This is a genomic window from Actinoplanes sp. NPDC051537 (assembly GCF_055586105.1).
Window position 1 is genome coordinate 1 of the sequence record NZ_JBVJIU010000024.1, and the last position, 83860, is coordinate 83860.

The 83860-nt window shown below is 71.1% G+C and carries 79 protein-coding genes, 1 tRNA gene and 1 riboswitch; of the genes, 30 read left to right on the forward strand and 50 right to left on the reverse strand.

Annotation, left to right across the window (positions count from 1 at the left end):
- The 3 genes from ACZ6TB_RS41975 to ACZ6TB_RS41985 form a co-directional block, all read right to left on the reverse strand.
- Positions 1–658, reverse strand: a 658-nt coding sequence (locus tag ACZ6TB_RS41975) for a CHASE3 domain-containing protein (protein ID WP_465565169.1), incomplete at its 3' end; no start/stop codon positions are given.
- Positions 655–1857 (reverse strand): PP2C family protein-serine/threonine phosphatase, encoded by a 1203-nt coding sequence (locus tag ACZ6TB_RS41980; RefSeq protein ID WP_465565172.1) that lies wholly within the window; start codon positions 1855–1857, stop codon positions 655–657. The genes ACZ6TB_RS41980 and ACZ6TB_RS41975, both read right to left, overlap by 4 nt.
- A gap of 69 nt (positions 1858–1926) precedes the next feature.
- Positions 1927–2262 carry a hypothetical protein gene (locus ACZ6TB_RS41985; protein ID WP_465565174.1) on the reverse strand — a complete coding sequence of 112 codons (336 nt, stop codon included), beginning with the start codon at positions 2260–2262 and terminating at the stop codon, positions 1927–1929.
- A 75-nt stretch (positions 2263–2337) separates the two neighbouring features.
- On the opposite strand from ACZ6TB_RS41985, the gene ACZ6TB_RS41990 reads away from it, so the two are divergent.
- Together ACZ6TB_RS41990 and ACZ6TB_RS41995 are read left to right on the forward strand one after the other, a co-directional pair.
- On the forward strand, positions 2338–4689 hold the full coding sequence (locus ACZ6TB_RS41990; protein WP_465565177.1) for a M28 family peptidase: 2352 nt from the start codon (positions 2338–2340) through the stop codon (positions 4687–4689).
- 3 nt (positions 4690–4692) lie between these two features.
- On the forward strand, positions 4693–5232 hold the full coding sequence (locus ACZ6TB_RS41995; protein ID WP_465565178.1) for a dihydrofolate reductase family protein: 540 nt from the start codon (positions 4693–4695) through the stop codon (positions 5230–5232).
- Here ACZ6TB_RS41995 and ACZ6TB_RS42000 read toward each other — a convergent pair.
- On the reverse strand, positions 5229–5513 hold the full coding sequence (locus ACZ6TB_RS42000) for a Smr/MutS family protein (RefSeq protein WP_465565180.1): 285 nt from the start codon (positions 5511–5513) through the stop codon (positions 5229–5231). The two genes, ACZ6TB_RS41995 and ACZ6TB_RS42000, sit on opposite strands and share 4 nt — an antisense overlap.
- 9 nt (positions 5514–5522) lie before the next feature.
- Positions 5523–5894, reverse strand: a complete 372-nt coding sequence (locus tag ACZ6TB_RS42005) for a tetratricopeptide repeat protein (RefSeq protein ID WP_465565182.1) — start codon at positions 5892–5894, stop codon at positions 5523–5525.
- A 137-nt stretch (positions 5895–6031) separates the two neighbouring features.
- On the opposite strand from ACZ6TB_RS42005, the gene ACZ6TB_RS42010 reads away from it, so the two are divergent.
- Positions 6032–8143 (forward strand): hypothetical protein, encoded by a 2112-nt coding sequence (locus tag ACZ6TB_RS42010; protein WP_465565185.1) that lies wholly within the window; start codon positions 6032–6034, stop codon positions 8141–8143.
- Here the strand turns inward: ACZ6TB_RS42010 and ACZ6TB_RS42015 are convergent.
- Together ACZ6TB_RS42015 and ACZ6TB_RS42020 are read right to left on the reverse strand one after the other, a co-directional pair.
- Positions 8130–8453 carry a hypothetical protein gene (locus tag ACZ6TB_RS42015; RefSeq protein ID WP_465565186.1) on the reverse strand — a complete coding sequence of 108 codons (324 nt, stop codon included), beginning with the start codon at positions 8451–8453 and terminating at the stop codon, positions 8130–8132. The two genes, ACZ6TB_RS42010 and ACZ6TB_RS42015, sit on opposite strands and share 14 nt — an antisense overlap.
- 27 nt (positions 8454–8480) lie before the next feature.
- Entirely contained in the window at positions 8481–8720 is a 240-nt protein-coding gene (locus ACZ6TB_RS42020; protein ID WP_465565188.1) for a hypothetical protein, read from the reverse strand.
- 130 nt (positions 8721–8850) lie between these two features.
- On the opposite strand from ACZ6TB_RS42020, the gene ACZ6TB_RS42025 reads away from it, so the two are divergent.
- From ACZ6TB_RS42025 to ACZ6TB_RS42045, 5 genes are all read left to right on the forward strand, one after another.
- Complete coding sequence (locus ACZ6TB_RS42025; protein WP_465565191.1) at positions 8851–9588, forward strand: response regulator transcription factor; 738 nt, start codon at positions 8851–8853, stop codon at positions 9586–9588.
- Positions 9566–11137, forward strand: a complete 1572-nt coding sequence (locus tag ACZ6TB_RS42030; protein ID WP_465565194.1) for a sensor histidine kinase — start codon at positions 9566–9568, stop codon at positions 11135–11137. The genes ACZ6TB_RS42025 and ACZ6TB_RS42030 overlap by 23 nt, the downstream gene beginning before the upstream one ends.
- A 188-nt stretch (positions 11138–11325) precedes the next feature.
- On the forward strand, positions 11326–12396 hold the full coding sequence (locus tag ACZ6TB_RS42035) for a 3-deoxy-7-phosphoheptulonate synthase (protein ID WP_465565197.1): 1071 nt from the start codon (positions 11326–11328) through the stop codon (positions 12394–12396).
- Between the two features lie 33 nt (positions 12397–12429).
- On the forward strand, positions 12430–14484 hold the full coding sequence (locus ACZ6TB_RS42040; RefSeq protein ID WP_465565199.1) for a glycosyltransferase family 39 protein: 2055 nt from the start codon (positions 12430–12432) through the stop codon (positions 14482–14484).
- A gap of 126 nt (positions 14485–14610) precedes the next feature.
- Complete coding sequence (locus ACZ6TB_RS42045; protein WP_465565201.1) at positions 14611–15861, forward strand: bifunctional glycosyltransferase family 2/GtrA family protein; 1251 nt, start codon at positions 14611–14613, stop codon at positions 15859–15861.
- A gap of 188 nt (positions 15862–16049) precedes the next feature.
- Here the strand turns inward: ACZ6TB_RS42045 and ACZ6TB_RS42050 are convergent, their stop codons facing one another.
- The 3 genes from ACZ6TB_RS42050 to ACZ6TB_RS42060 all read right to left on the reverse strand — a co-directional run bounded on the left by ACZ6TB_RS42050 (position 16050) and on the right by ACZ6TB_RS42060 (position 18243).
- Positions 16050–16337, reverse strand: coding sequence for a DUF3040 domain-containing protein (locus ACZ6TB_RS42050; RefSeq protein WP_465565204.1), 288 nt, complete (start codon positions 16335–16337; stop codon positions 16050–16052).
- Positions 16338–16508: 171 nt separating this feature from the next.
- Positions 16509–17579, reverse strand: coding sequence for a DNA glycosylase AlkZ-like family protein (locus ACZ6TB_RS42055; protein WP_465565575.1), 1071 nt, complete (start codon positions 17577–17579; stop codon positions 16509–16511).
- A 55-nt stretch (positions 17580–17634) separates the two neighbouring features.
- Positions 17635–18243 (reverse strand): GNAT family N-acetyltransferase, encoded by a 609-nt coding sequence (locus ACZ6TB_RS42060; RefSeq protein ID WP_465565206.1) that lies wholly within the window; start codon positions 18241–18243, stop codon positions 17635–17637.
- Positions 18244–18398: 155 nt separating this feature from the next.
- Here ACZ6TB_RS42060 and ACZ6TB_RS42065 point away from each other — a divergent pair, with 155 nt between their 5' ends.
- Positions 18399–19028, forward strand: coding sequence for a TetR/AcrR family transcriptional regulator (locus tag ACZ6TB_RS42065; protein WP_465565209.1), 630 nt, complete (start codon positions 18399–18401; stop codon positions 19026–19028).
- 197 nt (positions 19029–19225) lie between these two features.
- On the opposite strand, the gene ACZ6TB_RS42070 is transcribed toward ACZ6TB_RS42065, so the two are convergent.
- Positions 19226–20467, reverse strand: a complete 1242-nt coding sequence (locus ACZ6TB_RS42070; protein ID WP_465565211.1) for a saccharopine dehydrogenase family protein — start codon at positions 20465–20467, stop codon at positions 19226–19228.
- A 226-nt stretch (positions 20468–20693) separates the two neighbouring features.
- Positions 20694–20852, forward strand: a riboswitch (cyclic di-AMP (ydaO/yuaA leader).
- 1 nt (position 20853) lies between these two features.
- Between ACZ6TB_RS42070 and ACZ6TB_RS42075 the strand changes: the two genes are divergently transcribed.
- Positions 20854–21546 carry a transglycosylase family protein gene (locus ACZ6TB_RS42075; protein ID WP_465565213.1) on the forward strand — a complete coding sequence of 231 codons (693 nt, stop codon included), beginning with the start codon at positions 20854–20856 and terminating at the stop codon, positions 21544–21546.
- Positions 21547–21634: 88 nt separating this feature from the next.
- Here the strand turns inward: ACZ6TB_RS42075 and ACZ6TB_RS42080 are convergent, their stop codons facing one another.
- The gene (locus ACZ6TB_RS42080; RefSeq protein ID WP_465565578.1) at positions 21635–21979 is read right to left on the reverse strand and encodes a YybH family protein; all 345 of its coding nucleotides are present in this window, start codon (positions 21977–21979) and stop codon (positions 21635–21637) included.
- Between the two features lie 91 nt (positions 21980–22070).
- On the opposite strand from ACZ6TB_RS42080, the gene ACZ6TB_RS42085 reads away from it, so the two are divergent.
- Complete coding sequence (locus ACZ6TB_RS42085) at positions 22071–22964, forward strand: LysR family transcriptional regulator (RefSeq protein WP_465565216.1); 894 nt, start codon at positions 22071–22073, stop codon at positions 22962–22964.
- A 74-nt stretch (positions 22965–23038) separates the two neighbouring features.
- A complete protein-coding gene (locus ACZ6TB_RS42090; protein ID WP_465565218.1) occupies positions 23039–23401 on the forward strand; it encodes a GatB/YqeY domain-containing protein in 363 nt (120 codons plus the stop codon).
- A 24-nt stretch (positions 23402–23425) separates the two neighbouring features.
- Here the strand turns inward: ACZ6TB_RS42090 and ACZ6TB_RS42095 are convergent, their stop codons facing one another.
- Entirely contained in the window at positions 23426–24061 is a 636-nt protein-coding gene (locus ACZ6TB_RS42095) for an SDR family oxidoreductase (RefSeq protein ID WP_465565221.1), read from the reverse strand.
- Between the two features lie 77 nt (positions 24062–24138).
- On the opposite strand from ACZ6TB_RS42095, the gene ACZ6TB_RS42100 reads away from it, so the two are divergent.
- Positions 24139–25908: a VTT domain-containing protein gene (locus ACZ6TB_RS42100; RefSeq protein WP_465565224.1), complete on the forward strand. Its 1770-nt coding sequence runs from the start codon at positions 24139–24141 to the stop codon at positions 25906–25908.
- Between the two features lie 127 nt (positions 25909–26035).
- The gene (locus tag ACZ6TB_RS42105) at positions 26036–27724 is read left to right on the forward strand and encodes a tetratricopeptide repeat-containing diguanylate cyclase (protein ID WP_465565226.1); all 1689 of its coding nucleotides are present in this window, start codon (positions 26036–26038) and stop codon (positions 27722–27724) included.
- A gap of 95 nt (positions 27725–27819) precedes the next feature.
- Here the strand turns inward: ACZ6TB_RS42105 and ACZ6TB_RS42110 are convergent, their stop codons facing one another.
- The 4 genes from ACZ6TB_RS42110 to ACZ6TB_RS42125 form a co-directional block, all read right to left on the reverse strand.
- Positions 27820–28614 carry an SAM-dependent methyltransferase gene (locus tag ACZ6TB_RS42110; protein ID WP_465565228.1) on the reverse strand — a complete coding sequence of 265 codons (795 nt, stop codon included), beginning with the start codon at positions 28612–28614 and terminating at the stop codon, positions 27820–27822.
- A 71-nt stretch (positions 28615–28685) separates the two neighbouring features.
- Positions 28686–29423 (reverse strand): FAD-binding oxidoreductase, encoded by a 738-nt coding sequence (locus ACZ6TB_RS42115; protein ID WP_465565231.1) that lies wholly within the window; start codon positions 29421–29423, stop codon positions 28686–28688.
- A gap of 51 nt (positions 29424–29474) precedes the next feature.
- Positions 29475–30674: an NAD(P)/FAD-dependent oxidoreductase gene (locus ACZ6TB_RS42120; RefSeq protein WP_465565233.1), complete on the reverse strand. Its 1200-nt coding sequence runs from the start codon at positions 30672–30674 to the stop codon at positions 29475–29477.
- Positions 30675–30788: 114 nt separating this feature from the next.
- Positions 30789–31400, reverse strand: a complete 612-nt coding sequence (locus ACZ6TB_RS42125) for a TetR/AcrR family transcriptional regulator (protein WP_465565235.1) — start codon at positions 31398–31400, stop codon at positions 30789–30791.
- A 109-nt stretch (positions 31401–31509) separates the two neighbouring features.
- Here ACZ6TB_RS42125 and ACZ6TB_RS42130 point away from each other — a divergent pair, with 109 nt between their 5' ends.
- Positions 31510–32037 carry a class I SAM-dependent methyltransferase gene (locus ACZ6TB_RS42130; protein ID WP_465565238.1) on the forward strand — a complete coding sequence of 176 codons (528 nt, stop codon included), beginning with the start codon at positions 31510–31512 and terminating at the stop codon, positions 32035–32037.
- On the opposite strand, the gene ACZ6TB_RS42135 is transcribed toward ACZ6TB_RS42130, so the two are convergent.
- From ACZ6TB_RS42135 to ACZ6TB_RS42160, 6 genes are all read right to left on the reverse strand, one after another.
- Positions 32020–33834 carry a lipopolysaccharide biosynthesis protein gene (locus ACZ6TB_RS42135; protein ID WP_465565241.1) on the reverse strand — a complete coding sequence of 605 codons (1815 nt, stop codon included), beginning with the start codon at positions 33832–33834 and terminating at the stop codon, positions 32020–32022. The two genes, ACZ6TB_RS42130 and ACZ6TB_RS42135, sit on opposite strands and share 18 nt — an antisense overlap.
- Positions 33834–35873 (reverse strand): hypothetical protein, encoded by a 2040-nt coding sequence (locus ACZ6TB_RS42140; RefSeq protein WP_465565242.1) that lies wholly within the window; start codon positions 35871–35873, stop codon positions 33834–33836. Before ACZ6TB_RS42140 ends, ACZ6TB_RS42135 begins: the two co-directional genes overlap by 1 nt.
- On the reverse strand, positions 35870–38917 hold the full coding sequence (locus ACZ6TB_RS42145) for a glycosyltransferase (protein ID WP_465565244.1): 3048 nt from the start codon (positions 38915–38917) through the stop codon (positions 35870–35872). The genes ACZ6TB_RS42140 and ACZ6TB_RS42145 overlap by 4 nt, the downstream gene beginning before the upstream one ends.
- A 38-nt stretch (positions 38918–38955) precedes the next feature.
- A complete protein-coding gene (locus ACZ6TB_RS42150) occupies positions 38956–39894 on the reverse strand; it encodes a glycosyltransferase family 2 protein (protein WP_465565246.1) in 939 nt (312 codons plus the stop codon).
- Between the two features lie 114 nt (positions 39895–40008).
- Positions 40009–40608 (reverse strand): mycothiol-dependent nitroreductase Rv2466c family protein, encoded by a 600-nt coding sequence (locus ACZ6TB_RS42155; protein ID WP_465565247.1) that lies wholly within the window; start codon positions 40606–40608, stop codon positions 40009–40011.
- Positions 40609–40618: 10 nt separating this feature from the next.
- Positions 40619–41329 (reverse strand): TetR/AcrR family transcriptional regulator, encoded by a 711-nt coding sequence (locus tag ACZ6TB_RS42160; protein ID WP_465565250.1) that lies wholly within the window; start codon positions 41327–41329, stop codon positions 40619–40621.
- Between the two features lie 91 nt (positions 41330–41420).
- Between ACZ6TB_RS42160 and ACZ6TB_RS42165 the strand changes: the two genes are divergently transcribed.
- Both ACZ6TB_RS42165 and ACZ6TB_RS42170 read left to right on the forward strand, forming a co-directional pair.
- Positions 41421–42839, forward strand: a complete 1419-nt coding sequence (locus tag ACZ6TB_RS42165; protein WP_465565252.1) for a DHA2 family efflux MFS transporter permease subunit — start codon at positions 41421–41423, stop codon at positions 42837–42839.
- A 174-nt stretch (positions 42840–43013) separates the two neighbouring features.
- Positions 43014–43625, forward strand: a complete 612-nt coding sequence (locus ACZ6TB_RS42170) for a class I SAM-dependent methyltransferase (RefSeq protein WP_465565255.1) — start codon at positions 43014–43016, stop codon at positions 43623–43625.
- 201 nt (positions 43626–43826) lie between these two features.
- Here ACZ6TB_RS42170 and ACZ6TB_RS42175 read toward each other — a convergent pair whose 3' ends face one another.
- The 6 genes from ACZ6TB_RS42175 to ACZ6TB_RS42200 all read right to left on the reverse strand — a co-directional run bounded on the left by ACZ6TB_RS42175 (position 43827) and on the right by ACZ6TB_RS42200 (position 50666).
- On the reverse strand, positions 43827–44573 hold the full coding sequence (locus ACZ6TB_RS42175) for a glycoside hydrolase family 16 protein (RefSeq protein WP_465565258.1): 747 nt from the start codon (positions 44571–44573) through the stop codon (positions 43827–43829).
- Positions 44574–44650: 77 nt separating this feature from the next.
- Positions 44651–45442, reverse strand: a complete 792-nt coding sequence (locus tag ACZ6TB_RS42180; protein ID WP_465565261.1) for a maleylpyruvate isomerase family mycothiol-dependent enzyme — start codon at positions 45440–45442, stop codon at positions 44651–44653.
- The gene (locus ACZ6TB_RS42185; RefSeq protein ID WP_465565263.1) at positions 45439–46164 is read right to left on the reverse strand and encodes an oxygen-binding di-iron domain-containing protein; all 726 of its coding nucleotides are present in this window, start codon (positions 46162–46164) and stop codon (positions 45439–45441) included. The genes ACZ6TB_RS42180 and ACZ6TB_RS42185 overlap by 4 nt, the downstream gene beginning before the upstream one ends.
- Before the next feature lie 45 nt (positions 46165–46209).
- Entirely contained in the window at positions 46210–49122 is a 2913-nt protein-coding gene (locus ACZ6TB_RS42190) for an ATP-binding protein (protein ID WP_465565266.1), read from the reverse strand.
- A 25-nt stretch (positions 49123–49147) separates the two neighbouring features.
- Positions 49148–49789, reverse strand: a complete 642-nt coding sequence (locus ACZ6TB_RS42195) for a class F sortase (protein WP_465565581.1) — start codon at positions 49787–49789, stop codon at positions 49148–49150.
- A gap of 43 nt (positions 49790–49832) precedes the next feature.
- Complete coding sequence (locus ACZ6TB_RS42200) at positions 49833–50666, reverse strand: DUF4397 domain-containing protein (protein ID WP_465565585.1); 834 nt, start codon at positions 50664–50666, stop codon at positions 49833–49835.
- Positions 50667–50839: 173 nt separating this feature from the next.
- Between ACZ6TB_RS42200 and ACZ6TB_RS42205 the strand changes: the two genes are divergently transcribed.
- On the forward strand, positions 50840–51421 hold the full coding sequence (locus ACZ6TB_RS42205; RefSeq protein WP_465565269.1) for an RNA polymerase sigma factor: 582 nt from the start codon (positions 50840–50842) through the stop codon (positions 51419–51421).
- Complete coding sequence (locus ACZ6TB_RS42210) at positions 51408–52172, forward strand: anti-sigma factor domain-containing protein (RefSeq protein ID WP_465565272.1); 765 nt, start codon at positions 51408–51410, stop codon at positions 52170–52172. Before ACZ6TB_RS42205 ends, ACZ6TB_RS42210 begins: the two co-directional genes overlap by 14 nt.
- A 9-nt stretch (positions 52173–52181) precedes the next feature.
- Here the strand turns inward: ACZ6TB_RS42210 and ACZ6TB_RS42215 are convergent.
- Positions 52182–52254 (reverse strand) — tRNA-Arg (locus ACZ6TB_RS42215).
- A 107-nt stretch (positions 52255–52361) separates the two neighbouring features.
- Positions 52362–52763, reverse strand: a complete 402-nt coding sequence (locus tag ACZ6TB_RS42220; protein ID WP_465565275.1) for a contact-dependent growth inhibition system immunity protein — start codon at positions 52761–52763, stop codon at positions 52362–52364.
- A 456-nt stretch (positions 52764–53219) separates the two neighbouring features.
- On the opposite strand from ACZ6TB_RS42220, the gene ACZ6TB_RS42225 reads away from it, so the two are divergent.
- From ACZ6TB_RS42225 to ACZ6TB_RS42235, 3 genes are all read left to right on the forward strand, one after another.
- Positions 53220–54482, forward strand: a complete 1263-nt coding sequence (locus tag ACZ6TB_RS42225) for an ATP-binding protein (RefSeq protein ID WP_465565278.1) — start codon at positions 53220–53222, stop codon at positions 54480–54482.
- 135 nt (positions 54483–54617) lie between these two features.
- On the forward strand, positions 54618–55745 hold the full coding sequence (locus ACZ6TB_RS42230) for a hypothetical protein (protein ID WP_465565280.1): 1128 nt from the start codon (positions 54618–54620) through the stop codon (positions 55743–55745).
- A gap of 105 nt (positions 55746–55850) precedes the next feature.
- On the forward strand, positions 55851–56414 hold the full coding sequence (locus ACZ6TB_RS42235; protein ID WP_465565283.1) for a response regulator transcription factor: 564 nt from the start codon (positions 55851–55853) through the stop codon (positions 56412–56414).
- Between the two features lie 59 nt (positions 56415–56473).
- Here the strand turns inward: ACZ6TB_RS42235 and ACZ6TB_RS42240 are convergent, their stop codons facing one another.
- Positions 56474–57019: a hypothetical protein gene (locus ACZ6TB_RS42240; RefSeq protein WP_465565286.1), complete on the reverse strand. Its 546-nt coding sequence runs from the start codon at positions 57017–57019 to the stop codon at positions 56474–56476.
- 132 nt (positions 57020–57151) lie between these two features.
- Between ACZ6TB_RS42240 and ACZ6TB_RS42245 the strand changes: the two genes are divergently transcribed.
- Positions 57152–58003 carry an alpha/beta fold hydrolase gene (locus tag ACZ6TB_RS42245; RefSeq protein ID WP_465565289.1) on the forward strand — a complete coding sequence of 284 codons (852 nt, stop codon included), beginning with the start codon at positions 57152–57154 and terminating at the stop codon, positions 58001–58003.
- On the opposite strand, the gene ACZ6TB_RS42250 is transcribed toward ACZ6TB_RS42245, so the two are convergent.
- Genes ACZ6TB_RS42250 through ACZ6TB_RS42275 form a run of 6 tightly spaced genes read right to left on the reverse strand, consistent with a single transcriptional unit; the run spans position 57975 to position 65016 of the window.
- The gene (locus tag ACZ6TB_RS42250; RefSeq protein ID WP_465565292.1) at positions 57975–58580 is read right to left on the reverse strand and encodes an ATP-binding cassette domain-containing protein; all 606 of its coding nucleotides are present in this window, start codon (positions 58578–58580) and stop codon (positions 57975–57977) included. The genes ACZ6TB_RS42245 and ACZ6TB_RS42250 overlap by 29 nt on opposite strands.
- Positions 58577–59389, reverse strand: coding sequence for an ATP-binding cassette domain-containing protein (locus ACZ6TB_RS42255; RefSeq protein ID WP_465565295.1), 813 nt, complete (start codon positions 59387–59389; stop codon positions 58577–58579). The genes ACZ6TB_RS42250 and ACZ6TB_RS42255 overlap by 4 nt, the downstream gene beginning before the upstream one ends.
- Positions 59379–62123, reverse strand: a complete 2745-nt coding sequence (locus ACZ6TB_RS42260) for a hypothetical protein (protein ID WP_465565298.1) — start codon at positions 62121–62123, stop codon at positions 59379–59381. The genes ACZ6TB_RS42255 and ACZ6TB_RS42260 overlap by 11 nt, the downstream gene beginning before the upstream one ends.
- A gap of 32 nt (positions 62124–62155) precedes the next feature.
- Positions 62156–62878, reverse strand: coding sequence for a class I SAM-dependent methyltransferase (locus ACZ6TB_RS42265; protein ID WP_465565301.1), 723 nt, complete (start codon positions 62876–62878; stop codon positions 62156–62158).
- Positions 62879–62934: 56 nt separating this feature from the next.
- Entirely contained in the window at positions 62935–64089 is a 1155-nt protein-coding gene (locus ACZ6TB_RS42270) for an RICIN domain-containing protein (RefSeq protein WP_465565303.1), read from the reverse strand.
- Between the two features lie 33 nt (positions 64090–64122).
- Positions 64123–65016 (reverse strand): LysR family transcriptional regulator, encoded by an 894-nt coding sequence (locus ACZ6TB_RS42275; RefSeq protein ID WP_465565306.1) that lies wholly within the window; start codon positions 65014–65016, stop codon positions 64123–64125.
- 75 nt (positions 65017–65091) lie between these two features.
- Here ACZ6TB_RS42275 and ACZ6TB_RS42280 point away from each other — a divergent pair, with 75 nt between their 5' ends.
- Both ACZ6TB_RS42280 and ACZ6TB_RS42285 read left to right on the forward strand, forming a co-directional pair.
- The gene (locus tag ACZ6TB_RS42280; RefSeq protein ID WP_465565309.1) at positions 65092–66351 is read left to right on the forward strand and encodes an aspartate aminotransferase family protein; all 1260 of its coding nucleotides are present in this window, start codon (positions 65092–65094) and stop codon (positions 66349–66351) included.
- A 72-nt stretch (positions 66352–66423) separates the two neighbouring features.
- The gene (locus tag ACZ6TB_RS42285; RefSeq protein ID WP_465565311.1) at positions 66424–67056 is read left to right on the forward strand and encodes a PepSY domain-containing protein; all 633 of its coding nucleotides are present in this window, start codon (positions 66424–66426) and stop codon (positions 67054–67056) included.
- A gap of 43 nt (positions 67057–67099) precedes the next feature.
- Here ACZ6TB_RS42285 and ACZ6TB_RS42290 read toward each other — a convergent pair whose 3' ends face one another.
- Positions 67100–68341 carry a HAMP domain-containing sensor histidine kinase gene (locus tag ACZ6TB_RS42290; RefSeq protein WP_465565314.1) on the reverse strand — a complete coding sequence of 414 codons (1242 nt, stop codon included), beginning with the start codon at positions 68339–68341 and terminating at the stop codon, positions 67100–67102.
- Positions 68338–69024 (reverse strand): response regulator transcription factor, encoded by a 687-nt coding sequence (locus ACZ6TB_RS42295; RefSeq protein WP_465565317.1) that lies wholly within the window; start codon positions 69022–69024, stop codon positions 68338–68340. Before ACZ6TB_RS42295 ends, ACZ6TB_RS42290 begins: the two co-directional genes overlap by 4 nt.
- 102 nt (positions 69025–69126) lie before the next feature.
- Here ACZ6TB_RS42295 and ACZ6TB_RS42300 point away from each other — a divergent pair, with 102 nt between their 5' ends.
- Entirely contained in the window at positions 69127–69579 is a 453-nt protein-coding gene (locus ACZ6TB_RS42300; RefSeq protein ID WP_465565320.1) for a hypothetical protein, read from the forward strand.
- On the opposite strand, the gene ACZ6TB_RS42305 is transcribed toward ACZ6TB_RS42300, so the two are convergent.
- A complete protein-coding gene (locus ACZ6TB_RS42305; protein ID WP_465565323.1) occupies positions 69576–70526 on the reverse strand; it encodes an NAD-dependent epimerase/dehydratase family protein in 951 nt (316 codons plus the stop codon). The genes ACZ6TB_RS42300 and ACZ6TB_RS42305 overlap by 4 nt on opposite strands.
- Before the next feature lie 194 nt (positions 70527–70720).
- On the opposite strand from ACZ6TB_RS42305, the gene ACZ6TB_RS42310 reads away from it, so the two are divergent.
- Positions 70721–71713, forward strand: a complete 993-nt coding sequence (locus tag ACZ6TB_RS42310; RefSeq protein WP_465565326.1) for a pectate lyase family protein — start codon at positions 70721–70723, stop codon at positions 71711–71713.
- 116 nt (positions 71714–71829) lie between these two features.
- On the opposite strand, the gene ACZ6TB_RS42315 is transcribed toward ACZ6TB_RS42310, so the two are convergent.
- The 5 genes from ACZ6TB_RS42315 to ACZ6TB_RS42335 all read right to left on the reverse strand — a co-directional run bounded on the left by ACZ6TB_RS42315 (position 71830) and on the right by ACZ6TB_RS42335 (position 78157).
- Positions 71830–72966, reverse strand: a complete 1137-nt coding sequence (locus ACZ6TB_RS42315) for a Gfo/Idh/MocA family protein (protein ID WP_465565329.1) — start codon at positions 72964–72966, stop codon at positions 71830–71832.
- Positions 72963–73568, reverse strand: coding sequence for a hypothetical protein (locus ACZ6TB_RS42320; RefSeq protein ID WP_465565331.1), 606 nt, complete (start codon positions 73566–73568; stop codon positions 72963–72965). The genes ACZ6TB_RS42315 and ACZ6TB_RS42320 overlap by 4 nt, the downstream gene beginning before the upstream one ends.
- A 411-nt stretch (positions 73569–73979) precedes the next feature.
- Positions 73980–75155: an MFS transporter gene (locus ACZ6TB_RS42325; RefSeq protein WP_465565334.1), complete on the reverse strand. Its 1176-nt coding sequence runs from the start codon at positions 75153–75155 to the stop codon at positions 73980–73982.
- Positions 75156–75188: 33 nt separating this feature from the next.
- A complete protein-coding gene (locus ACZ6TB_RS42330) occupies positions 75189–76091 on the reverse strand; it encodes an NAD-dependent epimerase/dehydratase family protein (RefSeq protein WP_465565337.1) in 903 nt (300 codons plus the stop codon).
- A gap of 101 nt (positions 76092–76192) precedes the next feature.
- Complete coding sequence (locus tag ACZ6TB_RS42335; protein WP_465565340.1) at positions 76193–78157, reverse strand: glycosyl hydrolase family 28-related protein; 1965 nt, start codon at positions 78155–78157, stop codon at positions 76193–76195.
- Positions 78158–78262: 105 nt separating this feature from the next.
- Between ACZ6TB_RS42335 and ACZ6TB_RS42340 the strand changes: the two genes are divergently transcribed.
- The 3 genes from ACZ6TB_RS42340 to ACZ6TB_RS42350 are packed head-to-tail and all read left to right on the forward strand — an operon-like array spanning position 78263 to position 80741.
- The gene (locus ACZ6TB_RS42340; protein WP_465565343.1) at positions 78263–79279 is read left to right on the forward strand and encodes a hypothetical protein; all 1017 of its coding nucleotides are present in this window, start codon (positions 78263–78265) and stop codon (positions 79277–79279) included.
- 42 nt (positions 79280–79321) lie between these two features.
- Complete coding sequence (locus ACZ6TB_RS42345; protein ID WP_465565345.1) at positions 79322–80530, forward strand: EAL and HDOD domain-containing protein; 1209 nt, start codon at positions 79322–79324, stop codon at positions 80528–80530.
- 10 nt (positions 80531–80540) lie between these two features.
- Complete coding sequence (locus ACZ6TB_RS42350; RefSeq protein WP_465565348.1) at positions 80541–80741, forward strand: hypothetical protein; 201 nt, start codon at positions 80541–80543, stop codon at positions 80739–80741.
- Here ACZ6TB_RS42350 and ACZ6TB_RS42355 read toward each other — a convergent pair.
- The 4 genes from ACZ6TB_RS42355 to ACZ6TB_RS42370 all read right to left on the reverse strand — a co-directional run.
- Positions 80731–81921 (reverse strand): RNA polymerase sigma factor, encoded by a 1191-nt coding sequence (locus ACZ6TB_RS42355; RefSeq protein WP_465565351.1) that lies wholly within the window; start codon positions 81919–81921, stop codon positions 80731–80733. The two genes, ACZ6TB_RS42350 and ACZ6TB_RS42355, sit on opposite strands and share 11 nt — an antisense overlap.
- 1 nt (position 81922) lies before the next feature.
- A complete protein-coding gene (locus ACZ6TB_RS42360) occupies positions 81923–82252 on the reverse strand; it encodes a YciI family protein (RefSeq protein WP_465565354.1) in 330 nt (109 codons plus the stop codon).
- A 77-nt stretch (positions 82253–82329) separates the two neighbouring features.
- The gene (locus ACZ6TB_RS42365) at positions 82330–83295 is read right to left on the reverse strand and encodes a LacI family DNA-binding transcriptional regulator (RefSeq protein ID WP_465565356.1); all 966 of its coding nucleotides are present in this window, start codon (positions 83293–83295) and stop codon (positions 82330–82332) included.
- A gap of 60 nt (positions 83296–83355) precedes the next feature.
- Positions 83356–83860 (reverse strand): hypothetical protein (locus ACZ6TB_RS42370; protein ID WP_465565359.1); only part of this gene is annotated, 505 nt, incomplete at its 5' end.

The window sequence follows — 83860 nt, forward strand, 5'->3', positions numbered from 1 at the left end:
TTCGAGTCAACAAACTGGCCCTCGATCGCGGTCGCTCCGCCTTTGGGCGGGGCGGCGATCGGCCTGTTCGCACCTTCCACCCCCTCCCCCCCCCCCCCTTCCCCCCCCCCCCCCCCCCCCCCCCCCCCCCCCCCCTGGCCCGCAGCGCCTGGATGTCGGTCTGCATGTTCGCGATGGCCACGCGCAGGGCGTCGAACTCGGTCGTCGAGCCGGCCGCGATCAGGCCCCGGCCGGCCTCCGGCCCCTGCGTCCGGATGGCGTCGAGCACCGGGTCGGCGACCTCGGTGTGCCAGGTCGCGGCCCGCTGCTTCACGACATCGAGCGAGGCCCGGATCGCGGTGTCGTCGGGGTGCAGGTAGCCCTCGATGCGGGCGATCATCGCCTTCTCGTCGGCGACCCCGGAGTTGTACGGCCCGAGGCTCGCGTCCTTGCCGGTGATCGCGTAGCCGCGGATGCCGGTCTCCTGGTCGACGAAGGCCGAGTTCAGCTGCTCGCCGGCGGCCCGCATCGGGCTGGCCCGGTTGAGAACGTCGTCGAGCTGCCGGTTGTGCTGGGTCGCGGTGAGCGCCGCGAACACGGCGAGCGCGCCCAGCAGAATGCCGGTCGCGACACACAGCGCCGCAATCCGGGAGCGCAGCGTCCAGCCGCGAAGCGTCATCGTCCACCCCCGCTGGAGATCAGCAACATGGCCACGTCGTCGGCGAGCGGCCCGCCGTTGGCCTGCTCGGCCCGCCCGACCAGCCAGGCCGGCAGCGCCGGCAGCGGCACGTCGCCCGCGGCCGGCTCGGCGAGCAGCCCGCACAGCCCGGAGACGTCGAGCCGCTCGGGCCCGTCGCCGGCGTGACCCTCGATCAGGCCGTCGGTATACATCAGCAGCGACCAGTCGTCGCCGGGCAGCTCCAGCTCGGTGACCGGCGGCGGCTTGGGCCGCACGCCGAGCACGATGCCCGGGCGGGCGGCGACCGGCGTCACCCGGCCGCCGGAGAGCAGCAGCGGCGGCGGATGGCCGGCGAGCCGCACGGCGGCCCGGCCGGCGGGCAGGTCGAGCACCACGGTCGCGACCGTGGCGAACACCTCGCGGGCCCGGCGCTCGCTCATCAGCACCTGTTCGAGCCAGCCGAGCACCTGGTCCTCCGGCACCCCGGCCAGCACCAGCGCGCGCCAGGCGACCCGGAGCTCGACGCCGAGCGCGGCCTCGTCGACGCCGTGGCCGCAGACGTCGCCGACGATCACGTGCAGCTTGTCGTCGCCGATCTGGACGACGTCGAAGAAATCGCCGCCGAGCAGGCCCATGGCCCGGCCCGAGCGATAGAAGGTGTGCACCTGCACGGCGTCGGTCGACATCAGCGGCTGGGGCAGCAGGCCGCGCTCGAGACGGGCCGACTCGGCCTGGCGCAGCTCCACCTCGCGCAGCCGCTGCGTGTTCTCGTCGGCCCGCTTGCGCTCGACCGCGTAGCGCAGCGACCGGGTCAGCAGCACCCCGTCGACCTGGCCCTTGACCAGGTAGTCCTGGGCGCCCTCGGCCACCGCGGCGACACCGAGGTGCTCGTCGGAACGGCCGGTCAGCACGCAGACGGCGGCGCTGCCGGCCACCCCGAGCAGCTTGCGCAGCCCGTCGATGCCCTCGGCGTCGGGCAGCCCCAGGTCGAGCAGGATGCAGTTGATGCCCCGCACCATCGACATCGCCTGGCGCAGCGTCGTCGCCACCTGGAGGTCGAACGGCGCCTCGGCCTCGGCCAGCAGCTCACGGACGAGGAAGGCATCGCCCTCGTCGTCCTCCACGAGAAGGACGTGCAGGCGTTCCTGATAGGCCGTGGAGCCGGCTCGCGCTCGCGGGGCGACCGACCGTTCAGTCATGCCTGTTCCCCACTCGCATACACCCGACCGGACTGCACGATCGTGTACCAAGGACGGCGGAGGCACAACTCACGTCGCGTCCTCGGAGGCGACCCGGCGCGCATGATCGACGATGACCTGGCCGAGGATGCCGTGCAGCCGCCCGCAGTCGGGGCAGTGCAGGTTCTCGTCGAGCCGGCGGCTGCCGCACTCGACGCAGGTCCCGCGGTCGTCGGGATCGTGGTAGGAGGCCAGGGCCCGGCACATCGCGCGGATCACGTGGTCGCTGACCGGGAAGACGCCCTCGCCGAGCGCGGTGCGCACCCCGACGATGGCCACCGGAGCAGCCTCCGGATTCGGGTCAAAAGGGGCAACCGAGTCGATGAACTCCGCGATCACGGCGGCGGGGTCGAACGGCGTGCTCACCCGCACAACGCTATGCCACGCCGGAAACGATCTTTTGCCTACCCGGCGCCGTGACCAACCGCTTAGATGTCCCCCATGAGTGAGCCCGCCCCCACGGTCCCGCGCCGGGTCTACGCCGCCCTCGCCACGGTGGCCGTCCTCGCCCTCGTCGGGCTGGCCTCGATCTGGTCGGTGCGCCCACCGGCCGCGCGCCAGGCGCCGGAGACCGCGTTCAGCGCCGACCGCGCCTTCGAGACCGTCAAGGCGATGGCCACCGAGCCGCATCCGGTCGGCAGCGCCGCGCAGGATCGGGTGCGCGACTACCTGGTCACCACCCTGCGCGGCCTCGGCCTCTCCCCCGAGGTGCAGGACACGGTGTCGATCGAGGGTGGCGAGCTGTCCTCCAGCGCGGGCGGCGCCGGCCTCGCGCACGTGCGCAACGTGGTCACGCTCATCCCCGGCACCGCCTCCACCGGCCGCATCTTCCTGATCGCGCACACCGACTCGGTGCAGGTCGGGCCCGGCGGCAACGACGACGCGGCCGGCACGGCGGCGGCGATCGAGACGGCCCGCGCCCTACTCAAGGGCCCGCGCCTGCGCAACGACGTGGTGCTGGTGCTCACCGACGGCGAGGAGGCCTGCCTCTGCGGCGCCAAGGCGTTCGTGGATCAAAACCCGCTGGCGAAGGATGGCGGCATCGCCCTCAACCTCGAGGCCCGGGGCAGCAGCGGCCCGGCGATCATGTTCGAGACCGCCGAGGACAACCGGGCGCTCGTCGACGTGTACGCGCACGCCCCCAAGCCGGTCGGCACGTCGTTCGCGGTCGAGATCTACCGGCTGATGCCCAACGACACCGACTTCACCCCGTTCCGCGAGGCCGGCTTCACCGGGCTGAACACGGCCTACATCGACGGCGCGGTGGTCTACCACGCCCCCACCGACCTGCCGTCCGCGATGAACCTCGACAGCCTCCAGCACCACGGCGACAACGCCCTGGCCGTGACCCGGGACCTGGGCAACCGCGATCTGTCCGCGCTCTCGTCGAACGACGACGCCACCTACTTCCCGGCACCCGGCCTGCTGGTGCGCTACCCCGGCGAGCTGGTCTGGCCGATCGCGATCCTGGCCCTGATCGCGGTGATCGCGCTCGGCTGGATGGCCCGGCGGCGCGGCCTGACCACCGGCCGGCGGCTGGTCGTCGCGGGCGCCGGCACGCTGCTGCCGATCATCGTGGCGCCGGTGCTGGCCCAGCTGTTCTGGACGCTGCTCAAGCTGATCCGCCCGGAGTACACAGAACTGCCGATCGACCCGTACCACCCGGGCTGGTACCGCCTCGGCGTGCTCGCCCTCACCGCCGTGGTCCTCTTCGGCTGGTACGCGTGGTTCCACCGCAGCCGCCGCGCCGGGCCGACCGCGCTCGCGATCGCCGGCCTGGGCTGGCTCGCCGTGCTCGGCGTCGCGCTGGCCGCCGTCATGCCCGGCGGCTCCTACCTGGGCGCCCTCCCGGCCCTGGCCGGCGCCCTCGCCGGCATCGTCACGCTGTTGGTCCCGAGCTGGTGGCGGGTGCTCGCGATCATGGTCGGCGGCGCGGTCGCGGTGATCATCCTGCTGCCCACGGTCGTCATGCTCTTCCCGGCGCTCGGCATGCCGATGGCCGGCGTCGGCGCGTTCCTGGCCGTGCTGCTCGGCCTCGCCCTGCTCCCGGTGGTCGAGATGATCCACCCGGTGGCCGGCGGCCAGCGCGGGCTCGAGGCGCTGCGAGCCCGCCGGCGCGGCGCGACGCCGACGCTGGTCGCGCTGCTCGCGGTCATCGTCTGCACGGTGGCCGGCCTCTCGGTCGACCGGTTCGACGCCCAGCACCCGGCGCTCACCCACCTGATGTACGCGCTCGACGCCGACAACGGCACGGCGCAGTGGCTGAGCGAGGAGACGGTCGTCCAGAAGTGGACCTCCCAGTACGTCTCCGGCGGCCCGCACACGGTCAACACGACGCTGCCCGCCTTCGGACCCGAGGAGCTGCGCAGCGGCAAGGCCGAGGCCGCCTCGCTGCCGGCCCCGAAACTCACCCTGGAGTCGGACACTCGATCGGGTGACGCCCGGGTATTGAAGCTCCGCCTCCAGCCGCAGCGATCGGTACGGCTCACGAGCCTGCACGTCCAGGCCGGGGTGACGGTCACCGAGGCCACGGTCGGCGGCCGGCCGGTGCCGGTGGACAAGCCCCAGAAGGACGGGCCGTGGGGATTCGGGTTCATCTTCCACGGGCCGCCGGCCGACGGCGTCGAGATCACCCTGACCGTCAAGGCGACCGGGCCGGTGAAGTTCCGGGCCATGGACGGCAGCGACGGGCTGTCCGCGCTGCCCGGCTTCCACGCGCGGCCGTCCGGCGTCGGCATCGCCGGCTCGCACTCCAGCGAGTTGCTCGCGGTCGCGAAGACGTACACGCTCTGAACCATGGCAAAGGTGCTGTACTCCGCGACCATGTCGCTCGACGGCTTCATCGCCGGTCCGGGCGGTGACATGTCCTGGTTGTCCGACCTCATCGGCCCCAACGAGACCGCCGTCGACGTGGTCGAGAAGATCGGCGCGATCCTGGTCGGCCGGCGGACCTTCGAGGGCGACGACCCGAACCGCGGCACCAGGGAGGGCGCCTTCGGGGGCGCCTGGCACGGACCCCAGTTCGTGCTCACGCATCGGCCGCCGGACGAGCCGGTCCCCGGCACGACCTTCGTCACCGACCTGGCCGAGGCGGTCGCCGCGGCCCGGGACGCGGCCGGCGATCAGTACGTGAACATCCTCGGCGCCGACGTCGCCGGTCAGGCCATCCGGGCCGGGCTGGTCGACGAGATCCTGGTCTTCGTCGCGCCCGTGCTGCTGGGCGGCGGAACCCGGTTCTTCGAGGTGGCGGGCGGGGCGAACATCCGGCTCGATCGGCTCAGCCAGTCGGAGTCGCCGATGGCGACCGGGATCTGGTACGCCGTGGCCCGAACCTAGCGCCCGCGGCCGCGCCGGCCGGTCGGCGCGTCGTGGCGGAAGTGCACGAAGAGGCGGCCCCAGTTGTCGCCGTCCTTCTCCACGCGGTGATAGAGCTGTTTGATGTCCCGCTGGTCGAGGAAGCGGAGCACCTTCTTCTTCAGCGCGCCGCTGCCCTTGCCCGGGATGATCTCGACCATCGAGGCCTTCTTCTCGATGGCCTCGTCGATGATGCCGCGCAGCGCGCGGTCGATCTCGGTGCCCTTGTTGAAGATGTCGTGCAGGTCGAGCTTGAGTTTCACGCGAAGATCCTATTCGTGCTCGGACTTGCCGAGCCATTCCTCGACCCGGCGGACGGCTTCGGTGTAGTCGGCGTGCTGCTTCATCGCGGCCGCGAGCCGCAGGTGCGGCAGCGCCTCACGAAAGCGGCCGGCCCGCTCCAGGGTCCGGCCGAGCACGTGGTGCGCGTAGTGATCCGATGGATCATGGTCGATCAGGGCTCTGAGCTGCGACTCGGCACCCGCTAACTGGGCCGAGTTGAAGTACGCGCGAGCCAGCAACTGCCGGACGGCGGTGTTGTGCGGTTCGGCCTCGACGATGGGCTCGAGCAGGCGGGAGGCGCCGAGCGGGTCGCCGGACTCGAAGAAGAAGGTGGCCCTGCGGTACTCCTCGAGAAGATCCACGTGCACGCTCCCCACGCTCGCGCCGCCCGACAGAACACAACGCTGGCACAACAAGCGGCCGACGGCGAGTGTTCCGATGATCCAAGCTTCCCGACAAATCACCGCATACGGCAACTTCCGCGTCGGAGAATGCCTGCGTGGGGGACTTTCCGAGTCATGTCGTGTCCGTTCCGGCCCAGCGATTCGGGCGCGCTCGTGCCGGCGCGTTCGGGGTGTTCGCCCTCGTGCTGTGCCTGATGCTGGCCGGCGGCAGCTCGTCGCCGGCGCTGCGCTCGCCGGCGTTTCTGATCGCCGGAATGAGGGACATACCTTCCCCGCCCTCGGGGCGGCCCTGGACGCCGGCGCCGATCGACGCGAACGGCCTGGCGATGGTGGCGAGCTCGGACGGGCAGCGGTTCGTGCTGCACACCGCGGTCGGCGACAAGACCTTCCTCCCCGGCGTCGACCTCGGCGCGACCACGCCCGGGCACGTGCCGGCCGACGTGTCGATCTCGGCGGCGCAGTACAACGCCTGGTTCGACGCGATGAGCGTGCTCGGCATCCGGGTGGTGCGGATCTACACGATCCATCCGCCGGCGTTCTACCAGCAGCTCGCCGAGCACAACCGCGACAACCCGGACCGGCCGCTCTACCTCATGCAGGGCGTCGATCTGCCGGGCGGGTACATCGCGAAGCGGAACCTGTACGACAAGCAGGTCACGGACTCGTTCAAGCAGGAGATCAAGGACGCCACGAACGCGGTCGCCGGCGACCTGACCAGCTCGGGCAAGGCCTGGGACACCGATGTGACCCCCTGGCTGGCCGGGTGGATCATCGGGGCGGAGCTCGACCCGTACGCCATCAGCGCCTCGGACCAGCGCAACAAGAACGCCCAGCCGGTGTCCGGCAAGTATTTCCGCAGCACCTCGGACGCCAACCCGACCGAGCGCTGGCTCGCGGCCCGGATGAACGATCTGGCCGGCCGGCAGGCCGCGAAGGGCCTCAGCGAGCCGATCGCCTTCATCAACTGGCCGACCACCGACCCATTGCGTCATCCCGAGGAGCCGCTCGACCAGGAGGACATGTACCAGCTCGACGCGAACCACGTGATGCCGACGGCGAACTGGCCGGCCGGCACCTTCGCCAGCTATCACGCGTTCCCGTACTACCCCGATTTCCTGCGCCGGGAGCCGAAACTGCAACCGGGCGACGCGTACGGGAATTACCTGACCGCCCTGCACAGGCATCACGCCACCATGCCCACGATGGTCACCGAGTTCGGCGTGCCCTCGTCGATCGGCTCGGCGCACACCGGCCCGCTCGGCCGCAACCAGGGCGATCACAGCGAGTCCGAGGCCATGCGGATCGACGGCGACCTGCTGCGCCTGATCAAGGACCGCGGGCTGGCCGGCGGCTTCCTCTTCGAGTGGACCGACGAGTGGTACCGGCTGACCTGGAACACGATCACCCACCAGGACGCGAGCCGCCGCCAGCTGTGGCACGACCCGCTCACCAACGAGCAGCATTTCGGGCTGCTCGCGATGGACCCGGCCGGGCTCGCCGGGCACGAGACGACGACGCTGATCGACGCCGACGGCGGCTGGCCGGCCCGGCGCGTGCGGGCCCACGCCGACGAGGCATATCTGCACCTCGACGTGCGGCTGGGCGACTCGCCCCCGGGCACGGTGCAGATCGGCTTCGACGTGCTTCCCTCGCTGAGCGGGACGCCGATGGCCGGCAGCACGGATCGGCGGCCGGATGCGGTGGTGGCGCTCAACCTGGTCGGGCACACCGGTCAGGCCTACCTGCGGGAGCAGCTCGACCCGATGCCCCTCGACCAGGCGGTGCCCGACTCGCAACGGGGCCCGGCGCCGGCCGGCTGGCGGGCGTACGAGCTGCTCACCGACCGGGTGAAACCGATCGAACTGCAGAACGCGGGCATCTTCCGGTACGGCGCCTGGGACCCCGAGAGCGCGGAGGCCGACAGCCGCGCGCTGTGGCGCCTCGACGGAGACGACCTGACCGTCCGGGTGCCGTGGGCGATGCTGGCCTTCGCCGACCCGTCGTCGCACGAGGTGGGCGTGCCCACGGCCGGCAGGCTGAGCCTGCAGACCAGCCCCGGGGTGAGTGTCTCGTTGGCGGCCGCCGGCAAGGACCAGGCCGTCGGGCAGTTCGCCTGGAACCCGTGGAACCGCCCCTCCTACACCGAGCGGCTCAAGACGGGCGCCACGTCGTTCCGGGACGCGGCCCTGTCGGTCATCGCCGGCTGACCATCAGCAGCGTCGTGCCGCCCGCGACCAGCAGCGCGCCGATCGTCACCAGCACCATCGGGTTGCGGCCCGGCCGGTACGGGTCCGGGTATTCGGCGCCCCAGCAGAAGACGTCGCCCTTCTCGGTCAGCGCGCAGGTGCTGTCCCCGTCGGCGACCAGCTGGACGACGCGACCCTCCAGGCCGACCTGCACGAGCCGGTCGCGGCAGTCGCCGTCGCAGCCGGCGACCGCTTCCGCGGGCGCGGGCGCCACCAGGAAGAGCGTCACGACCACGGTCAAGATCGCCAATACCCGACGCGTGATCCCCATGCAACCATTATGGGCGGTTTATACGCTTTAGAGCGTTTTCGACACGCCCCCGGTGGCCGCGGCAACCTCGGCCAGAACGGCGTGGCTCGTGATCGTGTCGGCCGCCGTCACCGTCGCATAACCGGACAGTTCGCTCGACGCGCCGAGCCTGGTCGTCGCCAGGGTCTCCGGGCCGAGAATGGCCGCCACCGCCACCACAGCGCCGAGCGCCGCCAGGCCGGAACGCCGCCGCCAACCGAGCATCTGGTGCTTCATCGTCTGCGTCATAACCACCACGATCAGGGCGTACGGTGTCATCCGGCTGTGCGAATCGCGTGCGCTTCCTGTGGGTGCGGGTCACAGGTGCTACACAGGAAGCGGAAAGGCGGCGCAAAGCGTGACCCGCGAAAGTAGGGGCATGACGATGGCGAACCAAGAATCCGGCACCGAGCTCCGCCGCCCCGACGGTGGTCCGGTTCGAGTCCTCGTGGTCGACGACGAGCCGACGCTGGCCGAGCTGCTCTCGATGGCCCTGCGCTACGAGGGCTGGGACGTGAAGAGCGCCGGCGACGGTCAGACCGCCGTCCGCACCGCCCGCGACTTCCGCCCGGACGCCGTCGTGCTCGACATGATGCTTCCCGACATCGACGGGCTCGAGGTGCTGCGCCGGCTGCGCGGCGAGTCGCCCGAGGTGCCGGTGCTGTTCCTGACGGCCAAAGACTCGGTGGAAGACCGGATCACGGGCCTGACCGCCGGCGGCGACGACTACGTGACCAAGCCGTTCAGCCTCGAGGAGGTCGTGGCGCGGCTGCGGGGGCTGATGCGGCGGATGGGGCACTCGCCGATGCGTACCGAGTCGCAGCTGATCGTCGGCGATCTCTCGCTCGACGAGGACAGCCACGAGGTGCGGCGCGGCGGCGACCTGGTCACGCTCACCGCCACCGAGTTCGAGCTGCTGCGCTACCTGATGCGCAACCCGCGCCGGGTGCTGAGCAAGAGCCAGATCCTCGACCGGGTGTGGAACTACGACTTCGGGGGCCAGGCCAACGTCGTCGAGCTCTACATCTCGTACCTGCGCAAGAAGATCGACGCGGGGCGCGCACCGATGATCCACACGATGCGCGGGGCGGGTTATGTCCTCAAGCCCGCCGATTGAGACCCGCGCTCGCTGGCGCCGCCCGGCGAGCTGGTCCCTGCGCACCCGCATCGTGGCGATCATCATGGTGCTGCTCACCCTGCTGGGACTCGCCGTCGGTGGCACCGCCGAGATCTTCCTGAGCAAGCAGCTGTACGACCAGGTGGACACCCGCCTGAGCCAGGCTCTCCACCCGGTCCATCCCAACGGGGGCGGCAACAATCCGGGCGACTACGGGTTTCCGCAGGGGTTCACGCCGAAGTTCGACAACGACCAGCCGTTCGGCGGCGCCGAGCTCACGTCGATCTCGATCACGTACAGCGACCCGGCGGACGTGCACGGCGGCATCGTCGTCCCGACCACCGACACCGACGGCAACTACAAGACGAAATACAACGACCTCAATGCCAAGGCCCTGGCCCAGCTGCTCGCGGTCAAGACCGACGGCTCCAAGAGCGACCTGGACCTCAACGGCTACGGCTCCTACCGGGTCGTCGCCGAAACCACCACGAACGGGCAGACCCGCGTCGTCGCGCTCTCGCTGAGCGACACCCATGACGTGCTTCTGCACGTGGCCGAGGTCACCGGCGGGGTCGTACTGATCGCCCTGGTCATCGCCGGCTGGGCGGGCACGTTCGCCGTCCGCGGCACGCTCGCGCCGCTGCGCCGGGTCGCCAACACCGCCACCCGCGTCTCCGAGCTGCGGCTCGACCGCGGCGAGGTGCAGCTCGCCCAGCGCGTGCCCGAGGCCGACACCGATCCGGGCACCGAGGTCGGGCAGGTCGGCGCGGCGCTCAACCGGTTGCTCGACCACGTCGGCAACGCCCTGGAAGCGCGGCACGCCAGCGAGACGCAGGTACGCCAGTTCGTCGCCGACGCCAGCCACGAGCTGCGCACCCCGCTGGCCGCCATCCGCGGGTACGCCGAGCTCAGCCGCCGCAGCCGGGCGCCGATCTCCGAGGAGATCGCCCACGTGCTGAGCCGGGTCGAGTCCGAGGCCAAGCGGATGACGCTGCTCGTCGAGGACCTGCTGCTGCTCGCCCGCCTCGACGCCGGCCGGCCGCTCGGCCACGACCCGGTCGACCTGACCATGCTGGTCGTCGACGCGATGAGCGACGCGCACGCCGCCGGCCCGCGCCACTTCTGGCAGCTCGACCTGCCCGAGGAACCGGTCACGGTGATCGGCGACGGGGCGCGGCTGCATCAGGTGCTGGCCAATCTGCTGGCCAACGCGCGTACCCACACGCCCGAGGGCACCACCGTCACCGTCTCGGTGCGGGCCGACCACGAGTCCGCCGTGCTGCACGTCATCGACGGCGGCCCGGGCATCCCGGCCGAGCTTCAGCCGCACATCTTCGAGCGGTTCGCCCGCGGCGACAGCTCGCGTTCCCGGGCGGCCGGCAGCACCGGCCTCGGCCTGTCGATCGTGCACGCGGTCGTCACCGCCCACCGTGGTCACGTCTCCGTGCAGAGCGTCCCCGGCCAGACGGTGTTCACCGTGGTCCTGCCGTTGGTGCCACCGAGTCTCATCCCAACAGCTGGTCCTCAACTGGCCCAGCGCGCCCGGTGACACGTTATGCTTGCCGACGTGTCTTGGACCTATCGGTGGTTTACCGGGCCGGCTTACGCCGGTGCCTCGGTTGTCACCGCATGACCTGAGACACCAGCCAGAGCCGGCCCGAGGCAGCGACGACGTCGCTGCCTTTTTGTTTGCCGGCTCTCGCCCGGGCGCCGGCCCGAAAATGGAGATGAACCACCGTGACCATCCCCGAGGTTCAGCGCGTTCGTGACCAGCGCATCGCCGCCGTCGTCCCGCTGATGAGCCCCGCGCTGCTGCACCACGAGCTGCCGCTGACCGCCGACCTGCACGACAACGTGCTCGACGGCCGCCGCCAGGTCGAGGACGTGCTCAACGCCCGAGATCCACGGCTGCTGGTCGTGGTCGGCCCGTGCTCGGTGCACGACCCGGTCGCCGCCGGCGAGTACGCCGGGATGCTGCGCGAGCAGGCCGACCGGCTGGCCGACGATCTGCTGATCGTGATGCGCGTCTACTTCGAGAAGCCGCGCTCGACGGTCGGCTGGAAGGGCCTGATCAACGATCCGGCGCTGGACGGCACCGGCGACGTCGGCACCGGCCTGCGGATCGCCCGCAAGCTGCTGCTCGAGATCGTCGGCCGGGGCCTGCCGACCGCCGTCGAGTTCCTCGACCCGATCACCCCGCAGTACATCGCGGACACCGTCGCGTGGGGGGCGATCGGCGCCCGTACGGTCGAATCGCAGGTCCACCGCCAGCTGGCCTCCGGCCTCTCGATGCCGATCGGCATGAAGAACCGTCCCGACGGCAGCATCAGCACCGCGATCGACGCGATCCAGGCCGCCGCCGTGCCGCACGTCTTCCCCGGCATCGACTACTCCGGCACGCCGGCGATCCTGCACACGACCGGCAACCCGGACACGCATCTCGTGCTGCGCGGCGGTGGCGGCCGGCCGAACTACAGCGCCGCCGACGTCGAGAGCGCGCTCCAACTGCTGCGCAAGTCCGCGCTGCCCGAGCGGCTCGTCATCGACTGCTCGCACGGCAACAGCAACAAGGACCACCTGCGGCAGCCGATGGTCGCCGACGACGTAGCGGGCCAGGTCGCGGACGGGCAGCGCGGCATCAGCGGCGTGATGCTGGAGAGCTTCCTCGTCCCCGGGCGGCAGGATCTCGGCGGCGACCTGGTCTACGGCCAGTCGGTCACCGACGCCTGCATGGGGTGGGACGCGACGGTCGGCGTACTGGAGAAACTCGCTTCTGCTTCTCACAGCAGGCGCACAGTCACCGCATAAAGCCGCGACAGCGGGCGCGTCGATGGTTGGCGCATGACCTCGACGTTGCCCGCTGTTCCGGTGGCTCCCGCGCCGCCGCCGCCATCGCCGCGGCGTCGGCGCTCGTTTCTTCTCGGAAGCCCGGACGATCCGATCTGGGCGCGGCCCGCGCTCTACGTCCTGCTCCTGCTGACCGGCGTCCTCTACATCTGGGGACTGGGCAAGTCCGGCTGGGCCAACGCGTTCTACTCGGCGGCCGCGCAGGCGGGCTCGGCGAGCTGGAAGGCGTTCTTCTACGGCTCGTCCGACGCGGCCAACTCGATCACGGTGGACAAGACGCCGGCCTCGCTCTGGTTCATGGCGCTCTCCGCCCGCATCTTCGGGGTCAACTCCTGGAGCATCCTGGTGCCGCAGGCGCTGATGGGGGTGGCCAGCGTCGGTTTGCTGTACGCGACGATCAAGCGCTGGTTCGGGCCGGCGGCCGGGCTGATCGCCGGCGCGACGCTGGCGTTGACCCCGATCGCGGTGCTGATGTTCCGGTTCAACAACCCGGACGCGCTGCTCGTGCTGCTGATGGTGGCGGGCGCCTGGGCGACGTCACGGGCGATCGAGAACGGGTCCACTCGCTGGCTCGCGCTGGCCGGGGCGTTCGTCGGGTTCGGGTTCCTGACCAAGATGCTCCAGGCGTTGCTGGTGATCCCGGCGTACGCGCTGGCCTACCTGATCGCGGGGCCGCCCAAGCTCGGCAAGCGGATCGTGCAACTGCTGATCGCGGGGCTCGCGGTGATCGTCTCGGCCGGCTGGTACATCGCGATCGTCGAGCTGGTGCCGGCGTCGATGCGGCCGTACATCGGCGGGTCGCAGAACAACAGCATCCTCGAGCTGACCCTCGGCTACAACGGGTTCGGCCGGCTCTCCGGCAACGAGACCGGCAGCGTCGGCGGCGGGGGCGGAGGCAGCGGCTGGGGCGAGACCGGGCTGCTGCGGATGTTCGACAGCTCCCAGGGCGGGCAGATCTCGTGGCTGCTGCCGGGGGCGCTGATCGTGCTGATCGCGGGGCTGGTGCTGACGGCGCCGGCGGTGCGGACCGACCGGGCGCGGGCCGCGCTGGTGCTGTGGGGTGGCTGGCTGGTGGGGACCGGTCTGGTCTTCAGCTACATGCAGGGGATCTTCCACGCGTACTACACGGTGGCGCTGGCGCCGGCGGTGGGCGCGGTGGTCGGCGTCGGGTCGGTGATGTTGTGGCGGGCCCGGCGCAATCCGGTGGCGGCGTGGACGCTGGGCGCGGCCATCGCGGTGACGGCCTGGTGGTGCTATCACCTGCTGGGGCGTAGCGCGGACTTCCTGCCCTGGTTGCGCTGGGTGGTGTTGATCGGCGGGCTGGGTGCGGCGGCCGCGGTGGTGGCCACACAGCGCCTGTCGGCGCGGATCGGACTGGTGGCGGCGGGCGCTGCATTGGTTGCGGTTCTTGCCGGACCAGCGGCGTACGCGGTGCAGACCGCCTCCGAAGCACATACCGGCTCGATTCCGTCCGCCGGGCCGGCTTCGACGGGCGGGTTCGGTGGCCCGGGTGGGGGTGGTTTCGGTCGCGGCGGCTTCGGGGGCGGCGGCTTCCCCGGCGGCTTCCCCGGCGGCGGTGGTCCCGGCGGCGGTGGTCCCGGCGGCACCACCCAGAACGGCACGACGCAGAACGGCTTCCCCGGCGGGGGCATGCGCGGCGGCGGCGCCGGGATGGGCGGTCTCCTCGATGCCGTATCGGTCAGCGACGAGATGAAGACGCTGCTCGAGACCAACGCGTCGCAGTACACCTGGGCGGCCGCGACGGTCGGTTCGCAGAACGCGTCCGGCTATCAGCTCGCGACCGGCGACCCGGTGATGGCGATCGGCGGCTTCAACGGCACCGACCCGTCCCCCACGCTCGAACAGTTCCAGCAGTACGTGGCCGCCGGGAAGATCCACTACTTCATCGGCAGCGGCAGCGGCAGCGCCGGCGGTGGCGGTTCCAACACGGGCGGCAGCAGCGACAGCTCGGAGATCGCCCAGTGGGTGGCCGACAACTTCACGGCCACGACGGTCGGCAACGTCACGGTCTACGACCTCAGCTCTTGAGTTAGGTCCGCTTTCAGGGGCGGCATCCCTCGTCGGGGTGCCGCCCCTTTTGCCGTCTCGAACTTCACAGGGCCGCCACAGGATGACCATACGAATTGCCCAGGGGCGGGCCCGAAATTTGTTGACATGAGCTTGACGACGCTGCCATCGCACGACGCCGACCCGACCCGGCTCGACGCCCCGGTGCTCGACGTGGTCGTTCCCGTCTACAACGAGGAGATCGATCTCGAGCCGTGCGTGCGGCGCCTGCACGCGTACCTGTCGACGTACTTCCCGTACCGCTTCCGGATCACGATCGCCGACAACGCGAGCACCGACTCGACCGCCGACGTGGCCCGCTGGCTCACCCGGGAACTGCCCGGCGTCGCCTCGGTGCATCTCCCCGAGAAGGGACGGGGGCGGGCCCTCAAATATGTCTGGACCCAATCGGACGCGGCCGTCCTCGCGTACATGGATGTCGATCTCTCGACCGACCTGGGCGCCCTCCTCCCCCTGGTCGCGCCCCTGATCTCCGGCCACTCCGACCTGGCGATCGGCTCGCGCCTGGCGCGCGGCTCCCGGGTCGTGCGCGGCGCCAAGCGCGAGTTCATCTCCCGCAGCTACAACCTGATCCTGCGCGGCACCCTGTCGGCCCGCTTCTCCGACGCCCAGTGCGGCTTCAAGGCGATCCGCGCCGACGTGGCCGAGCGGCTGCTGCCGATGGTCGAGGACACCGGCTGGTTCTTCGACACCGAGATGCTGGTGATCGCCGAGCGGGCCGGCCTGCGGATCCACGAGGTGCCGGTCGACTGGGTGGACGACCCCGACAGCCGGGTGGACATCGTCGCGACCGCCGTCGCCGACCTCAAGGGCATCGCCCGCCTGCTGCGCGCGTTCGGCTCGGGCCGTTTGCCGCTCGCCACGCTGCGCGAACAGCTGGGCCGCAACCCGTTGCCGATGGCCGGCGTCCCCGCCGGCCTGACCGGCCAACTGATCCGTTTCGCGGCGGTCGGCGTGGCCAGCACGCTGGCCTACCTGATCCTGTACGCGCTGCTCCGCACCGCCGTGAGCCCACAGTGGGCAAACCTGGTCGCCCTGCTGGTCACCGCCATCGCCAACACCGCGGTCAACCGCCGAGTGACCTTCGGCGTCCGAGGCAACGACGGCGCCTGGCGTCACCAGGCCCAAGGTTTGATCGTCTTCGGCATCGGCCTGGCCCTGACGAGCGGTTCGCTGGCCTTGCTGGACGCCGTGGTGGCCGACCCCGCCAAGCACGTAGAGCTGACCGTCCTGATCCTGGCCAACTTGCTGGCCACCGCCGTCCGCTTCCTGATGCTGCGCATCTGGGTCTTCCGCGCCCGTGCCCGCGCCCACCAAGCCACCCACACCCGGGCCTGACCGTGCCGCCCATGCTGCGGGGGCGCAGCGAGGGAAATCCCCGGCACGGGTAAGCCCACCCGAAAGGCGGCGTCGAAACCCACTCGGCGCCGCCTTTCACTACGCCCGTTGACTTTCACTACGCCGGTTGACTTTCACTACGCCGGTTGACTTTCACTACGCCCGTTGACTTTCACTACGCCCGTTGATCAGCGGCGACGGCGGCGACGGACGAGCCGCACGGCCAACGTGGACATCACGACGGTGGCGCAGAAGGCGGCGATCGCGGCGGCGACCCACCAGCCGAGGACGCCCAGAACGACGGCGGCCGCCCAGATCACGGCGGCGGTGAGGATCAGGGACAGCGTCATGGCCTTGCCGGTGCCGGCTGCGGGCTTTTCGACGCCGGCGGTCATGCGGGCGCAGAAATCCGGGTCGTCACGCCTCAGCTGACGCTCCAACTCCGCCAGCCGGCGACTGTCTTCCCTGCTCAGCATGCCGTCACCTCCGCTCGGGCCGGGCCTGCCCGCCGATCGAGGAAGAGCGTCTCGATCGACCTCATTGTTACTCGCGCGTTGCCTTCCGGATACCTCCAGAGATGCCAGTTCCCGTCAATCGCCCGATTTACGCTCACCGCTGGCGATCCTCACCGCCATCTGTATGACGTATCAGTCGAAGGCGACCGTTGCCTCCGGCACGCCCCGGCCACGGGCCACCTCGGCGGCCTCGGCCTCGATCTCTTTTCGGCGGCCGGGCGGCAGCGGGACGAACGAGGTCAGGCTGAGATCGACCCGCTTGCGACCGGACATCTTCGCCCGCCAGACGCCCATGATCTCGCCGTCGAGCAGCAGCACACCCGGGTTGCCGAGCACCCGCCACACCTCTTTCTGCTGGGCGCGGTCGGGCACCAGCAGATCGCGATCGCGGGCCTGGAGCAGCGGATCCATCGCCGGCACCAGCCGCACCCCGGCCGGCGGCTCGGCCTTCACGAGATCGTCCACGGCGGACTCGGGCAGCCACGCCTTACGCCCGTCGACCCGCACCTCGGCCAGCCCGCTCGACGGCCACACGCGTTTCATCTCGGTCGTCGTGCTGCCCAGATATTTCCCCATCTCGGCCGGCGTCGCGGGCCCGAGCAGCCGCAGATAGGTCGTGATCAGCTCGTCGACGCCCTCGTTCTCGGTCGGCTGCGGCGGCGCGTCGGGGATCGGGCCGAGCATCGCCTCGCGTCCGCGCGACTTGACCTCGACACCGCCGGCCAGCCCCGAGTGCTGCCAGACGTTCCCGGCGATGTGCCGGGCGCCGCAGGACCGGCACTCGTAGGTGAGCTTGCGCGGCACCCGCTTGCTCACCTGCGTGCTGACCTCGCCGCGGGGCATCGAGTCGGTCACCACCTCGCGAAAGGCGGACGCGGTCGCGGTGAACGCGGCGATGCCGAGCTTCATGCCCTCGGCGATCTGGGTGCTGCGGATGCGCGCCGACGCGTCGGCGTCGCTGACCGGCCACAACTGTTTGACCAGGGCCGCGAGGTCGGCACGGCGATGCAGGTGCGGCGCGCCGCGCGCGGCCCACACGGTGATCAGCCGGTCGTCGTCGAGGGCCGCCGAGGTGCGGGCGGCGAGGGCGACGAACTGGGAACCCGGCGAGTACTCCTGCACGCCGAGGTCGAGGACGGGCAGGTCGGCGGGGCGTTTCTTGGAGCGCTCGGCCAGGCCGAGAGCGGTCACTCGATATGCCATCACCTGTGCACGGTCGACGCTGACCACGGCACCCTCCTCGGTCGCTGCCTAATTTCTAGGTGCGACGACCGTACCGCCGGGCTGCGACATTTTTCAGTCGATCAAAGCGGGAGCCGCCGCGGACGTCGAGCAGCTCCCAGGTGTCCAGGCTGCTCGGACCGTGCGGGCCGACCTGCAGGATCGGGGGCTCCCCGGTGAGGCGATATCCGCAGCGCCGAGCCACGGCGGTGCTGGCCGTGTTGGACGGGTCGATGCGCAGGAGCAGCCGCGTCAGGTTCAACGTGCTCCGGGCGTACGAGCTGAGAAGGGAGAGCGACCCCGACGCCAGCCCGCGCTGACGATGGCGCGCGCCCACCAGATAGCCCAGTTCGGCCTCGCGGAGGCCGGCGTCGACGCCGAAGAGCAGGACCTCGCCGAGTGGGCGCCCGCCGTCCTCGGTGATCGCGAGCTGGATGCGCTGGCCGCTGACCCGGCCCTGGTGGGCACGCTTGAGGTAGGCGATGCCGGCCTCGACGTCGAACGGTGAGGGCATGGGCGTCCAGCGGGCTATGTCCGGTTCGTCGAGCATCGCGACGAGATCGTCGAGATCCTCGGAACGCCATTCGCGCAGGACGATGCCGTCTCCCGTAAGCGTGAGCGGGAAGGGAAGGCGGCTGGCGGACACATCTTGATCCTGCCCGTAAGGACCCGGTTCCGGCCAGTAGCGATGGTTATGAAGACGATGAGTGATTCGTCATGGCACATTTGCAGGTATTCGATGTGGACGATCGCGGACCGCCGTGCGGCGCGGCGATGAAGGTAGGCATACCTTTAGATCTCGTGGACGAGCGGACGGCGTTGGTGACGCGGCGGGGCGAGACTTATGGCGGCCGATCCCGCGAGGAGCGGGCAACGGATCGGCGCGAACGAATCCTCGATTCCGCGCTGCACCTCTTCGGCACCCAGGACTACGACGACGTCACGGTGGCCGAGATCTGCGGCGGCGCGAAGGTCTCGAAACGGTACTTCTACGAGCATTTCGTCGATCGAGCGGATCTCGTACGCGTTTTGCATCGCCGGCAGAACAAGTGGCTGCTCACCGGGGTGGCCGACGCCGCGCCCGAGTCACCGGCCGACCTCGACGAGATGCTCCGGCCGACCGTTCGCCGCCTGCTCGAGCTGCTGCACGCCAACCCCGAGCGCGCCAAGGTCATCTACATCAACGCGCCGCGCATGGAGACGAGGCGGCGGGGCGTGCTCCGGGAGGACGCCCAGTTCCTCGCCCACCTCTTGCGCCGGATGGGGACTCACCCCACCGACCAGCTCCGGTACGAGCGGTTGCTGCTCGCGCTGGTGGCCGGTCTGAGTGAGGTCATCATCGACTGGCTGTCCCGGGGGATGGATGAAGAGGTCGGTCCGCTTGCCGATCATCTGACCGACTACTGCAAGGCTGTGTTGCAGCAGCTCTAGGCAGGTCTTCCGTCCCGCGTGCGTCTCGGCCCGCGCCCACCCGCCGCGCGTCTCGGCCCGCGCCCATCCGCCGTGCGTCTCGGCCCGCGCCCATCCGCCGTGCGTCTCGGCCCGCGCCCACCCGCCGCGCGTCTCGGCCCGCGCCCACCCGCCGCGCGCCGCTCCCGTGCCCGCGGCCGCGGCCGCGGCTACCCCCGCTAGGCGCTCTTGTTGGCGGTGATCTCCATTCCGACTGCTCGGAGGCGGGCCACGAGCGCGTCGCCGAGCGCCGTGGCCGGGGTCAGCACGCCGCCCTCGGACGGCGGCAGGTCGTCGCGATCGTGAACCAGGGCCAGGGCCGACTCGCCGAGCATGACCGCCGTGGCCGCGTAGCCCGGGTCGCCCTTGGCGCGTACGCGTGCGGTGTAGCGGTCGCCTTTGGTCGTCGTCGCGAAGATGTCCATCGTGAAATGCCCCGATTCGCGGGCCCGCTCGTTCGGCCCCTCCCCCGGCTTGGGCAGGACCCGGTCGAGCACATAGCGGGTAGGCGGCAGCGAAAGGCCGGCCATCAGCGCACCGAGTCCGAGCCGGGTGCCGTGCGCGATCACCGGCGAGAGCGGCGACGTGCCCACGCTCATCGCCTCGCGGTAGCGGAAGCTCCGGCCGTACTGCCAGTTACGCAGCGCGTTGCTGCGCCGCACCACCCGGGTGTTGTACGACGCCATGACGAACGGCGCCAGCATGCCCCGCAGCCGCGGATGCACGGTGGAGGCGTCGACCACCGCGGTGTCGTCCTGCCGGCCGAGGTCGGGCTCGTTCGCGCGGTCCGGGCTGAGCGAGTACGGGCTGGCCGCGATCTTCCGCAGCTTCCGGTCCGCCTTGACCATGTCGAGCTGGTGCCGCATCGAGTCGATCGTGCCGCCGCTGAAGCCGCCCTTCATGCTCGTGACGACCAGTGTGGTGTCGGCCAGTTCGCCGGCGTCGTCGGCCTTCACCTGTTGGTCGAGCACGTGCACGCCGATGTCCGACGGGATCGAGTCGAACCCGCACGAGTGCACGATCCGGGCGCCGGTAGTGCGGGCGAGCTCGTGGTTCTCGTCGATGCTGTCCCGGGCGAACAGCACCTCGCCCGTGAGATCGACGTAGTCGGTGCCGGCCGCGGCGCAGGCGCGCACGAGCGCTTTGCCGTATTTCGCATATGGCCCCACCGTGGTGATCACGACTTTGGCGGCGCCGGCGACCTTCTCGAGGGCCGACACGTCCGCGGCATCGGCGACCAGGATCGGCCAGTCAACGCCCAGACGGCCCTTGACCTCGGCCAACCTGCTCTCCGACCGGCCCGCGAGGGCCACCCGTGTGCCTTCCGGGGCGTGCTCGGCCAGATACTTCGCCACCAGCACCCCGACGAAGCCGGAAGCACCGTAGACGACGATGTCGTGATCGCGGACCCGCTCGCTCATGGTCGCCGATTCTCCATCACGTTCCGCCCCCCGTCGCGGCAAGTTACCGATCGGTAATCAGAGATGCATAGCTATCGGTCATTCTCGGCATAAAGAAAGATCAAATAGGTCAATCGGTGAGAAGAACGTCACCTTTCCCGCGTCGAGCTTGGCCTATGCCGCGATTCCGTGGTTACGGTCAGCCGGTCCCGCAATGGCGGGCACCGCGGGTGGACCGCCGAGTCCCTGCCACCGCCCGCCGGAAATCGAACTCGTGGCAGGGAGCGGGGGACCCAAGTTCCTCGGCGCGCGATATGCGCGCCTCGGGGTGAAGCCGCCGAACGAGCGGCCGGGCACCTCAGCCCGAACCCGACAGCTGACCTCGTAGGCGTGGAGGTTTCTCTGTCATGGCACAGATCCGCAAGCATGCCCGCAATCCGCGGGTGCGCAAGCACGCCCGTCTCGCGCTCGGCCTCACGGCCGCCGGCGTGGCGGGCACGGCCGCTCTGCTCGGACCGGCTTCCCCTGCCCAGGCGTCCAGTGTGAACTGGGACGCGGTCGCCCAGTGCGAGTCGGGCGGGAACTGGAGCATCAACACGGGCAACGGCTTCTACGGCGGGCTGCAGTTCACCCGCGGTACGTGGAAGGCCTACGGCGGCACGAAGTACGCGAGCACCGCCAACAAGGCCAGCCGCTCGGAGCAGATCCGGATCGCCGAGAAGGTGCTGGACGGCCAGGGCATCGGCGCCTGGCCGATGTGCGGCAAGAAGGCCGGCTCGACGAAGCACTACACGGCCAAGCACGCCAGCGGCTCCTCGTCGAAGCCGTCGGCCAAGAAGCACACCTCGAAGCACTCGACGACCTCGAAGTCGTCCACTCACAAGACGACTAAGAAGTCGTCGAAGCCGTCGCACGTGGTGACCCGGGCGACGACCGCGAAGGCCACCGGCAAGACGTACGTCGTCCGCTCCGGCGACACGCTGTCGGCCATCGCCACCAAGAACCACATCAAGGGCGGCTGGCACACCCTCTACCAGCTGAACCACGGCACCATCACCAACCCGAACCTGATCTTCCCCGGTCAGCACATCGCTCTCTGATCCACCGCTCGCGACCCGGTCGCCTTCCCCCCGCGGTGGCCGGGTCGCATCCCCACGGTGTTCGATCGCACGGCATTTTGGCCGCGTGTCAGCTTGTCGGCGTGACGAACTCGGGCTGGTCGAGCACGCGTAGCCAACTGCCATCCGACTGGCGGCGCACCACCTGAGCACGCGCTCCGGCGCCGTCCTTGGGCGGCGTCGACGTCAGCGCCAGATCACCACTGATCAAAGTGGGCAGCGGCTGCTCCGGCTGGAACTCCGGCATCTTCGGCAGCACGTCCTCCCAGAACTTCTGGATCGCGGCCCGGCCCACCGTCTGCTGACCGGGCGGATAGGCCATGACCGCGTCTTTCTCGTACAGCAGCGCCAGGCCTTCGGCGTCCTTGGCGTTGGCCCGCTCCACGAACAGACGGGTCAGTTCTTCCGGCTTCATTGCCTTTGCGCGTTCGGTCATGCGCCCACTCTTCGCCGGCCCCGAGCAGAAGTCCAACGCATAGTTCTTGTGGTAACTAGAATCCACAGTTATGGAACTTCGTCAGCTCGAGTACTTCGTCGCCGTGGCCGAGGAGGCCAACTTCACCCGGGCCGCCGAGCGCGTACGGATCAGTCAGTCCGGGGTGAGCGCCCAGATCAAGGCCCTGGAGAACGAACTGGGGTCACCGCTGTTCGACCGGTCGGGGCGGGTCGCGCGGCTGACCCAGGCCGGAAAGGCCGCCCTTCCGTTCGCTCAGGCGGCGCTCACCGAAGCGGAGTCCATGCGCGAAGTGATCGACGCGGTGAACGGGCTGGTCCGGGGCCATCTGACGGTCGGGATGGTTCGGGGCTGCGAGATCAAGCCGCTGTTCGCCGCCATGGCCTCCTTCCACCGCCAGCACCCGTCGATCGAGCTCGAGCTGATCGAGGATGACTCGAGATCGCTCATCAACGGGGTGCTCTCCAGCATGTTCGACATCGCGCTCGTCGGCGTCGCCGGCGAGCTACCGTCGCAGCTGGCCAGCCACGTGATCGCCCGGGAAGGCCTGGTAGCCCTGGTTCCGCCCGGTCATCCACAGGCCGGAAAGAAGGAGTTACCGGTGACCGAGATCTTGTCGTACGCTCTCGTCACGTTGCCCGAGGGAACCGGTATCCGCGCCGCGTTCGACGAAGCGTGTGTGACCGCGGGCAAGTTCCCAGATGTCGCGTTGGTCGCGTCGGCACCCACTGCCGTCGCTGAACTGGCGTCGCGAGGATTGGGCATTGCGGTGCTGAGCGAGTCGATGGCGTCGCTGCACCCGGGATTGGTGGCCGTGCCGATCACGGGGGTGCCGCTGCCGGCGCTGCTCGCTCTGGTGTGGCGGGATCGGACGAGTCCGGCCCTGGCCGCGCTGCTGCCGCATTGCCGACGAGAGTTCGACGAGAGCCGGACGAAGGTTGGTTGAGAACTCCACAGCGACCCACCGGTCGCGCAGAAATCGGTGCCGCCCGGCGGGCGTGGGCGGATAGCGTCGCGGTCATGACCGACACCTCGCTACGGCACCGGCTTCGGGCGGCGCTCCCGGCCGCGATGAAGTCACGCGACCGCGCGGCCACGGCGGCACTGCGCGCCACGCTCGCCGCGATCGACAACGCCGAGGCCGTCGTGCCCGTCGACGGAGCGCCGCAGGGGCTCGCCATCGAACAGGCGCCGATCGGGGTGGGTGCGGCCGAGGTGGAGCGGCGCACGCTTACCGAGGACCAAATCGAGCGGATCGTACGGGCGGAGCTGGCCGAGCGGGAGACGGCAGCCGACCAATACGATCGGGCCGGGCACGCGGACCGGGCGGAGCAGCTCCGCAGCGAGGCCCGTGTGCTGGCGGCGCACCTGCCGCCGGCCTGACGCCATCTCCCCTCACGCCAACGCTCAGAACCGCAGGGCCTCCGCGATGGGAGTCTCGCCGGCGAAGAGCTCGAAGGTGACGCCGATGGTGGTGGGCGCGGTGAGGCAGGCGGCGAGGACGGCGGCCACGTCGTCACGCGGCACGGGTCCGCGGTTACCCAGCGTACGAGAGGCGGTGACCAGGCCGGTGCCGGGGTCGTCGGTGAGCTGACCAGGCCGGACGATCGTGTAGTCGAGGCCGCTGGCCACGACATAGGCGTCCGCTTCCGCCTTGGCCTCGAGGTAGGGCTGCATGGCGCCGGCGGAGGCGGGGTCCTGGGCGCCGATCGAGGAGACCATGAGGTACCGGGTCACCTTCTGGTCCATGGCCGCGTCGGCGAGCTTGACGGCGCCGCCCCGGTCGACGGTGCGTTTCCGGGCCGCACCGCTGCCCGGGCCCGCGCCGGCCGCGAAGACGACGGCGTCGGCGCCCTCGACGTACGCGGAGAGGGACGGATCGTTCTCGAGGTCGCCGATCACCGGGACCGCGCCGACCGAGCGCAGGTCCTCGGCCTGGTCGGGCTTGCGGATCAGGCCGCGGGCGGTGTGGCCGTCGGCGGCGAGCAGCTTCAACAGGCGGAGGGCGACCTGACCGTGGCCGCCGGCTACGAGGATGTCCATCCCTCAGTCATACCCCGGGCGCACCTAGGGGCGATCACCGATTGAGGGCCGCTGATCGCCTGCATAGCGTCACCAGCGTGTCCTTCCTCAACGATCTGCTCGGCGGATTGCCGCCCATCCTGGTGTACGTGGTCGTCGGCGTACTGGTGGCGGCCGAGTCGGCGATCGTCGCCGGGCTGGTGTTGCCGGCGGCCACGGCGCTGATCGCGCTGGGGTTGCTGGCCAACGCGGGCACGGTGCAGATCGGGCCGGCGCTCGCCGTGGCGGTCGTCGCGGCGCTGGCGGGCGGGACGGCGGCCTACCACTCCGGGCGGCGGCGCGGGCCTCGGTTGCGAGTGACCCGGCTCGGCCGGTGGATCGGCGAGAAGCGGTGGGATCGGGCGGAACGGCTCTTCGTCCGGCACGGTGGGCGAGCCGTCTTCCTGGGCCAGTGGATCGTGGGGGCGCGAACCCTGATCCCGCGGCTCGCCGCGATGAACGGGGTGCCCTATCGGCGGTTTGCCGCCTGGCACGCGCCGGCGGCGGTGCTGTGGTCACTGTGGATGGTCGGGGCGAGCTATCTGGCGGGTGCGTCCTACGACCTGCTCGTGGCGCGGGCCGGTCACGCGGGTGGGGCTCTCGCGGTGCTGGCCGTGATCATCGTGGGGCTGATCCTGGCCGGTCGCTGGATCGGGCGGCACCCACGGCCAACCCACGCGCTCGTCGGCCTGCTGAGCCGGCGACGCGCGGTCAAGTCCGGCGGGGCGCTGTCGTCCGGCGAGGCGCTGTCGTCCGGCGGGGCGCTGTCGTCCGGCGAGGCAGGCTCCGGGGTGGCGTCGCCGGTGCGAGGGGACAGGCAAAGCGGGCCCGGGCGGTGGTTCGGCCGGGGGCGGCTGCACGGGCTGGCTCGGAGGCCGGGGGTGGAACGTCTGCGCGGGCTGGCCCGAAGGCCGGGGGTGGAACGTCTGCGCGAGCTGGCTCGCCGGCCGGGCGTCGAGTGGCTGCTCGAGCGGGTGGGGGTGCGGCGGCCACGGCCGGGGGCGGTGGTCGACCTGGGGCTCAGCGTGGTGGCGCTGTTCGGGCTGGCGGCTCTGCTCGTCGTGGTGGTGCCGGTGGTAGTTCGGTTCAGCGGGCTGGCCGACGCCGACGCGGCGATCGGCAGCTGGGCGCGCGGGCAGTGGACGTCGGACGGGTACCTGTTCGCGCTGGATGCGGCCACGTTCGCGGACCCGGGGGTGCTCTTCGCGGTGGCCGTCCTCGTGTCGGTGGGGCGGTGGCTGCTGCGGCGGTGGCGTGGGGAGAGCGAGGGGCTCCTCATGGCGGTGGGACCGGTGGTTCCGGTCGTGGTGCTGGCGGCGGCGATCTCCTGGGCCACGCCGCCCAGCTGGGAGGTCTGGGAGACGCCCGTCTCGGTGGTGTTTCCGTCGGTGACCGAGTTCGACGGGCGCATTCCGTTCGAGGCGGCCGGGCCGATCGCCGCGATGGCGGCCGGGCACACCGCGCAACTGGCGGCCGCGGTCGGGTTGCTGGCCTGGATGCTGGCGGCACACCTGCCGTGGAGGTGGCGGGTCGCGGTCTGGACCGGCGCCGCGATCTACGTGACGGTCTGCGCGGGGTCGTGGGTCTACCTGGGGTGGAGCCGCACCAGCGAGACGGTGGCCGCGGTGCTGATCGGGGCGGCGTGGGCGGCCCTGAACGGCGCGATCTGGACGACTCCGCGCAAGCGTCCGGCGCCGGAACCGGTCCCGGCCGCGCCCGCGTCCGCCGACCTCGCCGCCGCGGCAGTGACCGACGCCGACGCCGACGGCCTCACCGCTCATCGGGTCGACGCGGAAGCCGTCGAAATGACCGCCTTGGCCGCCCGCTGACGCCTCCGATGCACTTCGAGCCGCGGGGGCGGTGGCGTGACGGGGATTGCTCAAGTCCGGGGGTGGGTGGGCGATAGGGTCCCCGATCCCCGGCGGGCACCGGCCGCCGGGTGGGAGGAGGCACGGTATGGCCGGCACCAGCCTCGCGGTGGCGCGGGTGGAGGCGTTTTCCGTGGCCGAGATGCTCGAGCTTGCCGAGAGCAGCCGGGTTTCGGGGGACTACCGGACCGGGTCGGCACTCGCCCGGCGGGCCGCCTCGCTGGCGGGTGAGGTGGGTGATCCGGGCGGGCAGGCCGCGGCGCTCCGGTCGCTTGCCAACCAGCTCCTGCGGCTCGGGGAGCTCGAGGAGGCCGTCGCCGCCTGCCGGGAAGCGGTCGCCGTGCTGGAGGGGATCGGCGACGAGGCCGGCATCTGCCAGGTGCTTACCGTGCAGGCCATGCCGCTCAACGAGCTCGGCATGCACGAAGAGGCCCTCGACGTGCTGGCCCGGGGGCGGGACATCGCCCAGCGGCTGGGCGATCGGGACCTTCTCTACTGGGTGCACAACCGCACCGGGGTGGTGCACGGGAGCCTGGGCGACCGAAATCTCAGCACCGAATATCTGATGCGGGCGCTCACGATGGTCGCGGGGATGGATACGGAGGCTCGGTTCTGCATCCTCAATAACGTCGGGGACAACGCGATCTACCAGGTGGCCCGGCTGCGGGCGGACGGTGACCTCGACGGCGCCGGGGAGACGCTGCGCGGGGCGCTGGGATACGTCGAGGAGGCGTTGCGGCTGGCCCGGGAGGCGGGCAACCCGTTTCGGGAGTCGATCAGTCTCGACAACTACGGCATGCTGCTGGCGCTGGACGGGGAGTTCGAGCGGGCCGCCTCGCTGATCGTGCGGGCCCGGGAGATCGCGACGGAGTTCGGGTATCGCTCGCTCGAGTCGTCCACTCTGGAGCACGAGGCTCGGATCCGGCTGATGCGGGGCGATCTGGCGGCGGCGATCGACGGGTTCGTGGCGGCGCTCGATCGGGCCCTCATGGCGGGCGAGAAGCCGATGGCCATGGAGATTCACCGGCAGCTGTCGGAGGCGTACGAGCTGGCGGGTGACGCGGTGGCGGCGCTTCGCCATTACCGGGCGTTCCACGTGCTGGAGCGGGAGGCGCACAACGACGTCGCGGCGGTTCGGGCGCGGATGGCGGTCCACGCGTTCGAGCTGGACAACGCGCGGCACGAGGTCGAGCTGCACCGGGAGCGCAGCGTCGAGCTCGAGCGGCAGGCCGGCGAGGACGCGCTGACGGGGCTGCCGAACCGGCGGTTCGTGGACCGGGCGCTGCCGGAGCTGGCAAGCAGGCTGGCAGACCGGGTGGGCGGCGAGCGGGCGGGACAGCACGTCGGCGGGCTCTGTGTGGCGGTGGCCGACGTCGACCGGTTCAAGCAGGTCAACGACCGGTTCGGGCACTTCGTGGGAGACGAGGTGCTGCGGCGGATTGCGGGCATCTTCCGGGCGCATGTGCGCGACGGTGATCTGGTCGCGCGGTTCGGGGGCGAGGAGTTTCTGATCGCCTTCACGGGGGCCGGCATGGCGGACGCCGAGGCGCGATGCGAGGTGCTTCGGGCGCAGGTCGCGGCGTACGGCTGGGAGGAGATCGAGCCCGGGCTGAGCGTGACCATCAGTCTGGGGTTGGCCGAGGTCGCCGGCGGGGACGAGCTGGCGAGCGCGATGACCCTTGCCGACCAGCGGCTCTATGCGGCCAAGCGGGGCGGGCGCAATCGGGTGGAAGCGGGCGGAGGCGACGCCGACACCTCAATGTGGACCCAGCGATAGGCGATCGCCAGTCGGCCACGGTTGGTTGGTGGCTCCTGCTGACCGACGCCGGCATGGCGGCGGTCAAGGCGCGGTTGCTGGTCTGGCCGTCCGCTCTATCCGAGGCGGCCGACCGCGCCGTAGATGGCTACGTCCGCGGCGGTCGGCCGGTCGGCCTCGGAGCGTGACGGGCGCCAGTCACTGACCGCGACGATGCCGGGCTCGATCAGCTCGAGGCCGTCGAAGAACCGGCCGAACTCGGCGGCGTTGCGGGCCCGGGCGTCGGTGCGGCCGGAGGCGAGCAGCTCCTCGTGCTTGGCGACCTGCTCGGGCGGCGCGAAGTCGAGCGTCAGGTTGCTGGCCACCAGGTAGCCGCCGGCGGGCATCGCGTCGAGCAGGCGGCGCACGACGGCCGCGGCCTGGTCGTCGTCGTGGATGAAATGCAGCACCGCGACCAGCAGCAGCGCTACCGGCTGCTTCGGGTCGATCACGGCCCGGAACTCGGGGTGCGCGAGGATGTCCTCGGGCGAGCGAAGGTCGGCCTCGACGTAGCCGGTGCGGCCCTCGCGGGCGCCGACCGTCAAGGCGCGCGAGTGGGTCATCACGATCGGGTCGTTGTCCACGTAGAGCACGCGGGACTCGGGCGCGATCCGCTGGGCGATCTCGTGCGTGTTGTCGGGAACCGGGAGGCCGGTGCCGATGTCCAGGAACTGTCGCACGCCGGCGTCGGCCAGGAACTTCACGCTCCGGCGCAGGAAGTCGCGGTTTTCCCGGGCGGCGATGCGCGCGGTGGGGAACGCCTTGGCCAGCAGATCGCCCGACTCCCGGTCGGCGGCGAAGTGGTCCTTGCCGCCGAGCCAGTAGTTGTAACGGCGAGCCGGGTGCGCCACCGAGGTGTCGATCCGATCCACGATCGAACTCTAGCCGGTGGATCGGTCCTCTTTGGAAGATCACCGACTTGGAAGATGACCGACTTGGAAGATCACTGAGGGGTACGCGACGGGCGGCGTCCGGAGCTGACGCCCGATGGACCGAAAGCATTCGACCGTACTCGGGCGCGGGGCACGGCGCAGCGATCGAGCGCGCCCAGGGTATCGGCGACCATCGCCTGCGAGCCGAAGACGTAGAAGTCGTGGTCGTTCCAGGGGCCGTGCCGGGCCAGGACCTCCGCGATCCCGGCCTGGTCGCCGGCCTCGTCGGGCTCGTCGCTGGTGGCGCGCACCACCGAGAGCCAGGGGTGCCGCCGGGCCAGCTCGTCCACGCCGGCGCGGTCGTAGAAGTCGCGGCAGCGGCGCTCGGCGCGGAACAGGTGGATCCAGCGGGTGCGATTGAAGGCGGTCAATTCTTCGATCAGGGCCTTCGCGGGGGCCAGGCCCGTGCCGCCGGCCACGAAGACCAGGTCGCGGCGCGAGAACGGGTCCAGCACGAGGGAGCCGTGCGGGCCGCCCAGGCGCAGGACGTCGCCGGGCTTGAGGCGGCGGACCAGCGCGGCCGAGACGCCGGCCGCGCCGGTCGCGCGGACGTGGAACTCCAGCACGCGGTCCGGCCGCGGCGCGTTCGCGATGGCGAACGCCCGGGATTGCCACGGCCGGTACGGGCACTCGATCGTCACGTGCTGCCCGGGGCGGAACGGCAGAGGCTCTCCGGTGCGGCACGTGAACACGGCGACGTCCGCCCCGCGTCGCTCGTGCGTGAGCACCTGGGCATGCCACCCGTCCACGCCGTTCAGCGTCGTCGATCACGAGCAGCGGCGACGTACAACCAGTGCGACTCAGCTCGAAAGGTCAGACAACGCCACGTCGGGGTCGGCCAAACGGCGCTGGTCGACCACGGCACCCGCGCGGATCAGCGCCTCGATCGGCTCGGTCACGTCCCAGACGTTGACGTTCATGCCGGCCGCGACCTTGCCGTCGACCAGCCAGAACGCGATGAACTCCCGGGTCGCGAGGTCGCCGCGTACGACAACTTGGGGTTTCGCATCCGGCGCCACCCAGCCGGTGTACTCCATCCCGAGGTCGAACTGGTCGGTGTAGAAGTACGGCAGCTTGTCGTAGCTGATGTCCTGCCCGAGCATCGCCTTCGCCGCGGCCGGGCCGGTGTTGAGCGCGGTCGCCCAGTGCTCGACCCGGATGCGGTGCCGGAGCAGCGGGTGGTCGATGTTCGCGATGTCGCCGGCCGCGAAGATGTCTGGATCGCTGGTGGCCAGCCGCCGGTCGACGAGCACGCCGTTGTCGACCGCGAGGCCGGCGTCCGCGGCGAGCCCGACGTTGGGCGTGACGCCGACGCCGGCGATCACCACGTCGGCTTCGAGGGTGGTGCCGTCGGCGAGGCGTACGGTATCGCCCTCGATCGCCTCGAGGCGGGCTCCAAGATGGAGGGTCACGCCGTTGGCTCGGTGCAGGTCGGCGAAGACCTGGGCGATCTCGTCGCCGAGCACGTTCTGCAGCGGGAGCGGGGCCATCTCGACGACGTCGACGGTGGCGCCCCGGGTGCGCGCGGCCGCCGCGACCTCGAGGCCGATCCAGCCCGCGCCGATGACCACGACGCGGCTGCTGCCGGTGACCGCGTCGGAGATCCGCTTCGAGTCGTCGAGCGTGCGCAACAGCAGGGCGGCGTCGCCGCCGGAAACCGGAAGCCGGCGCGGGGTGGATCCGGTGGCGAGCAGCAGTTTCTCGTACGCGATGACCTCGCCACGGTCGGTATGAATGGTCTTGCCGGCCCGGTCCACGGCGGTGACCGTCGTGCCGGTGCGGAGCGTGATGTCGTGCTCGGTGTACCACTCCGTCGAGTGCACGAAGGGACTGTCCGGCTCGTCCGTCCCGAGCAGGAGGCCCTTGGAGAGCGGCGGTCGCTCGTACGGCCGGACCGCCTCGGCGCCGATGAGCGTGACCGGGCCCGCGAAGCCCTCGTCGCGCAGGGTTTCCACTGCCTTGGCGCCGGCCAGGCCGCCGCCCACCACGACATACGTCATGACCCCATCTTTGCAGCAGAACCGCCCGAAAGCGCAATCTAAAATACGTGGACGCGGTCTAAATGTGCGGGGCGGCGCTCAGGAGGCGGCCTTGGCCTGGAGCGCGGGCGCGGCTCAGAAGGGCGGCGACGGCGCGGCCTGCGGAGCGGGCGGCGGCCCGGCGGAAACAGGGGCGGCGGGAGCGTGAGCGGCGGGAGCGAGGACCACGGCCATCACGCTCGGTTGCATGATCTCCTGACACATGCGGGCCATCTCGGCCGGGCCGTGCGGGAAACCGGCCCGCACCCACCAATCGAGCAGGCCGACCAGGGCCGACGCGTGGTACTGGGCGACGATCTCGACCGGCTGGCGCGTGCCGTGCTCGGCCAGGTGGTCACGCAGCGCGTCGTAGAGCAGGCGGTGCAGGTGGGCCGTGCCGACCGCCTGGTAGACGCGCTGATTGCGGTATGCGTGGGCGAACATCACGCCGAGCGGGTCGGCGCGGGCCGTGCGGTCCATGCCGCTCAGCTCGCGCTCCAGGTCGCCGCGCAGGTCGTCGAAGCAGGAGGCGAACAGGGCGTCCTTGTCGCGGTAGTGGGCGTAGAACGTGGATCGGCCCACGTCGGCCCGGTCGAGCACGTCCTGGACGGTGACCTTCTCGTAGCCACGCTCGGTGATGAGGCCGACGAGCGCCTCCTGCAGAGAGCGACGGGTGCGACGGACGCGCCGGTCATCGTTTCCGGCCAATTTCCCCACCTCTGTTCGGTACGGGACGGATGCCCCGGATCGACCGTTGACCCTCACCAGCGTAATCGAACACGCTGTTCGTAAGCGAACGTGATGTTCAGGAGGAGTCATGGAAGCTCACATCTTCAGCCACGCCGACACCTACGACCGGCACGCCGGGCGGCTCGGCGCCCGGCTCTACGCACGGGTGGTCGACGACGCCGCCGCGCAGGACCTGCCGGACGGCGCCCGGGTGCTCGACGTCGGCACCGGGCCCGGCCGGATCCCCCGCGCGCTCGCGGCCCGGCGTCCGGGCTGGACCATCGACGGGATCGACCTCGAACCCAAGATGATCGAGTACGCCCGGGGCCGCGACCCGGAGAACCGGGTGACCTTCACGGTCGGTGACGTCGCGGCACTCCCCTACCCGGACGCCAGCTTCGACCTGATCGTCTCGTCGATCAGCCAGCACCACTGGGCCGACGTCGAGGGTGGGATACGCGATCTGCGGCGGGTGGTGCGGCCGGGCGGACAGGTGTGGATCTACGACGCACGGTTCGCGCTGAAGAAGGCGGTGCGGGCGGCGGAGAAGAGCTTCGCGTCGGTGCGGAAGGAGCGGAAGTCGCTGTTGATCGCCCGGCTAACCGCCCGGGCGTGACCGATCCGGCACGAGCGGCCACTCGGGCGGGGGCGAGGTGGGCGCGGGCCAGGAAGAGGGAAGAACCGGCTCGGCATGGACCCGGCTAACCGGCCGGCTCGGGAGGCGAACCGAGATGGACGGCGCGTCGATGACCGAGGTGGCAGAGGTGGCCGGGTCGGCGAGGGCGGAGGAAGGAGATGGAACGGCAAGCGGAATCCGGTGCCGGCCCACGGAACGGCGGTCATCCCAGCGCCGCTCGGCTCGGGGCCAATAGCCGGGGCGGGGGGATCGGCGGTCGCCGCCCTCGCGGCGGCGGTCGGGGATGAAGCCGGACATCTCGATCGTCGCGCCGACCCACAGGAGGTCGGTGTCTACGCGTACGGGCTGGGTGCGCTTGTCGGTTGCTCGGTTTTCGGCGCCGATCGTGAGGAGCACCCGGATGAACCACACCAGCGTCGCCGCGCCCGCCAGTGCTCGCAGCGTCAGGGTCACGGCGTTCTCCGACACCAGCGCGGAGGCCAGCGTCAGGGCCGCGGCCACGCCCAGCTGCAGCTTGAGCCGGAGCGGCGAAGGGGACACCTCGGCCCGCCGGCCGACCACCTCGAGGCCCAGATAGAGGAGGACGTACGCCACCAGCGTCGCCAGCGCGCAGCCCTCCAGGCCGAACGACGGCACCAGCCACAGGTTGAGGGCGACGTTGGCCACCGCCGCCAGCAGCGTGGTGACGGCCGCCGCGCCGGTGCGGCCGTCCGCCATCAGCGTGCGGGTCACGGCCAGCTGGCCGGCGTACGGGATCGCCGTGATCAGCACGAGGCAGACGACGAAATGCAGGTCGGCGGGGTGATAGGAGGACGGCGCCCAGATCCGCAGCACCAGCGGGGCCCCGCACGCGAAGCCGGCCACCACCGGCAGCATCAGGCGGTAGAGGGCGTCCCGGCTCGACGCCAGCACCGTGCGGCGCTCGGCCTCGTCCGAGATGCCGAAGAAGCGCGGCATCCAGGCCGAGTTGAGCACCGACAGCAGCAGCATCGGCATCGACGCCACGTTGTACGCGACCTGGTAGCGCGCCACCGCCTCGCTGCCCATCTGCGCCTCGACGATGAGCCGGTCGGAGACGGACAGCACGAACGTGCTCAGCGCCGCCGGCACCAGTGGCAGCGCGAACCGCAGGGCGCGATCCAGCACGAAGAGGTCGCGCATCAGCATCAGCATCGGCGGCGCCACCACGAGGCCGAGCAGGGCCGCCACGAACTGGGCCGCGACCTGGCCGCCCAGGAAGGCCTCGGCGGTCGGCCGGTAGAACTTGACCAGCCCGAGCGCGAGCGCCTCGGCCACCACCGACTGGATGAAGCTCACCGCCCCGAACATGGCGAGCTTGTCGAGGCTGCGCAGCAGGCCGAGCGAGATGGTCGTCATCGCCGACGAGCCGGCCCACAGCACCGCCCAGCGCAGCGCCGTCTGCTGGTCGCCCATCTCCAGCGCCGGCGCCCAGATCGGCACCGTGAACCAGAAGGCGGCCGAGATGCCGACGGTGACCACGAGCGACGCGAAGACCAGTTGATAGGCGCCGCGCGGGTTGCCGAAGGTCGAGTACTCCCGCTGCACGGCGGTCTGCAGGCCGAGGCCGGCGAAGACGAACAGCACCTGCATGACGGCGTTGGCCGAGGTGATCGTGCCGAATTCGGAGAGCCCGAGGACCCGGGTGGTGACCGGGGTGAGGAGGGCCGCGCAGATGATCTGCACGGCCCACATCAACATGTAGAGCGAGTCGCGTCCGAAGAGCTTGGCGACGTGACCGGCGGGCTCGGAAGCCATCAGGCTCCCGTGTACTCGAACATCACCGTGCCGTCCGACGAGTAGACGATCTTCCAGAGCGGCGAGGCGGCGAACTCGTCGCGCAGGGCGGCGAAGCGGGACGGCAGGTGCAGGCCGTACTCCCAGCCGTAGTACGACGACGTCGGCGACCAGAACGCGTACAGCCGATCGGTGGGGTCGGTCGAACCGGAGTAGGCGACCAGTTCCTCGGTCAGGCGCTCGACGTCGGACTGGGTCGGCGCCTGGTTGATGGTGAAGCCGTAGTCGGTGTCGATGTCGCCGCGGTAGACCGAGATGTGGTCGTTGGGGCCGGTGATCGGCCCGCTCGGCAGGTCGCCCGGGCCGATGATCAGGCAGTAGTTCACGGCGCCGGCGGTGGCGGTCTGCGCGTACATCTGGAAGCCCTCGCGGTCCGCGCGGCGCATGACGTTGGACGCGTCGAGGCTGAACGTGCCGATCAGGAAGTCGAAGGTCAGCACCGCGATGATCAAGCCGCGCGGGAATGCACGCCACACCGGGAAAGCCTGCGCGGCCAAGACGGCAAGCCACGGCAGCGCGAACAGGGTCGCCCGGAAGATCCCTTCTTTTCCGTACGGGTGCACGACGATGATCGCCACCCCGGCCCCGGGCGCACAGGCCAGGGCCCAGGTCGCCAGCGAACGGCGACGACGCCAGAGCGTCACCAGACTGAGCACGCCAAGGATCATGAGGCTGAACGCCAGCCCGGCCTCGGTGGCAAGGAAGACCGGAAGCTTGCCGAGCCCGCTGGCGGCGGCGGGCGTGGGCGGGGCCAGGTTGTTGCCGGCCCGCCCGAGATCCTTCAGGTCGACGAACTTGGACAAATCTGCCCAGTTCACGGCCGCCCACAATCCGGCCGCCCCGAGCACGATGCCCGGCAGCCACCACGGCTTGACCGCGCGCAGCACGACGAGCACGCACAACGCGCCGCCGATGATGTACGGGCTGAGCTGATGGGTGATCGCCACGGTCACGGCGGGCACGGCGATCGCCGGGATCTTGTAGCGAAGCGGCATCGTCGACAGCGCGAACCCGAAGATCAGGATGCCGAGCGCGAAGCCCACCGACTGCGGCGAGAAGTAGTCCTGACCGATGGTGTCCGGCAGCAGCACGAAGATCACGGCGAGCCAGACGAGGTTCCGGTCCTTGATCAACTGGCCGGCGAAGTAGCGCATGGCCGCGATCCGGTACAGGCCGATCAGCACCGGCCAGGCGATCGCCAGGTTGATCGAGTCGCGGATGCCGGCCACCTGCGCCAGCCACGCCATCCCGGAGAAGAAGCCGGGCCAGCCGTTGTAGACGTCGACGGTCGACTGCAGGACGTGCTGCTGCCGGATCTGCTCGACCAGCTCGACGTGCTTGGCCGCGGACTGGATGCGCGGCAGGTCGTAGAGCAGCGCGGAGGTGCCGGTCAGGACGATCAACAGCAGGACGACGCCGATTTCGTACGCGCGGTAGATCGCCAACGAGAGCACGATCAGCGCCAGCCCGATGTACCAGAGCGGCCCGATGCGTACCAGGAATCCCCAGAGCCCCGGGTCGAGGTGGCGATTCATGAGCGCCGCCACCAGGCACAGGATCGCGCCGGTCGCGGCCATGATCTCGCCCGGCCCGATCGTGAGGCGCAGCGGCGTCCGCCTGGTTCTGAGAACCGCCGCGACGTGCAGCCCGGCCGTGACGACACCGACGATCCACGTGGCCAAGGTGGGCCGCCACCACCCGGCGTCGAGCATCACCGCCGACAGGATCACCAGGATGCTGATCGAGGCGCCGGTGCTCAGCGCGAGCCGCAACGGCAGGCCGATGCGCGGCAGCAACGCGAAGGGCGCCGCGCCGATGCCGAACATGAGGTACGCGACGAAGCCCACCGCGCGCATCCAGTCGACGCCGGCGACCAGCCCCACCACACCGAGGAGGAGGGCGAACAGGCTGGCCGCCGAGATGATCAGGCGATCGCGGCCGGTCTCGGCGTGGACGCGTGCGGGCGCAGTGGAAGGCGCGGGAGCGAGCAGCGTGGTCACGAGCCCACCGCCCGGCGGGCGCGCAGGTAGAGCACCGGTCCGGCGAGGTAACCGGCGAACTCGCGGCGCATCGCCCCCGAGGGTGCGGCGATCGCGTCGCCGAGGCGCTCGTTGGTCTGGGTGCGAATCCGGGCGATCTTCAAGACCCCGGCCGGGACCCGCTTCAGCAACTGGTTGCGGGTGGAGTCGTTCATCAAGAGCTTCATGAGGTACGCGGTGAGCCCCGTCCCGTATCCGTACATCTGCTTGAGCAGCGACTGCTCGTCCGCCCGGTGGTGGTGCCAGACGACCGCCGACGGCTCGTAGGCGATGGCCCCACCGTCGAGCAGGACACGGACGAAGATGTCGAGGTCCTCGCCGCCGCGGGTGAGCGTGCCCGCGCCCAGCGCCTCGTCGAAGCCGCCGATGCGCACCAGGCGCTGCCGGTCGAAGGCGAAGCTCGCGCCGGTGCCGAAGATGCCGGCCGAGAACGGGTAGAGAACGCCGTATTCGTCGCGCATGGACATGTCGAAGAACTGCGGCTCGCACCGCGTCGACCAGGAGGCGAGCCGGGCGTCGAAGTACGCCTCGGAGCCGTTGCTGATCGCCGCCGTGCAGACCAGCCCGGTCACGCAGGCCACGTCGGGCCGGCGCTGGAAGCCCCGGACCAGCCCGTGGATCCAGAGGCTGTCCACCGCCACGTCGTCGTCGGTGTAGGCGAGGTACCGCCCGCGGGCCGCCGCGAGACCGGCGTTGCGCGCGCGGGACAGCCCCGGCCGCGGCTCGCGGACGTAGCGGAACCGGCGATCGTCGGCCGCGTACTTCCGGACGAGCGTCTCGGTCGAGTCGTCGCTCGGCGCGTTGTCGACGATGACGAACTCGACCGACGGATAGGTGACGGCGGCCAGCCGGTCGAGGCAGTCCGGCAGCGACTCGCTGCGGTTGCGGGTGCAGACCACCACCGAGACGAGGTCGTCGGCGGCCACATGGTTGGGGCAGGTGCGGGTCTGCGCCGCCGCCCGCCAGCCGGCCCGGTCGGCCTCCTCGGGGATCGGCGCGCCTTCCTCGATCAGGTGCGCGACCAGCGGCCGGCCGAGCTCGCGCCAGGCCGCGGCCCGGATCTGGTCGACGTCGCGGGGCGTGCCGGTGCGCGCCAGCGTGACGTAGCCGAGCGGCTCGCCGTGCAGCCGCACCAGCACTCGCATCGCGACCTCGTCGCGCGGCGGCACCATCGACGAGGTCGCGTCGCCGGCCAGGTCGAAGTCGCAGCACCAGATGCCGGTGCCGGGAGAGGAAGTCATCGCCATGGCTCCATCGGGGTGGGGATTTCGGACGCGCGCCAGGACGCTGCCGGCGAGGCCGATCAGCTCGCGGCGGACCAGATCACGGGGGCGGAGGGTGTACGGGTCGGCCAGCTCGCGCAGCAGACCGGCGGGCGTGGTGTCCTGCCGCACCTCGACGCGTGGCACGGCGAACCGGGCGGCGCGTCCGGGCTCGCGGACGTCGGTGGTCAGCGCGAAGGCGGCGGCATATCCGGCGCGGCGCACCCGGGAGCGCACCCGCCGGTCGTGCTCGCCGTGCGGATAGGCCAGGAACCGCGGGGCGCCGAGGCCGAGCCGGGTGAGCGCGTGGCGGGACTCGGCCAGGTCGGCGCGCAGCTCGGCGTCGCGCAGGGTGGTGAGATGCGCGTGACGGCGGGTGTGTGAGGCGATCTCCCATCCCGTACGCCGGAGGCCGCCCAGTTGTTCGGCGGTGAGCAACGGCAGCTTGACCGCTCCCCGCGCGACGTCCCAGGCGTTGTAGCCGCCGATCTCGTCGCTGACCGCGCAGACGACGGCGGGAATGCCGAGCTTCTCGAGCAGCGGCGCGGCGTTGGTCAGCGCGCTCTCGTAGGCGTCGTCGAACGTCAGCAGCACGCTGCGCGGCTTGAGCGGCCGGCCGTCGAGGTGCTCGAGCAGGTCGTCGCCGTCGATGAAGTTCCAGCCGGCGTCGCGCAGCGCCTCGATCTGCCGCTCGAACAGCTCGGGCCCGACGCTGTAGGCGGCGATCCGCGGGTCGTCGACGTCCTCGATCGCGTGGTACGCGAGCACCCGCACGCCGCTGCCGGTGTCCCGGACCAGCCCGCCGTGCGCCCGGGCCCCGCCCCAGTAGGCGATGTCGCGCAGCTTGGCGAAGAGCAGCTCGGTGGCGAAATCCATCCGGCCGCGGTCGACCCGCGCGACGACCCGGTCGACGACCGCCCGGAACGGCGCCGGCGGCAGGGTGGACAGCGCCTTGGCGAGCCGGCCGTCGAGGGTGCCGCCCCGGTGGCCGCGGTCGAGCACGGCGCCGAGGCCGGGGTGCTTGCGCGAGAGCAGGGCGTCGGAGCGGCCGGCCTGCGCCCACTGGCGGATGTTCTGGCCGGCGGTCACGACGTACCGCTGGTAGGAGATCGCGCGAGGGCTGAACCGCAGGCGGGCGCCCTCCTGCAACAGCCGGTAGACGAGATCGGTGTCCTCGCCACCGAACGTGCCGTCGGCGGTCAGCACGCCGTCGAACCCGCGGATCCGCGTGAACCATTCCGCCCGTACGGAAAGCTGGCCGGTGAGAAAGTCCTCCACGCCGAGGTCGCCGCCGGAGAGATCGAGCCGATGCCGCCGCTCGGCGGCCCACCGCTCCACGCCGCGGGTGAGGATGTTGACCGGCGAGCGCTCGTCGATCCGGATGTGACCGACCACCGCGTCGGCGCCCGCGAGCAGCGTCCGCTCGTGCTGGATGATCAGGTCGGGCTCGACGATCATGTCGTCGTCCAGGAACAGCAGGAACTGCCCGCGCGCGGCGGCGGCTCCGGCGTTGCGGGCCGCGGCGGCGCCCTGGTTGGCCTGGTCGATCACCGTGATCGGCAGCGGCAGCGTTCGCTCTTCCAGAGCCTCGACGGTGCCGTCGGTCGAGCCGTCGACGACCACGATGAGCTCGCACGGCCACGGCCGATCCGTCGCGGCGATCGACGCCACGGTGTCCAGCAGAATGTCCCGCCGGTTATAGGTGGGAACAATGATGCTGAAGCGGAACGGGATTGCGTTCACGCCTTGATTCTCCCCGGCATTTCCCGCCATTGTGTGGTTTATGCCGCAGCCGTGGTGAGGGCGCCGCGCCGGAGCGACTCGACGGCATATCCCAGAACCGTGCTGCTCAGCCCCAGGACGACGACGCCGGCCCGCACCAGCCCGCCCGGGTCGCGCGGCGTGACGGCGATCCCGCGCAGGACGGCGGCCGGCAGCGTCTCGCGCACGTAGGTCCGCTCGGCGGAGAGGCCGGCGGCGGCGCCGCGCAGCAGCGAGACGATCCGCTTGGACCGTCCCTCGTGATAGCAGCGACGCACGAAGTAGCCGACCGTCTGCCGGGCCGCCGGGACGTGGTGGTCGACCGCCGTCGACGGGTCGAGCACGACCGTGCTCGCCGGGTCGTGCGCGGTCACCCGGATGCAGAACTCGGTCTCCTCGCAGCCGACCGGGGTGGCTCCGACCCGGCCGATGGCGTCGGAGAAGCCGCCGACCTCGGCGAAGACCGACCGGCGTACGGCCATCGAGGCGCCGATCGGGTTGCGCACCGTGGTCTTGATCTCGGGCTGGCCGCGGTAGCTGCAGCCGACCACCCAGCCGAACTCGGCCGGGAACCAGCGCGGCGGATGCCCACCGGCCCAGTCGGCGACCACGGCGGTGCCGGCCACCGCCACCTCGGGGTTCGCGAAGATGCCGCGCAGGCCGTCCAGCCAGCCGGGGCGGGCGGCCGCGTCGTCGTCGAGGAAGGCGACCACGTCGCCGCGGGCGGTCTCGACGCCGGTGTTGCGCGCGTCGGACAGGCCCTGCTTGCCGGCGTTGGCGACCACGACCGCGCGGGGGAACTCGGCGCGGGCGCGGGCGAGCAGCGCCTCGTGGTGGTCGATGACGACGACCAGCTCGTCGCCCGCGCGCAGCTGCCGCTCGACCGACGCGCACGCGCCGCGGAAGTCGTCCCAGCGCCTCTCGGTGTAGCTGCAGATGACGACGCTGATCGAGGGCATGCTGGCTCGTCCTTCCCGCCGTATCTCCGGTTCGTGGCGTCCGGAGATACGGCGGTCGAGCCCGCTTTATTAAGGCAATGGCGAAACTATGTCCGCCCGGATCGAATCGGACTTTCAGTCGAAGTTCAGGCCACCGGAGCGGGTGCGCTTGAGCTCGAAGAAGTCGGGGTAGGAGGCGAGCGCCACGGCGCCGTCGAAGACCCGCAGCGCGTCCTCGCCACGCGGGATGCTGGAGAGCACCGGCCCGAAGAACGCGACGCCGTCGATGTGGATCGTCGGGGTGCCGACGTCGTCGCCGACCGGGTCCATGCCCTCGTGGTGGCTGCGGCGCAGCTCCTCGTCGTAATCGGTGCTCTGCGCCGCCTCGGCGAGCTCGGCGGGCAGGCCGACCTCGGCCAGCGCCTCGCGGACCACGGCCTCGAAGTCCTTGTTGCCCTGGTTGTGGATGCGGGTGCCGAGCGCGGTGTAGAGGTCGGCGAGGATCTCGTCGCCGTGCTTCTCCTTGGCGGCGGTCACGACGCGCACGGTGCCGAGCGAGCGGTCGATGAGCTCGCGGTACCACTCGGGCAGCTCGCGGCCCTCGTTGAGCACGTAGAGGCTCATCACGTGGAAGCGGAGATCGACGTCGCGCTGGCGCTTGACCTCGAGCATCCAGCGGGAGGTGATCCAGGCGAAGGGACAGGCGGGATCGAAATAGAAGTCGACTTTCGTCACGCTCCGAACGTTACGCCCGGGCCGGGTCCTTCGTCTGATCCAATTCCGGCCTTTCCCGTTGGGCCAGTGTGATTGCCGTCGCTTCGACGCCCGCCATGATCACGTCGACCCCGAACCGGTAGTACCGCTCGGTGTCGGGCTCCTTCGCGTAGGTCGCGCCGAAGGCGACCATCATCGGGTACTTGTCGGCCGGCAGGCTCTCGAGCGCGAGCCGCCGCTGCCGGCGCCACTCGGGCGCGGCCGCGGCCGGCACGTTCATCGGGCAGTCGGGCTGCGCCTGCACCAGGCCGATCGCCGAGTGCAGCAGGTGCGAGGCCACCCAGTAGGCCTCCTCGACGTCGAAGCCGCCGCGGGTGAGCAGGGCCAGCGCGTCGTTCGAGGCGCGGGTGAAGCTCTCGCCCTCGTTCTTGTCGACGGCGTGCATGAGGTCGGGCAGTGAGGGGTGCTCGCGCATCACCGTGACGAGCGCCACGACCATCGCGCGCAACTGTTTGTTCCACGGGTCGGTGGTGGCGCGATCGGACCGGACCGAGTCCAGCGCGTGGTCGACGATGCCGAGCAGCAGCTCGTCCTTGTTCTTGAAATGCCAGTACAGAGCCATCGGCGTGACACCCAGCTCCTGCGCGAGCCGGCGGATGGTCACCGCCTCCACGCCCTCTTCGTCGCCGAGGCGCAACGCCCGCTCGGCAACTGCCGCCTTGCTCAATCTCTCGGTCGCCACTTGACAACCATACAACGTACAGGTCTGATATACGAAGTACATGTACGGCGTACAAGGACGTCGTACAGGGACGCTGTACAGGGGGATTCCCGTGGAGAAGAACCGCCGGTGGTGGGCGCTCGTGGCGGTGGCGCTCGGCACCTTCATGACCTACCTCGACAACAACGTGGTCAACGTGGCGCTGCCCTCGATCCAGCGGGACCTGGACCTGAGCATCTCCGGACTCGAATGGATCGCCAGCGCGTACGTGCTGGTCTTCGCCGGCCTGCTGCTCGCCGGCGGCCGCATCGCGGACGTCCTCGGCACCCGCACCGCCTTCTTCGGCGGCCTGGCCATCTTCACCGCCGCCTCGGTCGCGGCCGGTCTCGCGCAGAACCAGGAAATGCTGATCGGCGCCCGCGCGGTGCAGGGCATCGGCGCCGCGCTGCTGACGCCGGCCTCGCTGGCCCTGATCCCCCAGCTGTTCCCGAACCCGCGCGAGCGGGGCACGGCGATCGGCATCTGGGGCGCGGTCGGCGCGCTCGCCCTCGCGATCGGCCCGTTCACCGGCGGCTGGCTCTCCCAGCACGCCTCGTGGGGCTGGATCTTCCTGATCAACGCCCCGATCGGCGTGGCCACCGCGATCCTGACCGCGGTCAGCGTCCCGGCCACCCGGCGCGGCCTGGCCCGCGGGTTCGACCTGCCCGGCGTGCTCACCTCGTCGGTGGCGCTGTTCGCGCTGACCTACGCCCTGATCGAGGGCGAGTCCCGCGGCTGGACCTCCGGGGTCATCCTGGCGTCGTTCGCCGTCGCCGCCGTCTCCGCGATCGGCTTCGTGGTCGTCGAGCTGCGCTCGGCCAACCCGATGATGAACCTGGGCATCCTGCGTCAGCGCGTCTTCACCGGCGGCCTGCTCGCCATGGGCCTGTGGGCGTTCGGCGTCTTCGGCATCTATTTCTACACGGCCATCTACCTGCAGAACGTGCTCGGCTTCTCGCCGACTGAGGCGGGCTCGGCGTTCGTCCCGATGGCGCTGGTCATGGCCGTGGTGGCGACGCTGGCCCCGCGGCTCGAGGTGCGCTTCGGCGCCGCCCGCACGGTCGCCCTGGGCCTCGGCATCATGGCCGTCGCGATCTTCGGGATCTCCGGGTACGGCGAGGGCACCACCTACACCGACCTGCTCCCCTGGTTCCTGTTCTACGGCGTCGGCGGCGGCATGCTGGTCCCGCTGAACAACGTGATCGTCGGCGCGCTGCCGGCCGAGCGGGCCGGCGTCGGATCGGGCATGCTCAACGTCTCCCGCGAGGTCTTCGGCCTGCTCGGCATCACGATCCTCGGCGCCATCCTCACCAACCGGTCGAACGCGGCCTCCGGCGCCGAGCTGCACCGCTACCTCTCCGGTTACCAGTTCTCGCTGGTGGTGGCTGCGGCCCTGGTCGCCGTCGGCGTCCCGGTGGCGCTCTGGTCGCTGCGCTCGGTGCGCCCGGCGCCCGAGGTCGTCGTGGAGGAGCCGCAGCTCGAGCTCGTCTGAGCCGGCTCCGCCCGTGGGGCGGCTCGTCCGAACCGGCTCTGCATCGGGGGCGGCTCGTCCGAACCGGCTCGGTATCGGGGGCGGCTCGTCCGAACCGGCTCTGCATCGGGGGCCCGCGGCCAACTCGGCCGCGGGCCTCCGCCGTGCCATCCATACCGGCGCTATCGTGCGGTGATGGCGATCGAGGATCCGACGGCCCGGGCCCGGCGGGTCTGGGACACGATGGCGCCCCGCTATGACCGGGCGATGCGGTTCGTGGAGCGCACGTGGTTCGCCGGCGGCCGGGAGTGGGTCTGTTCGCGCGCCTCGGGGGCGGTGCTGGAGGTCGCGGTCGGGACCGGTCTCAACTTTGCGCTCTACCCGGCGTACGTCCGGCTGACCGGTGTTGATCTTAGTCCGCGGATGCTGGAGTTGGCCTCGGCGCGGGATCTCCCGTCAAGTCTTGCGGTTGCCGACGCCTCGGCCTTGCCGTTCTCCACATCGTCCTTCGACACGGTGGTCTGCACGTTGTCGCTGTGCACGATCCCGGATCCGCGGACGGCGATCGCCGAGATGCACCGGGTGTTGCGCCCCGGCGGCCGGTTGTTGCTGCTCGATCATGTGGGAAGTCCATGGTGGCCGGTCCGGGCCCTGCAGCGGTTCGCGGAGGTCTTCACCGCGCGCTCCGGCGAGTATCAGACGCGCCGGCCGTTGCCGCTGGTGGTGGGCGCCGGCTTCGAGGTGACCGAGACCGAGCGGCTCAAGCTGGGCACCGTCGAGCGAGTCGCGGCCCGCCGTCGTTTGTGACGTTTATGGCCGCGCAGGAGGGTGAGCAGCGCCGGGCCCTGCAGTCCCGCACCGATTCCGGCGAGCAGACCACCGGGCAGGTACGTCTCCGACTTGGCCGGAATGGCGTACATGATGAGACCGACACCGGTCAGATAGACCACCCCACCGACAATGGCGCGAGCGAGGGTCCGCCTCCGTGGGAGAGTCACCTGGGCCAGACTAGTGCGCCCGGTACGGATAGATCTTCACCCAGTCGATGTCCATCGAAACTTTTTCCGGCGTCTCCCCGTTCCGGCAGGGGATGAAGTCGTTGCAGCCCTGGTCGAGCTGCAGCGCGAGGTGCATGCGCGACTCGGTGGGCAGCCCCGCGTCGAAGGTCTGCTCGGTGACCCGGAAGGTTTCCGCGCCGTCGAGGTAGTAGACGACGCGGTCCGGCATCCAGTCGACGGCGACGGTGTGGAACTGGGTGAGGTCCGTCGGCGTGGAGCTGCCGATCTTGTCGTCGTCCGGGCCGTGGTGGAGGTAGTGCAGCACGGACTGCCGGCGGGGGTCGTTGACCTCGGCGATGTCGATCTCGCCGACCCGTGGCCAGTCGTCGTTCTCCAGCGGCCAGAGCAGGACCTCGGCGGAGTAGCCGGCGCCTTGTTGCACCCGGAATCGCACTTCCCAGCGGCCGTACTTGAGCTGCCGGGTGGACATCAGGCCGGCGCCCACGTCCTTGCCCGTGGTTGGGTCGTTGCCGCCGGTCAGGTGCAGGAGGCCGCCGCTCTGGGTGACGGCGGCGCTGCTGCGGGGCGGCTCCTTGTCCGGAGAGTCGTAGACGAGCCAGTCCTGGTCGTTGAGCGCCGCTCCGTCGAAGTCTTCGACGATCACGGTGGGGGGCGGCTCTCTGGTGCTGCTCGCCGGGAATCCGGCCGTGATCGTGGCCACGGCGACGACCGCTACGGCGATCGCGGTTTTGCTCATCGGACCATCCTCCGGCCCTCACCGTGACACGGTGGGCGGCCCGAAATCCGGCGAACCGCGGACTTCGCCGTGCGGGCCTAGAAAACGACCCGCGCGTCCAGCAGAGCCGTCACGGTGTCCGGGGCGCCTTCGGTCGTGGGCGGATGGCCGGGCCGCCGGCCGGAGAGCAACCGCATGTAATCGACGGCGTCGGCGGTGAGGGTGGCCACGGGTGGTCGCGGCGGCCCGAGCAGCCAGCGGCCGCCGGCCGGTCCGGTGAGGTTGAGCTCGGCCGCCGGGCCGGTCCAGCTCAGCGCCAGGTCCAGAATGACCTGTTCGACGACCAGGGCATCGTGCCGGCCGATGACGGGATCGCGCCCGGCGGCGGTGGCGACATCGATCCGATGCATCCAGGGGTCGCGGCTGATCAGGACGCGCGCCAGGTAGTCGAAGGAGTCCGCGCTCTCGGGGAAGACCAGGCTCAGCGGCATGCGCCGGCGCACGGGGGCGGGGATGCGGCGCACGGCCCGGATGCCCTTGCCGGTCCAGGCCTCGAGCTCGGCGATCAACCGGTCGGTCGGTGTCGTCGCGCGAGCCTCGATCTGGATGGCGTTGTGTCCGTCGAGGATCCCCGCTCCGCCGCGGTGGCGAGCGCGCCGGACACGACGGATCAACCGATCCGGCCGGGCCAGTTCCTCGGACTGACCGACCATGTGTGCCACGACGTCGTGGACACTCCAGCCGGTGCACGGGGTGGGGCGCCGCCAGTCGTCGGGGGCGAGCGCGTTCAGCAGGCTGACGACGGCGGCAGACTCGGACCGGGCGGCTTCCAGGGCAGCGTCGAGCGGGGTACGCCGGATCTCGTTCGCGATGGTGGCGTTGTCGTTCATGAGCCGGCCTCCCGGGACAGGTCGAAGGCGGTGGCCAGCGCGCGCAGTGCGCCGGCGCAGTCGCCGGTGAATGTCGGGCCGTGCATGAGGGCGAGCGCCGAGGGCCGCAGGCCGGCGAGCGCCCGGATCGTCGTGGCGGTGCCGGGACCGAGGCTGGAGGCGTGGAAGACGTTCTCCGCCTCGATCGCCGGCGAGACGAGATCGGTGTCATGGACCAGCGGACGGCTCCCGCCGCTCTGGGTGAAGAGGTCGCCGCAGAACAGCGTGCCGCTCTGCTCGTCGTAGAAGAGCTGCGCCTCCCAGTTGTGCGGCACGTGCGGCGTGGGAATCTGACGCAGCCGGTGGCCGCCGACGTCGATGACCTCGTGGTCGGCCAGCTCCCGGGGCGGCCGGTCGGCGAGGTCGTTGATGGAGATCTGACAACCGAGGGCGCCGTGCGCGACACGCGCGTGCGGCGCGGCGGCCAGCCACTGGTTCATCGAGCCGCATTCGTCGGCCTCGACGTGCCCGAACGTGATCCACCGAAGCCGGTGGATCGGCATGATCCGGGCGACCGCCTCGGACACGAGCGGGAACAGCGAGCGCTGGCCGCAGTGGAACAGCAACGGCTCGTCGCCGTCGACGAGGAACTGGTTCATGGCCAGGCCCGAGGGCGGGACGAGCGGCAGGAAGGTGCTCAGCCGGTAGATGCCGGGGGCTATCTCGTGCACGGTGGTTTCCACACCTTCAGCGTCGGTCGCCGCCGCCGATACGGATTCCGGGTGTGCCTACCCAATTTGCTCGCCGGGGTACCGGGTTTGGCCGTGGTAGAACGCGATCAGCCGCTCGCGGCCGTGCTGCCCGGTCCGGCGGTACAGGCTGGCGACATGATGTTCGACCGTGCGCTGCGACAGGAACAACTCCCGCGCGATCTGGGCGGTGGTGAGCCCGTCGGCGACGAGCGTGAGAACGTCGAACTCTCGGCTGGTGACGCCGAGCCCGCGCAGTGCGGGCGGTACGGACGCCTTGCCGCGGCCACGGCGCGGCACCGCGGCGCCGGCCCGGCGCAGCTGAGACCGGCAGGCCCGGGCCACCGCATCGTGGCCGCGTTCGGCGAAGAAGGCCTCGCTCTCGCGCAGCCAGCGCACGGGGTCACCCCATCCGTCGCGGATCGCCGCCTCGGCGACCAGTCGTCGGTGGTACTGGGAGGCGTCGCGCCAGGCACTTCCGGCGGACGCGGCGTCGGCCGACTCGAACACCTCGGACGCCTCCTCGCGCCGCCCGGCCCGGCCCAGCGCGACCGCGCGGATGCCGGCGACCAGCACCGCCATCGCGGGGTAGGCGGCCATCGACGACTCCACGGACTCCTCCCGGACGGACGCACCGGCATCGTCGTCGTCGATCGTGTGCAGCAACGACCACAACAGCCGGCCGGAGAACACCGACTTCGCCGGTGGGGCGAGCCGCACGTACGCCATCGAGGTGTCCAGGGCCTGGCGCAGGCCGGCCCGGTCCTCCCGCAGCGCGGCGAGGGTCGCCCGGGCCCGGCCCCAGGCGTCGGCCAGCACCCGCGGGTCCTCCGGAGCCAGGGCGGTCGCCTCGGCCAGGGCGTCCTCCATCCGGTCCGCCCGGCCGCCGAGGGCGTACGCGCCGGCCCGCCACAGCAGGGCCACCGGCAGGCTGGCCAGGCCGTATCGGCGGCTCGCGTCGACGCAGGCCGACGCCGCCTCCCGGCAGCCATCATGGTCGTATCGGAGCAGGGCGAAATCGGCCAGCAGCAGGTCCATCTGGGCGACGGTCACCAGGGCGCCCGCGTCGGAGGCGAGCCGCCGCACCGCCAGCAGGGGCCGGGCGCCGCCGATCGCCGCCTCGCGCAGCGCGCGTTCCTGCACGGCGCGCAGCCGCCATCGCACCAGCCCGTGCTGTTCGGCGAGGCTTATCGCCCGGTCGAAGTAGGCGCCGGCGGCCTGTGGCGGTCGCACCACCCGGCCCAGCACCTCGAGCCCTTCGCACGCGACCTCCGGAAGGGCGGCCCGGGCGGCCTGATCCACCGCCGCGGTGGCGAGCCGGCGCGCCTCGTCGAGTGAACCGCGGTCCATCGCCACGTGCGCGGCGACCGCCGCCAGGCGCGCCCCGGTTGCCTCGTCGGCGCCGGGCCCGCCGCACGCCGCACGGGCGTGCTCCACCGCCTGGTCCGCGGCGGGCAGGTCACCGATGGCGATCGCCGCTCGCGCGAGGGTGAGCAGCAGTTCCAGCCGCCGTGCGGGGGTCGCGTCCATCCGGTCGTACCCGTCCAGCAACTCGCGGCCGAGCCGCCACGCCTCGGCCTGCTTGCCGGCCTGGGCGAGCGCGAGGACGAGCGCTTCGGCGGCATCCACCTCGGCCGGTGAGGTGGGGGTGGCGAGTCGGCAGGCCCGCCGCGCCGCCGACTCCGCGCTGGCCAGGGCGCCGCGATCAAGGGCGCGGCGGGCACTTTGGACGGCCAGGGCGGAAGCGGCGTCGTGATCGCCGGCCGCCTCGGCGAGCTCGCCGGCGAGCTCGCAGTAGTGGTCGGGAAGTCCGGGACGGGCGCGGCGGACGGCGGTCAGCGCCTTGCCGGAGAGCTCGGCGCGTTCCGGCGGCAGCAGATCGTTGAGCACGGCCTCGCGGGTCAGCGCGTGCCGGAACCGAAAGGTCTGCCCGTCCACGAAGATCAACTGCGCGGCGACCGCCCGCCGCAGGATCGGCACCACGGCGGCGGCATCCATCCCGGCGGCGCCGGGCAGCAGTTCCCAGTCGAAGCGGCGGCCGAGCACGGCGGCCGCCTCCAGGACACGGCGCCCGTCCGGGCCGAGTCCGCGCAGGCGGTCGGCCAGCGACTGGGCCACGCTCGCCGGGATCGACGGCGTGAGCGGGCGGTCCACCAGCCAGCGGTTGTCCCGGTCGACCAGGGCGCCGGCGGAGACGAGGCCGGCCAGCAACTCCTCGACCAGGAACGGCAGACCGTCGCTGTGCGCCGCGACGAACTCGGTGAGACCGGCCGGCACGTCAGCCTCGCCGAGGCATGCCGCGATCATGCGGGCCTGGGCGGCGCCGGGCAGCGGACGCAGCCGCAGAAGCTCCCCGGTACGCGCCGCGTAGATCCGGTCGAACAGTTCACCGGCCGCGGACACGGGCTCCGGGCGCAGCGTCGCCACGCAGAGCAACCGCTCGTCGGCGACCGTGTCGGCCAGATAGTTCAGCACCGCCACGGTCTCGGGGTCGGCCCAGTGCAGATCCTCCAGCACGAGCAGGCACCCACGGTCCTCGGCGAGCACGCGCAGCAGCCGGACCACGGCCTCGCCCACCAGCACCGGCGACTCGTCGGCGCCGCCCCGCGCCGACCCACCCCAGTCCGGCACCAGGCGCGCCACCTGGCCGCCGAAGCCGGCCAACGCTGCCGCCGCCGGCACGCTCGATCGCCCGGAGCACAGCAGCGCCTCGGTGAAGGCCCGGAACGGCGACGGTTGCTCGCCCGGCACCGCCCGGCCGGACAGCACCAGGAGCCCCCGCTCGGCGGCCCGGGCCATCAGCTCCCGGGTCAGACGCGACTTGCCGACCCCGGCCTCGCCGGTCAGGCCGACGACGCGTCCCTGACCCCTCTCCGCGTCGCCGAGGTGCCGGACCAGCGTCGCGACCTCTCGCTCCCGGCCGACCATGATCGGACACAGCAGACCGTCCACCCGCACAGTCTGCGCTCCCGACCCGTCACGCCGAAGGCCTGGGTGTACCCCGTGCCGGGACGGCGGTGACCACCACATTGTCCCGGTAGTGGCCGGTTGCCGAGTCGAACGGGCCGCCGCACGTGATCAACGTGAGCCGCGCCGGCCCCGTACCGGCGAAGTAGCGATCCAGCTCGATCGAGGCCTTCGGATACTCCTCGCGGCCGACCACGGTGAAGGCGGCGTCCCGCCGGTCGCTGCCGGTCACCACGATGCGGTCGCCCGGGTCGAGGTCGCGCAGCCGGGCGAAGGCGCCGTCACCCTGCGCGGCGCTGTCGACATGACCGCCGATCACCATCGAGCCCGGGTCGCCGAGGCCGGGCCCGAACCGGTACCAGCCGACGGTGTCGACCCTCGCCGGTATGACGACGTTGCCCGCCGCATCGACGCCGACCGGAACGACCGTGGCCGAGACCCCGAGACGGGCAATGCGCACGTGCACCGGCCGGATCACGGCGGAGGCCAGGGGTAGCTCCGCCGCCTGGATCGGAACGGCCTGCCGCGGCGACGCCGGCGCCGGACTGGTCGTGGCCAACGCCGCCACGGTGTCGGCGCCGACGTTGGGCCGGGGCTGCGCACGCTGCCACCACCAGCCCGCCGCGCCGAGCGTCGCCGCGCCGGCCGCCATGGCCACGACCGCCGCGGCGACGCGTCGCGCGCCGGTAGTGCGCTCAGACACGGGCGACCCGCCGTCGCGCCACCGTCAGAGCTCCGGCCACCAGCAGGAGGACGCCCAGGCCGCTCACGGCGTACCAAGCTCCGGAGACGCCGGTCGCATTCTCGCCGCCGCTGCCGGCCGGCATCCCGGCCGGCGTGCCACCGAGACCGCCGATGGTCTGGGCCACCAGGGCCAGGGACTTGTCGTCGGCGGAGCCGATCGCGTAGATGATGGTGTCCTTGCCGGCGGCCAGGCTCAGATTCTTCGGACCGAGGACGACGGTGTCGGTGCCGGCCAGCGTCACGTCGGCCCGCACGGTCCCGGCCGGCACGTCGGCCATCGCCTCCTTGGGGTTGGTCAGGCCGGTGAAGACCGGCTTGCCGTTGGCGCGCACGTCGACGGCCGGCGCCTGGGCGGTGTGCCGGACGACCAGGCGGGCCATCCCGGGCTTCAGGGCGGTCGTGTCGTTGACGAACGCGGTCAGCGCGGGCTTGCCGGAGCCGTCCAGATGAGCGACGAGGCTCAGGTTCTTCCCGCCCGGAACGGCGACGGACTTGTCCTCGAGCAGCGGGCTCTTGGGGTCGGCGCCGGGCTTGGTCAGGGCGATGTCGTAGGAACCGGCGGGCAGCTCGAGCGGCCCGGCGACCGTGGCCGGCCGGAAGTTGTCGAGCGCCTTCTTGCCGTTGACATAGACGTCGACGGGCTGCCCCGGGATGCCGTGCACGACCGAGACCGCCGAGGTGTCGGCCGCCTGCGCGCTCGACTCCAGCGCAATACCGGTGCCGGCCGAGATCGCGAGGGCCAGCCCGGCAGTGACGGCCACCCGGCGTACGGGATTGGTGAACATTTGCTCCTCCAGAGTCGTCAGCGGATCGCTCGCCGGAAACTTCGCCGGGCCGGCCACGATCGGATGCAGCGACCGCTCCGGAAAATTCTTTGGCGACTGCCGCATCCGTACGGCGCGGTTCCGCCGAAGGAGGAGGTGATGGGTCTTCCGATACAGTCAGGCGTGCTTCGGCGATGGAAGCGAAAAGGGTGAATGCATTCGGCGGCCCGGACACCGGCGACGACGACATCCTCGGCTGGTTCCGTGCCGGTGACGAATATGCGTTACGGCTGCTGTACGAGCGGTACGGTGCCGCCGTGCTGCACCTCGCCTATTCGTCGGTCGGCAACCGGACCGACGCCGAGGACGTCGTGCAGGCCACCTTCGTCGCCGCGTGGCAGAGCCGGGACGGTTACCAGCCCGACCGGGGAAGCCTGCTCGGCTGGCTGCTCGGCATCGCCCGGCGCAAGGCGGCCGACCTGATGCGCTCCCGCGTGCGCCAGATCCGGGTCACCGACACCCTGCGCCAGGTCACGACCGACCACCCCGACGACCGCGACGCCGACGCCGTGATCGACCGGCTGGTCGTGGTCGACGAGCTGACCACCCTCGAGCCCGACCAGCGGCGCGTGCTGGAGCTCGCCTTCTACGACGACCTCACGCACACCCAGATCGCCGCGGTCACCGGCCTGGCACTGGGTACCGTGAAAAGCCATCTGCGCCGCGGCATGGCGCGGTTGCGCAAGCGATGGGAGGTGGACGGTGCCGCATCTTGACCCGGACTGCCTGATCCTCATCGCGCTGGGTGAGCAGAGCACGTCGGCCGAGGAGGCCGAGCACCTCGCCGGCTGCGCCGAGTGCCGTGGCGAGCTGGCTACGAACGAGACCGTTGCGCGGCTGGGGCGCAGCTCCCAGGACGTCCGCGAGCTGCCCGACCCGCCCGCCGAGGTGTGGGACCGGATCGCGGCGGAGGCGTTCCCGGCCGAGGCGCCCCCGTCGGCCGTGCTCCCGCCACCGCCCGCCGTGCTTTCGCCGCCGGCCGCCGTGCCTTTGCCGCCGGCCGCCGTGATTTCGCCGCGCCCCGTCGCCGCGCCGGCGCGGCGCCGGAACCGATGGCGCCTGGCCCTGGTGGCAGCCGCCGCGGCGTTGGTGGGCGTGGCCGGCGTCATCGTTGCGCAGCAGCTCGCCCGGTCCGGCTCACCCCGGGTGATCGCCGAGGCCGACCTGCTCCCGCAGGCGGCCGCCCCCGGCACCGCACACGGCACCGCAACGATCGTGGACACCGGACACGGCCTGCAGATGCGCCTGAGCCTGTCCGGCATGCCGGCCGCGACCGGCTACTACACGGTCTGGCTGTACGACGGCGGCTCCGTCATGGTCCCGATCGGTTCACCCGGCTCGGCGCCGCTCAACGTCCCACCCGCGGCGAGCGACCTGACCAGGTTCCGAGTCGTCGACATCTCGGCGCAGCAACTGGGCGAGCAGCAGCACGGCACCAGCATGCTGCAGGGGAAACTGAAGAACTGATCCGTTCGGTGCCCCCGGTAGGAATCGAACCTACGACACACGGTTTAGGAAACCGATGCTCTATCCCCTGAGCTACGAGGGCTTGCCGCCGATATCGTACCTACCATGCGGTACTCGTTCGTGCTTGGGCGTCCATGACGTGCCGCTGCCTCCGCTGATGGTGGCTCCGTCGCCTCAACCTCTGCGACGCTATCGGGCGAGGAATTCGGCGGCCCGGGCGTACAGAACATCGAAGGTCTCGTCCGGGTCGAGCGCCTCGGCCACGGTGCGTACGCGAGCCCGCTGTTCCTGGTGAGCCTGCCAGTAGGACTCGGGCACTCGTCGCATCAAGGCGTCGAGAAGATCACCCGGATAGAAATCGCCCTCTGCCAGTGGATTCCGCTCGACATGGGCGAGCGCCACGGGGACGAGCGTGTTCAGGCCGATCTGTTGCGAGATGAGCAGGCGCAGACCCTCGGGGGCGAGAGTGCCGACCGGCTGCTTGCGCAGGGCGTACGCGGTGCTGATCAAGCGAGTCGCGTCGGCCGGCGGATCGCCCCAGTAGTCGTTCTCGATCTCCTCGAGCGACCGGCTCTCGGCAAGCTCGGACACCGGGCACTCCCTTACGTCGTCGTTGGCTGACAAACTTCAAGAGCGTGGAACGAACTGCTCGGAACAGTCGAGCAACCGGCTGGCCTCGGAAAGCTCGGCTTGGTACTGCAAGTGATCGGAAGCCGAGAACCTTGAGTCACCGAGCAAACGCCGATCGGGGGCCTTCTCTATGACGCGACTACCGGAGACTCGCAGGGCACCTCGCCCGGGGTCAACAAGGGCCTGTTCGCCCAGGTGGTCGCCTCGATCCTGCGCGGCTATGCCCGGGCCGGAAAGGCACCCGCAACCGCCCACGCCTACTACTACTGACTCATAGCAACATCGTGTGGACTGTTCCAGGACGGCTGACGCCCCGCCTCCTGTGGACGCCGACGAGCCGCATATCGAACATCGCTTGCTCCGCAAATCGAAAGTCTACGTCCCCGCAGATCGAAAGTCTGCCGGTATGGTGAGGTGGTGCCCGCACCGCACCTCGTACCGCGTCGCGCCGCCGCGCAGGTGGATGCCGCCCTGGCTGACACCCGTGTCGTGCTGATCAGCGGCGCTCGCCAAGCCGGCAAGAGCACGCTCGTTCGCATCGTCGCCGGGGATCGGCTTGCCGAGCGCCGCGACCTTGACCGGGCCCAGGACCGGGCCGCCGCGAGCGCCGACCCGGTCGGTTTCGTCGACTCCTCGGAGCTGCTGGTCATCGACGAGATCCAGCGCGCTCCGGAACTGCTGCTGGCGATCAAGGCCGCCGTCGACGAGGACCCCCGTCCTGGGCGCTATCTGCTCACCGGCTCATCGCGGCTGTTCGGCATGGTCGCCGCCCCCGACGCGCTGCCCGGGCGGATGGAGACCGTCGAACTCTGGCCGTTCTCCCAGGGCGAACTCGACCGTGAGCCGGACGGGTTCATCGATGCGGTCTTCGCGCTCGGGCCCGGCCTCCGACACGAATCGACGACTACCCGTGCCGACTACGCGGCCAGAATCGTGCGCGGCGGCCTGCCCGAGGCAACGACCCGAGATGACACGCGTCGCCGTCAACGGTTCTTCGACGCGTACGTCCAAGCGCTCGTCGACCGCGATGTACGACAGCTCTCCGACATCCAGCACAAGGGCCAGCTCCGCAAACTCGTACGCCTGCTCGCCGCCAGATCCGCGACCATCATTGCCGCCAACTCCTTGGAGTCCGCGCTCGGCCTCAGCCGGCCGACGGTGGCGCGCTATCTCCAGGCGCTGGAAGAGATCTTCCTGGTCAAACGGATCCCCGGCTGGTCCCGCAACCTCGGCACCCGAGCCACCGCGGCGGCGAAGCTGTTCTTCGTCGACTCGGGCATCGCCGCCAACGAGCTCGCAACCGACGCCCGCGCACTGCTCCGGCCCGGCGCACCGTTCGGGCCGCTGCTCGAATCGTTCGTCCTGTCCGAGTTGTCCCGCCAGCTCACATGGTCCTCGCAACAGGCCGACCTGTCCCATTACCGCGACCAAAGCAAGTACGAGGTCGACGCCGTGCTCGAAAACCGAGCCGGCCACGTCGTCGGCATCGAAGTCAAGGCCGCCACCACCGTTGGTCTCGACGACTTCCGCGGACTACGACGGCTCGCCGACCGCCTCGGCGACGACTTCATCGCCGGCGTCGTCCTCTACACCGGCACGTCCACGCTGCCGTTCGGCGACAAGCTTCGCGCCATGCCGGTCAGCGCGCTGTGGCAGGTCCCGGCTCCGGCCGCGCACTAACGATCCGTCACGCGGGCTGGGGCGACGCTTTGCTCGTCGCATCGTTCGGATTCGATGAGTGTCAGCTTGTCGGAAATGGGTAACCAAGTCTGAATGCGGAGCGGAGCTGCGCAAGGCCAGAACGGAGCGCCCGGGGTGACTCGGCGCGCTGCCCGGCTGTTTGTGCTGCTTGGGCTGGCCGTTGCGGCCTATCTCGTGCTTACGCTCTTCGATCATTCGGCGCGGGCCGATGCGGGGTCGGTCGGGCTGCCAACCACTCAAGTAACCGATCCGGTCAAGGCCACGGTTGCCGGGGTCAAGAAGGCCGTGCCGAAGCCTGAGTCGGTCGTTCCGAAGGTGACGGGCTCGAAGACTCACCCGCCGACGGTCAAGGTGCCTGCGGTCCACGTACCGAAGGACGTTCACGCGCCGAAGATTCACGTGCCGCGGAAGAGCACGGTGCCGAGCATTCGGGGCGGCGAGACGGTCAAGCGGGTGAAGGCGCAGGTGACGAAGGTCCGGGGTGTTGTCGCCCGGCAGAAATTGCCGGTCCCGGCTCGGGTGCCTTCTCTGCCCAAGCTCGGCGCGCTGCCCGATCTGCCGCAGGCCCAACCGCCGGCCATGCCGCGACTGCCCAAAATGCCGCAGGCCCAACCGCCGGCCTTGCCGCGACTGCCCAAAATGCCGCAGGCCCAACCGCCGGCCTTGCCGCGACTGCCCAAAATGCCGCAGGCCCAACTGCCGGCCATGCCGCGACTGCCCGACATGCCGCAGGTCCAACTGCCGGCCATGCCGCGACTGCCCGGTCTGCCGCAGGCCCAGCCGCCGACCATGCCGCAACTGCCCCAAATGCCGCAGAACCCGACGCCGCGGTCGCCCGACCTGCCGCAAGCCCAACCGCCGGCTATGCCGCAAATGTCCGATGTGCCGCTGGCCCGGCCACCTGCAAGCACCGCCGTCGCCCCGGTGTCGCATCAACCGCTCCTGTCGCCGGTTGGTGTGCAGTCGTGCCCGGTCTTCGCGTCGGTGTCGGGGCCGTCCGGCGTGACCAAGCCGCCGGCGGCTCAACCGGGAACGAAACCGCTGCCGGCCGAACCGAGGCAGCCGTCCGACCGCACGACCCCCAGCACCGGCCAAGCGCGCGACTCCAGTGGCGGAAACACACCCTCAATGGGCACCGTCCCGTCACTCTGGCGGCCCGACCTGGCGGCCGCCGAATGCCGGCTGCCCAGCAATCTCTTCACCCGCGGGCGGACTGTCCGCTACGCGGGTCCTCCCAGCTGAACCGACTCCCGCAGGGATCCGGAAACCGGCCGCCATCACGGACGGCCGCAAGCTTTGACCCTGGCTGGGAGGCCAATCGTGATCCGCATTCTGCTTGTCGAACCGATGAATCTGCTTCGCGGCGCCCTGGTGGCGACGTTGTCCCTGGAAGAAGACCTCGAAGTCGTCGCCGACCTCGGCAACCTTGACCAAGCTCTGGGCATGGCCCGGGCGGTGCCGCCGGACGTGGCCGTCGTCAACGTCGGGCTGCTGGCGGGGGACGGCCTGGCCACGGTGGCGAAGCTCGAATGTGCCACCCTCGTGCTGGCCGCGCCGGACGAGTCGGCGCTGCTCAACCGGGCCCTCGAACTGCGCGTCGACGGGGTTGTGGGGGTCCATGCCGCGCCCTGTGAGCTGGTCCGGGCCATTCGGCGGCTGGTGCGCGGTGAGCGGGTCATCGACGCGAACCTGGCCGTGGCCATGGTCGCGGCGCCGCGCAGTCCATTGTCGCCGAAGGAGCTCAACGTGCTGAGCGTGGCCGCGACGGGGGTGCCGTCCACCGAGGTGGCCGCCGAGCTGCATCTGAGCACGGGCACCGTGCGCAACTACATCTCGGCGATCCTCCGCAAGACCGGCGCCCGCAACCGTCTGGAGGCGGTCCGCCTGGCCGAAGGCGCGGGGTGGCTCTAAAAAGAAAGGGGCGCAGCCGCACCTGGCGGGGTGCGGCTGCGCCGGATGAAACACGGGGGTCAGAGCCCGCCGAGCAGCGCCAGGATGGCGTTGAGCAGGGCGGCCAGGCCACCGGCGGTGGGGGTGCCGTCGAGCAGGTGGACGATCGCGCACAGCAGGTTGCCGAGCAGGTTGCCGGGGGCCTGCACCGCGTTGATCAGCAGGTGCACCTGGTTCAGGTCGATGACCAGGCCGAGCAGGTCGAGGTGCAGCGGGCCGAGCACCAGGTTCAGCACCTGGCAGGTCGCGGCGGCGATGGCCACGGGCATCGCGACCGTCCGCGAGACGGTGCCGACGGTGGCACCGGACGTGTCTGAAACCGTGCCGGTCAGCAGGCCGGTGGCGACCAGGCTCCCGTTCTGCGACGAGAACGCCGACGGGGTGAAGGTGCCGGCGAACGAGCCGTTGTCGCCGGTGCCGGTGATCGGGGTCGCGAGGGCGGTCACGGGCGGCGCGGCCGCGGGGGCGCTCGGGGCGGCATTGGCGACGCCCACGCCCGCGAAGCTGACTCCCAACGCCGCGAGCACCGTCACGACGATCATCGATAGCCGAAGTCGAGAGGTCATCGTTCCTCCTGGTGAACTCCAAGTGAGCATTAACGCTGTCATCGACAAGCCTCACTGCCAGGCGGAGATCGACACAGTGAGCGGAGTCAGCGGAATCGCTGACAAAAGTCATCCGGGCCGTAGCCTCGAACCATGACGGAAACCAGGACCCTGGAAACGCCTGATGTCGACCTCGTCTATGACGTCCGGGGGGACCAACCCCCGGTCTTGCTCATGGTGGGGCAGCCCATGACCGCGGATGGCTTCACGGCCCTGGCCGGGCACTTCGCCGATCGGACCGTCGTCACCTATGACCCTCGGGGCCTGGGGCGCAGCAAGCGCAAGGACGGGCGGGACGACAACAACCCGCAGGACCAGGCCGAGGATCTGCATCGGCTCATCGCGGCGCTCGGCCGCGGGCCGGTCGAGGTCTTTGCCAGCAGCGGCGGGGCGGTCACCGCGCTGGAGCTGGTGACTCGCCATCCGGAGGACGTCAGCATCCTGGTGGCGCACGAACCGCCGATCAACGCGGTGCTCCCGGATGCCGACGGAGCCGAGCGGGCGCGGGCACGGTTCTACGAGGCCTACGAGGCCAAGGGCATGGGCGCGGGGATGGCGGCCTTCATCGCCATGACGGCCTGGCGCGGGGAGTTCAACGACGAGTACTTCGCGCAGCCGGTGCCGGATGCGGCGGCGTTCGGGATGCCGACCGAGGACGACGGGAAGCGGGACGATCCGCTGCTGTCCAAGCGGTCCTGGGCGATCACCGACTACCGGCCGGACGTCGAGGCGATCAAGAAGGCCAACGTCACCATCGCGGTGGCGGAGGAATCCGAAGGGACATACACCGGGCGTACGACCGAAGCGCTGGCAAAGGCCCTCGGGCAGGAGGCCGTCGTATTTCCCAGCCACCATGGCGGCTTCATCGGCGGCGACGGAGGGTACGCGGGAAAGCCGGCGGAGTTCGCCGCCAAGCTCAGGGAAGTTCTAGACGGCCGGAGCTGAGCCGAATCACCGTGTCGGCCACGTCGATCACCCGCTGGTCGTGGGTCGCGACGATGGTCAGCGTCCCCGACGAGACGGCCGCGCGCAGGGCGTCGAGCACCAGGAACACGTGCTCGTCGTCCTGGTGGGCGGTGGGCTCGTCGAGCACGGCCACGGCCGGGGAGAGCACGAGCGCGCGGGCCAGGGCGGTGCGTTGCTGCTCGCCCAGGGAGGTGTCGCCGGCGGGGCGCGCGGCGATCGGGGTCAGGCCTAGTTGATCAAGCCAGGGAGCGGCAGACGAGCCCCCGCGCAGGCTCGCCGGCAACGAGACGTTCTCGGCGACGGACAGCGACGGCTCCAGGGCCAGCCGCTGCGGCAGCAGGGACACCTTGTCCCAGGACGGCGTGGGATAAGCGGCGCGGCCCGCCACGGAAACCGAGCCCGACGACGGCTTCATCACGCCGGCGATCAGGTGGCACAGCGTCGACTTCCCCGACCCGGACCGGCCGGCGAGCACGACCAACTGGCCGGCCGGCAGCGACAGCGTGACGTCCCGAAGGACGACATGGCTCACCGATCGGACATCGACCAAGGTCATTCGGCCCTCCGCAGCTCGACATGGCCGTCGACGACGGTGACCTCGACACGGCGGCCGGGGAAGAGCGCCAGCGCCTCGGTCGGGAGCTGCAGACGGCCCTGGCCGTCGATCAGCAATCCGTCGCGGCCGGCGTCCTGCGAGCCGGAGAGAACGCCGTGCCGGAAGCGCAGGACCGTGTCGGCGGCGGCGATCGCACGGGCGTCGTGCGTGGCCAGGACGACGGCGCTGCCCGCCTCGGCCCGGGCCCGCAAGAGGGCCAGCACCAGGGCCGCCGAGTCGTCGTCCAGCTCGGCGGTCGGCTCGTCGGCGATCAGCAGGGCGGGCGCGCCGACCGAGGCGGCGGCGACGGCGAGACGCTGCTGCTCGCCGCCGGACATGACGGCCGGCAGCGAACGCGCGTGATCAGCAAGCCGAACTTCGGCCAGGGCCTCCAAGAAATCGCACCGCACGCGCCGCAACCGGGCCATCTCCTGGATCTGACCGAGGGCGTCCAACTGCGGGAACAGGCTGTGCGTCGGGCGCTGCGCCACCCAGCCGATCTCGGTGCGGCGCAGGCGTTGCAGCTGGCGGCGGGTGTAACCCGAGACCAGGCGGCCCCGGTGCCGCAACTCACCCCCGGCGGGCCTTTCCCGGAGCGCGAGTACGGCGAGGAGCGTCGACTTCCCGCTGCCGGATGGCCCGGTGATGGCACTGATGCGGCCGCCACGCACGGCGACGTCGACCCCGCGCAGCGCCTGAGTCGGGCCGGTCGGGGCCGCGTACAGCTGAATGAGATCTCGCCCCTCCAGGAGAGGCACATCAGTCGTCACGGTAGGCCACCTCCTCCACGCCGGAGACGAGGGCCGCCAGCACGACGGCCAGCGCGATCGCCACGACGGCGGCGATGCCGGCGGCCACCACCGCGGGAAGCGAAAGCTCGAACGCGAACGCCGGCAGCAGATTGGGCTGGTCGTCGAGCAGGCGGCCGCCGAGCGGGGCGAGCGCGAAGACACCGGCCACCGCGGCGGCGAAGGAGATGAGCGCGAGCAGCACGAACTCGAGCGCGCGGGCACGCCGGACGCGACGGCGGCCGAAGCCGACCCGGGCCAGCATGAGGTCGGTGGGCCGGCGCTGCACGGCGGTGCGCTGGGCGTAGATCGCCAGGGTCAGGATCGCGAGCAGCGCCAGGTAGCCGCCGATCGCGACCTGGTAGCCGCGGGCCCGGGAGGTCGCCACATAGGCCGCGTCCGACCGCAGCTTGGCCGCCGTGTCGACGCGGTCGGGCCGCACGCCGTAGGCCGAGGTCACCGCCCGGATGCCGGCCTCGCCGCCGGCGCTCCACAGCGCCGCCTGCGCGACGGCGGCGCCGGGTGGCATCTCGGTGAGCGGCTTGAGGCGCGGGTCGTCGACGCCGAGGTTGCCGAGCACGGGATCGGCGGCCGCGACGAACATCGGCCGGCCCTTCATGCCGGGGAACGCCGCGACGCGCGCGGCGACGGTGAAGTCCTGCGTGTCGAAGCCGACCTTCATGGGGAAGGAATCCAGCTTGTCCGACGCGGGGTCGGCGACGGCAATCATGCGTACGGAACGATCGGCCGCAACCGGCTCCTTGATCAAGAGAGCCACCGCGGCCCGCGCCGCCGCCAGGTCGGCGCCGCTCCCCCAGAGCGCGACGTCGCGGAACCGCGCCGGGTCGATGATGAGCAGATCCTTCTGTTCGTTGTCGATCGGGCTCAGCACGTCGGTGTGCCAGACGATCGTGTTGCCGTCCGGCAGCGGCGGGATGCGCACGCCGCTCACCGGCCCGGTCGGCACCGGCGCGAACGGCCCGGTCTTCGGCGGCGACACCGCCTGTTTGTCCAGCACGTACGAGCCCGGCAGCGGCGCGACGGCCGCGGCGCCGGCCGCCACCGCGACCCGGTCCTCGGCCATGTCGGTCGTCGAGTCCACGGCGGACAGCGCGAACAGCAGCATGCCCAGGCCGGCCGTCACGACCACGACGGCGAGCCGGCGTTCGGCGCCGCCCGAGCCCAGCCGCCGCCGCGCGAGCCAGAGCACGGCCCGTCGCGGCGAGCCGGGCAGGTTGCGGCGGCGGGCCGCCAGCAGGCTCGGCAACCAGCCGGCGACCACGCCGACGGCGGCCAGCACGAGCAGCGGCACGAGCAGGTCGATGCCGCCCGCGGAGCCGCCGGCGCCGACCAGGCCGGCGGCCGCGACCAGGGCGGCGACCACGACCATGGGGGCCCAGGGCAGTTGCCGTCGGACGGTGGTGGGGGGCACCGGCCGTACGCGCCGGGCGGCCGCCGCCGTGCCCACCCCCGCCACCGCGACCAGACCGGCCAGCGCGGCCAGTCCCGCCGCCAGGGCCGCCGGCAGCAGCGATTCCTCGACCGTGCCGGGCGGACCGAGCCGGACCACCAACTGCCAGGCGGCCAGCCAGCCGAGCGCCGCGCCGCCCACCGCCGGAACCAGGGTCTCGAGCAGCCACAGGCCGCCGACGCGCAGGGGCGCGATGCCGACGGCGACCGCGTGCCGCAGCTCCCGCTCGCGGCGCCGGGCCGACAGCAGGGCCACGGCCAGCACCGAGGCGAGCCCGACACCGGTCGCCGCCCACTCCACCGGGCGGGTCCGCTGGCGTACGGTCGCGGTCGTCGCCCGGGCCGTCGCGACGATCCGCCCGATGCCGCTCGCGAAGCGGAACGCCGTCGGGCTGTCGCCCTCGGGCGGCTGGCGGGTCGCGTAGTCGCGGCGCAGCGCCTCGACCGCGCCGGCCGTACGGTTCGCCTCGGCCAGCGTCACCCCCGGCTCGAGCTGCGCCTCCACCGACCAGAAGATCTGGTCGTCGACGGCCTTGGCCAGCGGTTCCACCGTCGCGACGTCGCCGATCAGCAGGTACGCGGGCAGCGTCTCGTACTCGGTGTCCCCCGGCGTGTCACCCCGCCGCAGCGTCCAGCGGTTGCTGCCGGGCACGTCGGCCGGCAGCCGGCCGCCCTCGTCCACGGCGTAGAAGCCGGCGATCGTGCTCGCCGTCCGGTACGACTCGCCCTGGGTGCCGACTACGACGCTGAGCGTGATCGGGTCGCCGGGCTTCGCGCCGAGGCTCTCGGCCATCGGCTGCGGCAGCCACAGGCCTTGTGCCGTGGGTGGCGCGCCGGCCGGGACCAGCTCGGCCGCCGGGTCGCCGACGACGAAGAACCGGCCGCGGTCCTTCCGCGCGCCGGCCGCGACGGTCAGCTCCCAGAACCGGGGCGTGGCCAGCTCGGCGCCGATCGAGCCGCCGGTCAGATCGGGGTCGGTGAGGTGCGGGATCTTCCGCATGTCGTCGACGACCGCCTGCTGGTCGGCGCTCTTCGAGCCGATGTCGGCGGACAGGCGCACCACGGCGGCGTCGCTCTGCCGGGCGGTCGCCGGGATCTCGTCGCGGCGCAGCTGGAAGGTCGCGTTGTCGGAGGCCTCGGCGAACATCGGGGCGGCGGCGCCGGCGGCGGCCAGCACGAGGAACGCGCACAGAGTCAGCAATGACCAGGATCGCCGGCGCAGGGCGGCCGCGGTGAGGCGATCCAAGGCGGCCCTCCTTCGCCGGAAGTTGATCCACGCTACAACAGGTGGGAACGCTCCCGTTGCCCGTCGATCGTGGTGAAGCGCAGGAAGTTCGCGCCGGCCTCGGCGACGGCCAGACCGGCCGCGGCGGCGTGCGCTATCGCCTGGCTTTCCGAGTACGGCGATCCCAGCGACTCGATCGTCTGCTCGAGCACGACCCGGTCGCCGGACAGCACCCGGTAGCTGTTGCGCGCGAGGGTGCCGCCGGACTCGTGCGGCTCGGCCCCGAACCGGCGCTGATAGGTGTGGCGGCCGACGCGTACCTCCACGGCGACCTTGTCGGGGATCGTCTCGCCCGGACCGGCGCCCCAGTGCCGGTCGACGTAGAGCGGGGCGCCGGGCGGCAGGTGCGCGGCGACGGCCGGCCAGAAGCGCTCGCGCTGGTCGCCGTCGAGCTGGCAGAGAAAGTGGAAGGCCAGCGCACCCCGCCACCGGTCGGGCAGCGCCGCCGCGAAGAAGTCGTCCGGCATGACGGTCACCCGCTCGCGCAGCCCGGCGTCGGACACGACCCGCATCATCAGCGCCGCCCGCGCCGCCGGGTCGCGCTCGACCGCGAGGATCTCGCCGCCGGCCGCGGCGGCCAGCAAGGCGGTCACGTAACCGGTGCCGGCGCCGATCTCCACGATCGGCCCCGGCACCGTGCCCCAGTCGAGCGAGCCGACCTCGGCCGCCTTCTCGTCCCCGTTGATGCGCCCCAATTCGGCGAACTCGGCCCACATAAGATCTCAGGCTACGACGGTCACGCGAGGCCCCATCTCTGGTTCCCGGCCGGCGGTCAGGCGAGGCCCCATCTCTGGTTCCCGGCCGGTGGGCGGCCGCAGTCCCAGATCTGCAGCGGCGTGCCGTTCGCCGTGCCCAGCTCGGTGGCGTCGAGGCACTTGCCGGAGTTGGGGTTGACGATCGTGCCGTCGCCGTTGACGACCCACTGCTGGGCGCCGTTGCCGAGGCAGGTCCAGAGCTGGACGCGGGTGCCGTTGGCGGTGCGGCCGCCGGAGACGTCGAGGCACTTGCCCGAGTCGGCGCTCACGAACGTGTTGCCGACCCGCCGCCAGGTCTGGTTGGCGTTGCCGGGGAAGCAGTCCCACAGCTGCACCTTGGCCCCGTCGGCCTTGCTCCACGCGTCGACGTCGAGGCACCGGTTGGAGGCGGCGCCGCGGATTCCGGTTGCCGTCGAGCCGCCATTCACGGCGAAGTCGAAGCGGGTCACGGCCAGTCCGGCGCCGCCGATCCAGGGTTCGAAGCCGGCCTGCACGCTGGTCAGGTACCAGGCCGTATTGATCTTCCCGCGGCCCGCCGAGTCGTTGATGAACGACTTGAGGCCGAAGTTGGTCATCCCGTTGTCGGGCGTGGTCCGCACGTACGAGATCACGTTCCAGCCGATGTTGCCGAACCAGACGTCCCAGGTGCCGCCCTCGAGGTTCACGGTGGCGATCCGGCTGCCGATCGGCTGCGGGCGGCCGCGGTGGTTGGCCCAGATCATCAGCTCGGCGCCGTAGTTCTGCCCGGCCGGGTTGGGGCTCGGGTCGAACCAGACGTCGAACGCCGCGTCCCACTCACCCGAGTTCGGCGTGTTGATATTGAAGGTGGCCCGCGGGTCGCCGAGGCCGCTCACCTGGGCGGGCAGGCCGCTGCCGGTGGTGCAGGCGCCGTAGTGGCAGCCGGCGTAGATCGACGGATAGGAGGCGGGCGGCCCGTTGGTCGCGTTGTTGTGATCGGCCCGGGTCACCGTGAAGCCGGCGTCGGAGACGTCGATGCACTGCGCGGTGCTCGCGCCCCAGCGGTTGTTCTGCACGATGTACTTGCCGCCCTGGACGGAGGCGGTGCCGTACTGGTCGCAGATGACGGGTGCGGCGGCGGCCGGTTCGGCGGTGATCGCCACGACGCCGGTCGCACCGATGACGGCGACGAGCACTATGGGAGCGATTCTCATGGCGTTCACGGAATCGCTCGCTATCGATAAACGTCAATGAGTTTCGAAAACGCGAGCCCGCAGCCTGGTCAGCACGGCGGTGATCTCCGGGCGGGGTGCGCGGCGGACCGCGGCGACGATCCGGCGGGTCATCGGCGGATTGAGGGGCCGGGTCACGACGGCGTAGCGCGGATCGACGGCGAGACTCGGCAGCAGGGCGATCGACCGGCCCTTCTCCACGTGCCGCAACGCGATCATGTAGTTGTTGAACCGGCAGATGACGTACGGCTCGAAGCCCGCCTCCCGGCACCGGCGGGTGGCCACCTCGGACATGTAGGAACCGGTCACGTCGAAGGTCCAGCGCTGATCCGTACAAGATTCAAGATCGATCATTTCGTACGCGGTGAGCGGATGCCCCGGCGGCAGGACCAGCACGATCTCGTCCTCCGCGATCGGCACGAGGTCGATCGCCGGGTCGAGCTCGGCCCCCGCGAAGTCGGTCGTGGTGATGATGACGTCCACCTCGCCGCGGCGCAGGGCCGGCATGCTCTCGTGCGGTTCGAGCTCGAGCAGCACGACGGTCACGTCCGGATGCCGCTCGGCCAACGCCGCCACCGCGGGCTCGGCCAGCGAGTGCACGGCGCTCTGGAAGGCGGCCAGCGTGACCGTGCCGGCCGGCTCCTCGGCCAGGCCCCGCAGCTCGGCCTCGGCCGCGTCCATGGCGGCCAGGATCTCCCGGGCCCGGCCGGCCAGCAGCACCCCGGCCGCGGTCAGCCGCACCCGGCGGCCGGCGCGCTCGATCAGGGCGGTGCGCGTCTCCCGCTCGAGCTTGGCGAGCTGCTGGGAGACGGCGGACGGGCTGAGGTTGCCGTGCTGGGCGACGGCGCGGACGGTGCCGTACGTCGCCAGGTCGGCCAGCAACCGCAGGCGCCAGGGATGGAGAGTCACTGTGCAGTCGAACTTAACAGCCGCGGCGAAAATGTGAGATGGACCTGACGCTTCCTTCGCTTCTAGCGTCGAGTCATGAGCTTCTGGGAAGACGCCGATCGTCACCTGGTCCGCTACTCCGGCGCGGGACAGTTCGTACCGGAGATCATCGAGCGGGCCGAGGGCAGTTTCGTCTACACCGCCGACGGCCGCCGCCTGCTCGACTTCACGTCCGGGCAGATGAGCGCCATCCTCGGGCACTCGCACCCGGCCGTGGTCGCCACCATCCAGCGCCAGGCCGCCACCCTCGACCACCTGTTCAGCGGCATGCTCAGCCGGCCGGTCGTCGAGCTCGCCCGGCGCCTCGCCGACTCGCTGCCCGACCCGCTGGAAAAGGTGCTGCTGCTGACCACGGGCGCGGAGTCGAACGAGGCCGCGATCCGGATGGCCAAGCTGGTCACCGGCGGGCACGAGATCATCTCGTTCGCGCGCTCGTGGCACGGCATGACCCAGGCGGCGGCGAGCGCCACCTACAGCTCCGGGCGCAAGGGGTACGGGCCGGTGGCGCCCGGCAACTTCGCCATCCCGACGCCGAACGCGTTCCGGCCCGACTTCACCTCGGTTGCCGGCGACCTGGACTGGCGCCGTCAGCTCGACTACGCGTTCGAGCTGTTCGACGCGCAGTCGGTGGGCGCGCTGGCGGCCTGCATCGTCGAGCCGATCCTCAGCTCGGGCGGGGTGATCGACCTGCCGCCCGGCTACCTCGGCGAGCTGCGTTCCAAGGTGCACGCCCGCGGCGGGCTGCTGATCCTCGACGAAGCACAAACCGGCCTCTGCCGTACGGGTGACTGGTACGCATTCCAGCGGGACGGCGTGGTTCCGGACATCTTGACGCTGTCGAAGACGTTGGGGGCCGGGCTGCCACTGGCCGCGGTGGTGACGAGCGCCGCGATCGAGGAGGCGGCGCACGCGCGGGGCTACCTGTTCTTCACGACCCATGTCTCGGACCCGCTCGTTGCCGCCGTGGGCAACACCGTGCTCGACGTGCTTTCTGAAGGTCGCCTGGATGAGCGGGCGGCGGAGCTGGGGGCGTACCTCCGGAGCGGTTTGCGCAGTTTGAGCCACCCGGCGATCGCCGACGTGCGCGGTCGCGGGCTGCTGGTCGGGCTGGAACTGGAGTCGGACGAGATCGGGGCGGCGGTCACTCGTCGCTGCCTCGAACTGGGGCTGCACATGAACGTCGTGCAGCTGCCCGGAATGGGCGGCGTCTTCCGGATCGCGCCGCCGCTGACCTCGTCGTTCGACGAGCTCGACCTGGGACTTTCGATCCTCGACAAGGCCTTAGCCTCCCTTTAACGCTCACACAGCGCGCGCATAGGGGACTTCCGGCGATCTTTGGCGGGTCGGATCGAACGGAAGGCAGTTGCCATGAAATCTCTCAGCAGGAAGCGCGTCGTGGCCGTGGTCGCGGCCGGCAGCTTGGCCGCACTCGGGCTGGCGGGAACGGCTCTCGCCGCCGGAAAGGACGACGCGGGCGCCGGCCCGGCCCCGTCGGCCTCGGCGTCGGCATCGAGGCCGGCGTCGCTCTCGGTCAGCGTCGCGGCCGCAAAGGAGATCGCCCTGCGAGCCGCGGGCGGCGGCGTCGTCGAGTCGCTCGAGCGAGAGGTCGAGCACGGCCGTGCGGTCTGGGACGTCGACGTGCTGCGGGCCGGCGCCGAACACGACATTGACGTGGACGCGGTGACCGGGGTGGTGCTGCGGCATCGCATCAAGGGCGACGACAAGGTCGCGGTGAAGGCGACCCCGAGCGCGACGCGGACGGCCGACGACCACGGCGGGCGTCGCACCTCGGCCGGCGATGACCGCGGCCGGCACGCCGAGCCCGGGGACGACCACGGCGGGCAGCGCGCCTCGGCCGCTGACGACCACGGCGCCACCCGGCACGCCGAGCCGGGCGACGACCACGGCGGCCGTCGTTCGGAGGCCGGTGACGACCACGGTGGCCGCAGCAAGGAGGCCGGTGACGACCACGGTCGCGGTGGTCACGGCTCGGACGACTGACGGTCCGCAGGCGGCGCGCCCGGGGTTTGCCGGGTGCGCCGCTTCATGCCGTACCGGGAAGGGAAAGCCGGACCACCGCCCCGCCGGAAGCCGGCGAAACCGCCTCGAAAGAGGTGGCCACCTGGCGGGCGATGTCGAGTCCGAGGCCGGTCGAATCGCCGCCCGAAGCGCCCCGGGAAACGGCATCCGGCGGGAAGCCGGGGCCCTCGTCGGAAACCACGAGAATCGCGCCGCCGGTGGCGACTGGAGTGAGGCTCACCGCGAAAGGGGTGCCGTCCGGCGTGTGCGCGAAAACGTTGCCGAGCAAGGCGTCCAAGGCGGCGGCCAAATTGTCGGCGGCGACCGCGACCGGGAGTCTTTCGTCGGGCAGATCGCGCGTCATCAGCCGGCCGGTGTCCTCGGCGAGAACGGCCCAGAAAGCGGCCCGGCCGCCGACCACCGCGACCGCGTCGCATTCCGCCGCGGCCGGAATCGCGTCGCGCCGGGCCTGCTGGATGACGGCCGTGACGGCGCGCGCCACCCCGTCGGCGGCGGACTGCACGCGGGCCGACTCGTCGGGGTCACGCAGTGACTCGGCCTCCAGGCGCAACGCCGTCAGCGGGGTGCGCAGGCGATGGGATAAATCGGCCACGCGCTCTCGTTCGGTGGCCAGCAGATCTTGGATGCGGGTGGCCAGCTGGTTGAGCGCGCCGGCCACCTCGCGCAGTTCCGGCGGGCCGGACGGCTCGGCCCGGGCGCTCAGGTCGGCGCCGGCCAGGCGATGCGAGACGCGGGACAGCTCGGTGATCGGCGCGACTATCGCGCGGGCCAGACGATCGGCGACCAGCAGGCCGAGCAGCACCAGCGCCGCGCCGAGGCCGCCCAGCAGCAGCCAGGCCCGGTGCACGCCGTTGGTGAGCTGGGCATTCGTGACCAGCGTGCGGACCACGGTCACGCCGCCGACGCCGCTGACGGGCACCACCAGCTCCTGTCCGGCGTCGGTGACCACGGTCAGCGCCTGGCCCCGGAGGGCGGCCAACCGCACGGCGGGGGTGGTTGCGGCGGGCGTGCCGAGCACGCTTCCATCGGGGCGGAAAACGGTCACGGGTACGGGTTGGACGGTCACCGCGAGGCGCAGGGCGGCGTCGTCCCCGGTCAGCGGCACGATCGTCTGGACGACGTCATCCGCCCTGCTCAGCGCCCGGTCGGCGGCCGCCTGACGGACGAGAAGCGCCATCGGGACCAGAAAGGCGAGCAGCACGAGTACGGTCGTGGCCGCCACCAGCAGCGTCAGGCGCGCCCTCACGGCGCCGGCTCGCTCAGCTTGACGCCGACGCCGCGCACGGTGTGCAGGTAACGCGGTTCCTGCGCGGTCTCCCCGAGCTTGCGGCGCAGCCAGGACAGGTGCACATCGACGGTCTTGTCGGTGCTGCCGTACGGGACCTGCCAGACCTCGGTGAGCAGCTCGCGCTTGGTGACGACCTGTCCGGCCTTCTGCGCCAGGTGGTGCAGGAGGTCGAACTCGCGCGGGGTCAGCTCGACACTCTGCCCGGCGAGCGTCACCTCCCGGGCCAGCGGGTCGATGCGCAGTTCGCCGACGACCAGATCAGATTCGGTCGGCGACCCGCCCGGGCCACGCCGCAGCACGGCCCGGATCCGGGCGTCGAGCTGCGCGGCGGTGAACGGCTTCACGACGTAGTCGTCGGCGCCCGCATCGAGCAGACGTACCATCTCGGTCTCTTCGTCCCGGGCCGTCGCGACGATCACCGGAACCGTGCTCACCGCGCGCAACATCCGGAGCAGTTCCCGGCCGTCGAGGTCGGGCAGGCCCAGGTCGAGAACGATCAGATCGGGTTGCTCGGCCAGCGCCGTCCGGAGGCCGTCCATGGCCGCGGGCGACGCCGCCACCGCATGCCCGCGCTCGCGCAGGGCGCGCAGAAGCGTGGCCCGGATGGCCGGGTCGTCCTCGATGAGCAGGAGTCTCGCCACGGCCTGCACGCTATCCGCTGAGCCCACCCGACCGGCGGTTCTTAACCCTCCCTTAGCCGTGCCGGGTGCCCGTCTTAGTGTCCGATGGCGCATAGTCGCGGAATGCGCCTCTTGGATCGGCTGGGCCGTCAGCCCATGGTGATCGTCGCTGGCTGGGTGCTGGCGGCGGTGCTCGCCGTGCTCGTCGGCGTGGTCGGCATCGGCCTGGTCGGGGCCGGGATGACGTCCCGCCCCGGCGCCCCGATCAGCGAGGACGACGTGCTGCGGGCGCTGGGCTCCTCGAGCGCGCCGACGTCCCCCTCCCCGTCATCGGAACCGTCGCCCTCGTCCCCGACCCCCGCGGCCGAGAGCGAGGCGTTCCCCACGCGGGGCGGGACCGTCGTGGCGAGCTGCGACCGCATCCTGACGATGGCGCCGGCCCAGGGTTTCGCGATCCACGAACAACGCGAACAAGAGGGCGAATTCCGCGGCGTACGGGATAACCACGATCGCGTGAAGTTCGAGCTGACCTGCGCGAACGGCACTCCCGACCTACGCATCCGGGACGAGGACTAGACCTTCAGCGGCCCCGCGACCTCGAGCTGCCCGTGGTCGATCAGCCAGCGCACCGACTCCAGGATCGCCTCCTCCGGCTCGTATCGCGGGCTGTACCCGATCAAGCGCCGCGCCTTCTCGATGCTGAAGTAGTGGTTGCGGACCAGGTGGTCCCAGCTGGCCCGGGCCGCCTCCTCGGCCGTACCGTCGCGGAACTTGTCCCAGGTCACCGGCCGCAGGTCGGCCGCCTGGCCGAACCAGGACGCGGCGATCCGGGCGTAGCCGCGCACGTTCAGCGCGGACGGCGCGACCACGCTGAAGTCCTCGCCGGCCGCGGCGTCGCGGTGGGTGATGGCGGCCTCGAAGGCCTGAGCCACGTCGTCGGCGTGCACGTGGTGCATGAGCTCGGCGCCGATTCCGGGGATCTCCAGCGGCTCGCCGGCCGAGAGGCGGCGCCACACCGACGGGTCGACGTTGCCGAGCGGGCCGATCGGGTGCCAGCCGGGGCCGACGATGTGGCCGGGGTGCAGCGACGTCGTGGCCAGCCCGGTCACGGCCTTGAGCATCCGGGCGATGGCGTCCTTGGCGATGCCGTACTCGCCGACCGGCGGCGGCGCGTTGTCCTCGGTGATCGGCAGCCGCAGGCTCGGTCCGGCCCGCCAGATCGAGCCGCAGTGCAGCAGGTGGCCGGTCTCGCCGCGCAGCCGGTCGACGAGCGTGGTCGCGGACTCGAGCGTGAAGCAGATCAGGTCGACGACGACGTCGGGCCGGAGCGCGATCACCCCGTCGGCGAAGTCGGGGGCCTCGCGGTCCGCGGTCACCTCACGCACCTGCCGCCAGGCCGGGTCGTCGAGGTAGCTGGTTCGCTGCCCGCGGCTGATGTTCACCACCTCGTGGCCGCCCCGCACCAGCCGGGGGACCAGGAACGTGCCGATGTGCCCGCTTCCGCCGATGACGACGATTCTCATGGTGGCTCCCTTTCCCCTGCGCCTCTGCCCTGCGACTTTGCCCTGCGACGGTCGGGTCAATCGTGCGCCCACCGGCCGCGCTTCTTGACTCCATAGATGGAAGTCGATACCGTGCGAAATCCAGGAAAGCGCTTGCCTGCCCCGTCCTCAGCGGGCCGCTCCCCCGGTCTGGACCGATCCGCACGGAGGTCCCGATGACACACCGATCCCGGAGCATCTCCCTGGGCGCGGCCGCCACCGCCGCGCTCACCCTCGCCGCCACGCTCGCCTACGCGCCCGCCGCCTCGGCGGCGACCTTCAACCAGGAGGGCTGGTCCACCCAGGCCGGCGGCACCAGCGGCGGCTCGTCCAGCACGACGGTCACCGCCACCAGCCTGTCGGCGCTGACCAGCGCGGCCAGTTCCAGCACCTCGCAGACGATCAAGGTCAGCGGCAACTTCAGCTGCTCGGCCGACGTGACGGTCGCCTCCAACAAGACGATCCTCGGCGTCGGCTCGAGCTCCGGCCTCACCGGCTGCGGCCTGAAGCTCAAGGGCGTCAACAACGTCATCATCCGCAACCTGAAGATCGCCAAGGTGCTGGCCGGCAACGGCAACGGCGACGCCATCCACGTCGAGAAGTCCACGCATCTCTGGATAGACCACAACGACCTGTCCAGCGACACCAGCCACGGCACCGACTACTACGACGGCCTGATCGACATCACGCATGCCGGCGACTACATCACGGTGTCGTGGAACTACGAGCACGACCACATCAAGTGCAACCTGCTCGGGCACAGCGACGACAACGCCTCCGAGGACACCGGCCACCTGCGGGTCACGTACCACCACAACTACTTCCGCAACTGTGACCAGCGTGGCCCGCGCGTGCGCTTCGGCAACCCGGTGCACGTCTACAACAACTACTACTACAACAGCGGCACGTACGGCGTGGCCACCACCTGCAATGCGGGGGTCTACGTGGAGCGCAACTACTTCGAGAACACCCCCAACACGGTGGTGACCTCGACCGGTTCGTCCCCGGCCGGCAACGTCAAGCTGCTGAACAACTACCTGGTCAACTCCGGCACCCCGCAGACCAGAAACGGCGCCAGCGTCGCGGCGATCCCGTACGCGTACACGGTCGACGCCAACAACAACGTCAAGTCGATCGTCACCGCGAGCGCCGGCACCGGCAAGATCTGATCCGCACGCCCCCCGAAGGAAGCCGGGAGGTGCCCGCCTCCCGGCTTTCGGTCGACCCGCCTCCCGGTCGACCCGCCTCCCGGTCGACCCGCCTTTCGGTCGACCTGAAAAGCCCGCTATCGGCCCGGCTTGACCCAGGCGCCCGCGGTCACCGAGCGTTCCATCGCGTCGAGGATCTCGGCGCTGCGGATGGCGTCGGCCAGAGTGGCGCCGTGGGGGGTGCCGTCGGCTATCGAGCGCAGGAAGCGGTACGCCTCGATGACCTTGAGGTCGTCATAGCCCATCGCGATGCCGGCGCCCGGCTGGAACGCCCCGAACTCTCCGTCGCGAGGACCGGCGAACAGGGTGCGCACCGGCTCGTCCTGATAGGACTGTCCCGTGCCCACGCCGAGCTCGCCCAGGCGGCGGAAGTCCCAGAAGAGCGCGCCCCGCGTACCGTGAATCTCGAAGCCGTAGTTGTTCTGGTCGGTCACCGAGACGCGGCTGGCCTCGAGCGTGACCCGGGCGCCGGAGGTCATCCGCAGCAGCGCACCCACCCAGTCGTCGTTCTCGACCGGGCCGGGCGCGCCGGTGCCGCGTTCGTGGCCGGCGGTGGCGGCCGACGGGCGCGGGCGGGTCGGGATGAAGATCGCCGTGTCCGCGATCAGCGAGTCGATCTCGCCGAGCAGGTACCGCACGAGGTCGACGCCGTGGGAGGCGAGGTCGCCGAGCACGCCGTTGCCACCGCGCTCCCGCTCGAACCGCCAGCTCAGCGCGCCGTCCGGGTGGGCCGCGTAGTCGCTGAGCAGCCGAAACCGCGCATGGGTGACACTTCCAATCTGCCCGGAGGACAGGATCTCGCGCGCCTTCTCGACGGCGGGCGCGTTGCGGTAGTTGAAGCCCACGCTGACCTGGACATCGCCGTTCAGGGCACGCGCGTCGTCCGCGGTCAGGCCGACCGGCTTCTCGATCCAGATGTGCTTGCCGGCCCGGGCGAAGGCCTCCCCGACCTCGCGGTGCAGGAAGTTCGGGAGCGTGATGCTCACCGCCTGCACGGCCGGGTCATCGAGCAGGTCACGCCAATCGAGCGTGGCCCGCCCGAAGCCATAGCGGGCGGCGGCCTCCTCGGCCCGCCCGGGCACGTCGTCGGCCACGGCGACGAGGGCGATCGGTTGCGCATCGCGGTAATGGTGCGGGATGCGGAGGTACGCCTGCGTGTGCACCCGGCCCATCCAGCCGAACCCGACGACGGCCACCCCGAGCGGCGCGCTCATGACGGCGGCTGCCAGGCCGTCGCGGTGACCTTCCAGTCCGTGCCGCCCGCGGATTCCTTTACGGTCATCAGCACCACCCGTCCGGTCGGCGTACGCACGCAGACCTTCAGCCTGTTGGCGAGCGTCACCTGCCGGGTCGACTCGCTGTCGATCACGTCGGAGCAGGCCTCCGGCGTAGCCGCCTGCCCCGAGTGCAGCACGGCGATCTTCGCGGCGCCATAGGCGATCGCCATCGACCCGCCCGAGTACGCCTGCATCGACGGCCCGGCGTCCCGCTTCGGCTTGTCCTGATCGAAGTCGACGCCGTTGTTGTCGAACATGAACGCCACGTCGGAGTAGACCGCCTCCCACCCGCTCGCGGCCGGCGCCGGCGGCGAGGTCGTCGACGTGGCCGGCCGCGGTGCGGCGGTCGAGGTGGCCGGCCCCGGCGCGGCCGTCGTCGTGGCCGGCCCGGCCACCGGAGGCAAGGGCTTGTCGTCCTTCGTCTGCGCGGCGATGAACGTGAACACCCCCACGATCGCGGTAATCAGCGCGGCAATCCCACCGAGCATGGCGGCAATCTCGGCCCAGTTGCGCCCCGCCGGCCGCGGCTGATCGGTCATGGTCACTATCTTGTCAGCACACGACAACGCAGCGCATCCGCGCCCGCCCGGTGCGCGGAGGTAAGCAGAGCCGAGGGTGCGCGGAGGCAAGCAGAGCCAGAGGCGCGCGGAGGCAAGCAGAACCGGTGCCGGGCCCCTTTGCTCTGCTTACCGATACGCGCATCACGAATATCGATTCACGATGCGCGCGGAGGTAAGCAGAGCAAAGGCACGGCGGCGCGGTCCCGCTCTCTTCGCTCTGCTTACCGATACGCGCATCGCGCATATCGATTCACGATGCGCTCGAAGGTAAGCAGAGCCGAAGGCGCACGAAGGCAAGCAGAGCAAAGGCGCGCGGAGGTAAGCAGAGCCGGGGGTACGCGAAGGTAAGCAGAGCCGGGGGTACGCGAAGGTAAGCAGAGCCGGAGGTCGTCAAGCGGCGACTTCCGCGGCTCGGGTCGGCGACCGCCACCGAGCCGCCGCCCACACCACCAGCGCCGCCGCGGCGCAGGACGCTGCCAGCACGCACGCGCCAGTCCAGCCGAAACGGTGGTGCAGCGCACCGGTCAGGGCCGACGAGATGGCGCCGCAGGTGAAGACGGTGGTCATGAAGACGGTGTTGATGCGGGCCCGGGCGTCGGACCGCAGGGCGTAGATCTCGTGCTGGCTCATCACCTGGTGGGCCTGCACGGCGAAGTCGAGCAGGACGCCGGCCAGGCCGAGCACGATCACGCTGCGATGACCGGCGGCGGCCAGCACCGCCATCGCCGCGGCCAGCGCCAGCGCGAAACCGCTCGCTACCGACCCGTACCCCCGGTCCGCGATCTTTCCGGCGATCGGCGCTGCCGCCGCGCCGCCCGCGCCGACCAGGGCGAAGATCGCGATCTGCGTCTGGCTGAAGCCGTGCTCGTCGATGAGCTCGTAGGCGATGGCCGTCCAATATGCGCTGAATGCGCCGAAGACCAGGCCCTGACAGATGGCGCGGCGACGCAGCGCGGGCTCCGATCGGGCCAGATCCCACACGGTCCGTAACAGCGACCGGTAACCGGCCGTGTGCGAGGGCGACCGGGCCGGGAGCAACCGCCACAGCGCGACGGCCAGGCCGATCATCAGGGCGGCCGAGATGAAGTAGATCGCGCGCCAGCCCCACAGGCCGCCGACGAAGCTCGACACCGTGCGCGCCAGCAGGATGCCGAGCAGCAGGCCGCCCATCACCTTGCCGACGATCGCGCCGCGCTCCTCCTCCGGCGCCAGGTGCGCGGCGAACGGCACGAGGATCTGCGCTACCACCGAGGTCACACCGATCAAGACCGAGAAAATCAGGAAGAGGGGGTACGCGGGGCAGACCGCGGCCGCCAGGAGAGCGGCCGCCGTGCCGCCGAGCAGCCGGGTCGTGAGCTTGCGGTTCTCCACCAGATCGCCCAGCGGCAGCAGCAGGAGCAGGCCCAGCGCGTACCCGATCTGGGTGAGGGTGACCACGACGGTGGCCGCGCCCTGGCTCACGCCGAAGTTGCCGGCGATGAGGTCGAGCAGCGGCTGCGAGTAGTAGAGGTTGGCCACGGTGAGACCGCAGGCCAGGGCGAGCAGGGGAATCAGGGCACGGCGCACTCGCAACAGTCAACCCTGTGCGAGGCCGCCGGGTCAGTGACTCAGCTCTCCCGCCTCGTGGGTGGCGACGAACGAGGCGATGTAGTCGTCCAGCTGCCGCTCGGGTTGCCAGCCCAGCTCGCCGGCCTTCGACGTGTCGGCCTGGCCGCGGACCCGCTCGCCGCGCAGGGCGGGGATCATCACGTACTCGGTCTTGAAGAGCTTGGCCACCTCGAGCAGCGGCCACTCGCGGCCGGTGCCGAGCAGGTAGCCGTCGCCGGTGCCCTTCTGGGCGACCAGCACGATGCCCCGGACGATGTCGTCCACGTGGGTGAAGTCACGCGTCTGGGTGCCGGGCGAGACGACCGGCAGGGGCTTGCCGTGCCGGTAGTTGTTCTCGAAGATGCCGATCACGGTGGCGTACCGCCCGTGGGTGATCTGGCCGGGGCCGTACACGTTGTAGAAGTACGTGATCGCGTAGTCGAGCCCGTACCACGTTGCGTAGTTGGTGATGTACTCGATGTTCTTGGCCTTGGTCCACGCGTACGGGTTGAGGTTTTCGTCCTGCCCGTCGTTCCCGAACTTGGAGCTGGAGCCCGCGTAGATCAGCTTCGACCCGTTGGCCGAGGCGAACTTGACCACTTCCATCGTGCCGAGGAGGTTGAACTCCCAGGTCAGGTCGTGGTCGTCGAAGGACTGGACGATGCGCGAGTACTCGCCGAGGTGGAAGACGATCTCGGGGTTCGGCAGCCCGCGCTCGGCCCAGATCTTGGCGACGTCGACCGTCGAGCCCTCGACGTAGCTCACCCGGGGGTCGTTGACGTGGTTGGCCGGCGACCCGGTGAAGTAGTTGTCGAGCGACACGATCGCGGCCGCGGGGAAATCCGTCAGCAGCGCCTTGATGAGGTTGGAGCCGACAAAACCGGCACCACCGGTCACCAGCAGTGTTTGGCTCAACGGACTTCCCAACATCGGACGGCAGGCAGAAGGCGGGGCCAAGGCTACCAACCGGGAGTGGCCCCGCCCGAATCAACGAGCGGGGCCACGGTTGGGGATGGCTACCAGGGAGAGGGGGCGGGGGGCGCGACGACCGGGGGACGGTCGTCGCAGGTGATCGTGTTCGGCAGCTCCCACGGCGCGAGCCAGCCGCCGTCGTTGCCGCCGAGGTCGGTCACCGAGAACTCGGAGCCGGTCGGGGGGAAGTTGAAGCGGCCGCAGTTGTTGATGCCGACCGCACCGACGTTGCGGGCGTCGACGTTCTCGAACGTCGCGCCGCCGCCGACCCGGGCGCTGAGCACGCTCGTACCGGCGCCGTCGATCTTGACGTCCTTGAAGTGGACGTTGGTGATCGAGTACAGGTCCTTCACCGGCCAGTCCGCGACCTCCATGATCGCGTTGTACGTGTTGTCCAGGAAGTTGTCGCCGACGACCTGGACGTCCGCGTCGATGTTCTTCTCCAGCGCGTAGAACCAGATCGCGCCGAGACCGATGTTCCAGTTCAGCTCGTACGTCCCGGACCGCACCGTGGTGTTGCCGGTGAACCACAGATGCCCGGCGAACGGCTCGGCGCCGAACCGGGAACCGGCGTGCAGCGCGCTGCCCTCGCGGATCGGATCGGCGATCAGGTTGTTGGAGACGGTGTTGTCGGTGCCGCCGTAGATCGCGATGCCGTTGGCCAGCACCGGCGTCTGGATCGTGTTGTGGTCGAACGTGTTGTTCGCGTCCGCCTGCTTCTCCGACCACATCGCCAGCGCGTCGTCGCCGGTGTTGCGGATGAAGTTGTTCTTGACGAGCGAGCCGGTCACGCCGATGTGGAAGTTCAGGCCGTCGGCGATCTGGTCGGCGATCACGTTGTTGGTGACCTTGATGTTCGACATCGGACCGTCGAACCACAGACCCACCTTGGTGTGGTGGATGTAGAGGCCGTCGATCGTCGAGTCGCTCATCGCGCCGCCGATGCCGTTGACCTGGTCGGTGTCGATGCGCTCGCGGACGTCACCCTCGATGGCGAAGTCACTCAGATGGACATTGCGCGAGTTCTCCCCGTAAAAGCCGACACCGGTGTGGATCGAGCCGTCCGGCGCGGGCGTCGACAGGAGCTGCTCGGTGCCACGAATGATCGTGTACCAGCTTCCCGCGCCCTCGATCGTCACGTTGTCGACGATGATGTGCCGGTTGACCTGGTACGTGCCCGGCGGCACGTACACCTTGAGCTTGGCCCGCTTGGCGAAGGCGATCGCCTTGTCGAACGCGGCGGCCGAGTCCCGGCGTCCGGTCGGGTCGGCGCCGAACAGCAGCACGTTGGACGCGATCAGGTTGATCTTCGGAGCACCGACCAGCTCGGTGTCGAGCAGGTCGATGACCGTCCAGGCCGCCTTGTCCGAGGCGGTCAGCCGGATCTTCTCGCCCGCCTGGTACGTCTTGCCGAGCAGCAGCCGCTGCTCGTCGTAGAAGTGGTTGGGCCGGAACGGCTTGCTGACCACCGGCGCCGGGGTGGTCGCGTTCGGCACGCACGAGCACTCGGTGATCCACCAGTCCGGGTGCAGCAGGTCCGCGCCGGGGTCGTTGCTGAACGGATATTGGTTGTAGAGCCAGGCGTACTGCGAGGTCAGCGTCATGGTCCGGGTCGACTTGCCGACCTTGACGGCCAGCGGCGCGGTGATCCCGCCGCCGGTCGGCGCGTCCGGGATGCTGTACCGCACGGTGATCGCGTTGGTGGCCTTGGGCAGCGTGAACTCGACGTACTGGCCGGGCGCGAGCTTGACCGCGGAGCGCCCGGAGGCCTCGGCCGGCAGCGTGTAGGCGGCGCGGTCGGGGCCGATCACGGTGCCGTTGGTGGCGGCGGTCTCGGCCTCCTGCTCGACGAACGGGACGGTGGCGCCCCGGCCGGCGACGAGAGACGGGTCGATGGCGGCTCGGGTGCCGGTGATGGTCGCGGGCTTCGAGGCGTACGCGGTGCCGGCCGCTCCGACCGCGAGAGCGACACCGGCGGCTATGGCGGCTGTGAGGGCAGCTTTCGACATCCGTAGATCTTTCTGATGGGGAGCGAAGTTCCGTGACCATAAGATTGCTGTGACGTACTACACAAGACCTCGTCCCATATTTTCGGCAGATTGCTCGGTTGTTACATGAAGCCATCGTTCTCTTGCGCGATCGTCGTCGTGCTGGCGGCGCTTTCGGTCAGCGCTTGCAGCAAGCCGTCCGCGTCGTGGAAGCGCCTCGACGTGCCGGCCGCCGACCTGCGCGACGTGGCGTCCTGCGGCGATCGGTGGTGGGTGGCCGGCGGTCTTCCCGGGGGCGCCGGGCCCGGCGCCTGGACAAGCACCGACGGGTCCTCCTGGGTTGTTGTCCCATTTGTCGCTCTGCCCGACAGCTATTACGGCCCCAAGGACGTGATCACGAGCATCGCCTGCGACGGCGACCGGGTGACGATGCTCGGCGCGGTGCCGGGTGGGGCGCACGGCAACCCGCGGGTCAGCACGTGGCTTTTCGCTTCCGGCGCGCTGCGGGAGAACAGAGCACCATTCGAGACGTACGGCGGGGATCGCGCCGTGGACGTGTCCCGGATCGCCGCCGGCCCGTCCGGCTTCGCGATCGCCGGCAACCGCAGCAGCGGCGCCGCGGCCTGGCTCTCCCCCGACGGGCGGGCGTTCACGCTCTTCGAGAACGCGCCCGGCCTGGCCGGCGACACCATCGCCCGGGACGCCGTGGCGCTCCCCGACGGGCGGTGGGCACTCGTCGGCGGCATACCGGTGAAGGACAGCGTCGACGAGCGGGCCGCGGCCTGGGTCAGCGCGGACGGCAAGGCCTGGACCGAGGCCGACCCGCCGGCCGCGACCGGGTTCAACGAGATGCAGCGGGCGGTGCGGGTCGGCGGCGACGTGCTGGCGGCCGGGGCCCGGGGCACCTCGTTCGGGCTGTGGCGCTGGCACGACGGGTCCTGGACGGCCGGGAAGACGTTCGGCGGCGACCCGGGCGGGGTGCGGTCGCTGACCGTCGCGGGCGGCAAGCCGGTGGTGGCCGGGGGCGGCCTGTGGATCGACGGGAAGGCCGTGGACACGCCCGGGGCGCCGGTGGCCGTCGCCGGGCGGGGTTCGGCTCTGCTGATGGCGACGGCGGGCGGCCTCTGGCGTACGGACGTCTAGGTTTTGGTCAGATCGAGGCCCCGCGGGCCGATACGGAACAACGTGAAAGCAACGGACGGCGCCCAGCTCGTGCACGTCGGGCGGCAGCCCATTTTCGACGTGCGGGGCGACGTGGTGGCCTACGAACTGCTCTTCCGCGGCAGCATGGACGCGGTGGCGGCGGGACGCCAGGACACGTACGCGACCAGCACCGTCATGATCAACGCGTTCACCGAGTTCGGCATCCGCGAGGTGGCCGGCGACCGCCTGTGCTTCATCAACCTCACCCGCGACTTCCTGGTCGGCGACATCGCCCTGCCCTTCGGCCCCGAGCAGGTGGTGCTCGAGGTGCTCGAGACGGTGCAGATGGACGACCAGGTCGTCGCCGGGATCACCGCGCTCTGCGAGGCCGGCTACCGCATCGCGCTCGACGACTTCGTCTGGGGCTCGGGCCACGAGGTGCTGTTCTCGATGGCCTCGTACGTGAAGCTCGACCTCCTCGACGGCGATCTGTCCCGCCTCGACGAGGTCGTCGCCGCCTGCCGCCAGTTCCCGAACATCAAGATCGTGGCCGAGCGCCTCGAGACCGACGAACAGCTCGCCATCGCCGAGAAATACGACATGGAACTGCGCCAGGGGTACGCGCTGAGCCACCCCCAGGTGCTGACGGTGGCCAGCCTCTCGCCGTCCCGCCTGCGCCGCCTCGAGCTGGTCGCCGCCCTGAGCTCGAACGAGCCCGACCTCCAGAAGATCGTCGGCATCATCGCCAGCGACCCGCCGCTCTCCCTGCGCGTGCTGCGGGCCAGCAACTCGGCCGCCGCCGGCCACGCCAACCGGGTCTCCTCGGTGCGCCAGGCCGTGGTCATGGTCGGCCTGCCGCACATCCGCCAGTGGGCGCTGCTCATGGTGCTCGACGACAACGGCGGCACCGAGGAGCACATGCTTGGCGTGCTGACCCGGGCCCGCCTGTGCGAGAACATCGCCGTGTGGTTCGGCGCCCCCGCCGACGCCGCCTTCATGGCCGGCGTGATCAGCGGCGTCGGCCAGCTGCTGGCCATCACCCCCGAGGGCATGGCCGACCAGTTCCCGCTGGCCTTCGAGATCGTCGACGCCCTGACCGCGGGCGCCGGCGCGCTGGGCCGGGTGCTGCGCGCGGTGGACGCCTACGAGAAGGGCGAGTTCGGCAGCTTCGACCTGGCCGGTCAGTACATGGACGCCGTCCGCTGGTCGACCCGGGCCCTGGACGCCTCGGCCCGCCTGGCCGCCGCGTAACGTTCGGCGCATGCCCCTGACGCCGGCCGGCAGGTTCCGCCGGACGCCCCTCGAGCGTTCCGACCAGCGCGTCGCGTGGGAGCGACCGGACCAGGCGTTCTTCGCCTCCGGCGCGTGCCACATCCTGGCCTGGACCGCCCGCGACGCCTACCCGGACCACCCGATCGATCCCGTCCAGGACGCCGATCTTCTGACTTCGGTCAAGGGTTGAGGTCGGCGGCGCGGGACAGCAGCGCCCGGCGTTCCACCTCGGACGGCGCCGCGGCCGCGGCCGTGCGGAACAACTCGGCCGCTCGGGCGCGGTCGCCGGCCCGGGCGGTCAGGTCGGCCTCGACGGCGATCGCCGCCGGGTAGTCGCCGAGCTCGGCTCGCGCCGCCGCCAGCAGCTCCAGGCCGGCGGCCGGGCCGGACGCGTAGCCGTGGGCCACCGCCCGGTTCAGCTTCACCACCGGGGTCGGCTGGATCGCCGCCAACTGGTCGTACCAGGCGGCGATCGAGGTCCAGTCGGTCTCGGCGAACGAGCGGGCGGTCGCGTGGCAGGCGGCGACGCGGGCCTGCAGGGCGTATGGCCCCTCGATCGGGGTGCTCGACAAGATCGTCAGGCCCTCGGCGATCGCCTCCCGGTCCCAGCGCGCGCGGTTCTGCCGCTCCAGCGTGACCAGGTCGCCGACCACGTCCCGCCGGGCGTGCCGCCGGGAATGCTGCAGCAGGAACAGCGCGAGCAGCGACGCCGCCTCGGACTCGGCCGGCATCAGGGCCGCGACCAGGCGGGCCAGCCGGATGGCCTCCTCCGCGAACGCGGGCTCGCCGTCCGCGTCGTACCCCCGGGTGAAGAGCAGGTAGAGGACGGCCAGCACCCCGGGCAGGCGCTCGGTGAGCGCCGGCCCGGACGGCACGCGGTACGGGATGCCGGCGTCCGAGATCTTCGACTTGGCCCGGGTGATGCGGCGGGTCATGGTCGGCTCGGTGACCAGGAACGCGCGGGCGATGTCGGCGGTCGGGACGCCGGCGATCGTGCGCAGGGTCAGCGCCACCCGGGCCTCGAGCGACAGCGCGGGGTGGCAGCACGTGAAGATCAGGCGGAGGCGGTCGTCCTCGATCTCCTCGGGGGACGACCCGCCGGGATTCCAGAGCATCGCCACCTCCCGCAGCTTCGTCTTCTCGACCGCCGAGCGCCGCAGCACGTCGAGCGCACGGTTCCGGGCGACCGTCATCAGCCAGCCGCCCGGGTTCGTGGGCACGCCGTGTTGCGGCCACCGCTCCAGCGCGGCCGCCATCGCCTCCTGGGCACAGTCCTCGGCGAGGTCCCAGTCGCCGGTCACCCTGATCAGGGTGGCGACGATCCGGGCGTACGAGTCCCAGCCGGCGCTGACGGCCGCGGCGGCGTCCAACTCAGAGGTCCGTGAACGCGCGGATCTCGAGGCGACCCGAGTACGCCATCGGGTGCGCGGCGGCCACGGCGAGGGCCTCGTCGAGATCGGCGCACTCGAGGATGTCGAAGCCCACGATCACCTCCTTGGTCTCGGCGAACGGGCCGTCGCTGAGCAGCACCTCGCCGCCGCGGACCCGGACCGTGGTGGCGGACGAGGGCGGCACCAGCACGCTCCCGGAGACCCGCCGGCCGGCCGTGTCGTTGTCGGCCACCCAGGTGTGGATGTCGGGGATCGACGACTCGTCGGTCTCGGGCTCGGTGTCGGTGCAGACGAACATCATGTACTTCATCTCAGCTCCCTAGTTCGTGCTTTCACCAGGGTGACGAACGGCCGGACGCGATCCGGACAACGCCGCCGAAGAATTTTCTAGAGATTGAACGGCGTGCTCACCCGCACCGCCGACGGCTCCGAGCGGATCGGCCCGGGCAGCGCGCCCTGCGCCCGCAGAATAGTCAGGCAGGCCTGTCGCACGTCGGCGCGCAGATCGTGGCGCAACACCGCCGAGATCTTCTGGGCGCGCAGCAGGCCGGCGCTCTCCCCGTCGAGGTCGTGCGCCACGAAGACGTCGTAGTTGCGGTGCTCGGCCGCGAACGCCTCGATCACGGCCTCGTTGCCGCCGCCGGCCGGCGCGTAGATCGCCCGGACCGAGGGGCTGCCGGCCAGCACCGCGCGGATCTCGGCCTGCCGTCCCTCCAGCAGGCGCCGGTTGGGCGCGCGGACGGCCATCTCGGCGCGGAACCCGGCGGCCCGCTCGACCTCTCCGAGGTCATCGTCGGCCCGGACCAGCAGAACGTCACCCGCGCGGTCGGCCAGCCATTGTTCGACCAGGTACGCGGCGGTGGCGCCGGCGTCTGCATGATCAATTCCCACGTACGCGACCCGCTTGCTCGCCGGCAGATCGGCCCCGAGGGTCACGACCGGGATGCTCAGCCGTCCCACCGCCTCGACGACCTCCGGCGTGTCCGGGGCGTGCAGGATCAGGCCCTGCGAGCGGGAGCGGCCGACCCGGCCGAGGACCGCGGTGACATCCGGGCCGTTGAGATGAAACCGGGGCCGCACGACGGCCGGTCGCAGCGACGGCAGCTCGGCCTCGAACGCGGTGCGGATGGCGGTCGCGAAGCGGGGCGGAACGGTCGCCACCACGTCGATCGGCACGGCCGGACCGGTGAGGCGCGCCTCGGTCTGCTGCCGGTCGAGCTCGGCGATGGCCCGGCCGACCTCGCGGGCGGTGCTCTCCCGCACGCCGCCGCGACCATGCAGCACGCGATCCACCGTGGCCTGGCTGAGGCCGGCCTGGCGGGCGATCTCCCGAATCCGGTGCGGGTGCTTCACGCGTACAGGATGAGGGGTTTTTGATGGTTTATGGAAGGTCTTTGATGTTTGTTCGACCCGTTAGCGTGACCCCGCGCGCGCCTCGAGATAGTCCACGAGGCTGACGATCTGCCGATACTCGGTCTGAATCGCGGCGAGATAGAGGTGACGCTGCGTGGCCGGCATCTCGGGGTTGTCGAGCAGCTGGTCGAGCCCTTCGCCGAGCTCGGCCAGCGGGAGGCGCAGCTCGTCGGCGGCCCGCGTGTACTCGGCGGCGATCTGCCGGGCCAGCGCGCCGGCCTCGAGCGCCACGAGGTCGGGGTCGGCCACCACCTGGGGTTCCGGGTGGTGCTCGGACGCGGCGGCGGCGAACTGCCGGGCGGCCATCTCCTGCCGCGCGACGGCATCACGCTCCGCGGCCGCCTCCGGCCGCGAGGCCCCATTACGCAGTGCGGCGCCCTCACCGTGCGCAGCGCCCTCACCCAGCGCGGCGCCCTCACCCAGCGCGGCGCCCTCACCCAGCGCGGCGCCCTCACCCAGCGCGGCGCCCTCACCCAGCGCGGCGCCCTCACCCAGCGCGGCGCCT

Coding starts and splice junctions, on each gene's coding strand:
- ACZ6TB_RS41980 (WP_465565172.1), bottom strand. CDS start 1,857: ATGACTGAACGGTCGGTCGCCCCGCGAGCGCGAGCCGGCTCCACGGCC.
- ACZ6TB_RS41990 (WP_465565177.1), top strand. CDS start 2,338: ATGAGTGAGCCCGCCCCCACGGTCCCGCGCCGGGTCTACGCCGCCCTC.
- ACZ6TB_RS41995 (WP_465565178.1), top strand. CDS start 4,693: ATGGCAAAGGTGCTGTACTCCGCGACCATGTCGCTCGACGGCTTCATC.
- ACZ6TB_RS42015 (WP_465565186.1), bottom strand. CDS start 8,453: ATGGGGATCACGCGTCGGGTATTGGCGATCTTGACCGTGGTCGTGACG.
- ACZ6TB_RS42020 (WP_465565188.1), bottom strand. CDS start 8,720: ATGACGCAGACGATGAAGCACCAGATGCTCGGTTGGCGGCGGCGTTCC.
- ACZ6TB_RS42025 (WP_465565191.1), top strand. CDS start 8,851: ATGACGATGGCGAACCAAGAATCCGGCACCGAGCTCCGCCGCCCCGAC.
- ACZ6TB_RS42030 (WP_465565194.1), top strand. CDS start 9,566: ATGTCCTCAAGCCCGCCGATTGAGACCCGCGCTCGCTGGCGCCGCCCG.
- ACZ6TB_RS42040 (WP_465565199.1), top strand. CDS start 12,430: ATGACCTCGACGTTGCCCGCTGTTCCGGTGGCTCCCGCGCCGCCGCCG.
- ACZ6TB_RS42045 (WP_465565201.1), top strand. CDS start 14,611: ATGAGCTTGACGACGCTGCCATCGCACGACGCCGACCCGACCCGGCTC.
- ACZ6TB_RS42050 (WP_465565204.1), bottom strand. CDS start 16,337: ATGCTGAGCAGGGAAGACAGTCGCCGGCTGGCGGAGTTGGAGCGTCAG.
- ACZ6TB_RS42055 (WP_465565575.1), bottom strand. CDS start 17,579: ATGGCATATCGAGTGACCGCTCTCGGCCTGGCCGAGCGCTCCAAGAAA.
- ACZ6TB_RS42070 (WP_465565211.1), bottom strand. CDS start 20,467: ATGAGCGAGCGGGTCCGCGATCACGACATCGTCGTCTACGGTGCTTCC.
- ACZ6TB_RS42075 (WP_465565213.1), top strand. CDS start 20,854: ATGGCACAGATCCGCAAGCATGCCCGCAATCCGCGGGTGCGCAAGCAC.
- ACZ6TB_RS42080 (WP_465565578.1), bottom strand. CDS start 21,979: ATGAAGCCGGAAGAACTGACCCGTCTGTTCGTGGAGCGGGCCAACGCC.
- ACZ6TB_RS42085 (WP_465565216.1), top strand. CDS start 22,071: ATGGAACTTCGTCAGCTCGAGTACTTCGTCGCCGTGGCCGAGGAGGCC.
- ACZ6TB_RS42090 (WP_465565218.1), top strand. CDS start 23,039: ATGACCGACACCTCGCTACGGCACCGGCTTCGGGCGGCGCTCCCGGCC.
- ACZ6TB_RS42095 (WP_465565221.1), bottom strand. CDS start 24,061: ATGGACATCCTCGTAGCCGGCGGCCACGGTCAGGTCGCCCTCCGCCTG.
- ACZ6TB_RS42105 (WP_465565226.1), top strand. CDS start 26,036: ATGGCCGGCACCAGCCTCGCGGTGGCGCGGGTGGAGGCGTTTTCCGTG.
- ACZ6TB_RS42120 (WP_465565233.1), bottom strand. CDS start 30,674: ATGACGTATGTCGTGGTGGGCGGCGGCCTGGCCGGCGCCAAGGCAGTG.
- ACZ6TB_RS42130 (WP_465565238.1), top strand. CDS start 31,510: ATGGAAGCTCACATCTTCAGCCACGCCGACACCTACGACCGGCACGCC.
- ACZ6TB_RS42135 (WP_465565241.1), bottom strand. CDS start 33,834: ATGGCTTCCGAGCCCGCCGGTCACGTCGCCAAGCTCTTCGGACGCGAC.
- ACZ6TB_RS42150 (WP_465565246.1), bottom strand. CDS start 39,894: ATGCCCTCGATCAGCGTCGTCATCTGCAGCTACACCGAGAGGCGCTGG.
- ACZ6TB_RS42170 (WP_465565255.1), top strand. CDS start 43,014: ATGGCGATCGAGGATCCGACGGCCCGGGCCCGGCGGGTCTGGGACACG.
- ACZ6TB_RS42175 (WP_465565258.1), bottom strand. CDS start 44,573: ATGAGCAAAACCGCGATCGCCGTAGCGGTCGTCGCCGTGGCCACGATC.
- ACZ6TB_RS42180 (WP_465565261.1), bottom strand. CDS start 45,442: ATGAACGACAACGCCACCATCGCGAACGAGATCCGGCGTACCCCGCTC.
- ACZ6TB_RS42195 (WP_465565581.1), bottom strand. CDS start 49,789: ATGGCGGCCGGCGCGGCGACGCTCGGCGCGGCGGGCTGGTGGTGGCAG.
- ACZ6TB_RS42200 (WP_465565585.1), bottom strand. CDS start 50,666: ATGTTCACCAATCCCGTACGCCGGGTGGCCGTCACTGCCGGGCTGGCC.
- ACZ6TB_RS42205 (WP_465565269.1), top strand. CDS start 50,840: ATGGAAGCGAAAAGGGTGAATGCATTCGGCGGCCCGGACACCGGCGAC.
- ACZ6TB_RS42235 (WP_465565283.1), top strand. CDS start 55,851: ATGAATCTGCTTCGCGGCGCCCTGGTGGCGACGTTGTCCCTGGAAGAA.
- ACZ6TB_RS42240 (WP_465565286.1), bottom strand. CDS start 57,019: ATGACCTCTCGACTTCGGCTATCGATGATCGTCGTGACGGTGCTCGCG.
- ACZ6TB_RS42245 (WP_465565289.1), top strand. CDS start 57,152: ATGACGGAAACCAGGACCCTGGAAACGCCTGATGTCGACCTCGTCTAT.
- ACZ6TB_RS42250 (WP_465565292.1), bottom strand. CDS start 58,580: ATGACCTTGGTCGATGTCCGATCGGTGAGCCATGTCGTCCTTCGGGAC.
- ACZ6TB_RS42265 (WP_465565301.1), bottom strand. CDS start 62,878: ATGTGGGCCGAGTTCGCCGAATTGGGGCGCATCAACGGGGACGAGAAG.
- ACZ6TB_RS42270 (WP_465565303.1), bottom strand. CDS start 64,089: ATGAGAATCGCTCCCATAGTGCTCGTCGCCGTCATCGGTGCGACCGGC.
- ACZ6TB_RS42280 (WP_465565309.1), top strand. CDS start 65,092: ATGAGCTTCTGGGAAGACGCCGATCGTCACCTGGTCCGCTACTCCGGC.
- ACZ6TB_RS42285 (WP_465565311.1), top strand. CDS start 66,424: ATGAAATCTCTCAGCAGGAAGCGCGTCGTGGCCGTGGTCGCGGCCGGC.
- ACZ6TB_RS42300 (WP_465565320.1), top strand. CDS start 69,127: ATGCGCCTCTTGGATCGGCTGGGCCGTCAGCCCATGGTGATCGTCGCT.
- ACZ6TB_RS42305 (WP_465565323.1), bottom strand. CDS start 70,526: ATGAGAATCGTCGTCATCGGCGGAAGCGGGCACATCGGCACGTTCCTG.
- ACZ6TB_RS42310 (WP_465565326.1), top strand. CDS start 70,721: ATGACACACCGATCCCGGAGCATCTCCCTGGGCGCGGCCGCCACCGCC.
- ACZ6TB_RS42315 (WP_465565329.1), bottom strand. CDS start 72,966: ATGAGCGCGCCGCTCGGGGTGGCCGTCGTCGGGTTCGGCTGGATGGGC.
- ACZ6TB_RS42320 (WP_465565331.1), bottom strand. CDS start 73,568: ATGACCGATCAGCCGCGGCCGGCGGGGCGCAACTGGGCCGAGATTGCC.
- ACZ6TB_RS42335 (WP_465565340.1), bottom strand. CDS start 78,157: ATGTCGAAAGCTGCCCTCACAGCCGCCATAGCCGCCGGTGTCGCTCTC.
- ACZ6TB_RS42340 (WP_465565343.1), top strand. CDS start 78,263: ATGAAGCCATCGTTCTCTTGCGCGATCGTCGTCGTGCTGGCGGCGCTT.
- ACZ6TB_RS42350 (WP_465565348.1), top strand. CDS start 80,541: ATGCCCCTGACGCCGGCCGGCAGGTTCCGCCGGACGCCCCTCGAGCGT.
- ACZ6TB_RS42360 (WP_465565354.1), bottom strand. CDS start 82,252: ATGAAGTACATGATGTTCGTCTGCACCGACACCGAGCCCGAGACCGAC.